Source organism: Tessaracoccus pujii (genome assembly GCF_054483895.1).
Genome location: NZ_CM137012.1, coordinates 394,883 through 510,225, shown reverse-complemented (window position 1 = coordinate 510,225; position 115,343 = coordinate 394,883). Strand labels below are relative to the sequence as shown.

The window sequence follows — 115,343 nt, the reverse complement described above, 5'->3', positions numbered from 1 at the left end:
GCTCCTGGTCGATGCCGAGCCGGCCGGCAGTGTCGACGATGACGACGTCGTAGAGCTTGGCCTCGGCGTGGGCGATGGCCCGGCGCGCCACCTCGACCGGGTTCCCCACGCCATTGCCGGGTTCGGGCGCGAAGACGTGCACACCGGCGCGCTGGCCCACGATCTGCAGCTGGTTGACGGCGTTGGGACGCTGCAGGTCTGCGGCCACCAGGAGCGGCGCGTGCCGCTCGCTCTTGAGCCAGTGCGCGAGCTTTCCGGCCAGTGTGGTCTTGCCCGCTCCCTGCAGGCCGGCGAGCATGATGACCGTCGGAGGCCGCTTCGCGTACCGGATGGCCCTGGTCTCGCCACCGAGGATGGTGACGAGTTCCTCGTTGACGAACTTGATGATCTGCTGTGACGGGTTCAGGGCCTTGGAGAGCTCGGCTTCCAGCGCACGGCCCTTGACGGCGGCCACGAACTCCTTGACCACGCCCAGGTTCACGTCGGCTTCGAGCAGGGCGATGCGGATCTCGCGCATGGTCGCGTCGATGTCCGCCTCGGTGAGCCTGCCCTTGGAGCGCAGCCCCTTGAACACCGACGACAGCCGGTCTTGCAGCGTGTCGAACACTAGTTTGAGCCCTTCGCAGATGACTGAACCGCACCAGGATACCGAGGCGCGGCCCTGACGCGCTCCCACGCACGGGAGCACCCCCCCACCGGACAGCGGGCCGCAGGACCGTTAGGCTCCTGCAGGAGTGCACACGCATCCGGTGAAAGGACGCGCCCATGAAGATCGGCATCCCCAACGAATCCCCCGGGACCCGGGTGGCCGCCACCCCCGTCACGGTGGCCACCCTGCTGAAGCTCGGCCACGACGTGGTGATCGAGTCGGGGGCCGGCACGCTCGCGGCGCTGCCCGACGCGGCGTTCGCCGAGGCGGGGGCCACCGTCGTCGACGGCTCCGAGGCCTGGGCGGCGGACGTGGTCGCCATGGTGGGCGAACCGTCGCCTGCCCAGCTGTCGCGGCTGCGTGCGGGACAGCTGGTCATCGGCTTCCTGCACCCCCGCACCGGCACCGAGCTGATCGAGGCTCTCGCAGAGCGGGGAGTCACCGCCCTGTCGATGGATATGGTGCCGCGGATTTCGCGCGCCCAGTCCCTGGATGCGCTCAGCTCCATGGCCAACATTGCCGGCTACCGCGCGGTCATCGAGGCAGGACACGAGTTCGGCCGCTTCTTCGCGGGCCAGGTCACCGCGGCCGGCAAAGTGGCCCCCGCGAAGGTGTTCGTCATCGGCACCGGCGTGGCGGGTCTGTCCGCGATCGGCACGGCCGGCAGCCTGGGCGCGGAGGTGACGGCCACGGATGTGCGTCCCGAGACGGCCGAGCAGGTGGAGTCCATGGGAGCCACCTTCCTGAAGGTGGCCGACGACGACCAGGGGGTCTCCTCCGATGGCTACGCGAAGGCCACGACGGCGGACTATGCGGCGCGCGCCGCCGAGCTCTACGCGGAGCAGGCCCGCACGGTGGACATCATCATCACCACGGCCGCCATCCCGGGCCGCCCGTCACCGAAACTGATCACCTCCGCCATGGTCTCCTCGATGCGGCCGGGCAGCGTCATCGTGGACCTGGCGGCGAGCGGCGGTGGCAACTGCGAACTCACACGCCCCGGCGAGTCCTACGTGACGGACAACGGGGTCCACATCGTCGGCTACACGGACCTGGCGAGCCGCCTGCCCGGGCAGGCGTCCCAGCTCTACGGCACCAACGTCGTCAACCTGATGAAGCTGCTGACCCCCGCCAAGGACGGTCAGATCTCCCTCGACTTCTCCGACGAGGTCCACCGCCAGATGACGGTGGCGCACGACGGGGAGGTCACCTTCCCGCCGCCTCCCATCGAGGTCTCCGTCGCGCCGGCGGCCGCTCCCAGACCTGCGATCGTGCCGGCCTTCGCTGCGACGCCCGAGCCTCCGAACCAGTGGGCGCGGTTCCGGATGGTGCTGATTCTGGTGGCGGCCTGGCTCACGCTCACGCTCGTCCTCCCGGGCGGCTTCCTCTCCAGCATCCTGGTGTTCGGGTTGGCCTGCGTAGTCGGCTACTACATCATCTGGGGCGTGCAGCCCGCTCTGTACACCCCCCTGATGAGCGTCTCGAACGCCGTCTCGGGCATCACCATCGTCGGCGCCATCACGCAGCTGACGTCAGACCAACTGCACGTGCAGTTGCTCGCGTTCCTGGCCATCGTGCTGGCCGGCGTCAACTGCGTCGGCGGCTTCGCCATCACCCACCGCATGCTCGCCATGTTCCAGAGGAGTTGATCGGTCATGCTCACCACCATCGTCTATGGGGCCTACATCGCGGCCGCCCTCCTCTTCGTGCTCGGTATCGTCGGCCTGGGCCGGCAGGACACCGCCCGCAGCGGGAACGCCTACGGCATCGTCGGCATGACGCTCGCCGTCGCCGCCACGATCGTCCACACGTTCACCTCGGCCTGGAACACCACCGGCTTCATCCTGCTCGTCGTCGCGGTGCTGATCGCCTTCGCCATCGGCCTGCCCTATTCGGCACGGGTGGCCATGACCGGGCTCCCCGGCCTCGTCGCGCTGTTCAACGCCTTCGGCGGCCAGGCCTCGGCGCTGGTCGGCATCAACTCCGCGCTCGGCGTCGAGCGATACCCGGCGTTGGCAGATCAGATCGTCCACGGCGTCGTCGTGTGGCTCGCGGTCTTCGTGGGCGCGCTCACCTTCTCCGGCTCCGTCATCGCCTGGGGGAAGCTCGGTGGAAGGATCACCTCGAAACCGGTCATGGTTCCGGCGCGCCCCGTCGTCATGGCCGCGCTCGCGGCCGGCGTGATCGGCTCCCTGGCCTGGCACCTGGTCACTCCGAACCTCTGGGCCCTCCTCCTCACCCTGGCGCTCGGATACGTCTTCGGCATTCTCATGGTCATGGCCATCGGAGGCGCGGACATGCCTGTGGTGGTCAGCTTCCTCAACTCGTTCTCCGGCTGGGCCGGTGCCCTCTCCGGGTTCGCCATCGGCTCCGAACTGCTCGTCGTGGCCGGCACCATCGTCGGGATGTCCGGCATCATCCTGTCCATCGTCATGGCCCGCGGTATGAACCGCTCAATCACCAACGTCCTGCTCGGGGGTTTCGGCACCGCGGACTCGACGGGAACCCAGGTGGCGCTCCTCGACGCCGACGGCAACCCGCGCCGGGCCATCAGCGCCGACGCCGAGGAGGTGGCCGGCTGGCTGAGGGATGCGGACTCGGTCATCATCGCCCCCGGCTACGGCATGGCCGTGGCGCAGGCGCAGCACCCCGTAGCCGAGCTCACCCGGCGCCTCATCGCGCAGGGCAAGACGGTCCGCTTCGCCATCCACCCCGTGGCCGGTCGCCTCCCCGGACACATGAACGTGCTGCTGGCCGAGGCGAAGGTCCCTTACGACATCGTCCTGGAGATGGACGAGATCAACGACGACTTCCCGCGCACTGACGTGGTGCTGGTCATCGGCGCCAACGACACCGTCAACCCCGCCGCGATGGAGCCCGGCCTACCCATCTCCGGCATGCCCGTGCTGCATGTCTGGGAGGCGCGTCAGGTGGTGGTGTTCAAGCGGTCGATGAGCGCCGGCTATTCCGGCGTCGAGAACCCGCTGTTCTTCCACGAGAACACCGCCATGCTGTTCGGGGACGCCAAGGCCACCGCCGATGCGCTGGTCGCGGCTGTCGCGGTACCCGCCTAGTCGGCTCCGGTGGGCAGGACCACGCTCAGCACCCAGGTGTCGCCCTCAGCGGTGGCGGAGAACTGTCCCCCCAGGAGGTCGACCCGCTCCCGGATGCCCGCCAGCCCGTAGCCGAGTGACAGCACCGAGGAGCGGCGGCGGACCGGCATCGCGTTGGCGATCCGCAGCGTGACCCTCGGCCCCAACACCTCCAGGGAGAGGGCACAGGTCCCGTCGCGCCGTCCGTAGCGCAGGATGTTGGTGACCCCTTCCTGCATGACGCGGGTGAGCGTCCGCAGTGTGGGCGCGGGGAGCTGGTCGGACGACGGGTCGACGGTGACGGACACGCGGAAGCCATTGTCGCGGAGCGTCTCGGCGAGAACCCCGACCACGGTGGAGGGCCGGACGAGTGCCCCACCACTGTCGTCGTCCCCGGCGCCGGCCATGATGCGGCTGAGGAGATCCATCTCCTCCTCGGCACCCTTGGTCGAGCGCTCCATCCGGTCAAGAGCCGTCCGCAACTCCCCCACATCGTCGCTGTCGCCGTAGGCCATCGACTGGAGCGCGGCCACGGAGAGGTGGTGAGCCACCACGTCGTGCAACTCGCGGGCCAGGAGGTTCCGTTCCTCGGTACGGATGCCCTCGGCCGTGCGGCGCAGGCCGTCCATCTCCTCGAGGTGCCTCCGGCGCGTGACGATGAAGTGGCGGGCCGCGATCAGCGCAGGCAACGCCGTCAACACCACTGTCGCGACCAGTGCCCGTTCGTGGGCTGCACCCATGTCGGCGGCGATGGCCACGAGGACTGCCAGCGAGGACGTCGAGCCGAGGGCCACGGCCACCCAGCGTTGGTTGACGCGCGCGGCCTGCCACGAGGCCACCACCAGGACGGCCGCGAGAGCCAGATCGTCCGAGTGTGCGGTGTGGAGCATGCCGATCACTGCGGCGGTGGCTGCCGGCGTTCCCACCATCGGCCACCACAGGAGAAGCCCCGCCGCCACGAAGCCCGATGTCTCCCAGACCACTTCCCATGGGACGCGTCCCTCCCCAAGTTCCAGGGGCATCTCCGAACCCACGCTCAGTGCCCCCAGCGTCATCGCCATGGTGAGCGCGCCACGCAGCGTCCCCCACGTGAGCCAGCGCCGCCACCCGGTCCGCTTCGACTGACCCCGATCTAGGGTCGGGTCGAACGCGGGAGGAAGATCCAGCCGGACGTGACGCGTGGCGCCGGCGCGGACCATGCTGAGGCCGCCGCCCAGCGCCTCGGCACGCTGCCGGAGCCGGTCCATGCGATGGTCGTGCGGGGTGTGCGCCACGGATGCCGCTGGATAGTCGGCATCCAGGCTCACCCAGCCACGCCGGCGATCCACCCTGACGCCCACTTCGGCGCCGGCCGCGTCGTCCAGGAGCACCGAATCGACGATCTCCTCCATCACCTTGGTGACCGTGGTCTGTGTCACGCGCGACATCGCGTCCACCTCTCCCGGGAGGGTGATGGATGCCCGCACGCCAGAGTCCTCAAGGCGCTGCCTCAGCGCCGTCACGGTCGCGGTCGCGGCGGGGCCGGTGAGGGACTCGTCAATCCCGTCCGCGGTCGGATCCTCGCGGAGCATGCCCACAAGGGCCCGAACCTCCACGAGCGCGCCGAGGCACGACTCGTTGACCTTCGCGACAGCGGCCCGCATCGCCTCTGGCGCAGTCTCGCGCCTGGCGGAGGCCAGAACGGCGCTGCTGTCCGCCAGGCGCACCGTCACGAGTGACCGCAACTCCGAGGCGAGCCGGGCCCGCTCCTCCGTGCGGATTCTTGATGCATCGTCCTCCATGACCTGCACGCGCCCCTGCCCGCGCTGCCGGGCCACCATCAAGACGCGCAGCCCGAGCCCACCGAGCGTCCCAAGAAGAATGAGTGCGACATACGCCACGATGAGGCTCCAGGAATCCGCCTGGGCGCTGCGCAGTGCGGCGTAGGCCAGGACGATCATGACTACGGCCACGCTCTCCGCACGCCGGGCGACCGCGATGAAGGCAGCGGGAACCAGGATCGGAATGAGGAGATCGGCTTCCATCGCTCCGAAGCCGAGCGTCAGCCCCATCGGGACCAAGGCCAACGCGAGGCCGGCCCTGGGCCGCCACAGGAGGATGACGCACGCTAGCGCCTCAGCGATCTGCGCCGATAGGGATATGGGGCTGTGCCAGCCCGCTCGCTGCCAATCCAGCAGATTGCCGAGCGCCCCGAAGGTGACGGCCGCGGCCAGCACGTAACGGGAAGCCTTGATGAGGCTTCCTGACTCGCCCACAGGACTGTTCACTCTTGGTCGGGTTCCGATCCGCTAGCCATGAAACACAGAACCTCTGGCCCAGACGGCTTGCGTCCAGACCAGAGGATTACCACACCTTCAGGTCAGCGTGGGTGGCAGAGGGGGAACCACGGGATGAGCGAGCAGTAGAACTCCGTGCTGACGGCCTCGGTGCCGCCGCCGAGACGCTGCGGGGCGCTATCGCCCTTGGGGGCGGCTGCTGCGGCGGGAGTGATGGCGATGGCGAGGACCAGGCCGGCGACCAAGGTGCGGAGCTTCATGGGGTGTCCTTTTCTGCAGACGTGTGCACGCCAATCCAACCTCACCCCCCACTTCGGTCGGTATTGACTAATGGCCAAACAATTTCTCCGAGAAGACGCTGCCGGAGTGTCCAAACCGGACGCAGGTAGGGTGATGCAATGAGCACTACTCGCCGCATCCTGGTGGTTGACGACGACCCCATGGTCCGTGAGGCCTATCGTATCTTCTTCGCCCGGCAGGCGGGTCACCAGGTGGTCGGCGAGTCGCGCGACGGCAGGGAGGCCGTCGACGCCTACCGCAGGCTCAGGCCGGACGTGGTCTTGATGGATCTGCAGATGCCGGTGAAGTCGGGGGTGGACGCCACCCGCGACATCTGCAGGGAGTGGCCCAAGGCCTGCATCGTCGCACTCACCACCTTCGGCACCCGCGAGTACATCGTCGCGGCGCTGCGCGCCGGCGCCTCCGGGTATCTGCTCAAGGACGCGGGAGGCCCAGCGATTCTGGCGGGCATCGAGCAGGCCGTCGCGGGCGAGATGCCCCTGTCCGCCGCCGTACGCAAGGAACTCGTGTCCACCATGAGGGATACACCCGACGTGAGCCGCACTGCGTTGCCGGATCCGGGGCTCGCCCCCCGGGAGAAGGAACTCCTCCGGTGGCTGGCCGAGGGTCTGACCAACCAGCAGATCGGCGCGAAGATGTTCGTCTCAGAGGGCACGGTCAAGCAGTACCTCTCCCACATCGGGGAGAAGATGGGGCTCAAGTCGCGCACTCAGATCCTCGTGAGAGCGATTCAGCTCGGCGTGGTGGATCCCTCGGTGATGGACCCGATCACCGGACGTTGAGGACCGCTGCGAGGCGTTGCCTCGGCCGCTTCTAGCGCAGCCCCCCGCGGACAAGCGTGGCGACCCTGGGAACGCTCATCCCGGTCACTTCCAGGAGGGCCCGCTCCATCGCCGTGTCCTCCTCTGCGAGCTCCATGATGCCGAAGCTCACAGCGGTGTCCGCCACCTGCTGCAGGGTCAGCCCTCGCACCATGAGCGTCACACCCCGATCCGAGATCCGGGGTGTGACGGAGGCCCCCATGCCCACCAGCACGTCGTAGAGTTCCGCCTGTCGCTCAGCCCTGAGACGGACGGAGGGCTTGCCACGCTCGACGATGAAGTCCTCCACCGAGGTGTCCGCGATCAGCCGCCCGGAGCCCAGGACCAGGAGGTTGTCTGCGGCCTCTGCCATCTCCGTGAGCGACTCGCCGGCCACCAGAACCGTCTTGCCGTGCGCCGCCAGGCGGCGGAGGACCTGACGCATCCATCGCGCGTCCTCAGGGCCCAGGCCGCGGAAGGGGTCGTCGAAGACGTAGTGGTCCGGGTCTCCCAGGACGGCGGCCGCCATGGCCAACCGTCGGCGGGGGCCAGCCGGAAACAACCGCACGCGATGGTCTGCGGCCGAGCCGAGCCCCACCATCTCCAGAACCCGGTCCACGCGGTCTGCGTTGGCCGCGCTGGCCGCTGCCACCGCCCGGAGATGCTGCCTGGCCGAGCGACCGGAGAAGGCCCATCGTCCACCCGGCAGTGATCCGACGGTGTTGAGTGGCCGCTCGAGCGAGCTGTAAGGGCGGCCGTTGATCAGCGCGGAGCCTGTCGAGGGACGCTCCTGGCCAAGGAACATGCGCACGACGGTGGACTTGCCGGAACCTACAGGGCCCACCAGCGCTGTGACGGACCCGGGTTCGACGCGGAAGCTGACGTCCTGGACCAGGGCCCGACGTCCGCAGGTCTTCGTCAGATTCACCGCTTCGATCATGTCCCGATCCTTGCCGGGGGCGGCGCCCGCCGCCATGAACGTTCGTTAGGTTCTGCTCACCCGCGCGAGAAACTGGTCGAAAGTTAGGTCGCGGTCAGTCGCCGAGGATCCCCGTGACGAAGCTGTCGGCGTCGAAGGGAGCAAGGTCGTCAACTCCCTCGCCGAGCCCGACCAGCTTGACGGGCACACCCAGCTCGCGCTGCACCTGCACCACGATTCCGCCCTTCGCGGACCCGTCGAGCTTGGTCAGCACGATGCCGGTGACGTCCACGACCTCGGAGAAGATCCGCGCCTGCGTCATGCCGTTCTGCCCGGTGGTCGCGTCGAGCACGAGAAGGACTTCGGTGACGGCCGCCCGTTTCTCGATGACGCGCTTGACCTTGCCGAGTTCGTCCATCAGTCCGGTCTTGGTGTGGAGGCGCCCAGCGGTGTCCACGATCACCACATCGGCCCCGCTGTCTGCTCCGGTCGCCACCGCATCGAATGCGACGGAGGCCGGGTCCGCACCCTCCTCGCCCCGGACGGTGGTCACGCCGACACGCTCACCCCACGTGGAGAGCTGCTCGGCGGCCGCGGCTCGGAACGTGTCCGCCGCACCGAGTACCACGGAGCGCCCCTCGGACACCAGCACGCGGGCCAGTTTGCCGACGGTGGTGGTCTTTCCGGTGCCGTTGACGCCGACCACCAGCACCACGGCCGGATCTCCATCGACAGTCGGCGTGAGGTTGAGGGAACGGTCCAAGGACGGATCGACGAGGTTGAGTAGCTCGTCGTGCAGGACCTGCTTGGCGTGCGTCGGGTCCGCCACGCCGTCCAGCGCGAGGCGACGGCGGAGCGCCTCGGTCAGTTCGGTCGCTGGGCCCACGCCAAGGTCCGAGGTGATGAGGGTGGCCTCGAAGTCGTCCCAGGTGTCGGCGTCGATCCGGTCCACGGAGAGCAGGTCAGCCAGGGCGCGCGCGAGCGCATTGTTGCTGCTCGACAGTCGACGGCGCAGGCGCGCCCACCGCGACGCCGCTGCCTCTGGATGATCGAGCGCTGTGGCCGACGGCGCGGAGTACTGCGTTGCGGGGGCCTCCCCGGGGACGCGGGGGGCGGGCATCGCCTCCTGTGCGGCATCCGGCCCGGTCCGAAGGCCTGGGACGCCGACGACGTCCGGCTCATGCTCGGACGTCAGCTCTGGGCGATGCTCATGCTCCAGTTGCCGCCGACGATCCAGCGCGACGACGATGCCGCCGATGAGCATCGACAGACCGATGATCGCAATGATGACCCAGAAGAACCAATCCACGGGCTCATCCTAGCCAGGGGTTCAGCCGGCGCGGTTGTCGAGCCTCTCGAGGAACTTCGGCACCGCACCGTTGCCGTTGAGATGGCGGTTGGCCTCGTCGATCGCGCGGCCGAACCTGGCGTCCTTGACCTCGAAGCGTCCGGCGGACACGGCGACGACGATGAGGAGCGCGACGGCGAGAACGAGGATCAGCAGGACTGCGAACACGGCAAAACTCACTGGAGACTCCTTTCGGGAGGACTGGGGAAGTGACCTCCATCATGCCGAACGCCCGGCGGGGCCGGTTAATCGGTCGGCGCGCCGCCCACGGGCGACCATCCCAGTGTGCGCGTCATCGCTCGTGCAGCCTCTGCGACACGACGGTCGATATCCCATCGCCTCGCATGGTGACGCCGTACAGCGAGTCCGCGATCTCCATGGTGCGCTTCTGGTGCGTGATGATCAGGAGCTGAGAGGAAGCCCGCAGCTCCTCGTAGATTGCCAGGAGCCGGCCGAGGTTGGCGTCGTCGAGCGCCGCCTCCACCTCGTCGAGGATGTAGAAGGGGCTGGGGCGCGCGATGAACAGCGCCACCAGGAACGCGACCGCTACGAGCGAGCGCTCTCCGCCCGATAGCAGGGAGAGCCGCTTGACGTGCTTACCGGCCGGCCTGGCCTCGACGTCAACGCCAGTGGTCAACCAGTCCCCCGGATCCGTGAGGACCAGGCGGCCCTCCCCCCCGGGGAAGAGCCGGCCGAAGACGTCTTCGAAGCTCTTCTCGACGTCGCGGTAGGCCGACTCGAAGACCTCCTGCACGCGGCGGTCCACCTCCCCCACGATGTCGAGCAGGTCGATCCGGGTCTGTCTGAGATCATCCAGCTGCTCCGCCAGGAACTGGTGGCGGGCCGTCATGGCATCGAACTCCTCCAGCGCCAACGGATTGACCCGGCCCAGCACCGCCAGGTTGCGCTCTGCCGCGCGCAACCGTGCTGTCTGTTGCGCCCTGTCATAGGACAGTGGCTCCGGCTGGTCGTCGTCATCAGTGAGCGCTGTGCCGTCCGGGCGGGTCAGCACGGGCACCGGGTTGTCCGGTCCGTACTCCCCCACCAATTGCCCCGGCTCAAGCCCCAGTTCGGCGAGCGCCCTGTCCACGAGGTGTTCGACGCGCATCCGGTGCTCGATGCGCACCATCTCGTCGCGGTGTGCGCCCCGGACCACCTCGTCCAGACGGGCGGCCGCGGCCTTGGCTGCGTGTCGGGCCTGGGTGGTGCCCGACTCGGCCTGGCGACGCGAGGCCTCCGCGGAGTCCCGTGAGGTCGCGGCGCGGCGCCTGGCGCGCTCAACCTCCACGGTCAACGCCAGGGCCGCCTCGTGGACCACGCGTGCCACCTCCGCCTCGCGCCGCACGTGATCCGCGCGTGCCTTGGCCTTCGCCAGAGACTGCCGCTCGTGCTGGGCTGCGCGGGCCAGTGCTTCCGACCTGCCGGCGATGGCTTTGACCTGCTCCTCGGCCGTCCGCATCGCCAATCTGGCGTCCATCTCCGCCTGCCTGGCCTGCCTCGCCGCGGCGGCCTTGTCGTCGCGCTCGGCCGGATCCGGCTCGGCCACATCCCCTTCGGCTGAGGCCGCCTCCAGCCGGGCTGTGAGCTCCTGCCGCTGCTGCTCGTCCCGTGAGCGCGCGGCCTGGGCCGCCGTGATCGCCTCCGCGAGCCGCTCAGCCTCCCTGAGCGCCGTGGATTGCCCCTGCCTGTGGGAGTTGAGTTGTTCCGCCACCGCAGCCAGGTGCGCGTCGGAGGTGTGCAGCTCAGCCAGTGCGGCGCTCTCGTGCCGCCTGGCATCCTCCAGCCTGGCCTGGAGCTGCTCCACGGCGAAGCGGATCCGGTCCGCCTCGTGGCCGCATTCCGTCAGCGCCCGCTCCGTCTCCGCCAGTTGGGCCTGCACCTCGAGCAGCGAGGGCGCAGCGGTGGAGCCACCCTCGACGAGCCAGGACGAGAACAGGTCCCCTGAGCGGGTGACCGCGACCACATGGGCGTGCTCGGACACCACCGCGGCAGCCTCCTCGTGGGTCTCGACGGCGACGGCTGACCCGAGAAGCCGGTCGAGGGCTCCCGCCAAGTGGTCGGGGGCCCGCACGAGGCCCTGCAACGCAATACCCACCGTGGGGTGTCCGCCGTGGCGCGGCGCCCCAGCCACGATGAGAGGCGCGCGTCCCAGTTCCTGGTCCGAGAGGAACCTCGACGCCGCCACCGCGCCGTCGAGCCCTTGAACGACGATGGCCTCCGCCATACCGCGCAGCGCCGCGGCGACCGCGGCCTCCCACCCCGGATCGACGTCGAGGAGATCGCTCAACCGGCCGATCACGTCGTCGTGGCCGGCCTCGAGAAGGTCTGCGGATCCGTCCCGTCGTTGTGTCATGAGCCGAAGCGCCTCGACGCGTGCGTCCAGCGCCGCGCGACGTCGCCCGATCTCGGCGTCCTCCTTCCGGAGCGCCTCAGCCTGCATTTCGAGCTCCTGGACCGCCTCGGCCGCGCGCTCAAACCCCTGGTCCAGATCTGATTCGGACGCGCCGAGGCCGGCGAGCGAGGCCTCCGCGTGGTGATACTTCCGCGACGCCTCCTCAGCGCGGGCGAGGGCCTCGTCACGCCGGGCGATGAGCCGCTGCACCTCTTCCTGGGACGCGTCCAGCCGGGACGTGATCGCGTTGACGCGTCCGTTCAGCTTGGCCAGGCCCTCGCGGCGGTCCGCGATGGCGCGCAGCGCGGCGCTGTAGGCCTGCTCTGCGGCGGCGTGCTGCTGCTCCGCGCCCGTGCGTCTCAGCGAGGCGTCGACGAGCAGCCCTCGGGCATTCTCCACGTCGGCCATCAGCGCCTCCTCCCGTGCACGGAATTCGGCTGCCTCCGCCTCCAGCGCCTCGGGGTCTCGTCGACCGACGTCGAGGGCCGGCTGATTCTCGCCTGCGCGCATGCGTTCGGCCGCGATCGACACCGTCGTGGTGATCCGCTCCCGTAGGCCGGCGAGCGCGTACCACTGCTCCTGCGCGGCGTCGAACTCCGCCGCGGCCTCCCGGAGCCGCCGCTCGGCCGTTTCCTCCGCCTCGAGCGCGGCGGCAACCGCCTCTTCGGCTCTGGCACGTGCCTCGGCGGCCGCCGCCTCGTCGGCCAGCTCCGCCGCCAACTGCGCCTGTGCGGCGGAGAGGTCGTCCGCCAGCAGCCGGGCCTTGGCGTCGCGCAGTTCTGCCTGGACGACGGCGGCCTTCCGAGCCGCCTGCGCCTGACGGCCCAACGGCTTGAGCTGACGCTGCAGCTCGGCCACGAGGTCACTGAGGCGCTCGAGGTTCGCTTTGGTGGCCTCCAACTTCCGCAGCGCCTTCTCCTTGCGCTTGCGGTGCTTGAGGACCCCGGCGGCCTCCTCGATGAAGCCGCGCCTGGACTCGGGCGTGGCCTGCAGGATGGCGTCGAGCTGCCCCTGCCCCACGATGACGTGCATCTCACGCCCGATCCCTGAATCGCTCAGCAGTTCCTGCACGTCGAGCAGCCGGGCGGCCGTGCCGTTGATGGCGTACTCCGAGCCGCCGCTGCGAAACATCGTGCGGGTGATGGTCACCTCGGCGTACTCGATGGGGAGCGCCCCATCGGAGTTGTCGATGGTCAGTTCCACCTCCGCGCGCCCCAGCGGTGCCCGCTTGGTGGTGCCGGCGAAGATGACGTCCTCCATCTTTCCCCCGCGCAGGGTCTTGGCGCCCTGTTCGCCCATGACCCAGCTCAACGCGTCGACGACGTTGGACTTGCCCGACCCGTTGGGACCGACGACGCACGTGATTCCCGGCTCGAACACCAGCGTGGTGGCCGAGGCGAAGGACTTGAAGCCGCGAAGGGTGAGCTGCTTGAGGTACATGCCAGGTCTAGGCTGCCTGGACCGGTGGCCTGGCGGTCCGGATGGAGCGGAAGGTCCAGAACTTGTTGAGCAGGAAGCTCACCGGAATGGTGAAGATGATCATGATCAGCTGCGCCCAGTAGAGCTTGGTGCGCAACCCGCTGGAGTTGTCGAACACGTCGCTGGGCAGCGCCAGCGGCGACTGTTCCCACATCAACAGCGTCAGGAGGACCATGCCGATGCCCTGCGCGACCAGCCCGACGGTGAGGAACGGCCAGTACTCCCGCCACCAGCCGGAGTGGCGGTGGGACACGAACGTCCATCGTCGGTTGAGCTGGAAGTTGACCAGGTTCGCCACCATGAACGCCACCATGCTCATGACGTGATACCACCGGATGTTGAACTCGGTGCCGGGAATGGCCCACCACGCCCCGCCGCCGTGCGCCGCGCCCGGCCAGATGAGAGGCAGCCCGTGGCGCTGAACCCAGATGGCCGCCATGTTGACCACCACCCCGAGTCCGCCGACGGTGCCGAACCGCAGAAACTGCCCGATGGAATTGCGATAGCGCTCGACTATTGACCTGATCACCCGCGCTCCTTCCGTGCCGGCTGGCACCTCGGACAAAAGTAGCTGCTGCGGTTCATGAACGGGCGCCGCGCGATGGGCGTGGCGCAGCGTGGACACGGCTGGTCCTCGCGTCCGTAGGCGGCCAGAGAGCGGGAGAAGTAGCCGGACCGGCCGTTGACGTTGACATACAGCGCGTCGAAGGAGGTGCCGCCCTCGGCCAGAGCCTCGACCATGACCGTGCGGGCCGCCCTCAGGACGCCCAGTGCCTTCGCGCCGGAGAGCTGGTCCGTGGGGTGCTCGAAGTGCAGCCTGACACGCCACAGCGACTCATCTGCGTAGATGTTGCCGATGCCCGAGATCAGCCGTTGGTCCAGGAGGGCCCGTTTGATGCCCGTCCGCCTGGTGCGGAGGCGGGCCGCCACGGCTTTCTCGTCGAAGTCCGGGTCGAACGGATCGAGCGCGACATGCGGCACCGGGCACGCGGCCGCACCTGGCCGCCAGTCGAGACCACCGAACATCCGTTGATCGATGAACCTCAGCTCGCTGCCGTCGTCGAGACGGAACAGCAGCCTGGTGTGCGGGGCCAGCTGCGCACCGGGCACGTCTACCCTGAACTGACCGCTCATGCCCAGATGTACCACCAGCGCGTCGTCGCCGAGCACCCACCACAGGTACTTGCCCCGACGGCGCACTGCGTCGATCCGGCGGCCCGTGAGGTCCGCGACGAGGGCCTCAGGGCCGGCGGGATGGCTGCGCACGGGCCGTGGATGCAGCACGGTGACCTGCTCGATTCGACGGCCCGCCGCGTGCGTGCTGAGGCCGAGCCTGACGACCTCCACTTCGGGCAGTTCAGGCACCAGTGAGCACCTCGCACGCCTCGCGTGCGGCGATCTGCTCGGCAAGCTTCTTGCTTGGGGCCACGCCTCGGCCCAGGGGCCGCTCGTCCACCACGACCACGGCACTGAAGGTCCGCTGGTGGTCCGGACCCTCGCCAGTGATCTCGTAGCGGGGCAACGGCCAACCGCGATGCGAGCAGATCTCCTGCAGGGAGGTCTTGTGGTCCGCGTAATCCCGGCTCCGCTCGGCATCCTCGATGCGCTGGTCGAGGTTCCGGTGGACGAACCTCTCAGCTGCATCGGGACCGGCGGAGATGAACACGGCGCCGATGACCGCCTCCATCGTGTCCGCGAGGATGGAGGTCTTCTCCCGGCCCCTGGTCGAGACCTCGCCCTTCCCGAGAAGGAGGTGGTCTCCCAGATCCAGCGTGCGGGCCACGTCTGCCAGCGCTACCGCGCTGACGACGCGGGACCGCAGTTTGGCCAGTTGCCCCTCCGGGAGCTCAGGGTAGGTCCGGAAGATGTGCTCCGTGACGACGATCTGCAGCACCGCGTCGCCGAGGAATTCCAGCCGCTCGTTGGACTCGATGCCGCCATGTTCATAGGCGTAGCTGCGATGGGTGAAGGACAACTCGAAAAGCTGGGCGTCCACTTCGACGCCCAGCTCCTTCAGCTGGTCCTGCAGCCTGCTCATCCTGACGTGACCCCCGCGCGAGCGGTCTCCTCAGGACACCGTCCCGCCGGTGCGGGGGACGCCCCGCGCTCAGCGGGAACGGGTGTAACTCAGGCCTCGAGGACCTGGCGGCGCTGGCCGCGGGGTCCGTACTGGCCGCAGGCAGCGCATGCGGTGTGCTGCAGGTGCGGCTCGCGGCATGCCGGGTTCGCGCACACGACGGTGGGGACGACGGTCGTCTTCCACTGCGCACGGCGCGAACGGGTGTTGCTGCGCGACATCTTCCGCTTCGGAACGGCCACGGTCTTCTCCTCTGTCAGGAACTTCTCGAAAATCTGCTCAGCTGGGTGTGTCCCCGCCAAGCCCGGTCAGCTTCTCCCATCTGGGATCAATCTGCTCACCGTGGCCGTGCTCGGGATTGTCGTTGAGAGGGACTCCGCATTCGGGGCAGAGGCCCAGGCAATCTTCCTCGCACAGGGGCGTGAACGGCAACTCGAGTACCACGGCGTCACGCAGGGCCACTTCGAGATCGATCGTGTCATCAATGATGAGACTCTCGTCCTCGTCCATCTCGTTGCCGGGATAGAAGTAGAGCTCCTGCACATCGAAGGAGGTCTGCTCCTTGATGTTCTCCAGGCAACGGGAGCACTGGCCGTGGAGTTCCACGGTTGCCGTACCCGTCACCAGGATGCCTTCGGTGACCGCTTCGAACCGGAGATCCAGCTCTATATCGGTGTCCTGTGGTACCCCGATCACTTCGGTGCCAAGGTCCGCAGGCGCTGGTACCGTCGTGGACACCTGTCTCATCGTCCCGGCCCGTCGCGACAGCTCGTGCATCTCGAAAACGAGCGGCGAGCGGCGATCCGGGTGGGGATGCACGGGTGACACGTCGGATTCCCTTCGTCTGACCGTCCCATGACCTCGTCATGACCGACCGCCAACATTACCGAGGCCCCGACGATTTCCCAAATGGGCGAGGCGCTCAGGTGCGTTCGGCGCGCCGTCGCTCCTCGATGGCCGTCACCACGTTGCCCGGCACATAGGCCGACACATCACCGCCCAGCAGGACCACCTGGCGGATGATGGTCGACGAGAGGGTCACATGGCTGCGGGCAGCGGGCAGAAGAATGGTCTCCACCGGGCCCATGGCGTGGTTCATGTGCGCCATCTGCAGTTCGAAATCGAAGTCCGCCCCGAACCGGAGGCCCTTGACAACCGCCGGGATGCCGCGGCTGCGGCAGAAGTCCACCAGCAGGCCCTCCATGGGTTCCACCGTGATGTGGTCCAGGTCCGCTGTGGCCCCGCGGACCAGGGCGACCCGCTCGTCGAAGCTGAAGAGATAGCTCTTCGTGGAATTGTTGCCGATGGCCACCACCACCTCGCCGAACATCGCGTGCGCGCGCCGGATGATGTCCAGGTGGCCCACCGTGATGGGATCGAACGATCCGGGGCACAAGACGGCCATGAAGCTCCTAGTCCACGGCTCCGAAGTGGAGCGTCGTCTCACCGTAGCGGCGATGCCAGGTGTCTGTGAACCTCTCCGGCCAGACGGGTGGGCGGTCCCGACCCGAGCGCTCCACCACCACCAGCCCCCGGTCCGCCAGCGCGGTCTCGACCAGTGTGGCAAGCAACGACTCCACCGTGTCCGTGGGGAGGTCGTAGGGGGGGTCCAGGAAGATCAGGTCGAAGCTGCCCCCGGGGGCGGCCGCCACCGCCTCCGCCTTCACCGCACGCACCTCGACGGTGAGCCTGCTGGTCTTGGCGTTGCCCTGGATGAGCCTGGCCGTGGGTCGGTCGTGCTCCACCAGCACCACCGGGTCCGCGCCCCTGCTGGCGGCTTCGAGTCCCACAGCCCCCGAGCCGGCGAACAGGTCCAGCACGGCGAGCCCGGCGAGGTGTCGGGAGGCCTCCTCCTCCGCTGTCCCGAACCAGCTGGCCAACGCGGAGAAGAGAGCCTCACGGGTGCGGTCCGTCGTGGGCCTCGTCCTGGCGCCCCTGGGCGTGGCGAGGCGGTGACCCTTCGCGCTGCCGGCGATAATGCGGCTCACGACTTCTCCATCCATTCGCCCGCAGCGAGGGCGTCCGCCTTGGTCATGAGGTCTGCCAGGAGCGGATCAGCTGCCGCGCGGGGGTCCGCAAGCACACGCTCTGCGAGGAGTTTGGCGGACTGGATCACGTCGGCATCATCCAGGGCCCGCAGCAGCTTGAGGGAGCCGCCCCCGGACTGGGCCGCGCCCAGCACGTCCCCCTCTCGCCGCAGCCGCAGGTCCAGCTCCGCCAGCTCGAATCCGTCCGTCGAGGAGGTCAGTGCCCGGAGACGAGCCTGCGCGTCCTCGTTCTCCCCCACCGCAGCCAGGAGTAGACAGATGCCGGCGTGCCGCCCACGGCCGATCCTGCCGCGGAGCTGGTGGAGCTGTGACAGACCGAAGCGGTCCGCGTCCATCACCACCATCACCGACGCGTTGGGAACATCCACCCCGACCTCGATCACGGTGGTGCTGACGATGACGTCGAGCCGCCCCTCGGTAAAGGCCGCCATGGCGGCATCGCGGTCAGCCGCAGGCTGCCGGCCGTGGACGACGCCGAGGCGGAGCCCTGCCAGGGGACCTCTGGCGAGCTGGGGTGCGAGCTCCTCGACCGCGGCCATCATCCTCCCGTCGCCGACGGCGGCCTCCTTCGCCGTGATGGCCGGGCACACGACGAAGGCCTGCCGGCCCGCGGCCACCTCTTCCCGGATCCGTTCCCAGGCGCGGGCGACCCAATGCGGATTCCTCGTGGTGTCCACGAACACGGTCTGCACCGAGGAACGACCGGCGGGGAGTTCTCGCAGCTCGCTGACCTCGAGATCACCGAAGACTGTCATGGCGATGGACCGCGGGATGGGCGTGGCCGTCATGACGAGTGCGTGCGGCTTGCGCTCCGCCTTGGCCGCGAGGGCCGCGCGCTGCTCCACACCGAAGCGGTGCTGCTCGTCGACGACGACGAGACCGAGGTCGGAGAAGGTGACCGGGTCACTGAGGAGCGCATGCGTGCCGATGACGATGCCCGCCTCCCCCGTCGCGATGCGGGCGAGGGCGCCGCGCTTGGCGGCGGCGGAGCGGCTGCCCGTGAGCAGCACCACGCCGGTGGCCTCCTGATGCGCACCGAGCTGGCGGCCCTGCCCCAGGTCCCCGAGCAGCCCGGCGATGCTCTGATAGTGCTGGTTTGCGAGCACCTCGGTGGGCGCCAGAAGGACCGCCTGTCCCCCGGCGTCCACGACGGCCAGCATCGCGCGCAACGCCACCAATGTCTTACCGGACCCCACCTCGCCCTGGAGCAGCCGATGCATGGGAGAGGAATCTGCCAGCTCCCCGAAGACCGTCTCGCCGATGGCCCGCTGGCCGGCGGTGAGCGTGAACGGGAGCCGCTCGTCGAACGCTTCGAGAAGCCCGCCGCTCCGCCGCGGACGGGGGGTGGCCTCCTGGCCGGCCGCCTCTCGCCGCCGCGCCGCCATGGCCAGTTGGATGCCGAAGGCCTCGTCGAAGCGGAGCCGCGCCTGGCCGACCTCCGCCTGGCGCACCTCGACGGGCTCGTGGACCGCTGTAAGCGCCTCGACGAACGGCAGGACTCCGGCCTCCTCGACCACCCAGGGGGGCAGGGTGTCCCCGCTCAGCGTGGGGAGAACCAACTGCACCGACTCCGCGATGACCCACGTGGGCACCTTGGCGCTGGCGGGGTACAGGCCGATCATGGTGGCGCGCTGGACGCTGCGTTCCATCGCCTTCTTCTCAGCGGAGCCGCCCGAAAGCCGGGCACCGTCCAGCATCACGAAGTCCGGGTGCGCGAGCTGCAGCATGGAGTTGAACACCCCGACCCGTCCGACGAAGATCCCCCGCCGCCCGGGGGCCAGTTGCCGGTGCCAGTACTCCAGGACCCGCGCCTTCCTGGCGAAGAACGCCACGGACAGGGAACCGTGACCGTCACTCAGAACGGCCTGGACTCGACCCGTGCTGCCGGTGTGGATCTGCTCGGACCGGACCACCTGCGCGATGACCGCGACGTCCTCACCCACCTTGAGCGTGCTGAAGTCAGACATCTCCGTCCCGGAGATGTAGCGCCTGGGGACGTGCCGGACAAGGTCGTCGACGGTGACCAGGCCGAGGCGCTCGAACTCGGCGGCTGTCTTCCCGCCGACCACGTCCACGAGCCGGCGGCCCAGCTCACGGTAGATGGGGGTGCGCCAGGATGACATGGATCAGACCCTACCGGCCCCCACCGACAGGCGGCCCGCAGACGCCGGGCCCAGACGACTCAGCCGGCGGCCCGTGAACGGACCGCCGGCTGGGAGCGACAGGGATGCGAACTAGCGCGAGACCTTGCCTGCCTTGATGCAGGAGGTGCACACGTTCACGCGCTTCGGCGCACCGTTGATGGTGGCGCGGACGCGCTGGATGTTCGGGTTCCAGCGGCGGTTGGTCTTCTTCTTCGACCAAGGCACGTTGTGACCGAAGCCGGGTCCCTTGGCGCAAATGTCACACGTGGCGGCCACTGGAATCTCCTTGTTGTCTGTGCCCAGGCCACAGCCTGGTTCGATCTGAGGTAGGTGCCCACGCGAGCAGGCAACCGCACAATGTTAACCCGCCCGCGTGGGATTGGCCAAATGGCCGTTACTTCCTGCTGCGCCGCCGTGACGACTTGCGCTCTCCACCGTCGGAGGGAGCCTGCGATTCGACCGGCTCCTCGAAACGGACGTACCCCGCACCCTGGCAGTGCTCGCACTGCTCGGTGAACGCCTCCTGCAGCCCGGTGCCGATCCGCTTGCGGGTCAGCTGGACGAGGCCGAGGCTGGTCACCTCCGCCACCTGGTGGCGGGTGCGGTCACGTCCCAGGCACTCGACGAGGCGGCGTAGGAGAAGTTCGCGGTTGCTGGGGAGCACCATGTCGATGAAGTCGATGACGATGATGCCGCCGATGTCCCTCAGCCTCAGCTGACGCACGATCTCCTCTGCCGCCTCCAGGTTGTTGCTGGTGACGGTGGCCTCAAGGTTGCCGCCCGAACCGGTGAACTTGCCGGTGTTGACGTCGACGACCGTCATCGCCTCGGTTCGGTCGATCACCAGCGACCCGCCGGAGGGCAGGAAGACCTTCCGATCCAGCGCCTTGGCGATCTGCTCGTCGATCTTGTACTGCGCGAACACGTCGCGGTCGTCGGTGGGCTCGAACCGGACCAGGCGCTCGGCCAGGTGCGGGGCGACGTGGCCCACGTAGGCCGCGATCGCGTCGTACGCGTCGTCCGGACCCCCGTTGCCCTGGACCACGAGCCGACCGAAATCCTCGGTGAACAGGTCTCGGACGATGCGCAGCGTGAGATCCGGTTCCGCGTACAGGGCCTGCGGCGCGCTGCCCTGCTTCGACTTCTTCTCGATGACCTCCCACTGGGCCTTCAACCGGTTGACGTCGCGGACCAGTTCCTCTTCGCTGGCTCCCTCGGCGGCCGTCCGCACAATGACGGACTCGTCGTCGGAGATGAGGGTGCCCAGGATGGTGCGCAGGCGCGTCCGCTCGGTGTCCGGAAGCTTCCGGGAGATACCCGACAGGTGACCCCCGGGCGAGTAGACGATGTAGCGGCCGGGCAGCGAGATGTGGCTCGTGAGGCGGGAACCCTTGGCGCCCACCGGATCCTTCGTCACCTGGACCAGGACACTCTGACCCGACTTCAGGACGTTCTCGACCTTGCGGTTCTCCCCTGTCACCCCGAAGAGGGCCCAGTCCACCTCGCCGGCGTAGAGCACGGCGTTGCGGCCCCTGCCGATATCGATGAAGGCGGCCTCCATGCTGGGCAGCACGTTCTGCACCCGGCCGAGGTAGATGTTGCCGATCAGCGAGGTGGCCGAGGCCTTGTCCACGTAGTGCTCGACAAGGATGTTGTCCTCCACCACCACGAGTTGCGTGTAGTCCTCGGCCTGCCGGATGACCAGCTGTCGGTCCACCGATTCCCGGCGGGTCAGGAACTCCGCCTCACTCAGGATGGGGGCGCGTCGACGACCCGCGGCGCGGGACTCCTTGCGACGCTGCCGCTTGGCCTCCATGCGGGTGGAGCCTTCGATGCCCGTGACCTCGTCGTCGGATGATGAGGTGGCGGTGTCTGACCGCTCTCCACGACGACGACGACGACGGCGACGCGTGGTGCCGTTGTCGTCGGACTCGACGCCTTCAGCCTCGGCGGTGCCGTCGGTGACCTCGTCGGCGGTTGGTTCGTCGCCGGTGGGTTCGCCCTCCACATCCTCAGCGTCGTCGCCTTCCGGCCCGGATTCCTCGGACTCGTCGGACTCGTCCCGGGAGCTGCCGCGGCGGCGACGACGGCCACCGCGGCGGCGACGACGGCGGGACGGGCGGTCATCGTCGTCATCGTCGGCGGCGTCGACGTCGGATTCCTCCTCCGTGGACTCGTCGGCCTCATCGACATCGGGTTCGTCAGTGGGCTCCTCGGCGATGTCCTCAGAGCCCGTTGCCTCGGCGTCCGGCTCCTCCGCATCGGCTGCACCGGCGATCGCTCCGGCGAGCGCGGCCAGCTGCTGGTCGCGGGCGGCGGCGGTCAGGAAGGGATCCGACAGCACGGCCTTCCTGGCCTCGGCCACCTCACCGGCGGCACGGAGCGCGGCGCCGATGGCGTCCTCGTCCCCGGCGACAGCCATCGGCGCAGCCGGTGGGCGGGTGGCGCGGCGGCGACGACCGCGCGGCGCCTCCTCAGCGGGGGCCGCAACGTTCTGGGTTGCCGCCGGTGTCGGCTCCGGGACGCTCAGGGGCTCCGTCTCGACGGTGGCCGTCTCCTCGGGCTGAGCTTCGGGCGCCGTCTCGACCGGCACAGCCGGTGTGGCGGCAGGGGCCGTGACGGGTGCGGGCGGGGCCGCCGGGCGTGACGCGCGGCGACGGCGGCTGGGAGCCGGTGCGATCTCGGCGACGGGCTCAGCGGCGGCGGTGGCCTCAACAGCCGGCTCGGCGACGGCCCTGGCCTCGACAACCGGCTGCGCGGTGACCTCTGCCACGACTTCAGAGGCCGCGGCGTTTTGACCCTGCTGCAGCGCCTGGTGCGCTTCAGAGGGCTCGACGGCGGGTGCGGCGCTCTGCGGGGTGACCGCCGACTCGGGGGGCGCCGTGCGGCGGGTGGCGCGGCGCCGGACCGGCTTGGCGGGGGCCACTTCGCCCGCGGTCTGCTCGGCGACCTGCACGAGGGCCTCCTGGGCCTGCGGTTCCGGGGCGACAGTGGGCTCAGGACCGGGCGCGTCGGCCGGCACCTCCACCGGCTTCGTGCGGCGACGACGGCTCGGAGCCGCCTCAGCGTCCGCGGTGGCGTCCTGCTTGGCGCTCACTCGTCGGCGCTTGGGCGTGAGGTCGGCGGGAGCCTCGGTGGCTGGGGCGGCCTCCGCGACGGGCGTGCGGCCGGCGGTGTCCGCGGCTGCGTCCTGCGGAGCGCCTGCCGGGCGACCGGCAGCGCGGCGGCGCCGGACAGGGGCTGGCGAGCTGGTGACCTCGGCGACGCTCTGGCCGTCGTTCTCGGTGTCGAGCATGGGGCTCCTTACGCGCATCTGCGCGGACTGGCACAGACGTGCTGTGCACTAAGACTGAGGTCATCCAGGGCAGTGCGAGCAGTCGCGGCAGAATTGCCGCGGTGCAGCCTCGCTGCTCCCGGGTGGCACCGGCGGTGCCGTGACCTGATCGTTATTCTCGCACACGGCCCCACCCGTGTGCGCATCGCGACACGATCAGCGCAGCGGATCGCCGATCTCCCCATCCCTCAGGGGACCCTGCGCGAGACGGTTGAGCAGCGCCTGCGCGGGCACGCGCGCGTCCAGCCGACGGAGCGCTGTGACGACGTCGTCGGGTCGCACCAGCGGTGTCAGATGACGCGACAACAGCAGGAGCGTCTCGTCGTCGGACGCCCGAAGGCTCACGATGGCGGCGCGGACGTCGAACGCCCGGAGGCCGTTCTTGGTCATGCGCTCGACGACGTACTCGCCCCGCCCTAAGAGCTCGGCCGAGACGGCGTCCAGCAGGCCGGGCGCGGCCCCGGCAAGCGTGATGACCCACTCGGAGGCCTCCAGGAGATCCCCCAGGGGCGCCTTGAGGGCCTCGGCCGTATCGAGTACCACGAAACCGTGCGGCAGGACCTCGTTGAGCACCTCCATCACCCTCACCGGGTTGCAGACCTCACTCAGGCCGAGCTCGACGTACTCCGCCTCCGACGCCGCCGACGTGGGTGCCGCGTTGGCGTAGGAGATGCGCGGATGGGGTGAGAAGCCCGACGAGTAGGCCATGGGGATCTCAGCGCGCCTGAGCGCGCGCTCCAACGCCCGCCCGAAGTCCCGGTGCGATGTGAAGCGCCCCGGCCCACGCTTGGCGTAGCGGAGACGCAGCTTCTGCGCCGGCGGAGCCTGCTGGACAGGCGGTTGTCGTTGTCCCACGCGCGGAAGTGTAGACGAGTCCCCCCGGGCGGCTCTGCTCAGCGCTTCCGATACAGCTTCTTGCTCTGGAAGACCGGTTCGCTGGTGACGTTGACGCCGAGGTTGCGGAAGATGGCCTCGTCGACGGGCCCGAGGATCACGGTGGTGTGGACGTCGCAGCCACGCAGGTGCGGCAGCTCAGCCAGCGCGAGCCGGGCGTTCTCGTCGTGGGTGGCGCCCACCGACAACGCGATCAGCACCTCGTCGGTGTGCAGGCGCGGGTTGGCGCTGCCGAGGTGCTGCGTCTTGAGGGTCTGGATCGGACCGATGGTCTCGGGGGCGAGGAGGTGCACGTCATCCGGAAGGCCCGCCAGCGTCTTGAGCGCGTTGAGCAGCAGAGCCGAGGAGCTGCCCAGGAGCGCAGACGTCTTGCCGGTGACGATGGACCCGTCGGGCAGTTGCAGGGCCGCCGCCGGCCCCTTGGTGCGCCGCTCCGTCTCCAGTGCGGGTCCCACGACGGGCCGGTCCTCGACGGCGATGCCGAGCTTGCTCATCGTCAGGGCGATGCGGTCTGAGAGCGTGGGCTCCAACTCGTCGCTCCGCTCGTGCACCTGCGCCTTGTAGAAGCGCCGGATGACCTCCTGCTTCGACGCGTCACGACAGACCTCGTCGTCGGAGATGCAGTGGCCCGCCATGTTGACACCCATGTCCGTCGGCGACTGGTACGGCGAGCTGCCTGTCAGGCGCTCGAACAGCAGCTTGAGGACGGGAAAGATCTCGACGTCGCGGTTGTAGTTGACCACCTGTTCGCCGTAGGCGTCCAGGTGGAACGGATCGATCATGTTGACGTCGTCGAGGTCCGCCGTCGCCGCCTCGTAGGCGAGGTTGACGGGGTGGTCGAGCGGAAGGTTCCAGATCGGGAACGTCTCGAACTTGGCGTAGCCGGAGGGGATCCCGCGCTTGTGGTCGTGATACAGCTGCGACAGGCAGGTGGCCATCTTGCCGCTGCCGGGACCGGGTGCGGTGACGACGACGAGGTCCCGGCTGGTCTCGATGTAGTCGTTTCGACCGTAGCCGTTGTCGCTGACGATGAGCGGCACGTCGTTGGGATACCCCTTGATCGGGTGATGGCGGTACACCTTGAGCCCGAGCCGTTCCAGCTTGCGCTTGAACGCCCTCCCCTGGCGGTGCTCGTCGCTCATCTGCGTGATGACGACGCTGCCCACGAACAATCCGTAGGACCGGAACTCGTCGATGAGCCGGAGCACGTCTGATTCGTACGGGATGCCCAGATCGGCGCGGACCTTGTTGCGGGCGAGATCGAGGGCGCTCACGACGATCACCACCTCCACCTCGTCCTGGAGGGTCTCCAGCATGGCGATCTTGTTGTCAGGCGTGAATCCCGGTAGCACGCGGGCGGCGTGGTGATCGTCGAAGAGCTTGCCGCCGAACTCGAGGTAGAGCTTGCCGCCGAAGCGCTTGCGCCGCTCGTCGATGTGCTGAGACTGAAGGGCGAGATACTTCTCGCGGTCGAACCCGATTCTGCGCGCGCTGTCCACGGATCCGCAGCCTAGCGGTTCTGGACCGCCCTCACGACAGCGCGGGCTTGGCCACCGAGAGCGGGAGGAGCACCTTCCCCGTGGGGCCGATCTGGATTTCCGTGTCCATCTGGGGACAGACGCCGCAATCGAAGCACGGCGTCCAGCGGCAGTCCTCCACCTCGCGCTCGTCGAGCGCGTCCTGCCAGTCCTCCCACAGCCAGTCCCGGTCCAGGCCGGCGTCGAGGTGGTCCCAGGGCAGGACCTCCTCGTATCCCCGCTCGCGTGTGGTGAACCAGTCCAGGTCCACGCCGAACGCACCCAACTCCTCCGTGGCGGCAGCCGTCCACCGCTCGTAGCTGAAGTGTTCGCTCCAACCGTCGAACTTGCCGCCCTCGCGCCAGACCCGCTCGATGACCCGGCCGACGCGACGGTCCCCGCGCGACAGCAGGCCCTCGATGACTCCCGGTTTGCCGTCGTGGTAGCGCATGCCGATGGCCTTGCCGTAGTTGCGGTCCTGGCGGATCGTGTCGCGCAGCAGCTGGAGGCGGTGGTCGATGGTCTCGGCGCTCGCCTGCGCAGCCCATTGGAACGGCGTGTGGGGCTTGGGCACGAACCCCCCGATGGAGACGGTGCAGCGGATGTCCCGGGTGCCGGACGCCTTTCGACCCGTCTCGATCACCCTGCGCGCCAGGTCCGCGATGGCCAGCACGTCCTCATCGGTCTCCGTGGGCAGCCCGCACATGAAGTACAGCTTCACCTGACGCCACCCGGACGAGAACGCCGCCGCGACCGTGGCGATGAGGTCGTCCTCGGTGACCATCTTGTTGATCACCTTGCGCATGCGCTCGGAGCCGCCCTCAGGGGCGAACGTCAGTCCCGAGCGGCGGCCGTTGCGGCTCAGCTCGTTGGCGAGGTCGATGTTGAAGGCGTCCACGCGGGTCGACGGGAGGGAGAGCGAGACGTTGGACCCCTCATAGCGGTCCGCAAGCTGCTTGGTGACCTGGGCGATCTCAGAGTGGTCCGCCGACGACAGCGACAGCAGCCCGATCTCCTCGAGGCCGGTGGCCCGCAGCCCGCTCTCGACCATGGCGCCGATGGTCTCGATCGAGCGCTCCCGCACGGGGCGGGTGATCATGCCCGCCTGGCAGAACCGGCACCCTCGCGTGCAGCCGCGGAAGATCTCCACCGAGTAGCGCTCGTGCACGGTCTCGGCCATGGGCACGATGGGGTGCTTGGGGTAGGGCCATTCGTCGAGGTTCATCAACGTGTGCTTGCGCACCTGGAACGGGACGCCGTCGCGGTTGGGCGCGATGCGCTGGATGCGGCCGTCGTCGAGGTAGTCCACGTCGTAGAACTTCGGCACGTAGAACGCGCCGGTCGCGGCGAGGCGCAGCAGCAACCCGTCGCGCCCTCCGTCGCGGCCGTCCTGCTTCCATTCCCGGATGATGTCCGAGATGAGCAGCGAGGCCTCCTCACCGTCGCCGAGGACGGCGACGTCGATGAAGTCCGCGACGGGCTCCGGGTTGAAGGCCGCGTGACCGCCGGCGATCACGAGTGGATCCCCCTCGCCGCGTTCCGCCGCGTGCAGGGGCATGCCGGCGAGGTCGATGATGGTGAGGAGGTTGGTGTAGCCGAGTTCGGTCGAGAAGGACACACCCAGCACGTCGAAGAGGCCGACGGGGCGGTGCGCGTCGAGCGTGAACTGAGGGACGCCGGCCTGGCGCATCACCTGCTCCATGTCCGGCCACACGGAATAGGTGCGCTCGGCGAGGATCCAGCTGCGCTCGTTGAGGATCTCGTAGAGGATGGCCACGCCCTGGTTGGGCTGGCCCACTTCGTAGGCGTCCGGGTAGGACAGACACCAGCGCACGTCCACCGCATCCCAGTCCTTGACGACGGAGTTGTGCTCACCGCCGACGTACTGGATGGGCTTGCTCACCTGGGCGAGCAACGGCTCCAGCCGGCTGAAGAGGGAGTGCGCGGGCAGCGCGGAGAGTGTAGTCATGGCGCAGCCAAGGATATCCGCGGGTGGGCGTTTGGCCTATCCCTCGCCGAACCAGAGCGCGATCTCGTGGGCGGCCGATTCGGGCGAGTCCGAGGCGTGCACGGCGTTGCGCCGCGTGGACTCGGCGAAGTCCGCCCGGACCGTGCCCGGCTCCGCCTTCGCGGGATCGGTCGCCCCGTGCAGGGAGCGGACGCGCGCGACGGCGTCCTCGCCGCTGAGCACCATCGCGATCAGCGGGCCCTCGGTCATGAAATCGCGCAAGGGCGGGTAGTACTCCCGCTCCACGTGCTCCGCGTAGTGCCGGTCGGCGAACTCCGGGTCGATGTGGCGGAACTCCATGGCGGCCAGCCGCAGCCCGGCGTCCTCGTAGCGCGACACGATGGCGCCGACGTGGCCGGCCGCGACCGCGTCGGGCTTGATGATGACGAACGTCTGTTCGCTCATGCGTTGTCCCTTCTTTCCTGGACCGCCTCGAGGCGCTTGCCCAGCACCATGCAGGTCACCCAGATCAGAGCGAAGATGATACCCATCGCGTACATCCAGGGGGTCAGGAGGCCGAGCCCGATGAGCACCACCTGCGCCACCCACCCCACGAGGTAGCCCCAGCGCCGGCGCAGCCCGGCTGCGGCGGCGAGGCAGAGCAGCGTGGTCACGGTGCACCATGCGGCCGCCACCCACAGGTTGACCCCGGAGACCTGGATCATGCCGATGAAGGCCAGCCACACCACGACGATCTCGAACACGAGCACCGACATGGCCGCCGACCGCAGCGGGTTGGTGGGATCCAGAATCACGAGGTGGCCCCCGCCCGCAGCAGGTCGCGCGCCTCACCCGCGGCGATGACCGACCCGGCCACCAGGACCCCGGCCTGCGTGCCTGCGGTGTCCGCGAGCATCACGGCCAGATCCAGGGCCTCGGCCATGGTTGCCGCCCGGTGCACCTGATGCGTCGACCACACGGTCTCCGCGAGGTCGGCGAGGTCGTCGACGGGGCGGGCCCGCGGTGATGACGACACCTGGGTGATCACCACCTGATCCATGTGCTCGGCGAAGATCTCCAGGACCTCGTCTGCGTTCTTGTCCTGCATCATGGCCACGACGCCGATCAGCGGCTCGAACGTGAACGCTTCGGCCGTCGCGTCGATGGTGACGCGCGCCGCGGGGGGGTTATGGGCGGTGTCGACGACGATCGGCGGCGAGGTGCGCACCAGTTCCAACCGCGCCGGGGCCTCGACGGCGCCGAGCCCCTCGACGATGACCTCAGCGCTGAGCGGCTGCCCGCCGAGGAACGCTTCGACGGCGGCCACCGCCAGGGCGGCATTGCGGGCCATGTGCTCGCCGTACAGCGGGAGGAACACGTCACCGAGGGCGCCCGAGGCCGTCTCGAGACGCAGCACCTGCCCCCCGACGGCCAGGCTGCGCTCCAGCAGTCCGAAGTCCGGCCCCTCGACCTTGACCGGGGAGCCCACCTCGATGGCCCGCTCCAGCAGTACCCGTGCAGCCTCCGGCTCCTGGCCGGCGAGCACCGCCGTCGAGCCGTGCTTGATGATGCCCGCCTTCTCACCTGCGATCTCGGCCAGCGTGGAGCCGAGGATGTGCATGTGGTCCATGCCGATGGGCGCCACCACCGCGACCACCGGGTTCGCCACGCTCGTCGCGTCCCACGTGCCGCCCAACCCGACCTCGACGACGGCGACGTCCACGGGCGCGTCGGCGAAGGCCGCGTATGCCATGCCCGTGATGACCTCGAAGAACGTCATCGCCACGCCGTCGAGACGCTGCTCGTCGACCATCGCGACGTAGGGCTCGACGTCGCGCCAGACCTCGTCGAAACGCTCCTCGGTCAGCTGCTCGCCGTCGACGCTGATCCGCTCCCGGACATCGCTCAGGTGTGGGCTGGCGAACCTGCCCGTGCGCAGCCCCGCGGACCGCAGGAGCGTCTCGATCATGATCGCGGTGCTGCCCTTACCGTTGGTGCCCGCCACCTGGATCACCGGGAAGGAGAGCTGCGGGTCACCCAGGAGGTGCATGAGCGCCGAGATCCGGCTGAGGCTGGGCGCCACCCGGTGCTCGGGCCAGCGGCTGGTGAGTGCTGCGGAGAGCTGTGCGTGCGTGGTGTCGGTCATGGTGGCCCCAGCCTAGTGCCGGGTCCCCACCCTCCCCAGCCTTCGAGGCTCCTTGCCCTCCATGGATAGGATGAGCCCGGTCCAGTCGCCTGCTTTGTCGGACGTCCGGCCCGTCACGTCGCCCACCCAGGAGTATCCGATATGGCCAACAACTCGTCGCTGAGCAAGCGCGCCGCCCTGCGCCAGCAACAGGAGCTGGAGGAACGCAACAAGCGCACCCGCCGCATCCTCACCGTCGGCGCCGTCCTCGTCGCGGTGACGGTCGTCGCGGTGCTCGCGATCGTGATCGTCCAGGCGCTGGGCCGCACCACGACCGTGGCGGAGGAGCAGCTGACGCCGCCGAACGCCACGGATTCCCTGGGCATCCTGCTGGCGGCCAAGGCACCCCAGGAGGGTACTCCCCATCTGGTGGTGTGGGAGGACTTCCAGTGCCCCGCGTGCGCGGCGCGCGAGGAGAGCTACGGACCCGTCATCGAGCAACTGGTGGCCGACGGTGAGATCACCGCCGAGATCCGCACGGCCTTCTTCCTGGACGCGGGGTTGCGCAACGACTCCTCGAAGCGCGCCGCTCTGGCCGCCGCCGCGGCTGACGAGGTGGGAGCCTTCGACGCCTTCCACCGCGTGGTCTACGCCAACCATCCCGCCACCGAGGGGACAGGCTTCACCGAGCAGCAGCTCCGCGTGGACTTCCCGGCGCTCGCGGGCATCGAGGGCGAGGACCTCACCCGGTACCAGCAGCTGTACGACACCCGGGCCTACAACGACTTCACCGACGAGGCCAACCAGAAGTTCAACGACGATCGGATCGGCGCGACGCCCACCTTCCTGGTGAGCGGCCAGGTGCTGGAGTTCTACGACTCCGAGTCGAAGAGCGTCCTCATCCAGCCCACTGCGGACAGCATGATGGAGGCCATCGGGGCCGCCTACGAGGCCGGCGGCCAGCAGACCGACAGCTGACGCCGTCGGGGCCACCGGGGCGGGGCCATTAAGATCGGGCACATGACGGATTCGAACGCGTCCAATCGCGCCCTCCCAGACAAGCCTGTCCTCGAAGGCCTCGAGAGCACGTGGGGACAGGTATGGGCTGAGGAGGGTACGTACGCGTTCCGCCGGCCGGAGAGCCGCGACCAGGTGTTCAGCATCGACACTCCCCCGCCGACGGTGTCCGGATCACTGCACGTGGGCCACGTGTTCAGCTACACCCACACCGACACGGTCGCGCGCTACCAGCGGATGCGGGGCAAGCACGTCTTCTACCCCATGGGCTGGGACGACAACGGGCTTCCCACCGAGCGGCGCGTGCAGAACTTCTACGGCGTGCGGTGCGATCCGTCGATCCCCTACGACGCCGGCTTCCAGCCTCCGGCGAAGCCGGATCCCAAGCGGCAGGTGCCCATCAGCCGGGCCAATTTCATCGAGCTGTGCCACGAACTTACCGCCGTCGACGAGCTGGCGTTCGAGGGCCTGTGGAAGCAGCTCGGGCTGTCGGTGGACTGGTCCACGCTCTACACCACCATCTCCGCGGACTCGCAGGCCGTCGCCCAGAAGGCCTTCCTCCGCAACCACGCCCGCGGCGAGGCCTACCTCAGCTACGCCCCCACCCTCTGGGACGTCACCTTCCACACCGCCGTCGCGCAGGCCGAGCTTGAGGCGCGCGAGTACCCGGGCGCGTACCACCGCGTGGCGTTCCACCGCACGGGAGGCGATCCCGTGCACATCGAAACCACCCGCCCCGAGCTGCTGGCCTCGGTGTGCGCGCTCATCGCGCACCCGGACGACGAGCGGTACCAGTCCTTGTTCGGTACTACGGTCACCTCTCCCCTGTTCGGGGTGGAGATCCCGGTCCTGGCGCACGAGGCCGCCGAGCCGGACAAGGGCGCCGGCATCGCCATGTGCTGCACCTTCGGCGACCTCACAGACGTCACGTGGTGGCGCGAGCTCAATCTCCCCACCCGCACGGTGATCGGCCGCGACGGCCGGATCCAGGGTGAGATCCCCGAGTGGATCGTCAACCGCGACGCATTCGAGGCGATCGCCGGCAAGACGGCGTTCTCGGCCCGCGAGGCCACCGTCGCGATGCTGCGCGAGAGCGGCGACCTCGACGGCGACCCCAAGCCGACCACGCGCATGACCAACTTCTACGACAAGGGCGACAAGCCGCTCGAGATCGTGGCCACCCGCCAGTGGTACATCCGCAACGGCGGGCGCGACGAGGACATCAAACAGGCCATGCTGGCACGCGGCCGCGAACTCCAGTTCACCCCCGAGTACATGGCGCACCGCTACGAGAACTGGGTGGGCGGACTCAACGGCGACTGGCTGATCTCCCGCCAGCGCTTCTTCGGGGTGCCGTTCCCCGTCTGGTACCGCCTGGACGCCGACGGCGAACCCGACTATGAGGCGCCCATCGTGGCCGACGAGGCCTCACTGCCGATCGATCCGGTCACCGACTGCCCGCCTGGGTTCACCGCCGAGCAGCGGGATCAGCCTGGCGGATTCATGGCGGACCCGGACGTGATGGACACCTGGGCTACGTCGTCGCTCACTCCCCATCTGGCCACCGGCTGGGAGCGCGACGACGAACTCTTCGCATTGACCTTCCCGATGGACGTGGCCCCGCAGGCCCACGACATCATCCGGACCTGGCTGTTCAGCCGCGTGGTGAGGGCCCACTTCGAGAACGGCTCCCTGCCGTGGAAGCGCGCCACCATCTCGGGCTTCGTGGTTGACCCGGACCGCAAGAAGATGAGCAAATCCAAGGGCAACGTCGTGCTGCCCACCGACATCCTGGACAAGTACGGCTCGGACGCCGTGCGGTGGCGCGCCGCGATGGCGCGCCCCGGGATGGACTCGCCCTTCGACGAGACCCAGATGAAGGTGGGTCGTCGCCTGGCGATGAAGATCCTCAATGCGGGCAAGTTCGTGCTCACGATGGCCGAGAACCCAGGCGGTCTCCAAGCCGTGACGAACCCCGTCGACCTGGCGATGCTGGCCGGCCTGCGGAGCGTGGTGGAGACCGCGACGAAGGCGTTCGACGAGTTCGACTACACCGGGGCACTCGAGGCCACGGAGTCCTTCTTCTGGTCCTTCTGCGACGACTACCTGGAGCTGGTCAAGGAGCGCGCCTACGGCGCCCAGTCGCCCGACGAGCAGGCTTCCGCGCAGGCCGCGCTGGCTCTGGCGCTCGACGTCCAGCTGCGGCTGTTCGCCCCCATCCTGCCGTTCGTCACGGAAGAGGTGTGGCGCTGGACGCACGGCGCTTCGGTCCACCTCGCGGGTTGGCCCACTGTCGACGAGCTTCCCTCCGGCGACCCCGCCCTACTGGCGGACGTGGCCACGGCGCTCATCGCCATCCGTGGCGCCAAATCGACGGCGAAGGTCTCGATGAAGGCCGAAGTGTCGCGGGCGGCTTTCACCGGTCCCGCGGCCGTGGTGGCGCGTCTGCGCACCATCGAGGCGGACCTCCGCGCGGTGGGCAGGCTCATCGGCGAGGTCACGTGGACCCAGGCGGATGCCCCGCTGAGCGTCGAGGTGGAGCTGGCCGAGGCACAGTCGGGGCCCCGGACCTAGAGGCCCAACCGCGCCAGGTAGTCGTTGGCGAAGCGGCGGGCCGGGTCCATCCGGCCACGCAGCTCGGCGAAGTCCGCCCAGCGCGGGTAACGGGCGGACACATCGCCGCCGGGCATGGTAAACACCTTGCCCCAGTGCGGTCGCGCGGTCCCGGGGAGCGTCGCCTCCAGGTCGGGCAGGAGCGCGCGCACCGCCGCCTCGTCCGGCTTCCATGTGAAGTGGAGCCCCACCGTATCGGTCCCGAAGGCCGGCGACAGCCACAGCGGGTCCGCGGCCATCGTGCGGATCTCGCACACGAACAGCAGCGGCGCGATCCTCGACGCGAGCCCGGCCACCGCCTCGATCGCCGCGACCGCGTCCTCCCGCGGCACCAGGTACTCAGACTGCAGCTCGGCACCCACCGACGGGGTGAACTCGAGCCGGAAGTGGGGCAGCCTGTCGTACCACGGCCCGAACACCCCCATCTGAGGCGTGCAGGGCTCGGGATCGATGCCGAGGATGGGGTGTCGCGGGGCCTCGGCCGGCCGGCCACCTGCGGCGACGATGGCGCCGGCGCCTGGGGCCCCGGCGGACTTCACCCACACCTGCGTGATGGTCTCCGGCTCCTGCCATGTGGTGAACATGCTCACGCTCTCGCCGGCGCCGGTGACGGCACCGAGGTCAGCCAGCACTGCGTCCAGACGCACGCCCTCGAAGACGCTCTGCGCGATCTCCCGCGCTGGGGAGACGTCCAGTTCAACGTGCGTGAGCACCCCGAGCGCCCCGAGCCCGACGACGGCGCCGTCGAAGTCCTCGCCTCCGCGCTCAAGCCTCACCAGTTCACCTTCGCCCGACACGAACTCCAGTGCCGAGACCTGCGTGGCCAGCGACCCGACCGCATCCCCGGAGCCGTGAGTGCCGGTCTGGACCGCCCCAGCCACCGAGATGTGGGGCAGGGACGCCAGGTTGGCCAGGGACACGTTCTCAGCCCGCAATGCCGGGATGAGGTCGCCGTAGCGCAGCCAGGCCGGCACCCGGAACGTGCCCTCCCCGATGCGCAGCGGGGCAGCCGTCTCCACCAGCCCCAACGAGACCTGGACGCCATCGGTGTCCGCGATGTCGTTGAAGCAGTGCCGTGAGCCGACGACGCGGACCCGCTCCTCGGACTTGACCAGGTCCTGCAGCTCGGCGATAGAGGTGGGCTCCGCGACCCGCTGGGCCCGGTAGAGGACGTTGCCCGACCAGTTGCTCCCCGGCCCCACGGTCACTCCCTACGCCCGAAGCGTGCCGCACCGAGCTTGGGGGGCACCGATGCCGGGCGCTCGCCCAGCCGCCGGAGGGCCTCGTCGACGGCGCGGTCAAGCTGCTCGTCGGCCTGCGACTCCCACTCGGCCGGACCCATCTCGACGACGATGTCCGGATCCACCCCGTGGTTCTCAAGGCCGAAGCCGTACCGGTCGAACGCGATCCAGTATCGCGGCTGCGTCACCTCGGTGCCGTCCACCAGGGAGAACCGGCCGTCGATGCCGACCACCCCGCCCCAGCTGCGCTCCCCCACCACCGGGCCGAGGCCCAGCTCCTGGGCGGCGGCGGTCACGATGTCGCCGTCGGAGCCCGCGTAGGCGTTGGTGAGGAACACCACCGGTCCGCGCGCGGCCTGGCTGGGGTAGGTGGTCACGTCGTCGTGGTGCCGCGCGCCGTTCCAGCCCACGGCCCGCCGCGACAGCCGCTCGATCACCAGTTCGGACGTGTGGCCGCCCGCGTTGAAGCGGACATCGACCACGACGGCCTCGCAGCGCATGGCCGCGTCGATGAGGCGGTGGAACTCGGCCCAGCCGCGCGCCACCATGTCCGGGACGTGCACGTAGCCGACGCGCCCGCCAGACCGCTCGCGCGTGTAGGCGACCCGGCCCGCAACCCACTCGTGGTACCGCATGGGCGCCTCGCTGGAGGTGGGCACCACCGCGACCCGCCGCCGCTGGCGACCCTGGACCAGCGTCAACTCGACCACCTTGTCCGCAGCCCCCTGCAGCAGGGCGCCGATGTCCGTGACATCCGCCGTGGATCGGCCGTCCACGGCGGCGATCACATCACCGGGACTCGCCGCGACCCCGGCGGCACGCAGCGGCGAGCGCGCGGACGGGTCCGATGTCTCGCCCGGGAGGATGCGGGAGATGACCACCTCGCCCTTCGCGTTGCGCGTGTACTCAGCGCCCAGAAACGCGACGTGGAGGCCTTCGTGGTGCGGCGACGGTGGGTCGATGTAGGCGTGAGAGGTGTTGAGCTCCCCCACCGTCTCCCACAGGACGTCGACCAGCTCGTCGTGCGTCGTGATCCGGTCAAGCAGCGGCCGGTACCGTGCGACGGCCGCGGCCCAGTCCGTGCCGTCGAAGTCCTCACGCCAGAAGTGGTCGCGCATGAGGCGCGCGTTCTCCTCGAACATCTGGCGCCACTCGGACCGCGGGTCCACCTCGCGACGGAGGCGGCTCAGGTCCACCGGAATCTTGGCGTCGTCCCCGTCGGGCTCGTGGTCCGCCTGCTGCACCCAGATCTCGTCGCCGTTGCGCACCACGAGCCGCTCGCCGTCGCCGCTGATCGCGGCCCCGTCGCACCCGTCGACGACCACGCTCAGCTTGCGGGTCTTGAACGAGAAGTGCTCGATGTGGTCCTTGACCTCCCCCTCGACCCCCGCCCTGGCGGCGCCCAGTTCACCGGTGGACCTGAGCGCGACCCACACCAGGCCGTCCTTGGCCGCCTGGAGCGAGGCGTAGCGTGCAGACGGGACGGGCAGCGGGACCATCCGGTCCTCGGCGCCGTCGAGGTCGAAGACCACGGCCGGCGAGGCTTCCTCCGCCCCGTCGTCCTTCTTGTCCCCGCTCTTCCGCTCGTCCTTCTTGTCCTCGTCCTTGTCATCCGGCTCGCTGATGGGCCACCCGTCCGCCGACGGCCCGAACGGTGCGGGCTCGGTGGCGCTCAGCGGCACCAGCCAGGGGCGGGTCGAGTTGGTGAAGGCGAGGTCGAAACCCAGCTCGTCGTAGGTCGGGTCGATGGTGCGGCTGGACAGGAAACACAGGTACTTGCCGTCTGGCGTGAACGTCGGGGAGAAGTCGTTGAACTGGCCGCGGGTGAGCGTGAACCCCTCGTCGTTGACGAGGTCGTGGCCGACGAGTTGGCCCTGGAGACCCTCGTTGGCCACGGCGTTGCGCCACACGAGGTATCGGCCGTCCGGCGACCACGTCAGGCCGGTGGGTTCACCGACGGGCGACCTGCCGACTTTCTTCACGGATCCGCGACCTACGTCCACCAGGTAGACCGTCCCGTCGTGGCTTCCCACGGCCACCTTGCTGCCGTCGTGGTTGGGCTGCATCGCCATGACCCGCCCGAGCCGGCCGGCGGCGACCCGCCGCGGCGCGCCGTATCCGTCCAGTTGGCGGATCTCCAGCGCGTCCTCGCCGGACTCATCGGTCACCCATACTCCCCGCCCGGTCTGGGCAAGGAAGTGCGGCTCGCGCAGCCGTGCACCGGGGGTTTCCGCAACTGCGCGGGCCGGCCCCCCACGGTGCGTGAGCAGGTAGGCCGCCCCCCGCCACTCGACCAGCGAGGAGTCACCACCGTGGTCGGGCGCGATCGCCTCGAGCCTCTCCGTGGGCGAGATCGGCATCGGCTGCGGCCGGCCGACCGGTACGAGGATGTCGAGCATCTGGGGCTCCGCCTTCAGCGAGGCGAGGTAGTGCAGCCGTCCGCGCGCGTGGTACACCACTGCCTGCCCGTCGGTGGTGGCGTCGCGGACGTAGCCCTCCTCCGAGGTGTGCCGGGTGTGCTGGCGCAGATCCTTACCGCTTGCGTTGACGGACCAGACCTGCGCCTGAACGTCGGGGCCTTCGCCGAGATCTGAGGTGAACATCAGGCGGTCACCCACCCACGACGGCCAGAACAGGCCGGCCTCCACGTCGGGCAGAAGGCGCTTCCAGTCATCCTGGCCGTTGGGGGAGACGTACAGCCGTGCGGCCATCCCGCCGCGGTAGCGCTTCCAGCCGGACGGGTCGCGGAAGTTCGCCGACGCGATCGCCACGCGCCCCTTCCGGTGCATCGCGGCCGAGGTGGCCAGCCCCCACGGGAGGCGGGTCAGGGTGCCGTCCAGAGCGAGCGAGTACATCGACGAGTCCACGCGGTGGAATCCCTCGTGCTGGGAGCACAGCAGGATGTGCTCGTCGTCCAGCCAGCCGGACACCAGCATCGGGCGGCCGCTCAGCCACGTGAGGCGCCGGGTGCCGCCGTCGAGGTCGACGACGTAGGCGTCCCACCCGCCGTTGGTGGTGGCGGTGAACGCCACGCGCGAGCCGTCCGGGGAGAACCGGGGAGTGCGCGGAGTCTCCTCACCCAGGGTGATCCGGGAGGCGCGACCACCACCCAGGGAGCCCAACCAGAGGTCGTCGTCGGCGACGAGAACCACGTCGTCGCGGTGCAGGTGGGGGTAGCGCAGGTAGCCGTCGGTCACCGTGCCCACGATACCGCCTGGGCCAGAGCCCTGACCGCGTCCAGGGTGTCGGCCTCCTCGGCCGTCTTGTCGTCGCGATAACGCAGGACGCGGGCAAATCTCAGCGCCACACCGCCGGGGTATCGGCTGGACCGCTGCACCCCGTCGAAGGCCACCTCCACGACCTGCTCAGGCCTCAGGTGGACCACGTGACCGTCCCTGCCCGTGCTCAGTTCCAGGAACCGTGCCGTCTGCCACGCCAGCATCTCGTCGGTCATGCCTTTGAACGTCTTACCCAGCATCGTGAAGCCGCCGCTGCCGTCGCGCGCGCCCAGGTGGATGTTCGAGAGGAAACCTTGCCGCCGCCCGCTCCCCCACTCGACGGCGAGTACGACGAGGTCAAGCGTGTGGCGGGGCTTGACCTTGATCCACGCGCTGCCGCGGCGACCGGCGTCGTAGGGGGCCGCGAGGTCCTTGACCACGATCCCCTCGTGCCCCAGCGTCAGCATCTGGGCGAAGAAGGCCTCCGCCGCGGCCGGTTCGCTGGTTATCAGGCGCGGCGCCCTCGCCATCTCCGGGACCACTGCCTCGAGCACGGTGAACCGGCGCCGAGCCGGCTCGTCGATGAGATCCCGGCCATCGAGGTGCAGAATGTCGAAGAACAGCGGAGTGAGGGGCACGGCGCTTCGGAGGGTCGTGACGTCGCGGCTCATGGCGCGGGCTCCGGTCTCCTGGAAGGGCCTCGGCCTGCCGTCCGCGCCCAGTGCCACCGCCTCGCCGTCCAGGACCACGCGCTGGACATCCAGCCCCAGCGCCAGCTCGACCACCTCCGGGAGGCGTGGGGTGATGTCGTCCAATGACCGGGTGTAGACCACCACGTCGTCGCCGTCCCGGTGGACCTGGATGCGGATCCCGTCGATCTTCCCGTCGATCGCGACGTCGCTGGACACAGCTGTGAAGGCGGCGGCGAGGTCCGCGGCCGACGCGGCCAGCATGGGTCGCACCGGACGGCCGACGACCAGCCCGAAGGCGGCCAGCGCACGCTCCCCGCCCTGCATCGCGGCAGCCGCCACCGGCCCCGTCGGCGCGGAGAACATGGCGGCCCGACGCACCAGGCCCGGCGGAACCGACGCCGCCTCGGCGATCGCGTCGAGGAGGAGGGAATCGAGTGCGCCCTGGCGCAGTTCGCCCGAGATGAGCCCGCGCAGCATCGTCTGTTCCGCCGCAGTGGCGCGCTGGAACAGCTCGGTGACAGCCCGAGACCGCTGCCCCTGCGACCCTGGACCGGACAACTGCGCCACCAACTCCAGGGTGGCGTCCACCTCGACAGGCGTGAGGGACGGTTCGGAGGCCGGCTCGGGCAACTCCGCGAGACCACGCCAGCCGACGCCCGTGCGGCGCTGCCGAATCCGCCCGGAGAGGAAGGACGCCACCACCTCCACCTCGTCCATGGCGGCCGCTCTCAGGGCATCGGCCAGATGCCGCCGTTTCTCCAGCCGCGAACGGGTGGCGGCCACATTGGCGGAGGTGACGACGAGGTCGTGCAGCAGCATCCTCAGATCATGCCGGACCCCGCCAGGGCTGGGGTCAGGCCGACAGATCCCGACGGCGGGCCAACTTGGCGCGGGGCACCATGGTGGGCGGCGCTACGCCGTCGACCGCGTCCCGCGTGACAAGCACCTGGGCCACATCCTCCTCCGACGGCACGTCGAACATGACGTCCAGGAGCAGTTCCTCCAGGATGGCACGCAGGCCACGGGCCCCCGTGCCGCGCGCGAGGGCGAGGTCCGCGATACCCTCGATGGCCTCGTCGGTGAACTCCAACTGCACGCCGTCGAGCTCGAAAAGCTTCTGGAACTGGCGCACGAGCGCGTTCCTCGGCTCGACCAGGATCCGCACCAACGCTTCCTGGTCCAGCGGAGAGACGGAGGTGATCATGGGGAGGCGGCCGATGAACTCCGGGATCAGCCCGAACTTGTGCAGGTCCTCCGGGCGGACCGACGCGAACGGATCAGTGTCGGGCGTCCTGGCGTCTGCGGAGTTGTTGAACCCGAGCGGACGTTTGCCGATGCGCGAGTTGATGATGTCGTCGAGGCCGGCGAAGGCCCCGCCGACGATGAAGAGCACCTTGGTGGTGTCGATCTGGAGGAAGTCCTGGTGCGGGTGCTTGCGGCCCCCCTGCGGCGGGACGGAGGCGACGGTGCCCTCGAGGATCTTCAGGAGGGCCTGCTGCACGCCCTCGCCCGACACATCGCGCGTGATGGAGGGATTCTCCGACTTGCGGGCCACCTTGTCGATCTCGTCGATGTAGATGATGCCGGTCTCCGCCTTGGCGATGTCGAAATCCGCCGCCTGGATCAGCTTGAGCAGGATGTTCTCGACGTCCTCGCCGACGTAACCTGCCTCCGTCAGCGCGGTGGCGTCCGCCATGGCGAAGGGGACGTTGAGCATCTTGGCCATCGTCTGCGCGAGATAGGTCTTGCCGCAGCCCGTGGGCCCGATGAGCAGGATGTTGGACTTGCCCACCTCCACCTCGTCGTGCTCGGCGCGCCGACCGTGCGTCTCGTGCTGCGCCTGGATGCGCTTGTAGTGGTTGTAGACGGCCACCGACAACGCCTTCTTGGCGCCGTCCTGGCCGATGACGTAGGTGTCCAGGAAGTCACGGATCTCGCGGGGTTTCGGCAGTTCCGTCACCACGCCACTGTCTGCGGGCTCCGGGAACTCCTCCTCGATGATCTCGTTGCAGAGCCCGATGCACTCGTCACAGATGTAGACGCCGGGACCAGCGATGAGCTTCTTCACCTGCTTCTGGCTCTTCCCGCAGAAGTTGCACTTGAACAGGTCACTCGACTCGCCGATGCGTGCCACGTCGTCCACCTCCCTCGCTCGTAGATGTGCGGTAGTTGTCTGATTCCCCCACCCTACCCGGGAGGGGGCGCCCCCACCGGCGACACTCCAAGCGCCGTCGATGGGCCGGGGCCCGGAGGGTCAACGCCCACCGGGCCCCGTCTGCACCTGCTCTCAGGTGGCGTTCTTCAGCGACGGCAGGATGTCGTCGACGATGCCGTACTCCACTGCCTCGGGGGCGGTGAGGTACTTGTCGCGCTCGATGTCCTTGCTCACCTTGGCCAGGTCCTGGCCGGTGTCGGTGGCCAGCATCTGCTCCATGAGCGCGCGGATGCGCAGGATCTCCCGGGCCTGGATCTCCAGGTCCGACGATTGCCCGTAGCCGCCCTCGGTGGCCGGCTGATGGATGAGGATGCGCGAGTTGGGCAGTGCCAGGCGCTTGCCCTTCGTGCCGGCGGCGAGCAGCACGGCGGCGGCCGAGGCGGCCTGGCCCAGGCACACTGTCTGGATGTCCGGCTTGATGTAGCGCATCGTGTCGTAGATGGCGGTCAGGGCCGTGAACGAGCCGCCGGGCGAGTTGATGTAGATCGAGATCTGACGCTCCGGATCCATCGACTGCAGGCACAGCAGCTGCGCCATGACAGCGTTGGCGACCTCGTCGTTGATGGGTGTGCCGAGGAAGATGATGCGGTCCTCGAACAGCTTCGTGTAGGGGTCCACGCGGCGCATGCCGTAGCTGGTGCGCTCTTCCCACTGGGGGATGTAGTAGTTCATCGTCGCTCCGGTGGGGGCGACGCCCTGGGGCAGGTTGGTCATCACTGGTTCGGAGCCTCCGACTTGATCTGGGATGCACGCTCGTAAACGTGGTCGATGAAGCCGTAGTCGAGCGCCTGCTCGGCGGTGAACCACCGGTCCCGGTCCGAATCTGCTTCGATCTGGTCCACGGTCTGGCCCGTGTGCTGGGCGATGAGGCCGGCCATCGTGCGCTTGATGTGCAGCGACTGCTCGGCCTGGATGCGGATGTCCGAAGCGGTGCCACCCAGGCCACCTGAGGGCTGATGCATCATGATCCGGCTGTGGGGCAGGGCGAACCGCTTACCGCGCGTACCGGCGGAGAGGAGGAACTGGCCCATCGAGGCCGCCAGGCCCATGGCGACGGTGGCCACGTCGTTGGAGATCCACTGCATGGTGTCGAAGATGGCCATGCCGGAGTCCACCGACCCGCCCGGCGAGTTGATGTACAGGTAGATGTCCTTGTGCGGGTCCTCCGCGTTCAGCAGCAGCATCTGCGCACAGATGGCGTTGGCGTTCTCGTCGCGCACCTCCGAACCGAGGAAGATGATCCGGTTGGCCAGGAGGGACGAATACACGTTGTCGGTCATGCCGAGGCCGGCGCCCGCGGGCCCGGCCATTCGGATGTCGTTTCGAGTCTCAGTCACCCCCCTAACCTACCGGCAATCCGGCGGGACCCAAGCGCCGCGGTCCCTGTTCGCCGGAGGCATCTGCTGCCGACCCCCGCCGCAGACAGCGAGATCGCCGCGGGAGGGGTTCCCGCGGCGATCTCGTGGCTGGTGGGCCGACGTCAGTTCGCGTCGACCTCGGCCTCTTCGGCCTCTTCCTCGGCGATGACTTCCTCGGCCGCCTCGATGGCGTCGACCGCCAGCGTGGTGTCGACGGGGTTGCCCGCCTCGTCGGTGACCTTGGCGCTCGCGCAGATGGCGGCGAGCGCCTTGCCGCGGCGGATCTCCTGCATCCACTCGGGCATGTGGTTGTGCTCCATCATGTGGTTGATCTCGTCCTGCGGGCTCGAGTTGTTCTGCTGAGCCTTGCGGAAGATGAGCTCGGTGAGGTCCTGCTGGGACACGTCGATGGTGTTGGTGTCAGCGTAGACATCCAGCACGACCTGCGCCTTGAGGGCCTGCTCGGAGCGCTTGTCGATCATGGCCCAGAACTCGTCGGCGTCCTTGGCCTCCTCGTCCTCGGAGTTGGCGAGGTAGTCCTCGACGGACAGTCCGCCGCCGGCCAGCTGACGCTGCACCTCGTTGCGTCGGGCCTCAAGCTCCTTGGCCAGGACGGAATCGGGCAGGTCGAACTCGATCTGCTCGAGGACGGCCTCCAGGACCTTGTCACGGGCGTCGGCCAACTGATCGGCCTTCACCTGCTGCTCGGCCCCCTTGCGCAGGTCCTCCTTCATCTCCTCGACCGTGTCGAACTCGGAGATGAGCTGGGCGAACTCGTCGTCGACCTCGGGCAGATCCTGCTGCGAGACCTTCACCACGGTGACCTCGATCTCCGCGTCCTGGCCGCGGAACTCGCCGCCGACCAGGGTGGAGGTGAAGATCTTCGACTCGCCGGCTTTGAGGCCGGTGACGGCCTCGTCGAGGCCATCGAGCATGTTGCGCTCCTGGCCCACCTTGTAGGTCAGGCCCTCGGCGGTGGCTTCGGGGAGCGGCTCGCCGCCCTGCGAGGCCACGAGATCGATGGTCAGCACGTCGCCCTCGGCGGCAGCACGATCCACCTCGCTGGTGGTGGCGAAGCGCTCGCGGAGCAGCTCGATGCGCTCCTCGACCAGCTCGTCGACACTGGCGGGGTTCTCCACGGTGGCGGTGACGGCCGCGAAGTCCGGCAACGTGACCTCCGGGCGGACGTCGACCTCAGCCGTGAACTCGACGAGTTCCTTGTCCTCCAGCTTGGTCACCTCGACCTCGGGCTGCGCCATCGGCACGACCTTGTGCTCCTCAATGGCGGCGTTGTATGCCGACGGGATTGCCTCGTTGATGGCCTCCTGCAGCACCACACCGCGCCCGAAGCGCTGATCGATGACCGTGGCGGGCACCTTGCCCTTGCGGAAACCGGGGATGTTGACCTGTTCGGCGATCCCCTGGTAGGCCTGATCGAGGTGGGGCTTGAGATCGGCGAACGGGATCTCGACGGTGAGCTTGACCCGCGTCGGGCTCAGCTTCTCAACGGTGCTAGGCACGAAAGGACTCCTGAGGTTTGGATTGATCGGAGGTGAGTCTATCGGTCAATGTCCAGCCGACCAATCGCCCCGTAGAGTGGGTCGTCGTGATGACCAGCACCGTGACCGACACCGCCCTCGTCTTCGAGGGTGGCGGGATGCGGGCGGCATTTTCCTCGGGCGTCCTGGCCGCCCTGCTGGAGGCCGGCATCCACTGCGACTGGGTGGGTGGGATCTCCGCCGGGTCGAGCTGCACCGTCAACTACGTGGCGCGCGACGCGGCCCGCGCTGAACGCTCGTTCGTGGACTTCGCGGCGGAGCCGGAGTTCGGCGACTGGCGCACCTGGGCGCAGGGCAAGGGCGTGTTCAACGCCGAGTGGATCTACGAACAGACGTCGATGCCCCACCAGGTTCTGCCGTTGGACTTCGAGGCATTCACCCGAAACCCGGCCCAGGTCCGGATCGGCGGCTTCCGTTGCGACGACGGCGAGATGGTCTACTGGGGCCGCGACGACCTGGCGGACATGCCCTCACTGATGAAGCGTGTGCGGGCGTCGTCGACCATGCCGTTGCTCATGCCGCTGACCACCATCGACGGCGTGGACTACTGCGACGGCGCGCTCGGCCCCACGGGGGGCTTCGCCACCGACGCGGCCGAGGCGGACGGCTACGGGAAGTTCCTCGTGGTGACGACGCGGGAGCGGGCGTATCGCAAGGGCCCGGCCCGATTCCCGACGGCTTTCAAGGCGCTGTTCCGCCGCTACCCGGCCGTGGCCCGCGCCGTGCGGGAGCGCCCCGCCAACTACAACCGGACGCGCGACGACCTGCTGCGGCTGGAGCGCGAGGGTCGCGCCTACCTGGTCTTCCCGGACTCGATGCGCATCCGAAACTCCGAGCGGCGGGTGCCAGTGCTGCGATCGGTGTTCCAGGCGGGTCGCGCGCAGACCGAGCGCGAACTGGACGCCATCCGGGAGTTCGTCGGCCAGGCCTGACCGGCGCGCCCCTCAGGCGGCGGATCGCGCCATCGCCTGCTCGGCTGATAGACTCGCCGACGGTTCTGCGGATGTAGCTCAATGGTAGAGCCCTAGTCTTCCAAACTAGCTACGCGGGTTCGATTCCCGTCATCCGCTCGAGGTGCTGAGGCCCTTGTCAGACGTTGTTTCTGCAGGGGCGCCGGTCTTCAACGGGGCGTAGCGTAGTGGCTAGCGCGCCTGCTTTGGGAGCAGGAGACCGCAGGTTCGAGTCCTGTCGCCCCGACCAGCGTTTGGCCTAGTCAAACCCGATTCACCAGGGCAGCAGGGGGCGATGCATCCCCCGTGCATCCTTGGCTGGTTCCCCGCTCTACCCGGAAGGGGTGCGCGGCACCATGACCACACCAACCAACTCCCTCGGTAGCTCACCACTGGGCGCCGATCACCAGGACGCCGGCGGCAATCCGCTGTTCTCTGCTACGCCGCGCCGGGCGATGGGCTCGGCCCTCGTCGGCCTCGTGGGCGCTGAGCGCCTGCTGCGGATGGTTCTCGATGAGCTGGCAAGCATGACGGGCCGGCGCTTCGATGAGTCGTCGCCGGTCGCTGAGCTGCTGAGCGCGGCGCGGGCGGCTGAGGTCAGCCTCTCGGATCTCGTCGCGGCCGCTGAGGATCAGCTTGCCGCTGAGGCGGTGGCACGATGAGCGCGGCGGAGCTGGGCACGCTCGATTGCCTGAATCGGCGCCGTGACGTGGTGGCCATGGTGGCGGTTGACTACCGCGACGCGTTGCAGGCGGTGGCCGATCGGCTCCCCGTCGACGACGAGGGCCGGATGCGGCTCGACTCGCTGCTGTTCGCCATCGGCCAGGCGGTCGAGGCTGAATCCGCTTTCCGCGTCGAGGTCGAGGCGGTGGCACGATGAGCGCCGGGGCCGAGGTCCTAGACCGTGGCGACGTGCTCGAGGTCCGGTTGCCGTCGTGGCTGACTGCCGACGAACGTCAGGCCATCGCGGCCGGTGTGCAACGGCTCATTGACTCGCACGGCAAGCTCGGGGCCATGGGCTACGCGGAGAGCGTCGCCGCTGAGGTCCAGCGGGTCATGGTGGCCGATGGGTTGGACGTGGGCCACCTGCAGATGTTCCTCGGGTGCACCAGAGCGCGCGCGGCGGCGCTGTGGCAGGGGTGGAAGCCGTTCAAGCTCGATGAGCTGGGGATGGTGGCCGATGCGCTGGGCGTGCCGCTGCTGTCGCTGGCGGCGCCGGGCTCCGACGAGGGCGGGCAACGATGAGCACCGGGGCCACGGATCGGCGGTACTTCGCCAGTCGGTAGGCCGTCACCGGCACCAGTGCGGGCGGGTCGACTCCCTGAGGGGTCGGCCCGTTCTGCATGTCCAGCCCCGTGACCTTCGGCGCGGGGGCGTCCAGTACTTCGCCAGTCACGTAGTCGATGCGCTCAGGTGCGTCATCGTGACGCACCTGTTGAACATCGCGGCGGGCGGTCGGCTCGCTAACTCCCACGACGGCCGCAATAGCTCGGTTACTCATCCCTGCCTCGGTCAGCCGGCCGACAAGCTCGCGCCGGATCGGTGCAGCGAGGTTCGCCGTCTGCTCGGTGTGTGCCGTTCTGCGGGCCTCGGTGCCGTGGGGGTGTCCGGTGTGCGTCGAGGTGGCTGTGGGGCTGGCAGGCGGGCGCGGGGGCTACTTGCGTCGGCTGTGGCGGGTGCGCTCGGCGGGCAGGCCGAACCAGTCCGTAACTCCCAGGTGTGCGGGGGTGCCGTAGTGGCGGCTGCGGGCCAGTGAGCGGCGATAGAGGCGGTCCAGGGGGCCGGCGGGCCATCCATGCTCGACGGTGTGCCGGTCCTGCGCAGCTTTCCAGGCATCGAAGCGGGCGCGCCAGTCGACGCCGGGCCAATCGGCCTCGGTGAACTCGGCCAGGTGCGCGGGCAGGTCGCCGGCGGTGCTGCGGCGGCGGGGCCTCATCCTCGGCCACCAGCGGCCAGCGACACGGGGCGGATGCCGACGCGCTGTTGCGGTTGCCGTCCGGCGGCCTGTTGATCGTCGAGGGGGATGCGCAGCGACGCGACAAGTTTGGCCAGGGCTAGGCGTTGCTGGCGGGCCTCGACGAGGGCGGGATGGGCGCGCTTGCCTTGTGGTGAGTCGTGCACGACTCCCTCGGCGGTGACGATGGCCTCTAGTGCGTGGCAGGCGTCGACGGTGTGGCAGGCCTCGACGAGGACGGCTAGCTCATGTTGGCCTAGTTCGTAGTCCTCGACGATGGAGCGCCAGAGTCGTTGCCCGCCGGCGCGGAGTCCGGGCGGGGTGCGTGGTGCGGTCATGGTCCCTTCCTCGGGTGTTGTGGGGTCGAAATAGGGCGGTTCATCCAGGTGACGTGCGCGAGAGTCGCCTATGTCGAGAGTGGCGGCGCGGTGGTGGGGGGAGGGGAGGGTGGGGTGGGGGTCACGCGGCGGGATAGGGTGCGGCCCGCGTCCAGCCCTGACGAGGGACACCGGACGCGGGCCACGGGTGTGGCGCCACTGGCAGGAGTAGGACCAGGGCGCCACGGCTCAGGCAGGCAGCAGACTGGGGCGGCGCTTGGCATCGGCGTATGCCTGTTCGGCCAGCATGGCGCCGTGGGTGATGGCGTCGACGCGCTGTTGGTACTCGTCGCGGGTGGTGGCCAGGTCGAGGGGCAGGCCGATGAGGGCCGGGCCGTAGAGGTCGCCGCGGTGGCCATCGGCGGTCACGTCGTTGAGCTGCTCCCCGGTCATGGGTGCGCCGATCAGTGCGCGGTTGGGGCCGGCGCTGAGTAGTTGGCCGGTGGTGCTGCCGATGGCGTCGAGGGTGTGCACGGCGGCGTAGGCCTCACCCCACTGGCGCAGCTTGTCGGGGTTGGTGCCAGCGGTGTACGACTCGTTGGCCTTGGTGAACTTGGCGCCGGGCATGGCCTCGACGGCGGCCGCGATGGTGTCGCCCAACTCGGCCACGAGGGGCGCCCACGCGCTGAGGATGGCGGGGGCCTGCTCGGTGATGAGCTGCTCTAGGGCGGCGGCGCGGGCCTCGTCGAGGACGCCGGCCACCATGGCGCCGTGTTCGCGGCGGGTGAGCTCCAGCATCACGTTCTCGTCGGTGAACGGGTCACGGCTGGCAGCGCCGGCGGCAACGATGGCAGCGGCCAGGGCGGCGGGTGAGTGCTCGGCGGGCGGGGCGTAGAGGTCGGCCAGTCGTGCGACTCCCTCGGCGAACTCCCCGGGCAGGACGGCGCCTAGCTTCTCTGACTGGGCGCGGATGATGGCGACTCGGGCGGCGGTCTGGCGGTAGGTCATTGCGGTACTCCTCGGGTGGGGTGATGGTCAGTCGTGGATGCCGAACAATGCGCGGGTGAATCCACGCATATCGGCTGTGGGGTCGGTGCGGTCCGGGATCCGGGCGGCGTCGGGCACGATGTCACCGCGGCGCCGGTCCTCGTCGGTGATGGGCGCCGGGCCGGCATCGGGGGCGTCCTCGTCAGCGAACAGGCGCCGGGCAAAGTCGCGCATCTCGTCGGGGTCGAGGGCGCTCACGTAGTCGTCGACAATGCGGCGGGCGGGGTCGATCATGGGCGGGTTCCTTCCAGGTGTTCGGCTACTGCCAGCCGGTCGACGAGCCAGCGGCCGCCGATGTTGCGACCCCCTAGCGCGGGGGCCATGCGGCGGGCGGTGCGCTCGGAGCATCCGAGCTGGGCGGCGGCCTCGGCGGTGGTCATGGCATCAGGTTGCACGTCGGCATCCTCGGCGGTGTCCGTGTGTCCCGCTGCGGTCAGGGCCTCGGCTAGCTGGGCGAGTTTGGTCGAGGGCGGCAGGCCGTTGCGGCGGCGGGCGTCCTGTGCCACCCCGACGGCATACCGGCACGCGTCGAGGGCCGGGCCGGTCAGCAGCACGGCACCGGGCGGCATGCGGTAGACGCTCACCAGGGGTCTACCTGCTCGGACCGGACGCGGGGCCAGCGGGCGGCCTCCGCGCAGAGCAGACAACCGCGGCCACGGCCGTCAACAGGCTGTTCCGGGTGGGTCCCACATACCTGGCGCGCCATCGGGTCAAGGCGCGGCGCTGAGGGCGTGACGGGGGCCTCGGGCCGGGCGGCGTGCACCCGCGCCGGGGGTGCGGTGTGGGCGGCCGCTGTGCCGACTGCGGCGCACTCACGGCAGAACAGCATGGGGTCACCGAACTTCCCAACGAACTTGTTCACCCGGGTGTCGCCGGTGGTGCACGCCGGACGATGGCGGAAAGCGTGCGCGCTCATCGGCCTGTCTCCTGGCCAGGGGTGCGGCGGGCATCAGGGGCCGGGGCGGTCCTCCCGCACGAGTTGCACCAGAACTCGGGCGTTCGTTTCCAACTCAGGCGCATCAGTGGCACCGGGCGGCGGCAGTGGGTCGCGTGTGGGATACCGGCCGGGGTCGCGGTCGAGGTGGTCGAGGTCATCGGTTCTTCTCCTTCGAGGTGGTGGTGGTGGTGGTGCGGGTCGAGGTCTTGGGTTGCGGGGTCACGTCTCGGCCACCCCAAACGCCGTGCTGCTCATAGGCGCCGGCGGCGCGGCAGGCATCGAGGGCCGGGCAGGACGGGCACCAGGCCAACAGGACAAACTCACGTTCATCGAGGTCCTCGGAGATCGGCAGCAACGAACCATGACAGGGCACGCGCACCCCCTCGTCGGTCAGCTCGTGGAGTCGGTCACCGAGTAGGCGGTGGGCGGCCATGGCGGCAGCGTTGCGGCTCATCGAGGGGCCTTGAGAGTGGTTTGGATGGGGTCTAGACCCACCCGCCCCCCTCTATAAAGGGGGGTGCGGGCGTGAAGGTCAGTGCGCGTGAAGGGCGTAAAGGTATCCGTGAAGGTCGGTTTACGCTCACCAGTGCGCCGGGCGTGAAGGTTCGGGGGTGCCGTGAAGGGTTCACGTGAAATGGGGTGCGTGAAGGTCGCGTGAAGGTTCATGCGGGCCCCCAAAGCGTCGGCCGTGCAGTGGCCCTGTCGCCCTCGTCGACGACGATGAGCAGCCCGCCACGGGTGAGCGTGTCGAGCTTGCGCCGGGCCTTCTGTCGCTCGGCGGGGGTTGGCTTCTCGGTGTCGAACATGGCGCCGGCGGCATCGAGGGCGGACAGGGTTCCCCGGGCCTTGGCGATGGCGGCAAGGTCGATCTGATCCGCGATGGTTGAGCGGCCGCTGTCGTGGTCGTGCAGGATCGTCAGCGGGCCCACCTCCGCTAGTGGTTGCTTGACGTGGAACAGCTTCACCAGGGCATCACCGGGGTTGCCGTGCAGCAGTAGCACCGAGCCGGCGCCGGCGGTGATCCAGGTCGAGCCGTAGATATCATCCACGGTGGGTTTGTCGCGGGTCAGCCCTCCGCCTAGCTTGCGGACGTGGTGCAACTCCACCAGCTCGATACCGGCCTCTAGGGCGGTCTGGCGGGCCCGGTTGTATCCGGCGCCTGTCTCGTCGTCGGTGAGCCCTACGGCGGCGTCCTTGAGGCTGTCGAGGATCACGGTATCGGCGCCGGCGTCGAGGGCCAGGCGGGTGAGGATGCTCGGGTGCTTTGCCATGTCATACGGCGGGGGCCCGGTCCAGACTGCTAGGCGCTCGTCGAGCTCGGCCCGCCATGCTTCCCCGACCATGCGACGCATTGAGCGGGCAATCTGGCGGGGCCGGTCCATGGCGAGATACAGGACGCGCCCGCGGCCGGGCGTGATGGGCAGGCCGAACAACTCCGAGTACTCCGGGAAGCCGCATCGGCCTAGGGCTACCTGTTGGCCTATGGTCGACTTCCCCAGCCCCATCGGGCCCGCGATGATGAGCGACTCACCGCACGCGCCTAGGATGTCGTCGCCGTATCCCCACCAGGCCGGCGGGCGCCCGGCCTCGTCGAGGATGATCGAACCGGGCCGGAAGCTGTAGCGCGTCGGGGCGTCCATGTCGACGCGGGGGTCGAGATCCTCGGGGTACTCGCTCACCGGGGATCACCGCCGATGAAGGCGACGACGAGCGCGGCCAGGTCCTCACCGATCGGGGTGGGGTACCGGCGCAGCAGCTCGGCATGCTCGCGGCACGCTGCGGCCTGCTCGGTGAGCCGGGCATACCGCTCTGCGAGGTCCTCCCGGGTGGCCTGCCCGTGGAACTCACCCGGTCGCGGCCGGGCGTTCTCGAGCTGCTCGGCGCGGCGGGTCCAGGTGCAGGGTTGGGCGTAGGTGATGGCCTCTTGCACGCTGCGGACGGCGGGCCGGGTCAGCTCGTCGACGACGGCCGGCGCCAGGCACACGGGGCCGTTGTCGCGTAGACTGTGGGTGTCGCCGCTGAACGACTTGTGAGCCGCCTCGGGTACCCGCCCGGGGCGCTCTTGCGTTGTGGTGCTCACCGCCGGCGGCCCGTGCCGGTCGTGCGGGCGTTGGGCATGGCCTTGGACTCGGCCCACGCGTCGAGCTCGGAGAGCTTCACGCGTAGGGCCTTGCCGAACCTGTAGCCGGTCAGCTCTCCGTTGGCCATGGCGCGGCGCAATGTGCGCTCGCACAAGCTGACACGCTCGGCGGCGGGCGCCAGCGCGACCCAAATGGGGCCGCCCGGGTTGGGCTGGGATGCTGTGGTGGGCATCGGTGTTCTCCCTCAGGAAACACGAAGGCCGAGCACACGTCACCGATTCTTCTCGGTGTCGCTGCTCGGCTTCCCGCCCGGGGGCTGTCCATCAACTGCCTGAACAGTCTCGCCGCTCGCCTTGCTCTACGGGCTCGGGATGCATTTCTTCGCTGAGGCTGGCCCTCCAGGGGCCCCGTCTCAGCTCGTCCCGTAGCGTGGGGCTAGCTGTCGATCTTCTCTAACTCTGTTGAAAGTGAATCACAACCATGTCATTCAAGTCAAATCCAGACCGGATAGGTCTAGTGCGTGCCCTTCGCCAGGTCGGACAGTCTGCGGGCCGTCTCGGCGTCGGGGTCGTCTGAGTACTGTCTCTTGGATCGCTTCTTGCGGGCCTGCTTGCGCATCCTGTCGAGGTTGTCTGTGATCTCTTCATCTCGGGCGGCGGCGGCGTGCTGGTATCGCAGGCTCGCGGCCGCGGTGCTGTGGCCCTGACGTGCCATGTTCTCGGCCAGGTTGGCGCCCGCTCTGGCGGCCAACGTGCCGTGAGTGTGCCTGAGGTCATGCCAGCGCAGATCAGGCCGGCCGGCGACGGCACGTGCTTTCCTGTAGGGCTTCATCAGCGACGACGAGTTGAGGTGTCCCCCGCTCAGCGCCGGGAACAGCAGCGCGTCCAGCTCGGGGCCGGTGAACTTGTCCAGGTGCTCGACGATATCGGCGCGCATGCTCGCGGGTAGGTTCAGAATCCGGACGCCGGCGGCAGACTTCGGAGTCTGCACGATCGTCTTCCCCTTGAGCCACACAACAGCGCGAGATACGCGCAGCACGGGGCGCTTCCCCGTTACGTCGAGGTCGCGGCGGCGCAGCTCGGTCAGCTCCCCGAACCGCAGGCCGGCCCATCCCGCGATGAGCACGGCCAGCCGGAACCGCTCCGGCATGGCGTCGGCGATGGCCTCAAGCTCGGCCGCGGCGGCGGGAACCGTGATGCCGGCGCGGTCCACCTTCGTCGCGTGCTGCACCTGGCAGGGGTTGGAGTCGATGAGCCGGCGGCGGCTCGTGGCGGCTGACTTCATGATGCCGTGCAACAGCGTGTAGGCATGGGCGCGCCGGGTTGGTGCGTCGGGTAGCAGGTTCTCGTGCCAGTCGTCGATCATGTCCGGGGTGATGGCCGGTAACGCGTAGTCGCCAAACTCGGGCAGGATCACGCCGTCGAGCAGGCCGCGATAGAGCGCCTTCGTCCTGGGCTTGAGGGGGTCGCCCATCCGGTTGCGGCGGGTGTCCAACCATCGGTCGGCGTACTCCCTCAGCGTTGTCTCCTCGGGCTTGGGCGGGGCCGGTGGCTTCCATCGGTGTTCGAGCAGCTCGGCGTGTCTCATGTCGAGCCAGGCGGCCGCATCGGTCTTCGTGTCGAACGTCACCGGGGCTAGGTGTCGCTCCCCCTCGGCCACGTAGGAAGCTTGGAACCGTCCAGAGCGCTGCTTGAGGATCTTCCCGAACGATCGGCGGCGGCGCGCCTCGGGCTTCGGCTTCGCCGTGGGCTCTGCATCCCTACGGAGCTGCACGACGTTACTTCTCTGGGCCACCATCCACGCATCCTGTCTTCCGCGGTTTGCATCCCCTGTGCATCCCTAGCTGTGTTAATCTGAGTCTAGCGGAGTCCGAATGTGTCACAAACACATCGGGCGCGACTAAGGCACCAGCCCTAGTCAGAGCGATAAAACACCTAGACAGCGGAGAATCAGCCAAGGGGCATCAGACAGTTTCGAGTCCTGTCGCCCCGACCATGAACCCCCTGGCCAGAGGCTAGTTGCCGCGATCGTCGCTGTCGTCATCGTCGGAGACCGTGCGGAGGAAGTCCTCGAACTCCGCACCCAGCTGGTCGGCCGACGGGATCCGGGAGGCTTCGGAGGCCCACAGGTTCGGAAGGTGCTGTCCCTGGACGAACGCGTCGTACTGCTGCTCCAAGGCGGCTACCACCGCGGCGATCTCATCGTTGCCCTCCACCTCGGAGGCGATGGCGCGCCGGTTGACTTCGGCCTTGGCGACGAGGCCGTCGTTGGGCAGGTTGAGCCCCGTCAGGTCGACGATGGCGTTGAGCGCCGCGAGGGCCCCCTCGGCGAACTCGGAAGCGGCGAGGTAGTGCGGGACGTGAATGGCGAAACCGGCCGCCTTGTGCCCGGACTCCCCCAGACGAAGTTCGAGGAGCGCGCCGATCGACGCCGGTACCTGCACCCGGCCGAAGGGTGAATGCGCCTCGCCGATGAGGGCGGCGTCCGTGGCGTGGGCCGTCATGCCCACCGGCCTGGTGTGCGGCACGCCCATCGGCACGCCGTGCACGGTCACCACCAGCGTCACCCCCAGTGCGACGACGAGCTCACGGATGGCCGCGACCACGCGCTCCCACTGGAAGTCCGGCTCCGATCCGGCAAGGAGGTGGTAGCTGTGCCCGTCACGGTCGGTGAGCCGCCGCAGCACCATCGAGGGAGCCTCGTACTCCGCCCACCGGTTGGTGTCGAAGATCATCACCGGGCGCCGGCCCCGGTAGTCATAGAGCCGGTCGATGTCGAAGGAGGCGATGACCTCAGCATTGCCCGTGCCGATGAGATGCTCACTGAGGACACGCTGGACCTGCCCGGCGTCGATGAAGCCCCCAAGGGCCACCAGGAGCAGGCCGGAACGCGGCTCGTTGCGGCCTGCGTCGGTCTCGAAGCGGTAGAGATCAGACGGGTTCTGCACGGCTGGAGCCTTTCACGACAGGTGATTCACCTTGGGGCTGCCCGCCGGACGCCACACGGGCCCCCAGCGGACACCGCCCCGCAACAGACGACGGACACTGGTGCCCACCGAGCCTACCTTGGCGTCACGAACCCGTCAGCCGGCCGCCCCGGGCCGTCGTTCGGCAAGCCTCCGCAGGGCGGGGGTGGAGCTCATGCCGTGGACCACCACGGACAGCAGGATGGTGAAGGCCACAGTGGACCAGAGCCATGACTCGTCGGTCAGCGCCACCAGCCCACCGGCGTAGGCCAGGTAGTACAGCGACCCGATGCCACGGACACCGAAGAACGCCGCGACGGCACGCTCCCTGGGCAGCAGCCCCCCGGGCAGCGAGGTGTCGCGGGCCGCCACCGCGAGCGAGAGCCACGCGGCAACCGGCCGGATGACGAACACCAGGGCCACCGCCACGACGCCCCCACGCCAGTCGAGACCCGACAACAGCGAGCGGGTGAGCGCCATGCCGAGGAAGAGCAGGATGACGAGGATGAGCAGCCGCTCGAGGTAGCCGATGACCTGGTGCATGGCGCGATGGTGGTCGTGGTGGCGTTCCACGCTGCGCAGCGCCAGGCCGCACGCGAAGACACCCAGGAATCCGTACCCCCCGACCACCTCCGCGGCGCCGTAGGCCAGCACGAGGGCGGCGACCGCCAGCAGGGGTTCGCCTCGCTCCGCGACGCGGAACCGATGGTCGGCGGCCCGGAATGCCAAACGCCCCACGCCCCAGCCCACGAGCACCCCCACCACGACGCCCAGGGTGATCCGGCCGATGAAGTCCCAGGCGAGCCACGCGCCACCCCACTCAGCCACCGGACCGCGGGAGGCGAGATACACGGCGGCGTACACGAAGGGGAAGGCAAGTCCGTCATTGAGACCGGCCTCCGACGTGAGCGAGAATTTCACCTCGTCGCGTTCGTCGGGCTCTGCCTCATCCGCCGACCCGCCTGTGCTCGGACCGTCCACCTGGACGTCGCCGGCGAGGACAGGGTCCGTCGGCGCAAGGCAGGCGCCCAGCAGCAACGCCATGGGGGCGGCCACGCCGAGCATCCCCCAGCCGAGCAGGAACACCGCCCCGATCGTCAAAGGCATGGCCACGAGCAGGAGCCGCCAGGTGGGCGACCAGGACCGCCACGCGCGACGACTCAGCGGCCGGTCGAGGGCCAGACCCACTCCCATGAGTGCCACCAGCACAGCCACCTCGGTGACGTGCTCGATCACCCTCCGGCCGGCGACCGGGTCAAGCGACCATTCCTCGGGAAGGGGCATCAGGCCGATCAGCATCCCGAGAACGAGCAGCACCAACGGCGCCGACAGCGCAATCGACCGCACGAGCACGGGCGCCAGGACCGCGACGAACAGCGCCATCCCGGCCACCAGATACACGGCGTCAGCACTCATGGAGCGCTCCTGCGCTGACGACGAAGACACCTGTACCGGTCATCGGCCAGATGTGCGGCGGGAGCGGTCATCTTCAGCACCCTAGCGGGTGCGATTTCCGGACGTGCGATCGCGCATGGGCCCGCCCCTGGCGAGTTGAGCGAGTGGCCGTCGTGGCCGACATTCGGAACATATTGCGGCGCCGAGCGGCCTCCCTCGCACTCGCCCAGTCTGCGCCCCCAGAACATGAGCTGCGAGCCCGACCCAGAGCCAACCGAAGCCGCAGAGGTCGGGAGGGCGATGGCCAACAACTGAATTGTCACGATTTGGCAACGTCACCACGCAACGCTTGACACATCTTCGACGAGCATGATTTGATCGTTTCAACCCGACAGTGCGTGCCGGGCTTATTCCCCTCGATGGAGAGGTTCAGCGGTGTCGGATTCACCCCTACCCGTAGTCTCGCTGCAGCACGCGGTGAAGACATTCGGGCCAGTCGTCGCCCTTGCGGACGGCAGCATCGACCTCTACGCAGGTGAGATCCACGCACTCTCCGGCGAGAACGGAGCTGGGAAGTCGACCATCGTCAAGGTGCTGGCAGGGCTCTACCACCGGGACAGCGGGGAGTTCCTGCTCAACGGGAGCCGGGTCTCGTTCGGCTCCGTCGCTGACAGCAAGGCAGCTGGGGTCTCGGTGATCTACCAGGAGCCCACCCTGTTCCCTGATCTCACGGTCGCTGAGAACATCTTCGTCGGGCGCCAACCGCGAGGCCGCTTCGGCATGATCGACCACCGGGCCATGCGCGACGAGGCCGCCAAGCTCTTCGCCGAACTCGGCGTACCGATAGACCCGGCACGGTCGGCGGAGGGCCTCTCGATCGCCGACCAGCAGATCATCGAGATCGCTAAGGCGATTTCGATGGACGCGAAGGTCCTCATCATGGACGAGCCGACGGCGGCGCTCAGCGGCCACGAGGTGGAGAGGCTGTTCACCGTCGCCCGCTCCATCCGTGACAAGGGCGCTGCGCTCATGTTCATCTCGCACCGCACCGAGGAGGTCTTTGCCCTCTGCGACCGGATCACGGTCATGCGCGACGGCCGATACGTGACCACCCGGATGATTTCGGAGACCACGCCGGCGCAGGTCGTCCGCGACATGGTGGGCCGAGAGATCGATCAGCTCTTCCCGAAGATCCCCTCGAAGGTCGGCGAAGCTGTCCTGACCGTGGACAAGCTCAACCGCGATGGTGTCTTCCGCAACGTGTCGTTCGAGGTGCGCTCCGGCGAGATCGTCGGCCTCGCGGGGCTGGTCGGTGCGGGTCGCTCCGAGGTGGCCCGCGCCATCATGGGCGTGGACCCCGTGGACAGCGGATCCGTCACCCTGCTCGGTAAGCCGCTGCGCCTGGGTGACCCCAGCGCGGCGATGAAGGCGGGCATGGGGTTCGTGCCTGAAGACCGTCGCAAGCAAGGGCTCGTGATGAACCTCTCCGTGCTCCGCAACACGACGCTGACCCTGCGAGACGAACTCTCCCGCTTCGGGTTGATCTCTGCCCGCCGTGAGGCGGAGGCCGCGGCGGAATGGACCAGGAAGCTCCAGGTGAAGTCGGCCACCCCGCAGCATTCCGTCTCCACGCTGTCAGGCGGAAACCAACAGAAGGTGGTGCTGGCCAAGTGGCTGGCCCGCGAGCCCCGGCTCCTCATCGTCGACGAGCCCACCCGTGGCATCGACGTGGGCACGAAGGCAGAGGTGCACCGCCTGCTGTCCCAGTTGGCCGCGGATGGCATCGCCATCCTCATGATCTCGTCGGAATTGCCAGAGATCCTCGGCATGGCCGACCGCGTCGTCGTCATGTGCGAGGGCGCCGTCACCGGCGAGTTCTCCCGCGACGAGGCCACACCCGAACTCGTCATGGCAGCAGCCACCGACCACGCAAAGGCGGCCGCAGCATGAGCACCACCACCGTCACCACCACGGCGCCGGTCCGCCGGGCGCGCACCTCGCCCCTGAGGAACCTCATCGGCATGCGCGAGTTCCCGGTCACCCTCGCGCTCATTCTCCTGGTGTTCTTTACCTGGATGTCCAATCCCCGGTTCCTGGCACCCCAGGGCCTGAAGGATCTCCTGCTCAACGCCACCATCATGATGATCCTGGCGGCGGGCCAGTCGCTCATCATCACCACCAAGAGCGTGGATCTGTCCGTCGGATCGACGCTCGGCCTCACCGCCTTCCTCACCGGCACCCTCTTCGCGACGGTCCCTGAAATCCCGATCGTGGCGGTCTTCCTCGCCGGCATCGCCTTCGGGGCGCTGCTCGGCTCGATCAACGGGCTGCTCGTCACCACCGCCAGGGTGCCGGCGATGGTGATCACCCTGGGCACCCTCTACGTCTTCCGCGGCATCAATAACTGGTGGGCGGGATCCACCCAGTACTTCGCCGGTGACCGCCCTGCGGACTTCGGGAACCTCAGCGTCTCCACGCTCGTAGGTATCCCGTTCATCACGCTCATCGCCATCGTCGTGATCATCTTCGTGACCCTCTTCCAGCGGTATTCGCGCTCCGGCCGCGACCTCTACGCCATCGGCTCAGACCCAGCCGCGGCCGTGGTGTTCGGCATTCCTGTAGGCCTGCGCGTGTTCTCCGCGTTCCTCGCCAACGGCGCCCTCGTCGGCTTGGCGGGGGTCCTGTACGCCAGCCGCTTCAACTCCGTCGGCGCCACCACAGGCACCGGCATGGAACTCGAGGTGGTGGCAGCTGCGGTCGTCGGCGGCGTCGCGATCGTGGGCGGGGTGGGCACGGCCGCGGGTGCGGCCATCGGCGCCCTGCTCCTCACCACCATGACCGGAGCCCTCACCGCCGTCGGCGTGGACAAGTTCTGGCAGCAGGCGGTCGTCGGTGGCCTGATCCTGGTGTCCATCCTCATCGACCGCCTGGCCGCGATGCGTCGCGCCGGGAAGCTCCGGAAGGCAGCCGCATGACCGAGATCGAATCCTCCGCACCCGTCCGGTCTCCTCGCCGCCCGCTGGGTATGTCGCGCTTCCTCCTGGGCCGCGACGCGCTCATGACCTACATCCTCGTGGTCATCCTGATCACCGCCTCAGTCATGGTGCCACGGTTCGCACAGCCCCGCACGGCCACCTTCATGCTGCTCGACGTCGTCGCCATCCTGCTCATGGCCATGCCCATGACCCTGGTGATGATCAACGGCGACATCGACCTGTCGGTGGCCAGCGTCGCCGGCCTCTCCAGCGCCGTCCTCGGCGTCCTCTACGACGGCGGCATGAGTTTCGGGCTGGCCATGGTCATCTGCCTCGTCGTCGGCGCCGCCTGCGGCGCCTTCAACGGCCTCGTCACCGCCTACATCGGGCTTCCGGCGCTGGCCGTCACCATCGGCACTCTGGCCTTGTTCCGGGGGCTCGCCCTGGTGGTCATCGGAGACCGGGCCGTGGCGAGGTTCCCAGCCGAGGCCACCCAGTACGTGACCGGAGTCATCGGGAACACCGGCATCCCGCAGGTCATGATCCCCGTCGGCGTTCTCATCGTCGCCTTCGCCGTGGCGCTGCACATGACGCCCTTTGGACGGGGGCTGTTCGCGCTCGGCAATAGCCTCGAGGCTGCTCGCTTCGTCGGTATCAACACCCGACGGAGCCGCTTCACCTCCCTGCTGGCCTCTGGAATGGTCGCGGCCATGGCGGGCATCTTCTGGACGCTGCGCTACTCAAGCGCGCGCAGCGACAACGCCACCGGCCTGGAGCTGGCCGTCATCGCCGCTGTAGTCCTCGGTGGCGTGTCGGTGTTCGGCGGAAAGGGCTCCATCTGGGGATCCGTCATGGGCGTCCTCATCGTGGGCACCATCAACTACGCCCTCCGCCTCAACCGGATACCTGAGGTGGTGCTCGTCACCATCACCGGCCTCCTTCTCATCACCTCCGTCGTGGCCCCGTCGATCGGTGCCTCCTGGAGCTCTTGGCGGCATCGACGCCGTCGCAACCGGGACGTCAGTCCCACCCTCACCACTGGCGCCGTCGGCGCCTGAAAGGAATCCACAATGACCAGAAAGCCCCTCAGCCTCGCGCTGAAGCTCGGTTCCGTCGTGGCAGCGATGTCGCTGGCGCTCACCGCCTGTGGCGGCGACACGGCGACCACGCCGACGGCCTCCGGGACGACCGACAGTGACACCACATCGTCGGCCGCGCCTGCCCCCGCCGGTGACCTCTCCATCACCTTCATCCCCAAGCAGCTCAACAACCCGTACACCGACGTCGTGCTCGGTGGCGGCGAGGCGGGCGCCGAGGAGGCCGGCTTCGCCGAGGCCAACGTCGTCGGCCCGCTCGACGCGTCCGCTTCGAGCCAGGTGTCGTTCATCAACGCCGAGACGCAGGCCGGAACCAACGTCATCGTGATCGCCGCGAACGATCCCGATGCCGTCTGCCCCGCCCTGCAGGAGGCCCGCACCGGCGGCGCCAAGATCGTGGCGTTCGACTCCGACGCCAACCCCGACTGCCGCGACGTCTTCATCAGCCAGGTCGTGGCCGAGGACGTGGCCAAGATCCAGGTTGAGATGATCGCCGAGCAGATCGGCGGCGCCGGCGAGATCGCTGTCCTGTCCGCCACGGCCAACGCCACGAACCAGAACGAGTGGATCAAGTTCATGGAGGAGGAGCTCGCCTCCAATCCCGAGTACGCGGACATCGAGTTGGTGACCAAGGTCTACGGCGACGACGACGACACCAAGTCGTTCCAGGAGGCCCAAGGTCTCATGCAGGCGTACCCCAACCTAAAGGGGATCATCTCCCCCACCACGGTCGGCATCGCAGCCACCGCGCGCTACCTGTCCACCTCTGAGTACAAGGGCAAGGTCTTCCTGACCGGCCTCGGCCTACCGAACGAGATGCGCTCCTTCGTCAAGGACGGGACCGTCTCCGAGTTCGCGCTCTGGGATCCGGCACAGCTCGGATACGTGGCCGCTTACGCCGGTTTGGCCCTTGCGGACGGCACCATGACGGGCGAGACGGGCGACACGTTCACCGCAGGCGAGATGGGCGAGCGCGAGGTCGGCGAGAACGGCGTCGTGATCGTCGGGCCCCCGGTGCGCTTCAACGCCGAGAACATCGACGAGTACGACTTCTGAGTCCCCTGGTCGGCCGGCCGCACGTTGCATCTGCATCGGCGGCCGGCCGACCACCTTTTCAGGTCCTGAAAGGAACCCCCCATGTCCCTCGCTTCTCTCCCGCTGCATACCAGGCCGGCCATGCGCATCGGCCTCGTCAGTGGCGGCCTCGGCGCCTACTGGGAGCAGTTTCCCCGCCTGCTTCCACAACTTCAGGAATGCGTGGCCCACGTAGCGTCCCGGTTCGAGGAACTCGACGCCGAGGTGATCGACGCCGGTTTCGTGTCCGATGCCCAGGATTCGGTGAAGGCCGCGGAGCAGCTGCGCGTGGCCGACTGCGACCTTGTGGTCATCTACCTCACCACCTACCTCACGTCGTCGATGGTTCTGCCCATCGCTCAACGCGTCAACGCACCCGTACTCTGCATCGACCTCCAGCCCAGCGAGCGGATGGACCACGACACCTTCGACACCGGCGACTGGCTGGCCTACTGCGGCCAGTGCCCGGTCCCCGAGGTGGCCAATGTGTTCCGCCGCGCGGGCATCGAGTTCCGCTCGGTCACCGGATGGCTGCGCCAGGACGACGCATGGGACCGGATCCTGCAGTGGGTCAAGGCTGCCGGAGCGCGATCACGCCTGCGCCGCGCCCGGCACGGCCTGCTGGGCCATGTCTACCCGGGCATGCTCGACGTGTCCACCGACCTCACCACCGTCTCCACCACGTTCGGCTCTCACGTCGAAGTGCTGGAATTCGATGACCTCCGCGAGCGGGTCAACGAGGTCAGCGACACGCAGGTGGCCGAGCGGATGGACCTGGCCCGAGACATCTTTACGCTGGCGGATTCAGTCAACGATGAGGACTTCGCCTGGGGCGCCAGGGTCTCAGTCGGCCTGGACTCCTTGGTGGCGGACTTCGACCTCGACTCCCTTGCCTACTACCACCGAGGGCTGGCCGGTGAGTACCATGAGCGGCTGGCGGCCGGGATGATCCTCGGCGCCTCTCTCCTCACGGCTCGCGGCATCCCGGCCGCTGGAGAGTACGAGCTGCGCACCTCCATCGCGATGCTGACAGCTGAGGCGCTCGGCGCCGGTGGCTCCTTCACCGAGATTCAGGCCCTCAACTACATCGACAATGTGGTGGAGATGGGTCACGACGGACCAGCACACCTCGCGATCTCCGCGCGCAAGCCTCTTCTCCGCGGACTCGGCGTTTATCACGGCAAGCGCGGCTGGGGCGTCTCTGTTGAGTTCGACGTAGCTCATGGACCGGTTACCCTGCTGGGACTGGGGCAGAACCGCGACGGCAGCTACGTGTTCACGACGTCTGAGGGGAGCGTCGTCGACGGGCCGCTGCTGAGGATCGGCAACACCACCTCGCGTGTCGACTTCGGCCGTGATCCCGGCAGATGGGTCGACGATTGGAGCCAGTCCGGCGTCGGCCATCACTGGGCCCTGTGTGTGGGACACCAATCGGCGGCTGTGCGCGCCGTCGCGTCGCTCATGGGAGTGGAGCACCGTCATGTCTGAGCGTCGCCGCTACTGTTTCGAACTGCACGTCAAGCCCGACCGCCTCGAGGAGTACGCGGCCCGGCACGCGGCGGTGTGGCCGGACATGCTGCGGGCCCTCAAGGACTCGGGCTGGCACAACTACTCGCTGTTCCTCCGGCCCGACGGGCTGCTGATCGGCTACGTGGAGTCCGATGACCTGGGCGGGGCCCAGGCGGCGATGGCCCGCACCGAGGTGAACGCGCGGTGGCAGGCGGAGATGGGTGATTTCTTCGTCGACCTCGACGTCGCGCCCGACGAGGGCTTCGTCCTGCTCGAGGAGGTCTTCAACCTCGAGGACCAGCTGGCGCGTCTGGACGGTTGAGCCTCATACGGACAACCAGGCCACATCGATGACCGACGGCTGGGCGGAGAGTTGGCACAGCAGCCGGTTCTCCGCCGCCTGGGCGTAGGCCGCCAACCGGATACCGCGCTCGGTCTCCCCCAGCCCAGCGGCATACAGCTTCGCCAACGCCACGTCGACGCCGCGCAACGGCCGCGGGTCCGTGCTGATCCGGCCGAAGCCGGTGGCGGCGAAGGCCTGGCGGCCGAGGTCGTCGAAGTCACCGATCGGCCACGAGCCCGAGGCCAGCTCGATCGGGACGAGGCCGTGCAGGGCGAGGAGGACGCCGTCGAGCCGCGACGCCCGGGACAAGGCCGCCGCTGCCGATACCGACGCCTCGCTTTCGAGGGGGAGCCCGAGCGGGCCGGCCAGCGCCGCCGCGCAAGCGATCCACGCGGTGGGCTGCTCCTGATACTGCCCCACCACCCGGTCCACGGCGTCGAGCAGGTCGTCTGAGGCCCAGGCATCCAGCATGTGACGCACCGCGACGTAGGCCCACACGTCGGTGCGCGGCGCATTCGTCATCAGTTCGCCGCGCAGGATGGCCAGGTCCCGCCACGCCCCCACCTCGACGGTGGTGAGGCCACCGGCCCCCCACACCCCCACGCGGGTGAGCCCGGGCGGAGGGAACACACTGAACTCGCCGTCGTTCTCCTCCAGGCGCACACCGTCGGGGACACTGACCGTGCCGTCCGGTGCGCTGAATTCGACTCCCTGGCCGAGCGGGACATGCCTCGACCACGGGAGCCAGGAGGCCTCCCCCGGCACCTCGAGCTCCTCTCCCGGCATCGCCTCGTAGGTCCAGGCTGCGGACAGTACCTGCCGCGGGCGCAGCATCACGGACTCCTCCAGGGGGTAGCTCACGCCCACGGCGGCCGACGGCGAGCACAGGCCCCGTCGTTGCGTGATCAGCCCTGGCCCCGCGGGTGAGCGGAGCGCGATCTCCCCTGAGGCGCCGGCCATCCAGGAGACCGGCTCGTGCAGGCCCCGGACGCGCAGGACGGGCCCGGGCACCGTCAGCACGTCCGAAGAGGTGGATTCCAGAGAGATCTCGAGCCGCAGGCGCTGACCGGAGCGCACCCGCACGCTCGCGACGACCCCCGCCTCGTGCTCGACGTCCACGCCGACGGAGTCCGCGCTGGCCCGGGGATGGCCCCACCCCTCGAGGAAGTCCACAGCCAGAGAAGACAGCCGGCCCTCGCCGAGCAACTCGAAGCCGCGAGCGCTGGTGCGCGATTCGAAGGTCTCGCGCACCGCGCCGGTCACCTCTGCTGTCATCAGTCTGAACTCGTCACTTCCTGCGGGTGGGATTCCGGCACGACTGCCCGGACCACCGACCCGTCCTCGCGGTTGGCGCCCAGCACCGGATGGCTGCCTTCGAGCGATGGTAGCCGAGGCCCCTGACCGTCCAGGGCGACGGTGGTGCGGGTTCCCGGGTGCACGGTCACGTGGTCGGTGCGGACGCTGACCTCGACTGGGCCGCCCTCCTCCACCTCGAACGAGATGGATTCCGCGCGGAGGCGCACCCGCAGCCGGGACCCGCGCACCCGCAGCGGGAAGGTGAGCGACGGCCATGCCTCGGGGAGGCGTGGATCGAACGACACCAGCCCGTTGTGGTCCCGTAGCCCGGCGAAACCGTAGATCAGGGCATTCCACACCCCGCCCGTCGAGGCGATGTGCACGCCGTCGCGGGCATTGGAGTGGAGGTCCGCGAGGTCCACGTAGAGTCCGGACAGGAAGTACTGCATGGCCATGTCCTGGTAGCCCACCTCGGCCGCGATGACCGACTGCACCACACCGGACAGCGTCGAGTCCCCCGTGGTGATCGGGTCGTAGTATTCGAAGTCGGCCCTCTTCTCCTCGGCGGTGAACTGGTCCCCCTGCAGGAACAGCGCAAGCACCACGTCGGCCTGCTTCAGCACCTGGAACCGGTAGATGACGAGCGGGTGATAGTTGAGCAGCAGCGGGCGCTTGGTCTCGGGCGTGTTCTCCAGATCCCACAGCTCCGAGGAGAGGAACTTCTCGTCCTGCGGGTGGATGCCGAAGGTCTCGTCGAAGGGCACCACCATGCCCTCGGCGCATGCCTCCCACTCATCGATCTCGGCCGGATCCAGCCTGAGTGCCTCCATGACGCGACGATAGGCGCGCTGATCGGCGGCCTCCATCTCACGCATCAGCGCCGCCGCGGACCTCAGGTTGGCCCTGGCCATGACGTTGGTGAACATGTTGTTGTTCACCACCGCGGTGTATTCGTCCGGCCCGGTGACGCCGTGGATGTGGAAGCGCTGGCTGCCGTCGGCCTCACCCCGCCAGAAGCCCAGATCCGCCCACAGCCGTGCGGTCTCCACCAGGACGGCAGCCCCGTCCCGGTACATGAACTCCGTGTCACCGGTGAGCTCGCGGTACTTGGTGAAGGCGAACGCCACGTCCGCGTCGATGTGGTACTGCGCGGTGCCGGCCGCGTAGTAGGCGGATGCCTCCTCACCTGTGATGGTGCGCCACGGGAAGAGCGCGCCGCGCTGGGACATGACGGCCGCACGCTCACGGGCCTGCGGCAACAGGTTCACGCGGAACCGCAGCGCGTTGCGGGCCATCCCGGGGGCGGTGTAGATGAGGAACGGCACCATGTAGACCTCCGTGTCCCAGAAGTAGTGCCCCTCGTAGCCCGATCCCGTCACCCCCTTCGCGGCGATCCCCATCTGGTCGCTGCGGGCAGCGGCCTGCGCCAGCTGGAACAGGCACCACCGCACGGCCTGCTGAATGTGCGGATGACCCTCCACCACGACGTCGGAGTTGAGCCAGAACTCGTCGAGCCACTGGCGCTGCACGTCGTAGTAGTGCTCGAATCCGTTGTCACGGACGCGGTCCAGCGTCCGCCGGCAGCGATCCGAGAGTTCCTTGGCCGGCACCCCACGGGACGTGTGGTACGCCACGGCCTTCCGCACCCGGATGGGGACTCCCTCGGCGGCCTTGAACCTGAAGACCTGCTGTCCCACGTCGTCTTCGGTGGAGGAGATGGATTCGACGGGGTTCTCCGTGTCGACGTGGTGGTCCGTCCCCACGGCGATGCCCATGCCGGAACGGCTGGTCCGGTACGCCATCACCATGCGCTCGCCACGGTCCCAGCGCAGCTCCGGGATCAGCACGCGGGCCGTGAACGACGACGTCCGCCGCGGGTCCCAGCCCTCCGTGTCCGCGTCGGGCCTCCGGTAGTCGGTGTAGCCGTCCTGCCTGTTGACGGTGAGCGAGCTGATCACCACAGGTGCTTCTCCCCCGGACAGGATGGTCACCTCGATCTCCAGCAGCGCGAGGTGACGGTCGGTGAAGGAGACCATGCGCGAACTGCGGATCCGCACCCGCTTCCCGGCGGGTGTGCGCCAGATCACTGTCCGGGTGAGCCGCCCAGTGCGGAAGTCCAACGTCCGCTCGTAGCCGTCGAGGTCCGCCACGGACAGGACCAGCGGCTCATCGTCGACGTAGATCTTCATCAGCTTCGTGTCCGGCACGTTGACGATGGTCTGGCCGGTGTGCGCGAACCCGAAGGCCTCCTCGGCGTGCTTGATCGGCCAGCTCTCGTGGAAGCCGTTGATGAAGGTGCCGTGCGCATAGCCAGGCCGGCCTTCCTCAGGATTCCCACGCATACCGAGGTAGCCGTTGCCGACGGCGAACAGGGTCTCCGTGGTGCCGACGTCGTCTGTGCCCGGCTCAACCTCGACGAGCCGCCACTCATCCACCGGGAAACGCATCCGGTTGAGCGGATCCGCCGCGATCTCGCGGATCATCTGGTCACCAACGTTCCGAGATCCGTCACCACGAGATGGGCGCCGGCATCCAGCAGCGCGTCCGCCCCCACGCCCCGGTCCACGCCGATCACCAGCCCGAAGTGGCCCGCGGCCCCCGCCGCGACCCCCGAGATGGCGTCCTCGACCACCACCGACTCGCTGGCCAGCGCGCCCAGCAGTGCCGCCGCGCGGACGAAGGTGTCCGGCGCCGGCTTGCCCGGCAGCGACTCCTCGCGGGCGAGGTTGCCGTCGACGATGACGGGGAAGTAGCCGATCAGCCCGGCGCCGGTCAGCACGGCTCTGGCGTTGTTCGACGACGACACGACCGCCATCCGGTGATGGCTCGCCGCGAGTTGCTCGATCAGCCGCACCGATCCTGGGTAGGCGGACACGCCGTCGCGGTCGAGGACCCTGTTGAAGGCCTCGTTCTTCCGATTCCCCAACCCGCACACGGTCTCCAGGGCCGGGTCGTCGTCGGGGGTTCCCTCCGGCAGTGTGATGCCCCGCGACGCGAGGAAGTCCCGCACCCCGTCGTAGCGCGGCTTCCCGTCGACGTAGGTGTAGTAGTCGGACTGGGTGTACGGGGCCTGCCCGGGAACACCGGCCAGGAAGCTGTTGAACATCTCGTCCCACGCGTGCACGTGGACCTCCGCGGTGGGGGTGATGACCCCGTCGAGGTCGAACAGCACGGCCGCGTAAGTGCTCCAGTCCATGGCCTGAGACTAGTGCTGCGGGACAGCCGTTCGTCGGCGTTGACACCGAGGGCACCAATAGAGATTCCGGCCCTCCAGGACAACCGTGCGGATCTCGCCGCCGCACACCAGGCACGGCTGGCCGGCGCGACGGTAGACGTAGACCTCGCCCCCGTGCCGGTCCACCCGGGGGTCGCGGCCCTGGGCGTCCGGGCCATGCTGGTCCCGAACGGTGTCGATGCGGCCGTGCTCGACCGCGTACTCCATGAGCCCCACCAGATCTGCCCACAGGGTGAGCCAGGTGCGCTCGTCGATCCGGGTGCCGGGCACGGTGGGATCGAGGCGGTGCCGGTACAGCACCTCCGCCCGGAAGATGTTGCCCACGCCGGCGGCAACGCGCTGATCCATGAGGAGCGCGGCGATCGACTTGCCGGAGCGACGCAGCCTGGCGTAGCCCTTGGCGGGGTCCGCGTCGGCGCGCAGCGGGTCGGGCCCGCTCGCCTCCACCACGGCCTCGCGTTCGGCGGGGGTGATGGTGCGGCACCACTGCGGCCCGCGGAGGTCGGCGGCGGTGACGCCGTCGTCGATGCGCAGGCGCACCTGCCCCCGCGGCGAGGCGAGGGGTTCGAGCTGCAGCTTGCCGATCAGCCCGAGGTGAATGTGGACGACATCGCCGGTGGCGAAGTCGATGAACAGATGTTTGCCCACCGCCTCACCTCGATCCAGCACCGCGCCGTCGAGGCCTGCCGCGTCGAAGCGACCCTGCGGCGACGACACGGACACCGGCCGGCCGCCGAACGTGTCGGTCAGGGCGCCGGCGAGTCGGTGGATGACGTGACCCTCGGGCATCGCCCCAGCCTAACCCGGGTCTAGCATGGCCCCATGAGCGAGGAGCAGGGCCGCCGCGAGTTCGGCCGCGACGGGATCTCGGGCCTGGTGGACCGCCACCGCGCCCTGAGGGTACGGCTCCTCTCGCGCCCACGCCGCGACGCCGAGCCGGAGATCAGCGAGCCTCGTACTCCGCCAGCTGGTCGATCCGACGCTGGTGGCGCTCGTCGCCGCTGAACGCCGTGGCCAGGAAGGTGGCGACGATCTCGTAGCCCGCCTCGAGGCTCTGCATCCGGCCACCCAGGGCGATGACGTTGGCGTCGTTGTGCTCGCGGGTGAGGCGAGCCAGTTCCACATTGTTGGCGAGCGCGGCCCTGATGCCCTTCACCTTGTTGGCGGCGATCTGCTCACCGTTGCCGGAGCCGCCGAGCACGATCCCCAGGGAACCCGGCTCCGCGACCACCGCCTCCGCGCACGGGATGATCAGCGGCGGGTAGTCGTCGAGCGCCTCGTAGGTGTGTGCGCCGTGGTCGACGACGTCGTGGCCGTCGGCGCGCAGGCGCTCCACGAGGTAGTTCTTCAGCTCGAACGCAGCATGGTCGGTGGCAATGTGGACTCGCATGGGGCAACTATTCCACCCCGGCGGGACCTTCCCGCAGGAGGGCCATGAAGCCGGACTCGTCGAGGATCCGCACGCCCAACTGCTCCGCCTTCGCCGCCTTGGATCCCGCGTTGTCCCCGATCACGACGAAATCCGTGTTCTTGCTGACGGAGCCGGCGGCCTTGCCGCCGCGGCTGAGGATGGCCTCCTTCGCCTCGTCGCGCGAGAATCCCTGCAGCGTGCCGGTGACGACCACGGTGAGTCCCTCCAGCGTGCGCGGCGCAGACTCGTCCACCTCGTCGGCCATCCGGACGCCGGACGCGGCCCAGGCCTCGACGATGTCCCGGTGCCAGTCCACGCCGAACCAGGCGGTAATGGACTCCGCGATCACCCGCCCCACGCCGTCCGCCGACGCGAGCTCGTCGAGGGACGCCGCGCGGATGGCCTCCATGGATCCGAACCGGGCCGCCAGCGATCGCGCGGCCGTGGGCCCCACGTGACGGATGGACAGCGCGACGATCACCCTCCACAGTGGCTGGGACTTCACGGCCTCAAGGTTCGCCAGCAGCTTCTCCCCCTGCGCCGACAGCACGCGCGCGTCGCGGCCCGCCCGGGTGTACAGGTCCGTGCGCAGGAGGTCCTCAGCGGTGAGCGTGAACAGCGCGCCCTCGTCGGTGAGCAGGCCGGTGGCGAGGAGCTCTCCGGCGCCCTCCCAGCCCAGGGCCTCGATGTCGAAGGCTCCCCGCGAGGCGAGCGCGAACAGCCGCTCCCGTAGCTGGCTCGGGCAGCTCCGCGAGTTGGGGCAGCGAATGTCCTTGTCCGTCTCCTTCTCCGGGCGCAACTCGGTCCCGCAGGACGGGCAGAGAGACGGCATGACGAACGGCCGCTGGGTGCCGTCGCGGAGCGCGACGACGGGGGCCACGATCTCGGGGATCACGTCCCCCGCCTTCCGCAGGACCACCGTGTCGCCGATGAGCACGCCCTTGCGCTCCACCTCGAACGCGTTGTGCAGCGTGGCCATCTCCACCGTCGACCCGCTGACGAACACCGGTTCCATCACCCCGTACGGCGTGACCCGACCCGTGCGGCCCACGTTGACGCGGATGTCCAGCAGCTTCGTGGTGACCTCCTCCGGCGGAAACTTGTACGCGATCGCCCAGCGGGGCGCGCGCGACGTGGCGCCCAGCCGATCCTGCTCGGCGAGGTTGTCCACCTTGACGACGATGCCGTCGATCTCATGGCTCAGGTCATGGCGGTGCTCGCCATGGTGGCGCACGAACGCCGCGACCTCGCGCGGGGAGGACACGACGGTGAAGGTGTCCGGCACGGGCAACCCCCACTCCCCCAGACGGGCGTACGCCTGACTCTGGTGCGTGAACTCGATGCCCTCGACGGCGCCGATGCCGTGGACCAGCATGCGCAGCGGCCGCGACGCCGACACGGCCGGGTTCTTCTGCCGCAGCGAGCCGGCCGCCGCGTTGCGTGGATTCGCGAAGGGGGGCTTACCCGCCTCCACCAGGCTCGCGTTCAGCTCCTCGAAGCCGGAGACGGGGAAGAACACCTCGCCGCGCACCTCCAGGACTGCCGGCACGTCTCCGGTGAGGCGTTGCGGGACGCCGCTGATGGTGACGACGTTGGGAGTCACGTCCTCCCCCACCCGCCCGTCGCCGCGGGTGGCCGCGACCGTGAGCCTCCCGTCGAGGTACAGCAGGTTGACGGCCAGGCCATCGATCTTGAGCTCGCACAGGTACTGCTCGGCAGGTGTGCGGGCGAGCCAGGCGGTGAGTTCCTCGTCCGAGAACACGTTGTCCAGCGACATCAGCCGACGGCGGTGCTGCACGGGTGCGAAGTCCGTCACCTGCGCCGCCCCGACCCGTTGGGTGACGGAGTCGGGTGTCACCAGAGACGGATGCTCGACTTCGAGGGCGGCCAGGTCCCGCATCGCCTCGTCGTACTCCGCGTCCGACATGGTGGGGGAATCGGCCCCGTAGTAGGCGTCCTGAGCCTCGGCCAGGAGAGTGTTGAGCTCCGTCCACCGGCGCCGCAACGCAGGGGAGGTCACCCCCGATTCGGCCCCGACGTGCTCGCTCATGAGCCCCATCGTTCCACACGCCCACGACGCTTCCACGGCACATTCGGGGCGGAAATCCCACCCCTGCGACCGGTTGCATAGAACAATGAGGCGCAGTGAGGCGCCGATGCGGCGTCGCAGAACCATCACTAGGAGCACTCCATGGCCACGGCGAACATCACTCGCGACGAAGCGACCGCCCGGTCGCGGGTCATCTCGACAGTGGCGTACCGGGTCACCGTCGACCTCACCGGCCGAGAGGTCGGGGAGCCGGAGAGGAGCTTCGTCTCCACCACCGAGCTCTCACTGGCCGCCCACGGCGGGGAGACGCACCTGGACCTCATCGCCGAGGAGGTCCGCGAGGCGTCGTTGGACGGCGTGCCCTTCGACGCCTCGGCGTTCGACGGCTACCGCCTGCCGCTGCCTCCGCTCACGGAGGGACCCCACGAGATCCGGATCGTCGCCGTGTGCCGGTACTCCAACACGGGCGAGGGCCTGCACCGCTTCGTCGACCCTGCCGACGGCCGGACCTACCTCTACACCCAGTTCGAGGCGGCCGACGCGCGGCGCATGTACGCCACCGCCGAGCAGCCGGACCAGAAGGCCACCTTCCAGCTCACCGTGCTCGCCCCCAGCGAGTGGCTGGTGTTCACCAACGCGCCCAGCGTGGCACCCTCCGATATCGGCGACGGGTTCGGCCGGTTCGAGCACGCACCCACGCCGCGGATCTCCACCTACATCACCGCGTTGGTGGCGGGCGAGTTCCACGTGCAGCGCGGCGTGATCGCCTCCGCAGCCGGTGAGGTGCCCGCCTCCGTCGCCTGCCGGCAGTCGCTGGCGCAGTATCTGGATGTCGACCGGATCCTCACCACCACGCAGCGCGGGTTCGAGGTGTTCGAGAACGCGTTCGGGGTTGCCTACCCGTTCGGCACCTACGACCAGATCTTCGTGCCCGAATTCAACGCCGGCGCCATGGAGAACGCGGGCTGCGTCACGTTCCGCGACGAGTACCTCTTCCGGTCCCGGGTGACCAGCCGCGAGCTCGACGCCCGCGACAACACGATCCTGCACGAGCTGGCGCACATGTGGTTCGGCGACCTGGTGACCATGCGCTGGTGGGACGACCTCTGGCTGAACGAGTCGTTCGCCGAATGGGCCTCGCACTTCGCCAACAACGAGATCGCGAAGGCCTTCGACACCGGCGCGGACCCGTGGGCCTCGTTCAGCAACGAGCGCAAGGCCTGGGCCTACCTGCAGGACCAGCTGTCCACCACGCACCCCATCGCGGCGGACATGTCGGACCTGGAGAAGGTGGAGCAGAACTTCGACGGCATCACCTACGCCAAGGGCGCCTCCGTGCTGAAGCTGCTCGTCTCGCTCGTGGGCAGCGACGCATTCCTCGCCGGCGTGACCCAGTACTTCCGCAAGCACGCCTACGGCAACACCGAGCTCTCGGATCTGCTGGACGAGTTGGAGGCCGCCTCCGGACGCGACCTGTCCTGGTTCTCGGCCCAGTGGCTGGAGACCTCGGGGGTCAACACGCTGGCACCGGACTTCGACGTCGACGACGAAGGCCGGTTCACGCGGTTCGCGGTGCAGCAGACCGCCCACCCGGGGTGGCCCACGCTGCGCACCCACCGCCTCGGCATCGGCCTCTACTCGCTCGATGACGACGGTTCTCTCACGCGCCGGCACTACCGCGAGGTCGACGTCGACGGTGAGAGCACGGACCTGCCTGAGCTGGTCGGTGCCGAGCGGGGCGACGTGGTGCTGCTCAACGACGGCGACCTCACCTACGCCAAGGTGCGCCTCGACGCGGAGTCCTCACGCGTGTTGGTGGCTCACATCGGCGACCTGAGGGATCCCCTGGCGCGCGCGGTCGCGTTCACGTCGTTCTGGGAGATGACGCGCGACGCCGAACTGCGGGCCCAGGACTACGTGCAGTTGGCGCTGGCGGGGCTCCCGACCGAGCGGGACATGGCGGCCGTGTCCACGCTGCTGGGTCAGGCGGTCACGGCCTCCCTGGCGTTCACCGCACCCGAGCTGCGCGCCGAGGCCAACATCAAGCTCGTCGCCGGGCTGGCCCGCCTGCTCAAGGGCAGCGCCGCCGGTTCCGACGAGCAGGTGCTCATCGCCAAGGCGCTCATCGCCAGCATCCGGGCGGCCGAGGGCGTTGATCTGCTCAAGGGCTGGCTCGTCGGGGAGGAGGTGCCCGAGGGCCTGGCCATCGACACGGGGATGCGCTGGGCCATCACGGCGGCGCTGGCCAAGCTGGGCGCCATCGGCGAGGTCGAGATCGCCGCCGAGCTAGAGCGAGACAAGACGTCCGCGGGGGCCGAGCAGGCCGCAGGCGCCGGGGCGTCCCTGCCCACCGTCGAGGCGAAGATCGAGGCCTGGACCCGCGCCACTGACGACCCGTCGATCCCCAACGAGACCCATCGCGCCCTGTGCATGGGGTTCTGGCGCTACGGCCAGGAGGAGGTGCTCGAGCCCTACCCCGCTGCCTACCTGGACCTGCTGGGCAAGATCTCACGCCGCGAAGGCACCTGGGCGGATCGCGGCTACGCGACCATCGGCACGGCCCTGCGCTGGCTGTTCCCCACGCCGCTGGCCGACGAGGATCTGGTGGCCACCATCGAGGCCTGGCTCGCCGACAACGAGCCCAGCGAGCAGGTCAGGCGCGCGGTGACTGAGCGCCTCGACGAGGCCAAGCGGGCGCTCCGCGCGCAGGCCAGAAGCCTCGCGGCTCACTGACGCCTCCAGGGGGATCAGGCCTTGCGGACCGGCTCCAGCTCGGTGCGGGCCTGTTCCTCGCGCTGTCGGCGGGCGAGCTTCGGCCCGAAGGCGAGCAGCGCGACGACCGCCCCGAAGGCCAGAGGGCCGATGACGGTCAGCATGAGCAGGGTCAGATCCGACGCGGGCTCCGGCTGGGGCCAGCCCGGGAGGACCTCAAGGGGGAGCAGAATCATGGGGGCACTGTATCCGATGGCACCTACTGCGGACAGACCTCCCGCCGCGCCCCGGCACCCGTGCGGTAGATTTCCCACGGACCAGGAGGTGCGATGGAACGAGCCCCACGGACGGTGCTGACCGCAGACGAGATGGCTTACGCGTTGACCCGCATGACCCACGAGATCCTCGAGCGCAACCACGGAGGCGACGGCGTGCTCCTCCTCGGGATCCTCACCCGCGGCGCTCCGTTGGCCGAGCGGATCGCGGCGGTCGCGGAGCAGCAGGGGCACCACCTGCCCGTCGGCAGGCTCGACATCACCATGTACCGCGACGACCTGCGCGCCCAGCCCACCCGGCCGGTGGGGCGCACCGTTCTGCCGGAGAGCGTCGACGGCAAGGTGGTGGTGCTCGTCGACGACGTGCTCTACTCCGGCCGGACCGTCCAGGCCGCGCTGCACGCCTTGGCGGACCTCGGACGCCCCCGCGCCATCCAACTGGTCACGCTCGTCGACCGGGGGCATCGGGAGCTGCCCATCCAGGCCGACGTCGTGGGCAAGCACCTGCCCACCGCGCGGGACGAGCGGGTGCGCGTGGCCGTGCGGGAATTGGACGGCGAAGACCTGGTCACGATCGAACGGACGGCCCCGTGAAGCACCTGCTCAGCATCGCCGACCTCAGCGTCGAGGAGATCACCTCCATCCTGGAGCTGGCCGAGGAGATGCACGACGTGCAGAGCCGGCCCATCAAGAAGCTGCCGGCACTGCGCGGTCGCACCGTCGTCAATCTCTTCTTCGAGGACTCCACCCGAACCCGCTCGTCGTTCGAGCTGGCCGCGAAGTGGCTCTCGGCGGACGCGATCAACGTCTCGGCGAAGGGCTCGTCGGTGTCCAAGGGCGAGTCGATGCGCGACACGCTCCTCACCCTCGACGCGATGGGCGTCGACGCGATCATCATGCGCCACGCCGGGTCCGGGGCCGTGCGCCAGGCCGCCGGCTGGGTACGGGCCTCGATGATCAACGCCGGCGACGGCATGCACGAGCACCCCACCCAGGCGCTGCTGGACGCCCACGCGATGCGGCGGCATCTGGCCGGGCACGGCCTGGGCGAGCTCGCCGGCAAGCGCGTCGCGATCACCGGCGACCTGCTCCACTCGCGCGTGGTGCGCTCCAACGTGCTGCTGATGGCCAAGCTCGGCGCCTCCGTCGTGCTGGTCGCGCCGCCCACCCTGCTGCCGCCCGGCGTGGAGACGTGGGGCGTGGACGTCAGCCACGAGCTCGACCCGGTGTTGGCGGAGGCGGACGTGGTGATGATGCTGCGCGTGCAGCGGGAGCGCATGAGCGGCGGATTCTTCCCCTCGGAACGCGAGTACATCGACGGCTACGGCCTCACGCCGCGTCGGCTGGCCATGCTCAAGGACACCGCCTGTATCGCGCACCCCGGACCGATGAACCGCGGCCTGGAGATCTCGTCGGCAGCAGCCGACTCGGCGCGCTCCATCATCCTCGACCAGGTCTCGTCCGGGGTCGCGGTGCGGATGAGCGTGCTCTACCACCTGCTCGCAGGAGAGGAACAGAGATGACGGCAACCGTGCTCCGTGGGGTACAGCTCCCCGACGGCACCCGCAGCGACCTCGTCATGCAGGACGGAGTCTTCGTCGACTCAGCGCCCCGGGAGGCCACCGTCGTCGACTGCGACGGCCTGCTGGCGCTGCCCGGCCTGGTCGACGTGCACACGCACCTGCGGGAGCCGGGTCGGGAGGACACGGAGACCGTGCTGAGCGGCTCGCGGGCCGCCGCCCGCGGCGGGTTCACCGCCGTCCTGGCCATGGCCAACCTCACCCCGGTCACCGACACCGCCGAACGGGCCGAGCACGTGCACGGCCTCGGTGTCGCGGCGGGGCTGGTGGACGTGGCGGTCATCGGGGCCATCTCGAAGGGCCTCCGCGGCGAGGAACTGGCCGAGCTCGGCCTGATGAACCGCTCCCGAGCCCGGGTCACCGTGTTCTCCGACGACGGCATGTGCGTCCAGAACGCTGCGCTGATGCGGCGGGCGCTGGAGTGGGTCAAGCCGTTCGGTGGGGTGATCGCCCAGCACTCGCAGGACTCCAACCTCGCCGGGCCGGGTGCGTGCTGCCACGAGGGCGAGCTGTCCGGACGCCTCGGGCTGGGTGGCTGGCCGCCCGTGGCCGAGGCCACGATCATCGCCCGCGACGCGATGCTCGCCGAGGCGACGGGGTCGCGGCTGCACGTGTGCCACGTCACCAGCGCCGAGGGCGTCGACGTGGTGCGCTGGGCGAAGGCGCGCGGCATCGACGTCACCGCCGAGGTGACCCCGCACCACCTGCTGCTCGGCACCGAGGAGTTGGTGAACTACGACACCGTCTACAAGGTCAATCCCCCGCTGCGCACGTCGGAGCACATCGAGGCCCTGCGCGCGGCGTTGGCCGACGGCACCATCGACGTGGTGGGCACCGACCATGCCCCGCACGCGCCCCAGGACAAGGACCACGCGTTCATCGACGCCAAGCCGGGCATGCTCGGACTCGAGCAGGCACTGTCCGCAGTGATGGAGACGATGGTGCTGACCGGCCGGATGGACTGGGCGTCGGTAGCCGAGCGCATGAGCCATGCCCCCGCCCGGATCGCGCGGCTCGCCGGTCAGGGGCGGCCCCTCGCCGTGGGCGAGCCCGCCAACGTGGTGCTGGTGGACCCTGCGCGGCGTTCGACGGTGGATCGCAACGCCTCCGCGTCCTTGAGCCGCAACAACCCGTACCACGGGCGCGACCTCCCGGACCCCGTCGAGGCCACGTTCCTGCGCGGGCGGGAGACCTTCCGGAGGGCTTGACGGGCGGTCGCGGCACGACGCCCCGCCGTTCGCTCTAGGCTCGGCGTATGAGGTTCCACTACCGCTCCCCCGGCGGCTGGTTGAACGACCCGCACGGGATCGTCCACCGGCCGGACGGCTACCACCTGTTCCACCAACACGCACCGTCGTCGACTGCATGGGACAAGGGCATTCACTGGGGACACGCCGTCGGCGAGGACCTCGTCAGCCTGAGTTATGTGGGCTCGGCCCTGGAGCCGGGAGACGGAGACGAGGGCGTCTGGACGGGGTGCATCGTCGTGGACGAACGCGGCCCGATCGCCTACTACACCTCGGCCCGCGAACCCGTGCTGGGGTGGGCCGTGATCCGCACCGCTCGGCCGCTCGATGACGGGTTGCGCGCCTGGGCCAAGGGCCCGGTCGTCGCGGAGAAGCCGGAGGGCCTCGGCATCAAGGACTTCCGCGACCCCTTCGTCCTGCGCGACGGCGATCTCTGGCGCATGATGGTGGGCTCGGATTCCGCGTCGGGGCACGCCATGATGCACGGGTATGTCTCAACCGACGGCGAGACCTGGACCTACGACGGCGTGGCGCTCAGCCGCCACAAGGACGAGACCGACGGCGCCTGGATGGGCGCCCTGTGGGAGTGCCCGCAGGTGATCGAGGTGGACGGCACCTGGGTGATGCTCACCTCGGTGTGGGAGAACGGAGAGCTGCACTACGCCGGCTACGCGCTGGGAGACTTCAGCGGCGGGCGTTTCACCGCCCGGTCCTGGGGTCGCCTCAGCTACGGCACCTACTACGCGCCCACCGTCTTCCGCGACGCCGAAGGGCGGCCCTGCATGATGTCGTGGATGCGTGAGGTAAGTGGCGACGGCTGGACTGGCTGCCTGTCGATCCCCTATGTGCTGAGCGTGGTGGACGGCCGGCTCATTGCGACCCCGCATCCGGACCTTGGCCGTCACGCCTCTCCGGGGACGGCAGAGCGCTTCACGTGGATGCCGGAGGGGCTGCTCGAACCCGCCGAGGGCGTGCGCCTGGAGGCAGTCGACGGGGAGCTTCGCCTCTGCACGCCCGCGATCACGGCCGCCATGCCCTACGACGGCGACGCCGTCGAGGTGGTGCTGGATGACGAGGTCATCGAAGTGATCGGAGGCCGCGGAATCCTCGGAGGGCCTACGCGCTGACGGTCACTCGACGTGGCCGGCGGCCAGCAACCTGCGGAGTTCGATCCGTCGCATGGTGAGGAGTTCGCGCCTCACGTGCCCGCCCCATTCGGGATCCGCCATGAGCGTGGGGAGCTCGGCCGGGAGGATCTGCCAGGACACGCCGAACTCGTCGCGCAGCCACCCGCAGGCCTGTTGCTCGCCGGACTCGCCGATCAGGGCGTCGGAGAAGGTGTCGATCTGTTCCTGCGTGTCACAGGGGACCTGGAACGAGATGGCCTCGCTGGGCGCGACCCGGGCGCCGTTCATGGCGGTGAAGTGGCACCCGAGGACGGTGAAATCCACCATCAGCACAGCACCGTCCGGCCCCAGCTGCACACGGGGCGGCATCCCGCCGAAGATCTCGACGTAGCGCGTGGCCGCGCGCTCCGCCTCGGTAGCAAACCAGAGCGTGGTCGTGAGGCGCATGACGGATCCAATCGACTTGGTGCCGGGTTGCAGTCGATTTTGCCAGATGGGCTCGTCCGGGGTGTCGACGGGGACGGAAGTCCCTTCGTCGGCCGCTGGTGCCGAAGCGGAGGCCGCCTACGCAACTGACAGGTTCCAGCGTCGGTTCTGACCGGTCAGACCCGGCTAGAACCGACACTGGGTTCCTCCGCGGGGCACCTCGCGCATGCACCCACCGTTCCGGTCCAGCCACGGGCAGCGAGTGCCGCGCCGACCTGGCGCGCGACGGTGCACGCCGACTGGACCACGGCGCCCCAGCCGTAGCGGAGCGTGAGCAGGTCCTCGCTGATTGCGTGCTCGTTGTCGCGCATCATGTCCTTGGACCAGTCGCGGTGATCCCGCATGCCGTCGAGTTCCACGATCATCGACTCCTCCACGTAGAGCGTGTCCGTCCGACCCGCCGCCTTCTTGACCTGGCGTTCTGGAATCGGCAATCCGTGCGGCACGAGCACCCGCCGGTGGAACCGCCACTCCAAAGCGCTCTCGATTCCGTCAGCAGCCGAGCCACAGAGTTCGCGGATGAGCGCGGAGTGCCGCGTGCGACTTCGGGCATCCAGGGCGGCGACGATCTTCGACGGGACCGACTTACCCCGCGCCAAGGCGGCGGTCAGGGCGGCCACCGTCGAGTCCTCGTCGGACCGATTCGCCAGGTCCAGGATCGCCTCTTCCACGCAGGAGCGCCGGAAGTGCCCTCGTGGCGTGCGCAGGCCCCGCCTGAAGCGCACTTGGTAGGCGCCCACTGTGATGTCGTCGCGGTGCGCCGGCGCCCACACCTCCAACTCCGACGGTGCGTCGCGAAGGACGCCGTGCAGATACGCGCTTGCGGCGCCGCTCAGGGTGGCGCTCACGCCGCCCCTCAGTAGACCTGACCAGGCCGCCGTCTCCCAGGTCGCGTCCCTGGTGATGTACAGGCCGTCGGCGACCCTCGTCCAGCCCCTGCTCAGGCGCGCCAACCCATGGCGGGTGACCCCGTCGCCGAGCACCTGCTGCGCGGTCAGAGCACCGGCCTGGTCCGCGGCCACCCTAATGAGCCCTGGGGACAGCTGCTGGGCGCGGCGCATGCAGGCGAGTGTGTCCGGCCCGGACGAGGACCAGGCCGGTGCACGCCCACACGGACAACACCTGGATCAGATGGACAACACCCCCCCGCTCCAGCGTCGGTTCTGACCGGGCAGTCCCGGCTAGAACCGACGCTGGAGTGTCGGCGGGCGGTGGCAGACTTGCCGGCATGACGGAGCCCCTCGACCTGTTCTCCGCGCCCACGCGCGGGTGGTTCGAGGGCGTGTTCGCCGGGCCGACGGCGGTGCAGGCGGAGGCCTGGGCGACGATCGCCCGCGGGGAGCACGCGCTCGTCGTCGCGCCGACCGGGTCGGGCAAGACGCTGGCGGCGTTCCTCTGGGCGCTGGACCGGTTGGCTTCACGGCCGCGGACGCCCGGCACCACCGTCGTCTACGTGTCGCCGCTCAAGGCGCTGGGGGTCGACGTGGAGCGCAACCTCCGCGCCCCGCTCACCGGAATCCGGCTCACCGCCGAACGCCTGGGCATGCCGTTTCCGGACATCAGCGTCGGCGTCCGCAGCGGCGACACCTCCTCCCGCGAACGCGCCGCCCTGGTGCGGCGGCCGCCGGACATCCTCATCACGACGCCCGAGTCGCTCTATCTCATGCTCACCAGTTCGGCGCGAGCCACCCTCACCGGCGTCGAGACGATCATCGTCGACGAGATCCACGCCGTGGCGGGCACCAAGCGCGGCAGCCACCTGGCGCTCAGCCTGGAGCGCCTCGATGCTCTGGTGGGGCACGACGTGCAGCGCGTGGCCCTGTCCGCCACCGTGCGGCCCATTGAGCGGGTGGCGGCGTTCCTGGGCGGCGACCGCACGGTCTCCGTCGTCGCACCCCCTTCCCACAAGGAGTGGGACGTCCAGGTGCGGCTGCCCGTCGAGGACATCACTGACCCGGGCCCACCGCCGAACGCGCCGCAGCCCACGGATCCGCTGCTCGGCGGCCCCGGCACCGACACCCTCGCGGTGGACGCCCCGCCCACGTCGTCGGTGTGGCCACACATCGAACAGGAGGTCTACGAGACCGTCAGCGCAGGCCGCTCGACGCTGGTCTTCACCAACTCACGGAGGGTGGCCGAGCGGCTGACCGGTCGGCTCAACGAGTTGTGGGCCGCCGAGCACGCCCCCGAGACGCTGCCCGACAAGCCGGACAAGCCCCCGGCCCAGGTGATGGCCCCCGTGGACACCGTCCGCGGGGCACCCCTGGTGATCGCGCGGGCCCACCACGGCTCGGTGAGCAAGGAGGCGCGAGCCGAGATCGAGGCCGCGCTGAAGTCGGGCGAGTTGCGCTGCGTGGTGGCCACCAGTTCGCTGGAGCTGGGCATCGACATGGGGGCGGTGGACCGCGTGATCCAGGTGGGCGCGCCACCGTCGGTGGCGAGCGCGCTACAGCGGATCGGGCGTGCCGGGCACATGGTGGGGGCCGTGTCATCGGGCGAGGTCTACCCCCTGCACCGTGGAGACCTCGCGCCGGCTGTCGTCACCACCGAGCGGATGCTGGCCGGGCAGATCGAGGAGCTGACCGTCCCGCGCCACCCGCTCGACGTGCTGGCGCAGCAGACCGTTGCGGCCACGGCCGCCGCAGGTGAGACCGGCCTCGACCTCGACGCCTGGTTCGCCACCGTGACCCGCGCGCATCCCTACGCCCGCCTGGACCGCTCGCTGCTGGACTCCGTCGTCGAACTGCTCACCGGCGCCTACCCGTCGGCGGACTTCGGCGAGCTGAGGGCGAGGCTGATCCACGGCGACGACGGCCGCCTCTACCCCCGCCCGGGCGCGCTCCGCCTGGCCGCCACCTCCGGCGGCACCATCCCGGACCGCGGCATGTTCGGCGTGTTCCTGGTGGGCGACGAGGCCGGCGCCCGCCGCGTCGGCGAGTTGGATGAGGAGATGGTGCACGAATCCCGCGTCGGCGACGTGTTCACCCTCGGCGCCTCCGCGTGGCGGATCGAGGAGATCACCCGTGACCAGGTGAGAGTCACCCCTGCGCCCGGCAGGACGGGCCGGCTTCCCTTCTGGCGTGGCGACGACGAGGGGCGCCCGGCGGAACTCGGGCGCCAGATCGGCATGCTGCACCGCGAGGTGGCCCGCGCCACGGACCGGCTGGACCGGCCCTACGTGGACTCCCACACCCGCACGAACCTCGCCACCTACATCGCCGAGCAGCGGGCTGCGACAGGGGCGCTGCCGGACGAGTCGACGGTGGTGATCGAGCGGTTCCGCGACGAGCTGGGCGACTGGCGGGTCGTCGTGCACTCCCCGTTGGGGCGCCGGCTGCTGGGCGCGTGGTCCCTGGTGATGGCGGAGTCGCTGTCGCGGGCGGCCGGTGTCGACGTGCAACCGGTGGCCTCCGACGACGGCATCGTCCTGAGGCTCCCGGACTGCGACGCCGTCGACAGGCTCCCGGAGCTGCTCGTCGCGGAGGCCGACGACGTGGCCGAGATCGTCACCAGCCAGGTGGGCGGCACGGCCCTGTTCGCCGGGCGCTTCAGAGAGTGCGCCGCACGTGCCCTGCTGCTGCCCCGGCGCACCCCGGGCCGCCGGGCGCCGCTGTGGCAGCAGCGCCAGCGCGCCGCGCAACTCCTTGAGGTGGCCCGCCACCACCCCCGCTTCCCCATCATCATCGAGACGGTGCGCGAGGTGACGCAGGACGTCTACGACCTGCCCGGGCTCGTCGCCCTGACCCGCGCCATCCGCGCCGGCGGGGTGAGGCTCGTGGAGGTGGTCACCGAGCAGCCCAGCCCCTTCGCCGCGACACTCCTCTTCCGCTATTCCGGTGCGTTCCTCTACGACGGCGACACCCCCCTGGCCGAGCGCCGCGCCGCCATGCTGTCCATGGATCCCGAGCTGCTCGCCGCCGCGCTCGGCACCCTGGATCTCCGCGACCTGCTGGACCCGGACGTCGTCGCCGACGTGGTGGCCGAGCTCCAACACACCGCGCCGACCCGCCGAGCCACCACGCCCGACGACCTGGCCGAGCTGCCCCGACTGCTCGGGCCCATCCCGTGGTCGGCCCTCGTCGAGCGGACCAGCCTCGCGGACATCGACGACGCCGTGGCCTCGCTGGGCACCAGGGTCGCGGTGGTGCGGCTGGCAGGCGAGCCGCACCTGGTGGCCGCCTCAGACCTCGCGCTACTCCGCGACGCTCTCGGCATCCCCCTCCCGGCGGGCTACTCCGCGCCGGCGGTCGCCCCGGGCCGCGACCCCCTCACCCAGCTCGTGGCCCGCTTCGCCAGAACACACGGCCCATTCACCGCAGAGGAGGTAGCCCGGGCGCTCGGCCTCGGCCCGGCCACGGTGGGCCTGGTGCTGGATCGCGAGTCCGGCGCGCGGAGGCTCACGGTGGGGCGGTTCACCCCTGGCATCACCGACGCCGAGTATGTGGACCCGGAGGTCCTCCGCCGGCTTCGCGCCCGCAGCCTGGCCAGGGCCCGGGCCGAGCTGCAGCCCGTCTCCCGCACCGGCTACGCCAGGTTCCTGGCCGCCATCCACCAGGTGGACGACCGGCCGCCCTCCGGCCCCGACGAGGTGCTGATGGCCCTGCAGAGACTCGCTGGCGTCGCCCTTCCGGCTAGCGCCTGGGAGACGCAAATCCTGCCCGCCAGGCTCAGGGGCTACTCCCCCGCCCACCTCGACGCGCTCCTGGCGGAGTCCGAGGTGGTCGTCCGCGGCCGCGGCTCGGCCGGCCCGAACGACCCCCTCATCGCGCTGGTCCCGGCGTCGGACCTGGACCTCATCGCACGGCCCGACGCGCCGCCCGATGAGGACACAGTCATCCTGGCGCAACGCCTCGCCGACGGCGACGGAACGTTCGCGGCCCTCCGCGCGTCGCATCCCGACGGCGCGTCCGCGGACCTGGCCGACGCCCTGTGGCGAGCCGTGGAACAGGGCGTGGCGGCGCCCGCCTCGATGTCCCCGGTCAGGGCACGGGTCGGCGGCACCACGCGAGGGGCGCACAAGGCGAGACGCCCCTCGCCCCGGCGCAGGGCCCGTCTGCCCAGGCCCACCCGCGCGCTCCTCGATGGTGGAGGCACGCTCACGCCGCCCACCGGGACGGGCCGCTGGTACCGCGTCCGCGATCCCGAGCTCGCCCCCGGTGACGCTGCGCTGGCCACGGCCTCGTCCTGGCTCGAGCGCCACGGCGTCGTCACCCGCGGCGGCGTCACCGCCGACGGCACGCCCGGCGGGTTCGCGGCGGCCTATCGGCTGCTGGCGGAACTGGAGGTGGCCGGGAAGGTGGTGCGCGGCTACGTCGTCGAGGGCCTCGGCGGCGCCCAGTTCACCACACGCGACGTGATCGAACAGGTCAGGACGTTCGCGGACTCTCCGGACCGCACCGACTGGCCCTCGGGCGTCGAGGATCCGGGCGCCATCGTCCTGGCCGCCCTGGATCCGGCGAACCCCTACGGCAGCATCCTGCCCTGGCCCGATCATCCGACGGCCCGCCCGGCTCGGGCGGCGGGGGCTCTCGTGGTGTTGGCCGACGGCGTGTGCCTGGCCCATCTGACCCGGGGCGGACGCACCTTGACGCTCTTCGCCGACGCGGAGACCCGCCCGGACCGCGCCCGCCTGGTGGCGCGCGCGCTACTCGGCGCCATCGCCGAGGGCCGCATGGAGCGGCTGCGCATCGAGGAGATCGACGGACACCGCGTCGGCGCCTCCGGCCTGGAGGCCGCGCTCCGGGAGGCCGGTGGCAAGATCTCCCCCAAGGGCATCGTCCTCGAGGCGCGCGGTGCCTGAGGGAGACTCCGTCTGGCGGCTCTCGCGACGCCTCCAACCGCTGGTGGGACGGAGGATCGACTACAGCCAGTTCCGGGTCCCGCGGCTCGCGACAGCCAGCCTCACCGGCGCGACGATCACGCGCGTGTGGGCCCACGGCAAGCACCTGTTCTGGCGATGCGACGAGCGGATCCTGCACACGCACCTGCGGATGGAGGGCACCTGGCGTCTCCACCCCGTCGGTCAGAGGTGGAGCCTGCCTTCCCACACTGCGCGTCTTGTGGTGCGGGTCACCGGCGACATCGAGCTCGTCGGCCACGATCTGGGCCTCGTCGAACTGTGGCCGGCCGACGAGTTCGACGCGCGCATGGGCCACCTGGGGCCTGATCCCCTGGCCGATGACTGGCTGACGGCCGGCCGCTGGCAGCCCTCAGGCCGCGACGAGGCCCTCCGTCGCGTCTGCCGGGCCCCTGAGCGCACGATCGGCGAGGCGCTTATTGACCAGCGCGTCCTCGCCGGCGTCGGCAACGAGTACCGCGCGGAGATCTGCTTCCTCCGCGGGATCCATCCGGCCACACCGGTACGGTCCACGGACGCGGCGGCCGCCGTCGACCTGGCGGGGCTCGTCATGAGGAGCAACCTCGACAGCCCCGTGCGCACGTTCACCGGCGACCACCGGCCGGGGCACACGAGCTACGTGTTCGGGCGCAGGGGCCGCCCCTGCCGACGGTGTGGCACCGCCATCGAAGCCGGCACATTGGGTGGGGCGACGTCGGTGGCCGATCCCCGGGCAGGTCAGGAGCGCGTCATCTGGTGGTGCCCCATCTGCCAACCGGTGCTCTGATCCATCTGTGCGGGCCGGCCCGCAGTGTGGGATGATCATCGATGTAAACAGCCGGCTCGCGAAGGGGTTGCTCATGGCAGCGACAATGCAGGATGTCGCTCGGCTCGCGGGCGTGTCTGCCAAGACCGTCTCCAACGTCGTCAATGCACACCCACACGTCAGCGCCTCGACCCGCAAGAAGGTCGAGCAGGCCATCGACAAGTTGGGCTACGAACTCAACATCACCGCCCGAAACCTCCGCAAGGGCAAGACCGGGCTGATCGGGCTGGCCCTCCCGGAGCTGAAGCTGCCGTACTTCGCCGAGCTCGCCGACTCCGTGATCGTGGAGGCGGAGAAGCTGGGACTGCGCGTCCTGATCGAACAGACCAACGCAGACCGGGACCGCGAGATCGATGTCCTCCACGGCCAGCGACGCTTCATGACCGACGGGCTGATCTTCTCCCCCCTCGCGTTGGGCCAGGACGACATCCACCAGTTCAGGGTCGACTTCCCGCTGGTACTTCTGGGCGAACGGGTATTCGGCTCCACGAACGACCACATCACCATGAGCAACGTCGAGGCGGCCAAGGCTGCCACACGGCATCTCCTCGCCACGGGGCATCGCCGCATAGCGGTGGTGGGGACGCACCCTGGAGAAGTCGTCGGTTCCGCCGCCCTCCGCGAACAGGGCTACCGCGCGGCGATGCAGGAGGCGGGCGTCCCCGTCGACGAGAAGCTGCTGTGCGTGGCACAGGAGTGGCACCGCAACACTGGCGCGCAGGCCATGGATTCTCTCCTCGCCAGCGGCGAACCCTTCGACGCCGTCTTCGCGCTCAACGACGCATTGGCGATGGGCGTCCTCCACAGCCTGAGTTCCCATCGGGTGGACGTGCCCGCAGAGGTGGCAGTCGTCGGTTTCGACGACATCGAGGATGCCGCATACACCCGCCCGACCCTGACCACGATCGCGCCTGGCCGAGCCGAGATCGCCTCGCGAGCGGTGGAACTTCTGCAGCAGCGGATCGCGGAATCCAGCGTCTCCCCCGAGTCCCGTCGCCCCATTCAGCGCATCTACGCAGAATACGAACTCATCCTTCGCCAATCGGCGCCGGCACTCCCCTGACGCAGGGTAATCGATGGCCGTGCTGTCGATGCCCGCCTCCCCCAACGCCGTGCGGGCACGAGAGGATCACTGGTTAATGCGTCTTGACCGCCTCGATCGGGTCGTGTCATCATGTATTACATCGATGAAATGACCTGACCGGCGAAGGAGCCGTCCCCATGAGCGTTGCACGCCTCGTCATCAACCCCGCCTACACCGTGGGACCGGTTCGCCGACGCACGTTCGGCTCGTTCGTCGAGCACCTCGGGCGCTGTGTCTACACCGGCATTTTCGAGCCCGGCCACCCGACCGCGGACGAGCAGGGCTTCCGCGGCGATGTCCTGGACCTGGTTCGCGAACTCGGCGTCTCGACGGTGCGCTACCCGGGCGGCAACTTCGTCTCCGGCTACCGCTGGGAGGACGGCGTCGGGCCGGTCGACGAGCGCCCCGCCCGCCTGGACCTGGCCTGGCACTCCACGGACCCGAACACGTTCGGCACCGACGAGTTCATGGCCTGGGCGGCGAAGGCCGGGATCGAGCCGATGATGGCGGTCAACCTCGGCACCCGTGGTGTCCAGGAGGCGCTGGACCTGCTGGAGTACTGCAACGTGCCCGGAGGCTCCCACTTCGCCGACCAGCGCCGCGCCAACGGCGCCGAGGAGCCGTACCGGGTCAGGATGTGGTGCCTGGGCAACGAGATGGACGGCCCGTGGCAGATCGGTCACAAGACCGCCGAGGAGTACGCGAGGCTGGCCACCGAGACAGCCCGCGCGATGCGGATGATCGACCCTGGCCTGGAGATGGTGGCCTGTGGCTCGTCGGGCCGGTCGATGCCGACGTTCGGAGAGTGGGAGCGCACCGTGCTCACCGAGGCGTGGGATCAGGTGGACATGGTGTCGGCGCATGCCTACTACTGGGTCAGGGACGCCGGCTTGCAGGAGTTCCTGGTCTCCGCCGAGGACATGGACCGGTTCATCGCCTCGGTCGCGGCCACCGCCGACGCCGTCGCCACCGCCCGCAAGAGCGAGAAGACCATCGGCATCTCGTTCGACGAGTGGAACGTCTGGTACCAGGACCGCACCCCGTCGAAGCCCCCCACCGGTGACGATTGGCCCGTGGCGCCGCGGCTGTTGGAGGATCACTACAGCGTGGCCGACGCGGTGGTGGTCGGCAACCTGCTGATCTCGCTGCTGCGCCACACGGATCGGGTATGGTCCGCCAGCCAGGCCCAGCTGGTGAACGTGATCGCGCCGATCATGGCCGAGCCCGGTGGCCCGGTCTGGAAGCAGACCATCTTCCACCCATTCGCGCTGACCTCGAAGTACGCCCAGGGCGAGGTGCTGCGGGTCGTCATCGACGGCCCCACCATCGACAGCGTGGAGTTCGGCCGGGTGCAGGCCGTCGACGCCGTCGCCACCTGGGCAGAGACCGAGGGCGCAGTGTTCCTCGTCAACCGCCACGCCACCGACACCGTGAGTGTCGCCTGCGAGGTGCCCGCCGGCGCCACCATCGCGGACGCCGTGGTTCTCAACCACGCCGACCCGCTGTGGCAGGCCAGCCCGGAGGACGACACCACCGTCGCCCCCCGCCCCCTCGAATCCGCCGCCGTGACCGGCACCACCCTGACCCTGGACCTGCCCCCCACGTCGTGGGCGATGGTCCGGCTGGCCCACTGAGACAAGGAACACGACCAGCATGAGCACTGACCTGACAGCTGTCATCAACCTCGACGTCACCGGGCCGGCCATCTCCCGGCACGTCTACGGCCACTTCGCCGAGCACCTCGGCCACTGCATCTACGGCGGCATCTTCGTCGGAGAGGACTCCCCCATCCCCAACGTCCGCGGCATCCGCACCGACGTCGTCGAGGCGCTGAAGGGCATCGACATCCCCAACCTCCGTTGGCCCGGAGGCTGCTTCGCCGACGAATACCACTGGCAAGACGGCGTCGGCCCTCGCGAAGACCGCCCCTCCGTGGTCAACACCCACTGGGGCAACGTCGTCGAAGACAACTCCTTCGGCACCCACGAATTCATGGACCTCGTCGACCAGCTCGGCACCGAGCCCTACATCTGCGGCAACGTCGGCTCCGGCACCGTCCGCGAGATGGCCGACTGGATCGAATACCTCACCCGCTCCGGCGCCGCACCCATGTCCGAGCTCCGCCGACAGAACGGTCGCGACGAGCCGTGGAAGGTCACATACTTCGGCATCGGCAACGAATCCTGGGGCTGCGGCGGCAACATGCGCGCCGAGTACTACACCGACCTCGCCCGCCAATACTCCACCTACTGCCGCGACCACGACGGCAACACGCTCTACAAGATCGCCGGCGGCGCCAACGTCGACGACTACCACTGGACCGAAACACTCATGAAAACCCTCGGCGACCTCGGCTGCGGCTGCAACCCCCGCCACTTCTTCGACGCCATCTCCCTGCACTACTACACAATGCCCACCGGCTTCGACGACAAAAAGTCCGCCACCGACTTCGACACCGACACCTACTACGCCACCATGGCAGCAGCATGGCGAATCGACGAACTCCTCACCCGCCACGGCAACGTCATGGACGTCTACGACCCCACCAAGCGCATCGGGCTGGTCCTCGACGAATGGGGCACCTGGTTCGCCGTCGAACCCGGCACCAACCCCGGCTTCCTCTACCAGCAGAACACCATGCGCGACGCCCTCGTCGCCTCGGTGCACTTCGACTCCTTCCACCGCCACGCCGACCGGCTCGTCATGGCCAACATCGCCCAGACCGTCAACGTGCTCCAGGCCGTCCTCCTCACCGACGGCGACACCCTCATCAAAACGCCCACCTACCACGTGTTCGAGATGAACAAAGGCCACCACGACGCCGACACCCTCACCATCGCCTGGACCGGCGAACCGCTGCCCACCCGCCAGGTCGGCCCCAGCACCGTGCCGCTCGTGTCCGCCTCCGCCAGCACGAAAGACGGCACGGCCCTGATCTCACTGTCCAACCTCGACCTCGAAACCCCCCGGACCCTCCGCCTCGACCTACGCGGCCGCACCGTGGCCCGCGTGAGCGGAAGGATCCTCACCGCCAGCGCCATCGCGGAGCACAACACCGCCACCACACCAGAGGCCGTCGCCCCCGCCGATCTCCCAGTCGGCACCCCCGTCGACGGCGTGCTGGAAGTCGAACTCCCCCCGCACAGCTTCGTCACCCTCACCCTGACGCTGGGCTGAGGTGCCGACCCGTCTCGCAGGGCTCGCCCTCGCCGTTGTCCTCGGCCTGACGGGGTGTCAGGCCGGGGGCACCGCGCCCGAGTTCGCCGACGCCACCGTGCACGACCCCGACCACATCGAAGTCGACGGCACGCACTACGTGATCGGCTCCCACCTGCAGGCCGCATCCAGCCCGGACCTGATCAGCTGGACCCAGGTGGCCGAGGGCGTGAACCCCGAGAACCCGCTGTTCGAGGACGTCACCCGGGAGCTCTCCGAAGCCCTGGAGTGGGCCGAGACCGACACGCTGTGGGCACCCGACATCATCCAGCTCGCCGACGGACGGTTCCACCTCTACTACGACGCGTGTCGCGGTGACTCCCCGCTGTCTGCGATGGGGATCGCGGTGGCCGACGAAGTCACGGGGCCCTACGAGGATCTGGGCCTCATCCTCAAGTCCGGTATGGCCGGCGAGAGCGAGGACGGCACCCCGTTCGACGCCCGCGTCCATCCCAACGTCATCGACCCGGACGTGTTCTACGACGCCGACGGCAGGCTGTGGATGGTCTACGGCAGCTTCTCCGGCGGCCTGTTCATCCTGGAGCTCGACCCCGCGACCGGCTTCCCGTTCCCCGACCAGGGGTACGGCAAGCACCTGTGGGGCGGCAACCACTCCCGGATCGAGGGCCCCGCCATGGTCTACGACGAGGAGACGGGTTACTACTACCTGTTCGTCACCTACGGCGGCCTCGACGCCGGCGGCGGGTACAACATCCGAGTGGCCCGCTCCGAGAACCCCGACGGCCCGTTCGTCGACGCCGAGGGTCGCGACATGGCGGAGGTGAAGTCCGATCCCACGTTGCCCCTGTTCGACGACGTGACTATCGCCGGGTCCGCGATCAAGCTCATGGGCAACCACGTGCTGGCCCCCGCCACCGACGGCATGCCCGCGCTGGGCTATGTGTCTCCCGGTGGCAGCTCGCCCTTCATCGACGAGGACGGGCGACGCCTGATCACATTCCACACCCGCTTCCCCGGCCGTGGAGAGGCCCACCAGGTGCGCGTGCACGAGTGGGCCAAGGATGCCGACGGATGGCCGGTGATCGCCCCGCTGCGCTACGCCGGGGAACCGGACCGCGATCCCCAGGCCGAGGACCTACCCGGCAGGTACACGCTGGTGGACCACGGCCCCCGCACCATCGGCCCGAGGCTGAGCGAGCCCGAGGAGATCACTCTGACCGACGACGGCGCGGTCGCGGGCGCCAGGAGAGGCGCGTGGGAGCTCGAGGGCGACACCCGGCTGACCATCACCCTCGACGGCGAGGAGGTGTCCGCCGAGACCTTCCGCCAGTGGGACGAGGCGAGCCAGGAGTGGGTGACCACGCTGAGCGGCCTGACCTCGGGCTCCACCGCCGTCTGGGCGGTGCCTGCCAACTAGTGGTCAGCGGACGCTCCGGCGCACGCGCAGCCGCGGGGCCAGCTGCGTGCGCGCCGGAGCACCTCCGTTGATGGCCGCTACCAGCACCTCCAGGCACGCGCCGCCCAACTCGGTGAAGGGCTGCGCCACCGTGGTGAGCGGCGGCGCGAAGTAGGCCGCGCCGATCGAATCGTCGTACCCCACCACGCTCACCTGGCCAGGCACGTCTATCCCGGCATCCCGCAGTCCCGCCATCAGACCCAGGGCGGTGGCGTCGTTGCCGCAGAACACGGCATCGGCAAGGTCGCCGTCAGCCAGCATCCGCTGGGCGGCGGCATATCCGGACTCGGCGGACCAGTCCCCCACGATCACCTCGGGCACGGGCAGCCCTGCTTCCACGAGGGCGTCGCGCCATCCGGAAACCCTCTCCCGAGCGTCGAACCAGTCCAAGGGACCGGATATGTGCGCGACGCGGTGGCAGCCGCGCTCAATGAGGTGGGAGGTCGCCAACCGGCCGCCGAGGCGCTGATCAACCGTCACCACGTGGCAGCCGTCGTCCGGTGAGGTGTCTGCCACGAGCACGGTCGGGATGCCGGTGCTGTGCTCGCGGGCGAGCCTCGCCATCCGCTCATGCGGGGCGACGATGGCAATGCCCTCCACACCACGATCCCGAAAGCCCTTGAACACCTGCGCCACCTCGTCGTCGTCAGGGTTCTCGAGGGCCGCCACCAGCGTGGCGTAGCCGGCGGCCCTGGCCGCGACCTCGATGCCGGCCACTGTGCTGGAGGGCCCGAAGTAGCCGGCGCCGGTCCAGGCCACCCCCAGCAGGGCCGTCTGCTGCGTGATCAGCGAGCGAGCGGCCAGATTGCGGACGTACCCGAGCTCCCGGATGGCCTCCTCGACGCGCTGCCTCGTCTCGGGGCGCACCGTGTCCGGAGAGTTGATGACCCGCGACACCGTCTGGTGGGACACACCGGCCAGTCGGGCCACGGCCATCATCCCGGGGGGCCGGCCAACGGCCCGACCCCCACGGGAGGTGGGCTCAGACGCCCTGGGTGAGCCGGTGGTAGACCTGCTCAAGGCGGCGCTCCTGCGCGAAGCCGCGGGCGGTGGTGTGCTCGTCGATGATCGCGAGCTCCATGCCCGCGATCTCGGCGAAGTCCTCCCACATCTCACGGGTGGTGGCGGTGGACATGGCCGTGTGGTGCGCGGCGCCGGAGATCAGCCAGCACTCGGCCGACGTGGCGAAGTCCGGCGCCGGCTCCCAGACGGCCCGGGCCACAGGCAGGTTGGGCAGCGGGGCGTCGGGCGCCACGTTGGTGACCATGTTCATGGTCAGGCGGAACCGCTCGCGCATGTCCGCCATGGCCACGACGAGGGCCGGGCCCTGGTCCGCGTCGAAGACGAGGCGCACAGGGTCTTCACGGCCACCGATGCCCAGCGGGTGGATCTCCAGCTTGGGCTTGGCCGTGGTCAACGACGGGCAGACCTCGAGCATGTGGGCCCCGAGGATCTTCTCCTTGCCGGGGGTCATTTCGTAGCAGTAGTCCTCCATCAGCGATGCGCCGCCGGGGAGGCCGTAGCCCATCACCTTGGCCAGCCGCACCAGGATGGCGGTCTTCCAGTCGCCCTCGGCGCCGAAGCCGTAGCCGTCGGCCATTAGGCGCTGCACCGCCAGGCCCGGGAGCTGCTTGAGCCCGCCCAGGTCCTCGAAGTTGGTGGTGAAGGCGCCGAACTTGCCGGCCTCGAGGAAGCTGCGCATGCCGAGCTCCTGGCGGGCCCCGTAGCGCAGCGCCTCGTGACGGTCGCCGCCCTTGCGGAGCTCGGGCACGACGTCGTAGAGCTCTTCGTACTGGTCCACGAGGGCGTCGATGGCCTCATCGGAGACCGCGTCCACGGCCGCGACGAGGTCGTTGACGCCCCAGGTGTTGACGGAGACCCCGAGCCGCAGCTCGGCCTCGGTCTTGTCACCCTCGGTGACCGCCACGTTGCGCATGTTGTCGCCGAAGCGTGCCAGCTTGGTGTTGTGGAGCGAGGCCCAGCCTGCGGCCGCGCGCGCCCAAGTGCCGATCTTTGCCTGCACAGGTTCGGTGGAGGCGTGCCCGACGACGGTGCGGCGGGCCTTGCCGAGCCTGGAGGCGATGTAGGCGAACTCGCGGTCCCCGTGCGCGGACTGGTTGAGGTTCATGTAGTCCATGTCGATGGTGTCCCACGGCAGGCCCATCGAGGCCTGGGTGTGGAGGTGCAGCATCGGCTTGTCCAGGGCGGCCAGGCCGAGGATCCACATCTTCGCCGGGGAGAAGGTGTGCATCCAGGTGATCACGCCTATGCAGTTGGGGTCGGCGTTGGCGGCCAGCATCTCGGCGCGGATGGCGTCGCGGTCCTTCAGCGTGGGGCGGTGCACGATCGACACCGGGATGCCCTCGGCGCCGTCGAGCAGTGCCGCGACCTCCTGGGACTGCGCGGTGACCTGCTCCAGGGTCTCGGGTCCGTAGAGGTCCTGCGATCCGGTGAGGAACCAGATCTCCTTGCCGACGAAGGGGCTTTCCATGGGTTCTCCTTGAGGGGATCTCTCTTCGGCCCAAGTCAGCCGGCGATGGCACTCGAACCAATGTGAACGTTCACACCCTAGAGGATCTCGGGGTTCGTGTCCAGCCCTTGCTGCCCACGGCGTTGAGCCGGATCTGGATGTCGCGAGGCTTGGATCGTTCAATCAGGGCCACTTCGGAGTTGAGCCCCAGATCCGGCTCGAGGCCCTCCGCCGAAAGCCGTGTCCGGCTCAACCGAGCCCCGCAAGAGCCGTGTCCGGCTCGACGATCGTCAGTCGGCGGGAGGGACGAGGTGGCGCTCCAGGCGGCCTCTCGTTCCGTCATCGAGCGGGGTCTTCCTGCCGTCGAGATCCGCGCAGACCAGGATGGTGCGCCCTCGCACGAACAGGGTGCCGTCGGCAGGGTCCACGATCTCCGCGGCCAGTGTGATCGACGACGACCCGAGCGCCACGGGAGCCACGCGGACCTCGTACGGCTCCATCCGGTGGTCCATCTGGGCCACGTAGTCGACGTCCTGGCGGGCCACCAGCCACAGGTGGCGGCTCCCCGACGACCCGGCGCGCGCCATCGTCGGATCCCATGACGTGGTGGCGGTGATGCGTGCCTGTTGCAGGTAGTCGAAGACCTTGGCGTTGTTGACATGGCCGTAGGAGTCCAGGTCCGACCAGCGCACCCGCAGCGGCACGGCCGTGCCACGCCCCTCCAGGGGCGGCGCGGTCAGCTCCCGAAGGGGCTCCGCCTCCACCCGGTGCGCCTCGAAGAAGGCCCGGTACGGCGCCGGGATCCGCGTGGGCGCCTGAGCGTCGAAGTCGAACGGGCACAGCAGCGTCCGCGCCGCGACGGCCAGCTCCCCCGCCTGACGCAGCTCGTAGGACACGACGATCCGAGCCGCACCTAGCCCAGCCACGCCGAGCTGGACGTCCACCCCGTCGTCGGAGTAGTCGATGGCCCGCCGGTACTCCACCTCGTGACCGACCACCACCACCCCGGCGTCGAGCAGGTCCGACGCCGGGCCGCTGCGCAGGAAGGCCACGCGGGCCTCCTGCAGGTAATCCACGATGATGGCGTTGTTGACATGCCCCTGCGCGTCGAGGTCTGACCAGCGCAGGGGGCAGCGGACGTGGAACACTCAGTCTTCCTGGGGATACATGGACTCCACGAGGTCCGAGTACTTCTCCGTCACGATGGAGCGGCGGATCTTCATGTTGGGCGTGACGCCCGCGTTGTCGACCGTCAGCTCATGATCGAGGATGGCGAACTGCTTGACCGTCTCCCACCGCTCGAGCTTGGAGTTGACCCGCTCCATCCAGCGCCCGATCGATGCCTTGATCTCGGGGCGCTGCGTGAGTTCTGCGTAACTCAACGACGACAGGCCGCGCTTGTCCGCCCACTTGGCGAGCATGACGGGATCCAGCACCAACAGAGCGGAGACATACTTGCGCCCCTCCCCGATGGCCACCGACTGCGCCACGTAGGGGATGTTGGCCTGGATGGCGCTCTCGACCTTCTGCGGCGCGACGAACTTGCCGCCCGACGTCTTGAACAGGTCCTTCTTGCGGTCTGTGATCTTGATGTGGCCGGTCGGTGTCATCTCGGCGATGTCGCCGGTGTGATACCAGCCGTCCGCGTCCAGCGCTTCCGCCGTCTCCTCGGGAAGGTTGTGGTACCCGGGGGTGATGATCGGGCCGCGCAGCAGGAGCTCGCCGTCCTCGGCGAACTTGGTCTCGATGCCGGGAAGGACGGGTCCGACGGTGCCGAAATGCGGATCCCTCGGGAGGTCGACGCCCGCGATGGCGCTGGTCTCCGTGGCGCCGTAGCCCTCCACGATGAGGATGCCCGCCCCGTAGAACCACTGCTGGACCTGCGGTGAGAGCTTGGCGGCGCCGGAGATCATGAACTTGATGTTGCCGCCCAGCTTCTCCTTGAGCTTGGAGAAGACCAGCTTGTCCGCCACCTTGTACTTGAGCGCGAGCGCTCCGGTGAGGGGGCGGCCCGCCAGCCTGTCGTCGATGGACTGGTAGCCCACGTGGAAGGCCCAGCGCGCGATCTTCCCCTTGAGGCCGGTGGACCCGGTCATGACGGCCGCGCGCACCTTCTCGAAGATGCGGGGGGCGCCGCACATGAACGAAGGCTTCACGATCCCGAGGTTCTCGACGATCTTGTCGATGCGTCCGTCGACCGCGGAGGCGAAGCCGTAGTCGAGCTGGACGGCGATCAGCGCCTTGCCGAACACATGGCTGAGCGGCAGCCACAGGTACTGCAGCTCATCGGGACCGATGATGTCCAGGTATTTCGTCGCCGCGCCCTGGTACACCCAGGACAGGTGGTTGAGCCGCACGCCTTTGGGTTGTCCGGTGGTACCGGAGGTGTAGATGAGGGTGGAGAGCGAATCCCGGCTGGTCTTGGCGATGGCGTCATCGACGGCGGTGGGATGCTCCTCCAGGTAGCGCTCACCTGCCTGCTTGAGGTGCTCGAAGGAGATGATCCGGTCATCGAGCGTGAGCCCGGTGGTGTCGAACACGACGATGGTGTGCACCTGATCGTTGAACTCGGCCGAGTCCGTGAGCTTGGCCACCTGCTTGGCGTCCTCAGCCACGAAGATCACCGAGCCGGAGTCCTTGACGATGAAGTGCACGTCGCCGGGCTGTGTGTTTGGATACACCGTCGTGGTGGCGCCCGCGGCCAGCGCGATGGCGAGGTCCGTGAGGATCCACTCGACTCGCGTGCTCGAGCAGATGGCCACCCGCTCCTCGTACTGCAGGCCGCGCGACAGGAGGCCGGCGGCGAGCCGGTCCACCACGTCGCTGGTCTCCCGCCATGAGAGCTTCGTCCACGACGTCGGACCCTCAGCCGCGCCCTCGGGATACATGAAGGCCAGCTTGTCCGGCGTCGCGCGGACCCTTCGCCTGAACTGATGACCGACGCTGTCTGCTGCCTGGGCCAGGATGTCTTCTCGAATACCCACCGGTGGTACCCCTTTCGCGTTTCAACCAGCCTACTGGTGACGACGCGTCGCGCGGGAGGGGTAACTCCGCCCAATTTACTTGAAAGCTAAAGCATTTGCTATGATGGGGGCATGTCCGAACCAGTGAACGGGTGGCTCACCGAGAGCCAGCAGCGCGTCTGGCGGAGCTATCTGCTGGCCAAGACGCACATCGACGACTACCTCGACGAGGCCCTAGGCGACTTCGGCCTCAGCCTGGCCGAGTACGAGTTGCTCGTCCGGCTCTCCGAGAGTCCGGACCATACCATCCGGATGGGCGAGCTGGCGGCCTCCGTCGGCCACTCTCGCTCGCGCCTCACGCACACCATCAAGCGGATGGAGCAGGCCGGGTATGTGACCCGGACGTCGTGTGTGGCCGATGGTCGCGGTGTCCAGGCGGTCATGACCGAGACCGGGTACGACCTGCTCAAGCGCGCCGCCCCCGCGCACGTGGATTCCGTGCGCCGGGTCTTCGTCGACGCGATCGATCCCGAGGACTATCTTGCCCTTGGGCGCGCGATGACTGCCGTCCTGGCGGTGGCAGACTAGTCCGGGTGACCACCACCTCCGCGCCCCATGCACTCCTGATCGACCGCCTCGGGGAACTCGCGGAGATCGTCGACACCTCCACGCTCACCCGGGCCCTGTACTCCAGCGACTCCTCGCTCTACCGCGTCGCGCCGGAGGCCGTGGCCCATCCGCGCACTCCGGATGAACTGGTCGCCCTGGTGCGGGCCGCGCTGGACAGCGGCACACCCGTCACCGCCCGGGGAGCGGGGACGTCCTGCGCGGGCAACGCCGTCGGCCCCGGGCTCGTGATCGACGTGTCCAGGCACCTGAACCGCATCCACTCCATCGATCCGGTGACCCGCACCGCGGTGATCGATCCGGGCGTGGTGCAGGACCAGCTACAGATCGCGGCGCGGCCGTACGGGCTCCGGCTGGGGCCCGATCCGTCCACCTCCAACCGGTGCACCGTCGGCGGCATGATCGGCAACAACGCCTGCGGCCCCCGCGCCCTCGGGTACGGCCGGATGGCGGACAACGTGGTCTCGCTGGACATCGTCACGGGCACCGGGGAACTCCTCACGCTCGGCGTCGACGACGTGCCGGAACTGCGCGCCCTGGTCGCGGCCAACCTGGGCACCATCCGCACCGAGTTCGGCCGGTTCACGCGACAGGTCTCCGGTTACTCGCTGGAGCACCTGCTCCCGGAGCGGAAGTTCGACCTGGCGAAGTTCTTCGCCGGCACCGAGGGGACCCTCGGGATCATCGTGCGCGCCACCGTGCAGCTCGTCGCCGACGCCCCCGAGCGTCTGATGGTGGCGCTCGGCTATCCCACGATGGCTGACGCGGGCGACGACATCGCCAACCTGCTGCGCTTCCGGCCCACCGCCTGCGAGGGACTGGACCGTCGGATCGTCGACGTCGTGGTGGCGAAGTTCGGCGCGGCCTCGGTCCCCGCGCTCCCCGCCGGTGACGGCTGGATGTTCCTCGAGGTGGTCGGCGACAACGCCGCCGAGGTCCGCGTCCGCGCGGAGGACCTGGCGGCAGCCGCGAGCGCGGGCGAAGGATGGGTGGTGGACGACCCTGCCCTCGCCGCCCGGCTGTGGAAGATCCGAGCCGACGGCGCGGGCCTGGCCGGCGTCAGCCTGGCCAAGCCCGCCTACGGAGGCTGGGAAGACGCGGCCGTGCCGCCGCAGCACCTCGGCGACTACCTGCGGGCGTTCGACGCGCTGCTGGGGAAGTTCGGCCTCCACGGCCTGCCGTACGGCCACTTCGGCGACGGCTGCGTCCACTGCCGCATCGACTTCCCGCTCACCGAGCCCGAAGGCGCGGCGCGGTACCGCGCCTTCGTCGAGGAGGCCGCGCAGCTGGTGGCCGGCTTCGGCGGCTCGATGTCCGGCGAGCACGGCGACGGCCGGGCGCGGTCCGCCCTGCTGCCGCACATGTACTCCCCCGCCGCCCTGGACCTGTTCGCCGGCGTCAAACACATCTTCGACCCCCGCAACCTGCTCAACCCCGGCGTGCTGGTCGACCCCGCCCCTGTCGAGGCGAACCTGCGGATGGTCGCGGCGAGCCGCTCACCCCTCTCGCTGTCGGACGCCGACTTCGTCGAGCAGGTGCACCAGTGCAGCGGCGTCGGCAAGTGCCTGGCCGACATGACGACCTCAGGGGGTGTGATGTGCCCCAGCTTCCAGGCCACCCGCAACGAGAAGGACTCCACCCGGGGCCGTGCCCGCGCGCTGCAGGAGATGGTCAACGGCTCACTGATCACCCGGGGTTGGCACTCGCCCGAGGTGCACGCTGCGCTGGACCTCTGCCTGTCCTGCAAGGGCTGCGCGCGCGACTGCCCCACGGGCATCGACATGGCCGCCTACAAGGCGCGCGTCACGCACGAGCGGTTCAAGGGCAGGCTGCGGCCCCGCAACCACTACGCACTGGGCTGGCTTCCGCGCTGGGGGCGGCTCATCACCTCCGTCCCCGGGCTGGGGGGCCTCATCAACGTGGTGGGCAGGGCCCCGGTGCTGGGCCGCCTGCTGCGCTGGGGCGCGGGGGTCGACGTCCGCCGCGACATCCCCCGCTTCGCCTCGAAGAGCGCCCGGGCCCGCTTCCGCGACGCCCCGGCCCTTCCCGGCTCCAAGGGTCGCGTCCTCATCTGGGTGGACTCGTTCTCCGACTGCTTCGAGTCCACCTCCTTCGCCGCCATGGCGCAGGTGCTGGTGCGCCTCGGCTACGAGCCCGAGGTGCTCGACGAGAACGCCTGCTGCGGCCTGACGTGGATCTCCACCGGCCAGCTCGACGGCGCACGCCGCCAGCTGACCAACGCGGCCTCCGTCCTCGCCCCGTACGTGCGCGACGGCGTGCCCATCGTCGGCGTCGAGCCGTCATGCACCGCGGTGTGGCGCAGCGACGCCCCCGAACTGCTCCCCCATGACAGCAACGTCCGCGCGCTCGAGGGGAAGGTACTCACGCTCGCCGAGTTCCTGTCCACGGACCCCGACTTCGTGGCGCCCGACCTCAGCGGCCACACCCTCGTCGCCCAGCCGCACTGTCATCACGCCTCCGTGATCGGGTGGGCGAAGGACAGGGCGCTCCTGGAGTCCACGGGCGCCACGCTCATCGCCGTGGGCGGATGCTGCGGGTTGGCCGGCAACTTCGGCGTCGAACGCGGCCACCACGACATCAGCGTGAAAGTGTTCGAGCACGATCTCGGCCCCGCCGTGGAGGCCCATCCGGAGGCGATCGTGCTGGCCGACGGCTTCAGCTGCCAGACCCAGCTGACCTCGCTCGCGGGCCGGTCCTCGATGTCGCTGGCGGAACTGCTCGCCACCCACTGAGACGACGCGCCGACGCCGCATGCAACCGGCACCCTCCGCCGAGGCGTAGACAGGGCGAGACACACCACAACGCCGAAAAGGAGGGAGAGGCACGTGGACGAAACCCAGTTCGACCGGTTCTATACGAACTCGTACACCAAGCTGGTCGGTCAGGTCTACGCGATGTGCGGCAACATGGCCGAAGCGCAGGACTGCGTTCAGGAGGCCTTCATCCGGGCCTGGGACCATCGCAGCGACCTCGATGCGTCCCGCAGCCCGGAGGCCTGGGTCCGCACCACCGCATACCGCCTGGCGGTGAGCCGCTGGCGCAAGGCGCGCCGAGCCTTCCGCCAACCCGACCGGGCGCTGGAACCTGAGCGCTCCGTCGAACCCGGCCCCGACAGGGTGGCCATCGACCGGGCACTTGCCCAGCTTCCTGACGCTCAGCGTCGAGCCATCGTGCTCTACCACCTGTGCGACCTCACCGTCGGCGAGATCGCACAGGAGGTCGGCTCCCCCACGGGGACCGTCAAGGCCCGTCTCGCTCGCGGACGGCAGACCCTCGCCCGCCTACTCACCACCGATCTGGAGGTCCGTCATGCCTGAGCACTTCCCCCAACTGGACGATCTCGCGGCCACGGCAAAGGAGGCCCCCATGCTCCCAGCTCATGAAGTCCGTCGACGCGGCGATCGGCGCCGCACCACCCGGCGAGTCGGTCTGTCCGTCGCCGCAGTCGGCGTCGTCGCCAGCCTCGGCGCCGGAGTGTGGGCCGCCACGCCGATTCTCCGCGGCGCCAACCAGCCGGACTGGGCCAACAGCCCGACGCCGACGTCCAGCCCGGACCCCAGCTCCTCGCCCAGCCCGACGAGCGCGCCGTCACCCTCCGCCCCAGCGGCGCCGGCGCAGCCCACCTGGGCCAACGTGCCCACCGTCGAGATGATGTTCCCCTACGACGCGTCAGTGGTGGGCGTGCTCGACGAGTACGAGGGCATCGGTCGCACCGGAAAGGGCCTGTGTGATCCGGGCACGTACGGCGACCCGAGCACCATCCTCACACGTGAGTACGGCGTCGCCGGTGAGACGCCAGCCGTCGCGGTCGTGTTCGGCTACGACGACGCCGAGGCGGCTTCCAAGGGTTACGACCTCCTTGCCGACGCGGCCCGGGACTGTGAGGACCAGATGCGGGCCGAAGGTTGGGACCGGGTCAGCAGCGCCGAGGACACCCAGTTGCCGTTCGACGGGTCCACCGTGGAGGAGGAGCCCGCCCGGGCCGCCTATTTCTTCGGCATGGCCGTCAAGGAGGGCGAGGAGGTCGGCGTCTTCAACGACACCCTGGTCATGCAGGCCGGTGAGCGCGTGGTGTGGCTCCTCACCACGTTCGAGGGCATGGACAACAACTGCTCCGTGCTTCCCGACAACGACGCCATTCAGTGCTCCTTCGCCAAGTCGATGCCGGAGGTGCTCGAGCTTCTGGTCAAGTAGCCCCACACGGCAGCGCTCCCCGGTCGAGACCGGGGAGCGCTTGCGTGTGCGGGTCAGCGTGTGAGCCGACGGTGCTTCGAGCGATGCGGGCGGGCCGCCTCCGGACCGAGCCGCTCGATCTTGTTCTCCTCGTAGTCCGCGAAGTTGCCCTCGAACCAGAACCACCGCGGGGTGCCGTCCTCGTCCTCGCCCTCCCAGGCGAGCATGTGGGTGGCGACGCGGTCCAGGAACCAGCGGTCGTGGGAGATCACGACGGCGCAGCCCGGGAAGTCCAGCAGCGCGTCCTCGAGGCTGGACAGCGTCTCCACGTCCAGGTCGTTGGTGGGCTCGTCGAGCAGCAGCACGTTGCCGCCCTGCTTGAGCGTCAGCGCCAGGTTGAGCCGGTTGCGCTCGCCGCCGGAGAGCACGCCGGCCTTCTTCTGCTGGTCCGGCCCCTTGAAGCCGAAGGAGGCGACGTAGGCCCGTGAGGGCACCTCGAAGTTGGCCACCTTGATGAAGTCGAGCCCGTCCGAGACCACCTGCCAGACGTTGTCCTCCGGCGCGATGCCGGAGCGGTTCTGATCCACGTAGCTGAAGGAGACCGTCTCGCCGATCTTCACGACGCCCGAATCGGGCTCCTCCTGGCCTGTGATGGTCTTGAACAGCGTCGTCTTACCGACGCCGTTGGGGCCGATGATGCCGACGATGCCGGCGCGCGGCAGTGTGAAGGACAGATCCTTGATCAGGACCCGATCCCCGAAGCCCTTGGTGAGCTTCTTCACCTCGAGCACGATCGCGCCCAGGCGCGGACCCGGAGGGATGTTGATCTCCCCGGTGTCGAGCTTGCGATCGCGCTCCGCCTCGGCAGCCATCTCCTCGTACCGCTGAAGACGCGCCTTGCTCTTGGCCTGACGGGCCTTGGGCGAGGAGCGGACCCACTCGAGTTCCTTCTCGAGGATCTTGGCGCGCTTGGCGTCCTTCTTGCCCTCGATCTGGAGCCGCTGGCGCTTGGTGTCCAGGTAGGTGGAGTAGTTGCCCTCGTAGGGGTGGAGCTTGCCGCGGTCCACCTCGCAGATCCACTGGGCCACGTTGTCCAGGAAGTAACGGTCGTGCGTGACCGCCAGCACGGCGCCCGGGTATGCCTTGAGGTGACCCTCCAGCCAGTTGACGGATTCGGCGTCGAGGTGGTTGGTGGGCTCGTCGAGGAGCAGCAGGTCCGGCTGCTGGAGCAGCAGCTTGCAGAGCGCCACGCGGCGGCGCTCACCACCCGAGAGCACGTCGACGATCGCGTCCGGCGGAGGGCACTGCAGCGCATCCATCGCCTGGTCCAGGCGGGCGTCGATGTCCCACGCCTCGTGCGCGTCAAGGAAGGTCTGCAGATCTCCCATCTCGGCCAGCAGCGCGTCGAAGTCCGCATCCGGCTCGGCCATCTCCATGCCGATGGCCTCGAAGCGGTTCATCTTCGACTTGATCTCCGCGACCGCCTCCTCCACGTTCTCCTGGACAGTCTTCCCCTCGGTGAGGGGCGGCTCCTGCAGCAGGATGCCGACCGAGGAGCCCTTGGAGAGCTGCGCGTCTCCGTTGTTGGGGCGGTCCATGCCGGCCATCAGCTTCAGGAGGGTGGACTTGCCCGCGCCGTTGGGGCCGACGACGCCGATCTTCGCGCCGGGGTAGAAGGACAGGGTGACGTTGTCGAGGATCACCTTGTCGCCCACCGCCTTGCGGACGTTGTGCATGGTGTAGATGAACTCAGCCACGTGGGACCTTTCGAATTGACCGCAGGCCAGTATGCCAGCATTCGCCGACAGACCCGATTCGACGGGGGCGCGGTCAGCGCAGGCGGTCGAGGGCGGCGCGCGCGGCGGCGTAGCGCTGTACCTCGCCCTCGGCGGGGGCGAGCACCAGCGCCCGGGCCACCGCCGCGACCGAAGCGTCGAGGGCCTTCCTGGCCCTCCTGGCCGAGCGGTCGGCGGAGACGCCGATGGCCAGCTGGGAGCCTCCGGAGAGCAGAATCCCCGCCGCGACACCCCCCAGCGCGAGCAGGGTGGGCAGCGGCACCTGTGGCCCGTCCGCCGGGCCGACGGGCATGGTCGTGAGCTGTCCGAGGCCGAAATAGCCGAGCACCACGTTGACGGTGAGCCAGCCGAGCCCCACCACCACGGCGCCGATCAGCAGCCACTGCAGGACCCGCATGAGCTGCCACCACACGGGTGTCCGGGCCACCTTCAGGTCCGTGCCGACGACGGCGCGGTCCAGTTGATCGGCCAGCGTGTGCTCGTTGCTACGGACGGCACGGAAGATCGCCTCCTGCCACACCGTCGGCATGCCTTCTCCCAGCTCCGCCGCGACCGCACGCAGTCCGGAGGACTGTTGCGCTCCCGCCGCGGCCGAGCGGGCGGGCAGGGAGCTGCGCGTCAGGGACGGACCCTCGAGCTGGTTCCGCTCGGGCGGGGCGCCCAGACGCAGCCGCTTGAGCGGGTCAGGACGCAGCGTCCCGAGCCACTTGACGAGCGGCCACCCCGTGGCCAGCTGGCCCCGGTGGCGCACCGAGCCGCGCACGGCCTCGACCACCACAGGCACCCCGGCGGCGACCGACAGGTGCGCGGTGAGGCGGCTGATGGTGCCCTTGTCGGCCGCGGCCACACGTCCCCGCCCGACGGCCTCGTCGAGCTCCCCCGCCGCGACCCTCACGTCGGCGGCCAGCCGGGCCGCCGCCGAACGCTTGCCCGCGGCCACACGGGACAGGTGCTCGCGCAACTCTGCGATGCCGGCACCCGTCACCGCGCTGGTGGACAGCAGCGGCACGTCTGCCAGCCCGTCGTCGACGAGGAGCCGACGGATGTGGGCCATGCACTCCTGCAGCTGCGGCGCGGTGAGCCGGTCCGCCTGGTTGAGCACGACGGTGATCACGGCGCGATGCTTGGCCAACGGCTGCAGGTAGTTGCGGTGGATGGCCGCGTCGGCGTACTTCTGGGGGTCGAGCACCCAGACGAACTGGTCCACCACCCCAACCATCCGGTCCACCTCCTGGCGATGCGACGACGCGGTGGAGTCGTGGTCCGGCAGGTCCAGCAGCACCAGATCCGCCATGCGCGGCTCCGGTGGCGCGACCTCGTGCCGTCGTGCCACGCCGAGGAAGTCCAGCAGTGCGATGTTGGTGGCGGCGAAGCTGGCCGCGAGTGTGGTGGACGTCGTGGGGCGGCGCGGTCCCTGCTCGGCCAGCCGGGTTCCGCTGAGCGCGTTGAACAGGGAGGACTTGCCTGAGCCGGTCGCGCCCGCCAACGCCACCACCGTCTGCTCCCCGGCCGCCAGCCGCTCGGTGGCCCGTCCCAACACTGTTCGGGTGCGCTGCTCGACCTCTGCCGGGACCCGCCCGGCCACCAGGTCCAGGACTTCGCGGAGCGCGTCGAGTTGCGTGGCGACCGAGGCCATCAGTCCATCCCCACCGGGCGCGTCAGGTCGTCGAAGGCGTCCCGCGCCGCCGTGCGCAGCGCCGCGCGCGCGGCCTCGAGCCCTGATGCTGCCGAGGGCTCCACGGCCAGCGAGTCGAGCACTCCGGTGTAGCGGGCCAGCTCTCCGGCCAGCACCCCGTCGACCCTGGCCTCCAGCTCGCGCCGTGCCTGTTCGGCCAGCTTCCGGACGGCATCCTCGCCGAAGACGGCCTCGAGGAGGCGCTGCGCCAGCACCGAGGCGCCGCCGGCGATGCCCACCTCGGCTCCGGTGAGACCTCCGGTGAGCGTGAAGACGTAGATGATGAGGGCCGCGCCGACGGCGTTGGTGCCGAGCGCCAGGAACCTCGCCCGCATCCGCCTGCCGCGACCCTGCTCCTCCACGAGCCGCAGCACGTCGGACTGCCACGCGCGGATGGCGGCCGCGGCGTCCGCGTCGAACCCCTCGGATGCCGAGGCCAGCGACGGCTCGGCGGAGATGATGTCGCGGCCCCACCGGGTGTGCGACCACGCGACAGCCGTGGCCTCGGCCGCCTGCTCGCCCGCGTCCTTGACGACGGCGGCGAGGCTGTCGGAGATGGCCACCTCCACGGCCTCCACCCTCTGATCGCCGCTGAACCACCCGGTGATCCGGTCGCGGAGCGCGCCGATGCGTTGCTCCACGGACCGCATGAACTCGCCGGTGCCCACCAGGTCCTGCCAGCGGGCGAGGATCTCCCCGCGCAGCATGGTGCCGTCTCCGGCAGCCCGGCTGACGTCCGCGGCGGCGTCCCGATATGCCCGCGCGGCCTGCTCACGCAGTTCGCCGACGGCGGCGTCCTGGCGGGCCATGCCGTCGCCGAGTTCCATCAACTGCCGGTCGATGGAGCGCACCGAGCCGGCCAGCGTCTGCACCGCCACCTGGGAGCGGGCTTCTGCCTGGTCGGCCAGCGATTCGAGCCAGTGCCGGATGCCCGACACATCCCCGGCCGGGAGCATGCCGTCGTGCGGAAGTGCCCGCTCCACGACGGCGAACAGCCTGGCGGACGCGAGCCCACGCTCCGCCAGCATCTGCGCGAGATGCCCGGCCACCTCGTCGAGGGCCCCGGGTGGGCAACGGTTGACCACCACGCCGACGACGGTGTTGCGCTGGGCCGCGGCGGCCAGGTAGTCCCACGGCACGGCGTCGGCGTAGCGGGCGGCCGAGGTGACGAACAGCCACAGGTCCGCGGCCAGCAGCAGCTGGCGGGCGAGGCTGCGGTTGGCATCGTCGACCGAGTCGATGTCCGGGGCGTCGAGGAGCGCCAGGCCCGGCGGCAGGTCCGGGAACGCGACGATGTGGAGCGCGCGCGAGTCGTGCAGCTGGGAGTCCGTGCGGACCAGGCCAGGCAGCACGTTGTCCGAACGGAACCACGCCTCGTCGTCGGGGTGACACACCAGCACCGGGGATTTGGTGGTGGGCCGCAGCACGCCCGGACGGGTCACGGATGCGCGCAGCAGCGAGTTCACCAGGGTGGACTTGCCGGCCCCCGTCGACCCTCCCACGACGGCCAGCAGCGGCGCGTCGAGGCGGGCGGCGCGTGGGAGGAGGTAGTCGCGCACCTGGTGGCCGAGGGAGACGGTGAGCGCGCGCAGCTCGTCGGCCCCCTCGAGGGGGAGCGGGTACTGCGCCGCGGCGAGCGCGTCGTCGAGCTGCTGAAAGGCCCTGGCGAGGGCGTCGGGGCTCATCGCGGCCAGTTCCCGCCCACGCCGGCGGGTCCAGGCGACTGGGGTGGCGGGTAGTGCGACGCGAGTGGACCGCGCGCGGTGCCGGCGGGCAGCGGTGGCGGGGGTTGCGGGCGCCGTCGCCGACGCTCGATGAGGCGCAGCCCGGCGGTGTCCGTGAGGGCCTTGGCACGCAGGACGTCGATCTCGTGCACGAGGTCCCGTGCCCGCTGGTCCCCTGCGGCGTCGACGAGGCCGCGGGTCATGGCGTTGCGGAGGTAGGCCAGTTCGGTGACCCGGCGCACGAGGGTCGCGGTGTGCCACCAGACCCGCGGGCCGCGGAACATGGCGAACCACAGCAGCCTGGTGCGCTTGAGGGGGCCGCCGAAGACGGCGACGTCGCGCTCGGTGAGCCACCCGGCGCGCTGGTAGTCGGTGAGGCGGGCCCGGATCAGCTGACCGTTGCCCACGACGCTGACGATCAGCGAGATGACGATCACCCCGACGAGGCCGAGGGCGAGGTACCAGGCGCGCTGCAGTTGGTCCATCGGGTTGGTGGAGGCCAGCCCGTTGAACAGCATGTGCCCGGCGCTGGCCAGGAGGAACCCGCCCACCGGCGCCAGGACCCGCACGATTCTGCTGCGGGCCCCGAGCCCGATGACCAGCCCGGATGCGGTCATCAGCGTGAAGAGGGGGTGACCGAAGGAGGTGTAGACCCCCCGGAGCATCACCAGCTCGATCATGGTCTCGTCGGGGTTGGCGATCGTGATGTCATGGGTGGCCTGCATCCACACGCGCGAGTAGTAGATGATGTTCTCGACGAAGGCGAAACCCACGGCCGAGAGGCCGGCGAGCGCCACCATGCTGAGCCGCGACACCATCCGACGGCGCCAGAACAGCACCAGCACCACCAGAATGGTGGCCTTGGCCAGTTCCTCGATGAAGGGTGCCGAGAAGACGGCGGCGCGTGATCCGGTGTCCGAGTTGGCCTGCGTGGTGGACATCATCTCCGCGGCCCACGAGTTGACGTGGATGGAGACCCAGGTGGAGGCGGCGGCGCCCCAGAGGAACGTCAGGATCCACACCACCGGTGAGGATCCCCGGAACCGGTCCAGCCAGATGAACAGCGCCGAGTAGGCCAGGGCCGTCCACATGGCCCAGAAGGCCGCCTTCCGGAAGGCCTCGTCGGTGATACCGAGCGTCTCGGTGCCGTCCTCGAACGTCTGCGCGGGGGCGAGCATCCAGTACTGCGCGTAGATGAAGTAGACGTAGGCGGGGATCAGGACCACAGTCATCCAGAACAACGGGCTGGCGATCATGCGGCGGAACCACGGCCGCGCGTCGGGCACGGGCAGCCCGTTGAGCCGGCGCTGCCGGTGGGCGATCTCCGTGGTAGCCATGATGGCGCTTAGCGTACCCGGCCGCACCTTCCGGTCTGTGCGGATGCCGTTACGGTGAGCCCATGAAGAGCTTCTTCGCCTCCATGACGCCCTGGGACCGCAACGACGGCTCCCTGCACGTCTACGTCCTGCCCGACGACGATGTGGCCGACCGCATCGGGGATCTGCAGGCCCGCCTCGACGGGGTCGACCACCTTCCCCCGATGCCGCGCGCGTGGCTGCACTTCACGGTCAACCGCCTGGCGCAGTTCGACGACCTCTCGATGGCCGACCTCACGCGGTTCGGCGGCGCGATGAGCGCGGAACTCGCGTCAGTGCCCGCGTTCGAGCTGCTCGTCGGGCCACCGCGGGTCCACGACGTCGCCGTCGAATGTGTGGCCGAGGCGACGCCCGGGTGGGACGCGCTGGTCGACGGCGTGCGCCGGGCCGCGCTGTCGACGTTCGGCGGGACGATGCCGGACAGGCCGTATGCGCCGCACGTGACACTGGCCTACGCCACGGGCGACGTGCCCGACGACGCCCTCCGGGCACGCCTGGAGGGCGCACCCGAGTTAGGCAGCCTCCACGTGACGACGGCCCACCTGGTGTCCGTGACGGTGAGGCCCGAGCTGGGCACCTTCGACTTCATCGAGCTGGCCAACTGGTCACTGTGAGGGTGGCGCCCCAGGCAGGACTCGAACCTGCGACCGGCTGATTAGAAGTCAGATGCTCTATCCGCTGAGCTACAGGGGCTGGTCACCTGAGTGTAACGGGATTGGCCCGAGGGCCTAGATTTGGCTCCCATGAGCGAGAAACTGGTGTGGGTCGACTGCGAGATGACCGGGCTGGATCTGGTCCACGACGCCCTGATCGAGGTTGCGGTGCTGGTCACCGACGGGGACCTCAACGTCCTCGGCGACGGCGTCGACATCCTCATCAGGCCCACCGAAGCGGACCTGGCGCAGATGGGCGACTTCGTCCGGGCCATGCACACGAAGTCCGGCCTGCTCGACGTCCTCCCCACGGGCGTCACCATGGCGGAGGCCACCGAACGGGTCATGGACTACGTCCGCACGCACGTGCCCGTCGGGCGCAAGGCGCCGCTGGCCGGCAACACCATCGGAACGGACCGTGCGTTCCTCGCCCGGGACATGCCGGAGTTGGAGCAGTGGGTGCACTACCGCAACGTCGACGTGTCCACCATCAAGGAGCTGGCGAAGCGATGGTTCCCCCGGGTGCACTACCAGGCGCCTGCAAAGGGAGGCAATCACCGGGCGCTGGCTGACATTCAGGAGTCCATCGAGGAGCTGCGGTACTACCGGGAGGCGGTCTTCGTCGCCTCACCCGGGCCCTCGACGGTGGAACTGCGGGCCATCGCCGCACGTCACAGGGGTGCGCTCACCGGCGCCGGCGTCGAGGTGATTTCACAGGGCAACTAGGCGTGCGCTATTGTTTCTCAGTCGCCGGACCCCTCGTGGTCCACGACGAATGGTGGGTATAGCTCAGCTGGTAGAGCACCTGGTTGTGGTCCAGGGGGCCGCGGGTTCAAGTCCCGTTACTCACCCCGGCGGAAACCCGCCCCGAGCACTCGCTCGGGGCGGGTTTCTGCGTCTCCGCCGCCGGAGGCCGGCTGGATCACACCGTCAGGTCGCGCCGCGCGAAGAACCGGTAGGTGCCGGCGACGGCGAGGACGATGATGGCCACCGACAGTACGACGTAGACCGGGTCGAGGGTTCCGTCGGCCATCAGAGTGGCCGCGTCGAAGTACTTGAACGGCGAGAGGAACCTGAGGGGGGCGAGGTCCTCGTTGAGGTTGACCAGGTAGAAGACGAGGAAGGTCAGGAACATCACCGACGTGGCGCGCGAGGGGGCCGACTTCGGCCGCTTCGAGACCCCGGCCACCACCGCGCCCACGGCCAGGAAGATCAGCTGCAGGAAGAGCAGGCCGACCATCAGCACCTGGATCTCGTCGCTGGACGACCGCCCCTCGCCGAAGAAGCCCACGAAGTAGAGCGACGACACCGCGGTCACGAGGTTGAGCACCACGACGTTGACGAGGCCGGCGAGCAGCTTGCCGGTGAGTGCCCTCCCCCGGGGGATCGGCTTGGCGAAGAGGAACTCCGAGGTCCTGTCGCGCTCCTCCTTCGACACGAGGGTGGAGCCCAGGAGGACGGCATGCACAGCCCCCATCACCGCGACGTACAGGAACAGCACGCCGTAGAAGCCCTCCGCCGTCGACAGGTCGAAACCGGTCATCCCGAACACCACCAAGACCGCCCTCGGCAGCGTGGCCATCAACTGCTCGACCGACTGGCCGGCCTCCTCGTACCCGGCGAACTTCGCCATGCCGGCACCGACGAGGGCCACCATGCCCAGGGACCAGAAGATCAGCGCGGTCCGCTGCACCTTCAGCTCACGCACAAAGACGTTCATCACTGCCCCCTAGGCCGCCGCGCGGATGTCTTTGCGCACGTAGATCAGATAGCTCAGTGAGATCGCGACGACGACGAACGCGAACTCGACGACCAGCGAGGGGGCCTCCAGGTTTCCGCTGGCGATGATGTGGTCCGTCTCGTAGTACCTGAAGGGTGTGATGAACCTCGCCTCGTCGTTGCCGAGGACGTCGCCCACCACACCGATGATGTAGAAGGTGAAGACCGTCGGCAGGGACACCGCGACGACCGACTTGATCCGGGGAATCGTCACGGCGAACAGCGCCCCCAACGCCAGGAAGAACAGCTGGACCAGGAACAGCGTCGACGCCATGAGGAGGAAGGTGCGCGCGGAGAACTCGTCCTCGGACATGACTCGCGCGACGGTGTAGGCGACGGAGGCGAACACGAGGTTGGTGACGACCAGCAACGTCAGCGCGGCCCCCAACTTGGCCGTCACCACCCGGGACCTGGTGACCGGCTTGGACAGCAGGAAGTCCGCGGTCTTCCCGGAGGTCTCCTTCGAGATGATCCCCGTCCCGAGATTCATCGCCTGGATGGATCCCGCGAGGATCGCGAAGCTGAGCAGGTAGCCGAAGAATCCGTAGATGGTGAAGAAGCTCGCCAGTGAGATGTTCAGGGCGTCCATCACCATCTCGGGGAACTGCTCGAACACCTCCCGGGTCACGGCGACGTCGGCGGTGAACGCGGGATACAGGGCCATGAACGCCACGAGGATCGCGCTGAGCGAGACGATCCAGGTGATGGTCGACCTGCCGTGCGCCCGTAGCTCCCGGACGAACACGTTCACCGCTCGTCCCCCCGCTGGTAGTAGTGCAGGAAGATCTCCTCCAGGTCCGGCTCCTCGACGAGGAGGTCGACGAGGTCCTGTTCGGCGAGCATCCTGGTCACGTCGTTGATGCGTCCCCGGTAGAGGAAGCTCGCCGAGTGGTTGGTCACGGCCAGGTCGCTCACGCCGTCGATCCCGAAACGCGCCGGATCAGGCGGACCGGCCAACTCGACCCTGAAACGCTTGGTCTGGTTCTCGAGCAGCGTCCTGATCTCCTCGACCTTGATGATCGAGCCGTCCTTGATGATGGCCACCCGGTCGCAGAGCCGCTGCACCTCGCCGAGGATGTGCGAGGAGAAGAGGATGGTGGCGCCCCTCTCGTTCTCCACCCTCAGCCGGTGGAAGAACTGCTGCTGGATCAGGGGGTCCAACCCTCCGGTCGGCTCGTCGAGGATGATCAGCTTCGGTGCGTGCGCCAACCCCTGGATGATCCCGACCTTCTTCTTGTTGCCGTAGGACAGGTCGTCGATCTTCTTCTTCAGGTCGAGGTCGAACATCTCGGCGAGTTCGCGGATCCTCGCGTCCGTGACCGCCCGGTCCCTGGCATAGAAGCTGGCCGAGTACTTCAGCAGGTCGATGACCCGCATGTCGTCGTAGTAGAACACTTCGGACGGCAGGTAACCCACCTCCTGCCGGATCTCCGGGCCGGACGTGGTGATGTCCTTGCCGAACACCGTCGCCGAGCCGCTGGTGGGGTGGATGAGCCCGAGCAGCGTCCTGATCGTGGTGGACTTGCCCGCGCCGTTCGGCCCGATGAATCCGTAGATCTCGCCCTCCCGCACGGACATGTCGACGTCGACGATGCCTCGCGCCCGGCCGTAGGACTTGGTCAGCTTGGTCGTCTCGATGACGTGCATCTCAGCTCCGTTGAGCGTGTCGCGCTCCTGGTTTGCGTAAACCAGGATGTGCCTTCCGCTGGGCCGCTGTTAGCGCAGCGGATGTCCGCGGAGGGCCACCTCAATGGTAGGCCCATCACCGTGGCGGCGGCGGGAACGGTGCGCGACCGCGGCGGAGCCCGGGCGACGCGTAGCATTCCCCCATGATGCGTCTCCGTCGCGCTGACCCCCGGGTTCCCGGGTATACGCGCCGCCGTCGCGGCACCGGGTTCAGCTACCGCGATGCGGAGGGGCGGGCACTCGGCCCGGAGCAGCTGGAGCGGATCCGGGCCCTGGCCATCCCCCCTGCGTGGGGCGAGGTATGGATCTGCCCGCACCCCAACGGACACCTTCAGGCCGTCGGAACCGACGACGCGGGGCGCCGCCAGTATCTCTACCACCCGGAATGGCGGCGTCGTCGGGACCGGTCGAAGTTTCAGCGCGTGGCGGCCGCCGCCGCGGAGCTTCCCGCCGCCAGACGCCGCATCACGCGCGACCTCGCCCGCGAAGGCATGCCCCTGGAGCGGGCGGCGGCCACGGCCGTGCGGTTGCTCGACGTGGGCTACTTCCGGATCGGCAACGACGCCTACAGCGACGCCCACGGGTCCTTCGGGCTCACGACGCTGGAGCGGCGCCACGTCCGGCGCCGGGGGGACACGCTGGTGTTCCGGTTCGTCGGCAAGTCCGGCGTGGAGCACACCGTCGAGGTGGACGATCCTGCGGCCGTCGCGGTGCTGGACAGGCTCCGGCGCCGACGCGACGAGAGCCCACGCCTGCTCGCCTATCGGGTGGACCACACCTGGCGCGATCTCACCAGCACGGCGGTCAACTCGTACCTGCGGGATCTGTTCGGGGGCGCAGTCACCGCCAAGGATTTTCGCACCTGGCACGCCACTGTGATCGCCGCGACAGTGCTGGCCGAATCGGACGAGCCGGGCGGCAGCGTCACGTCCCGGAAGCGGGCCATCCGGGAGGCTGTGGCGGAGGTGGCCCGCTACCTCGGCAACACGCCGACGGTGGCGCGCACGTCGTATATCGATCCGCGGGTGATCGACGCCTACGATGCCGGCGTCACCATCGGCGAGGCAGTTCGACGCAGATACGGCTCCCCCCAGGCCCGGCAGGCGGGGCTGGAGCGAGCCGTCCTCGAGTTGCTCGGGTAAGCCCCCGGTCAGAAGACGGGTCGGCCGCCGGTCACACCGAGCACCGTGCCGCTGACGTACGACGCCTCTGCCGGGCTGGCCAGGAACACGAACGCTCCCGCCAGCTCCGCCGGCTGCCCCGCACGACCGAGCGGGGTGTTGCCTCCGAAGGTGGGCATGCCCTCCCCTGGTTTGGTGGCGGGCTGGAGTGGGGTCCAGATCGGGCCGGGGGCGACGGCGTTGACCCTGATCCCCTTCGGGCCGACGTCGGCGGCCAGGTTGACCGTGAAATTGTTGATGGCCGCCTTGGTGGCCGCGTAGTCGATGAGGGATTCCGAGGGGTCATAGGCCTGGATGGAGCTGACGTTGATGGTGCTCGATCCCGCTCCCAGGTACTTCAACGCCTGCTGGCTCACCCAGAACAGGGCGTACAGGTTGGTCTTGAAGACGCGGTCCATCTCTTCGGTCTTGACGTCGGCCAGGCCGTTCTCGCGCCGGGCCCACTGGTAGCCGGCGTTGTTGACCACGATGTCCAGGCCGCCCAGACCGGCCGCGGCGTCGTCGACCATCTGCCGCGCGACGGACTCCTCCGTGAGGTCGCCCGGGAGCAGGAGACAGGTCCGCCCTGCCTCCTCGACCCACTTCCGCGTCTCCTCGGCGTCCGACTGTTCCTCGTCGAGGTAGTTGATCGCGACGTCCGCCCCTTCGCGCGCGTAGGCGATGGCGACCGCGCGTCCGATCCCGGAATCTCCGCCGGTCACCAGAGCCTTGAGCCCCTTCAGCCGGCCGCGACCCGACCATGATTCCTCGCCATGGTCCGGGTAGGGATCCATCGGCGGAGTCAGGCCGGGCGGCTGCTGCTCCTGTTCGGGGAAACCGCCCTCGGGGCCGGCCAGTTCCTGAGCTGTCTTGTCCACTGCGTACAGATCCTCACTCATCGTCCCAGTCAAGACGATCACGGCTACATTTTCCAGGCCTCGGGCCACATCGACTCGGCGAAGCGGCGGCGATGTCGCGTTCGATCGATCCTCGATCGTGGTGCCTCACTGTCAAGTCCCCGGATAGTGGGGGGCCGTGCCTCACATAGTTTTCCCCGTGTAACGGGTTAGCTGGCTCGGGTCTTGAGGACACCGGGGGTGGGTGCTTTCCAGGTGATCTGGTCTTGGAGTCGCCGTGTTTTCCCGGCGGCGAGTCGGGTGAGTTCGTGTTGGATCTCGGTGATGGCGCGGGCGATCGCGGCGGGTTGCAGGGTGGCTTTGTAGGCGGCGAGTTCGGCTTCTTGGGCGGAGCTGAGGACGCCGGCGGCCAGCAGCCGCTGATACGGGGAGCGGGGCTGGTCGTAGAGCCTCTTGCGTCGCCCGATGGTGTCGGTGGACCAGCCGACGGGTTTCTTGGTCGGGGTGAAGAAGTTGAGTCGGTCGTTGACCAGGGTCCAGAGCTGGTTGAGCAGCGTCAGCTCGGTAGGGGTGTCGTAGCGGTGGTAGAAGCCGTAGCGGCGCACGAGGTGGTTGTTCTTCGACTCGATGGTGGCCTGGTCGTTCTTCTTGTAGGGCCTTGAGCGGGTGAAGAACACGTCGCGTTGGCCGGCCCAGTCGATGAGTTGGTGGTTGATGAACTCAGAGCCGTTGTCGCTGTCGATGCCGGTCACGGCGAACGGTACCTGGTCGATGAGCAGGTCGAACGCGCTCCGGATGTGGATGTGGGCGTTGTTGCGGATCGCGTGGGTGAAGGTCCAGCCGGTGTGCATGTCGGTGAAGTTGACGCTGCGGGCGAACTCTCCTTGCAGGGTGGGGCCGCAGTGGGCGACGGTGTCGACCTCGAAGAACCCGGGTTCGGCTTCGACCTCGTCACCGGCTTTGCGGATCTGGATCGAGTTGCGAAGCAGGCTTCCCTGCCTCGTGGCGGACTTCCCGCGGAGTGGGTCTGTGGCTCGGGCAGGGGCCAGGTAGCGGTCGATCGTGGCCGGCGACATCGACTCGAGTTCGGCTCTGACCTCAGCGCTGTACCGATCCTGGCCGGAGACCAGGGAGCCTTCGGTTTCCATTGCGTCGAGCCAGTCGGTCATCGCAACAGCGAGGTACTTGCCGCAGCTGCCCCCGGCAGTGGCCCAGACCAGTTGAAGGACCTTGATCGCATCGTAGGAGTACTTCCGCGGTTTGGTCTTGCGGCGGTCGATCACTGCGACGGTGGCAACCGCCCGACCGGGGGCCTGTTTCAGCCGGGCGACCAGCTGTTGACGGGCGTGATCACGGTTCCAGCCGGTGACCTCGACCACGTGGTCCAGGATCACGCTCTTGCCCTTCCTCGGGGCCGCGGCGTAGGCCTGGGCGTACTTCTTCGTGACTTCGAACCGGGCTGCCATCGACAGCTTCTCCTCAACCTCCACACCCCATCGTGGCCAGCCTCCACGTTCGCGGGGAAAAGTGTGTGAGGCACGGCCCCTACGTACGCGGGGACTATGTGTGAGTCTCGTCGTCGATTGGACTTCCCCAAAGCGTTGCCACTACAGTTGGTCCTCGCGCGCACCGCTAGCTCAATTGGCAGAGCAGCTGACTCTTAATCAGCGGGTTCAGGGTTCAAGTCCCTGGCGGTGTACCACGGACGAAGGGCCGGATCGACAGATCCGGCCCTTTCGCGTTGCCCGGAACCGCCGTCGCATCCGGCGTCGCGTCGCGGCCCTCCCCGCTCTCGACGTGCACGACACGCCGCCAAACCTCCCTGTGGGGCGCGCCCGACGGCCCGGGGTACGGATTGGTCGTATATTCGGGCCCGCCAATCCCACCCCTTGACAAGTACATCGACGCTCATCAGTATTGATGTATGTCAATCCATGAGCGCGCTGCCGCCCGCGCGCCGATCAGCCCCGAGCGTGCCGCTGAGCTGACCACCACCCTCAAGGCACTGTCCGACCCGGCGCGGTTGAGCATGGTCGCCGCGATCGCCTCAGACCCGCGCGGAGAGGCGTCCGCCTTCGACTTCATCGGCTCCATCGACCTCGCCCAGCCCACCGTCAGCCACCACCTCAAGGTCCTCCACGAGGCTGGGCTCCTGTCCCGCCGCAAGGAGGGCACCTCGGTCTACTACCGGGTCGTACCCTCCACGCTCGACGACCTGGCCAGGGCCCTCGAGGCGTTCGCGAAGGGCCCCACACCCGCCGTCCGCGAGTCGCACCACCTCGAACTGCCCTCCGACGGCACCGTCGGGCACGTGCTCAACCGCGGCGTCGACGAACTCGCCTACCGCTTCACGGGCATCTTCGCCCGCGAGACGGTGGACCGCTACGTGCACGAGTCCTTCCAGACCCTCTACCGCACGGCCAGGATCAAGACCTTCGTACCGGTACTGGCCGTCCGCTTCGCCCAGGAGCGATTGACGGCGCTGGCGCAGTCGCGGGGCAGTCTGGCCAAGTCGGTTCCCGAGGTGCTCTTCGTGTGCACCCACAACGCGGGACGCTCCCAGATGGCCGCCGCCCTCCTCACCGCCATGGCGCCGGGGCGCGTGCACGTGCGCTCCGCCGGCTCGCTGCCAGCCTCCGAGATCAACCCTGCCGTCATCGAGTCGCTCGCCGAGGTGGGCCTCGAG

98 protein-coding genes and 5 tRNA genes (2 of these 103 running past the window's edge) are annotated in these 115,343 nt (G+C 69.2%); 38 read left to right on the top strand and 65 right to left on the bottom strand.

What is annotated here, in order from left to right; translation table 11 throughout:
- A protein-coding gene (gene ffh, locus ACX1D0_RS02375; RefSeq protein WP_459019309.1) for a signal recognition particle protein crosses the window boundary here: on the bottom strand, positions 1-607 show its 5' end (the start). 926 nt of this gene lie to the left of the window's left edge; only the first 607 of its 1,533 coding nucleotides appear in the window; it begins with the start codon at positions 605-607; its stop codon lies beyond the left edge, outside the window.
- Between the two features lie 158 nt (positions 608-765).
- Here ffh and ACX1D0_RS02370 point away from each other — a divergent pair, with 158 nt between their 5' ends.
- Positions 766-2,298 carry a Re/Si-specific NAD(P)(+) transhydrogenase subunit alpha gene (locus tag ACX1D0_RS02370; protein ID WP_459019308.1) on the top strand — a complete coding sequence of 511 codons (1,533 nt, stop codon included), beginning with the start codon at positions 766-768 and terminating at the stop codon, positions 2,296-2,298.
- 6 nt (positions 2,299-2,304) lie between these two features.
- A complete protein-coding gene (locus ACX1D0_RS02365) occupies positions 2,305-3,723 on the top strand; it encodes an NAD(P)(+) transhydrogenase (Re/Si-specific) subunit beta (RefSeq protein ID WP_459019307.1) in 1,419 nt (472 codons plus the stop codon).
- Here the strand turns inward: ACX1D0_RS02365 and ACX1D0_RS02360 are convergent.
- Together ACX1D0_RS02360 and ACX1D0_RS02355 are read right to left on the bottom strand one after the other, a co-directional pair.
- A complete protein-coding gene (locus ACX1D0_RS02360; RefSeq protein WP_459019306.1) occupies positions 3,720-5,996 on the bottom strand; it encodes a sensor histidine kinase in 2,277 nt (758 codons plus the stop codon). The genes ACX1D0_RS02365 and ACX1D0_RS02360 overlap by 4 nt on opposite strands.
- A 104-nt stretch (positions 5,997-6,100) precedes the next feature.
- Positions 6,101-6,277, bottom strand: coding sequence for a hypothetical protein (locus ACX1D0_RS02355; RefSeq protein ID WP_459019305.1), 177 nt, complete (start codon positions 6,275-6,277; stop codon positions 6,101-6,103).
- A gap of 138 nt (positions 6,278-6,415) precedes the next feature.
- Here ACX1D0_RS02355 and ACX1D0_RS02350 point away from each other — a divergent pair, with 138 nt between their 5' ends.
- A complete protein-coding gene (locus ACX1D0_RS02350) occupies positions 6,416-7,099 on the top strand; it encodes a response regulator (protein WP_459019304.1) in 684 nt (227 codons plus the stop codon).
- Between the two features lie 31 nt (positions 7,100-7,130).
- Here ACX1D0_RS02350 and ACX1D0_RS02345 read toward each other — a convergent pair whose 3' ends face one another.
- The 20 genes from ACX1D0_RS02345 to ACX1D0_RS02250 form a co-directional block, all read right to left on the bottom strand.
- Complete coding sequence (locus ACX1D0_RS02345) at positions 7,131-8,057, bottom strand: ATP-binding cassette domain-containing protein (RefSeq protein WP_459019303.1); 927 nt, start codon at positions 8,055-8,057, stop codon at positions 7,131-7,133.
- Positions 8,058-8,151: 94 nt separating this feature from the next.
- A complete protein-coding gene (gene ftsY / locus ACX1D0_RS02340; protein WP_459020366.1) occupies positions 8,152-9,300 on the bottom strand; it encodes a signal recognition particle-docking protein FtsY in 1,149 nt (382 codons plus the stop codon).
- Between the two features lie 66 nt (positions 9,301-9,366).
- Positions 9,367-9,564, bottom strand: coding sequence for a hypothetical protein (locus tag ACX1D0_RS02335; RefSeq protein ID WP_459019302.1), 198 nt, complete (start codon positions 9,562-9,564; stop codon positions 9,367-9,369).
- Positions 9,565-9,676: 112 nt separating this feature from the next.
- Positions 9,677-13,216 (bottom strand): chromosome segregation protein SMC, encoded by a 3,540-nt coding sequence (gene smc, locus ACX1D0_RS02330; protein WP_459019301.1) that lies wholly within the window; start codon positions 13,214-13,216, stop codon positions 9,677-9,679.
- A 7-nt stretch (positions 13,217-13,223) separates the two neighbouring features.
- Positions 13,224-13,784, bottom strand: a complete 561-nt coding sequence (locus tag ACX1D0_RS02325) for a GtrA family protein (RefSeq protein ID WP_459019300.1) — start codon at positions 13,782-13,784, stop codon at positions 13,224-13,226.
- Positions 13,781-14,620 carry a bifunctional DNA-formamidopyrimidine glycosylase/DNA-(apurinic or apyrimidinic site) lyase gene (gene mutM / locus ACX1D0_RS02320; protein ID WP_459019299.1) on the bottom strand — a complete coding sequence of 280 codons (840 nt, stop codon included), beginning with the start codon at positions 14,618-14,620 and terminating at the stop codon, positions 13,781-13,783. Before mutM ends, ACX1D0_RS02325 begins: the two co-directional genes overlap by 4 nt.
- Complete coding sequence (gene rnc, locus ACX1D0_RS02315) at positions 14,613-15,293, bottom strand: ribonuclease III (RefSeq protein ID WP_459019298.1); 681 nt, start codon at positions 15,291-15,293, stop codon at positions 14,613-14,615. The genes mutM and rnc overlap by 8 nt, the downstream gene beginning before the upstream one ends.
- Before the next feature lie 89 nt (positions 15,294-15,382).
- Entirely contained in the window at positions 15,383-15,574 is a 192-nt protein-coding gene (rpmF, locus tag ACX1D0_RS02310; protein ID WP_459019297.1) for a 50S ribosomal protein L32, read from the bottom strand.
- 37 nt (positions 15,575-15,611) lie between these two features.
- Positions 15,612-16,160 (bottom strand): YceD family protein, encoded by a 549-nt coding sequence (locus ACX1D0_RS02305; RefSeq protein WP_459019296.1) that lies wholly within the window; start codon positions 16,158-16,160, stop codon positions 15,612-15,614.
- A 94-nt stretch (positions 16,161-16,254) separates the two neighbouring features.
- Positions 16,255-16,737: a pantetheine-phosphate adenylyltransferase gene (gene coaD / locus ACX1D0_RS02300; protein WP_459019295.1), complete on the bottom strand. Its 483-nt coding sequence runs from the start codon at positions 16,735-16,737 to the stop codon at positions 16,255-16,257.
- Positions 16,738-16,744: 7 nt separating this feature from the next.
- Positions 16,745-17,320 (bottom strand): 16S rRNA (guanine(966)-N(2))-methyltransferase RsmD, encoded by a 576-nt coding sequence (gene rsmD, locus ACX1D0_RS02295; RefSeq protein ID WP_459019294.1) that lies wholly within the window; start codon positions 17,318-17,320, stop codon positions 16,745-16,747.
- Entirely contained in the window at positions 17,317-19,503 is a 2,187-nt protein-coding gene (locus ACX1D0_RS02290; RefSeq protein WP_459019293.1) for an ATP-dependent DNA helicase RecG, read from the bottom strand. Before ACX1D0_RS02290 ends, rsmD begins: the two co-directional genes overlap by 4 nt.
- Before the next feature lie 111 nt (positions 19,504-19,614).
- Positions 19,615-19,800 carry a 50S ribosomal protein L28 gene (gene rpmB / locus ACX1D0_RS02285; protein WP_459019292.1) on the bottom strand — a complete coding sequence of 62 codons (186 nt, stop codon included), beginning with the start codon at positions 19,798-19,800 and terminating at the stop codon, positions 19,615-19,617.
- A 118-nt stretch (positions 19,801-19,918) separates the two neighbouring features.
- Positions 19,919-22,117, bottom strand: coding sequence for an Rne/Rng family ribonuclease (locus ACX1D0_RS02280; protein WP_459020365.1), 2,199 nt, complete (start codon positions 22,115-22,117; stop codon positions 19,919-19,921).
- Between the two features lie 897 nt (positions 22,118-23,014).
- Positions 23,015-23,713: a TIGR03936 family radical SAM-associated protein gene (locus tag ACX1D0_RS02275; protein WP_459019291.1), complete on the bottom strand. Its 699-nt coding sequence runs from the start codon at positions 23,711-23,713 to the stop codon at positions 23,015-23,017.
- A gap of 38 nt (positions 23,714-23,751) precedes the next feature.
- A complete protein-coding gene (locus tag ACX1D0_RS02270; RefSeq protein ID WP_459019290.1) occupies positions 23,752-25,251 on the bottom strand; it encodes a DUF1846 domain-containing protein in 1,500 nt (499 codons plus the stop codon).
- A 31-nt stretch (positions 25,252-25,282) separates the two neighbouring features.
- The gene (locus tag ACX1D0_RS02265; protein ID WP_459019289.1) at positions 25,283-27,238 is read right to left on the bottom strand and encodes a TIGR03960 family B12-binding radical SAM protein; all 1,956 of its coding nucleotides are present in this window, start codon (positions 27,236-27,238) and stop codon (positions 25,283-25,285) included.
- Positions 27,239-27,274: 36 nt separating this feature from the next.
- Positions 27,275-27,682, bottom strand: a complete 408-nt coding sequence (ndk, locus tag ACX1D0_RS02260; protein WP_459019288.1) for a nucleoside-diphosphate kinase — start codon at positions 27,680-27,682, stop codon at positions 27,275-27,277.
- Entirely contained in the window at positions 27,679-28,032 is a 354-nt protein-coding gene (locus tag ACX1D0_RS02255) for a DUF4233 domain-containing protein (RefSeq protein ID WP_459019287.1), read from the bottom strand. Before ACX1D0_RS02255 ends, ndk begins: the two co-directional genes overlap by 4 nt.
- Positions 28,029-29,363 (bottom strand): bifunctional folylpolyglutamate synthase/dihydrofolate synthase, encoded by a 1,335-nt coding sequence (locus ACX1D0_RS02250; RefSeq protein ID WP_459019286.1) that lies wholly within the window; start codon positions 29,361-29,363, stop codon positions 28,029-28,031. The genes ACX1D0_RS02255 and ACX1D0_RS02250 overlap by 4 nt, the downstream gene beginning before the upstream one ends.
- A 141-nt stretch (positions 29,364-29,504) precedes the next feature.
- Between ACX1D0_RS02250 and ACX1D0_RS02245 the strand changes: the two genes are divergently transcribed.
- A complete protein-coding gene (locus tag ACX1D0_RS02245) occupies positions 29,505-30,320 on the top strand; it encodes a DsbA family protein (RefSeq protein WP_459019285.1) in 816 nt (271 codons plus the stop codon).
- Between the two features lie 42 nt (positions 30,321-30,362).
- Positions 30,363-32,933 carry a valine--tRNA ligase gene (gene valS / locus ACX1D0_RS02240; protein ID WP_459019284.1) on the top strand — a complete coding sequence of 857 codons (2,571 nt, stop codon included), beginning with the start codon at positions 30,363-30,365 and terminating at the stop codon, positions 32,931-32,933.
- Here valS and ACX1D0_RS02235 read toward each other — a convergent pair.
- From ACX1D0_RS02235 to tig, 7 genes are all read right to left on the bottom strand, one after another.
- A complete protein-coding gene (locus ACX1D0_RS02235) occupies positions 32,930-34,174 on the bottom strand; it encodes a D-arabinono-1,4-lactone oxidase (RefSeq protein ID WP_459019283.1) in 1,245 nt (414 codons plus the stop codon). The genes valS and ACX1D0_RS02235 overlap by 4 nt on opposite strands.
- A 2-nt stretch (positions 34,175-34,176) precedes the next feature.
- Positions 34,177-37,410, bottom strand: coding sequence for a S41 family peptidase (locus ACX1D0_RS02230; RefSeq protein ID WP_459020364.1), 3,234 nt, complete (start codon positions 37,408-37,410; stop codon positions 34,177-34,179).
- Positions 37,407-38,942, bottom strand: a complete 1,536-nt coding sequence (locus ACX1D0_RS02225) for an ATP-dependent DNA ligase (protein ID WP_459019282.1) — start codon at positions 38,940-38,942, stop codon at positions 37,407-37,409. The genes ACX1D0_RS02230 and ACX1D0_RS02225 overlap by 4 nt, the downstream gene beginning before the upstream one ends.
- A 34-nt stretch (positions 38,943-38,976) precedes the next feature.
- Positions 38,977-40,257, bottom strand: a complete 1,281-nt coding sequence (gene clpX / locus ACX1D0_RS02220; protein ID WP_459019281.1) for an ATP-dependent Clp protease ATP-binding subunit ClpX — start codon at positions 40,255-40,257, stop codon at positions 38,977-38,979.
- 153 nt (positions 40,258-40,410) lie between these two features.
- Positions 40,411-41,010 carry an ATP-dependent Clp protease proteolytic subunit gene (locus ACX1D0_RS02215; protein ID WP_459020363.1) on the bottom strand — a complete coding sequence of 200 codons (600 nt, stop codon included), beginning with the start codon at positions 41,008-41,010 and terminating at the stop codon, positions 40,411-40,413.
- 41 nt (positions 41,011-41,051) lie between these two features.
- A complete protein-coding gene (locus ACX1D0_RS02210; RefSeq protein ID WP_459020362.1) occupies positions 41,052-41,648 on the bottom strand; it encodes an ATP-dependent Clp protease proteolytic subunit in 597 nt (198 codons plus the stop codon).
- A gap of 170 nt (positions 41,649-41,818) precedes the next feature.
- The gene (gene tig, locus ACX1D0_RS02205) at positions 41,819-43,216 is read right to left on the bottom strand and encodes a trigger factor (protein ID WP_459019280.1); all 1,398 of its coding nucleotides are present in this window, start codon (positions 43,214-43,216) and stop codon (positions 41,819-41,821) included.
- A gap of 89 nt (positions 43,217-43,305) precedes the next feature.
- Between tig and ACX1D0_RS02200 the strand changes: the two genes are divergently transcribed.
- The 6 genes from ACX1D0_RS02200 to ACX1D0_RS02175 all read left to right on the top strand — a co-directional run bounded on the left by ACX1D0_RS02200 (position 43,306) and on the right by ACX1D0_RS02175 (position 45,450).
- Complete coding sequence (locus ACX1D0_RS02200; RefSeq protein ID WP_459019279.1) at positions 43,306-44,187, top strand: patatin-like phospholipase family protein; 882 nt, start codon at positions 43,306-43,308, stop codon at positions 44,185-44,187.
- A gap of 67 nt (positions 44,188-44,254) precedes the next feature.
- Positions 44,255-44,325, top strand: a tRNA-Gly gene (locus ACX1D0_RS02195).
- 54 nt (positions 44,326-44,379) lie between these two features.
- Positions 44,380-44,455 (top strand) — tRNA-Pro (locus ACX1D0_RS02190).
- Positions 44,456-44,561: 106 nt separating this feature from the next.
- Positions 44,562-44,867, top strand: a complete 306-nt coding sequence (locus ACX1D0_RS02185) for a hypothetical protein (protein WP_459019278.1) — start codon at positions 44,562-44,564, stop codon at positions 44,865-44,867.
- The gene (locus ACX1D0_RS02180) at positions 44,864-45,085 is read left to right on the top strand and encodes a hypothetical protein (RefSeq protein ID WP_459019277.1); all 222 of its coding nucleotides are present in this window, start codon (positions 44,864-44,866) and stop codon (positions 45,083-45,085) included. Before ACX1D0_RS02185 ends, ACX1D0_RS02180 begins: the two co-directional genes overlap by 4 nt.
- Positions 45,082-45,450, top strand: coding sequence for a hypothetical protein (locus tag ACX1D0_RS02175; protein ID WP_459019276.1), 369 nt, complete (start codon positions 45,082-45,084; stop codon positions 45,448-45,450). Before ACX1D0_RS02180 ends, ACX1D0_RS02175 begins: the two co-directional genes overlap by 4 nt.
- Before the next feature lie 409 nt (positions 45,451-45,859).
- Here the strand turns inward: ACX1D0_RS02175 and ACX1D0_RS02170 are convergent, their stop codons facing one another.
- From ACX1D0_RS02170 to ACX1D0_RS02115, 12 genes are all read right to left on the bottom strand, one after another.
- Positions 45,860-46,141 (bottom strand): hypothetical protein, encoded by a 282-nt coding sequence (locus tag ACX1D0_RS02170; RefSeq protein ID WP_459019275.1) that lies wholly within the window; start codon positions 46,139-46,141, stop codon positions 45,860-45,862.
- Positions 46,138-46,497: a hypothetical protein gene (locus tag ACX1D0_RS02165; RefSeq protein ID WP_459019274.1), complete on the bottom strand. Its 360-nt coding sequence runs from the start codon at positions 46,495-46,497 to the stop codon at positions 46,138-46,140. The genes ACX1D0_RS02170 and ACX1D0_RS02165 overlap by 4 nt, the downstream gene beginning before the upstream one ends.
- 228 nt (positions 46,498-46,725) lie before the next feature.
- Positions 46,726-47,484, bottom strand: coding sequence for a hypothetical protein (locus ACX1D0_RS02160; protein ID WP_459019273.1), 759 nt, complete (start codon positions 47,482-47,484; stop codon positions 46,726-46,728).
- 27 nt (positions 47,485-47,511) lie between these two features.
- On the bottom strand, positions 47,512-47,757 hold the full coding sequence (locus tag ACX1D0_RS02155; RefSeq protein ID WP_459019272.1) for a hypothetical protein: 246 nt from the start codon (positions 47,755-47,757) through the stop codon (positions 47,512-47,514).
- Positions 47,754-48,107 carry a helix-turn-helix domain-containing protein gene (locus ACX1D0_RS02150; protein ID WP_459019271.1) on the bottom strand — a complete coding sequence of 118 codons (354 nt, stop codon included), beginning with the start codon at positions 48,105-48,107 and terminating at the stop codon, positions 47,754-47,756. Before ACX1D0_RS02150 ends, ACX1D0_RS02155 begins: the two co-directional genes overlap by 4 nt.
- Before the next feature lie 507 nt (positions 48,108-48,614).
- A complete protein-coding gene (locus ACX1D0_RS02145; RefSeq protein ID WP_459019270.1) occupies positions 48,615-48,914 on the bottom strand; it encodes a hypothetical protein in 300 nt (99 codons plus the stop codon).
- 208 nt (positions 48,915-49,122) lie between these two features.
- Positions 49,123-50,139: an AAA family ATPase gene (locus tag ACX1D0_RS02140; protein ID WP_459019269.1), complete on the bottom strand. Its 1,017-nt coding sequence runs from the start codon at positions 50,137-50,139 to the stop codon at positions 49,123-49,125.
- Positions 50,136-50,540 carry a hypothetical protein gene (locus ACX1D0_RS02135; RefSeq protein ID WP_459019268.1) on the bottom strand — a complete coding sequence of 135 codons (405 nt, stop codon included), beginning with the start codon at positions 50,538-50,540 and terminating at the stop codon, positions 50,136-50,138. The genes ACX1D0_RS02140 and ACX1D0_RS02135 overlap by 4 nt, the downstream gene beginning before the upstream one ends.
- Positions 50,537-50,773, bottom strand: a complete 237-nt coding sequence (locus ACX1D0_RS02130; RefSeq protein WP_459019267.1) for a helix-turn-helix domain-containing protein — start codon at positions 50,771-50,773, stop codon at positions 50,537-50,539. The genes ACX1D0_RS02135 and ACX1D0_RS02130 overlap by 4 nt, the downstream gene beginning before the upstream one ends.
- A gap of 281 nt (positions 50,774-51,054) precedes the next feature.
- Positions 51,055-52,338, bottom strand: a complete 1,284-nt coding sequence (locus ACX1D0_RS02125; RefSeq protein ID WP_459019266.1) for a tyrosine-type recombinase/integrase — start codon at positions 52,336-52,338, stop codon at positions 51,055-51,057.
- A 217-nt stretch (positions 52,339-52,555) separates the two neighbouring features.
- Positions 52,556-53,488 (bottom strand): proteasome assembly chaperone family protein, encoded by a 933-nt coding sequence (locus ACX1D0_RS02120; protein WP_459019265.1) that lies wholly within the window; start codon positions 53,486-53,488, stop codon positions 52,556-52,558.
- 135 nt (positions 53,489-53,623) lie between these two features.
- Positions 53,624-54,922: a cation:proton antiporter gene (locus ACX1D0_RS02115; protein ID WP_459019264.1), complete on the bottom strand. Its 1,299-nt coding sequence runs from the start codon at positions 54,920-54,922 to the stop codon at positions 53,624-53,626.
- A gap of 414 nt (positions 54,923-55,336) precedes the next feature.
- On the opposite strand from ACX1D0_RS02115, the gene ACX1D0_RS02110 reads away from it, so the two are divergent.
- The 6 genes from ACX1D0_RS02110 (at position 55,337) to ACX1D0_RS02085 (ending at position 61,878) form a co-directional block, all read left to right on the top strand.
- Positions 55,337-56,851, top strand: a complete 1,515-nt coding sequence (locus tag ACX1D0_RS02110; RefSeq protein ID WP_459019263.1) for a sugar ABC transporter ATP-binding protein — start codon at positions 55,337-55,339, stop codon at positions 56,849-56,851.
- Positions 56,848-57,876 carry an ABC transporter permease gene (locus tag ACX1D0_RS02105; protein WP_459019262.1) on the top strand — a complete coding sequence of 343 codons (1,029 nt, stop codon included), beginning with the start codon at positions 56,848-56,850 and terminating at the stop codon, positions 57,874-57,876. Before ACX1D0_RS02110 ends, ACX1D0_RS02105 begins: the two co-directional genes overlap by 4 nt.
- A complete protein-coding gene (locus ACX1D0_RS02100; RefSeq protein WP_459019261.1) occupies positions 57,873-58,934 on the top strand; it encodes an ABC transporter permease in 1,062 nt (353 codons plus the stop codon). Before ACX1D0_RS02105 ends, ACX1D0_RS02100 begins: the two co-directional genes overlap by 4 nt.
- A gap of 12 nt (positions 58,935-58,946) precedes the next feature.
- Complete coding sequence (gene rhaS, locus ACX1D0_RS02095) at positions 58,947-60,029, top strand: rhamnose ABC transporter substrate-binding protein (protein ID WP_459019260.1); 1,083 nt, start codon at positions 58,947-58,949, stop codon at positions 60,027-60,029.
- Positions 60,030-60,110: 81 nt separating this feature from the next.
- Positions 60,111-61,535 (top strand): arabinose isomerase, encoded by a 1,425-nt coding sequence (locus ACX1D0_RS02090; protein WP_459019259.1) that lies wholly within the window; start codon positions 60,111-60,113, stop codon positions 61,533-61,535.
- Positions 61,528-61,878, top strand: a complete 351-nt coding sequence (locus ACX1D0_RS02085) for an L-rhamnose mutarotase (RefSeq protein WP_459019258.1) — start codon at positions 61,528-61,530, stop codon at positions 61,876-61,878. Before ACX1D0_RS02090 ends, ACX1D0_RS02085 begins: the two co-directional genes overlap by 8 nt.
- Positions 61,879-61,881: 3 nt before the next feature.
- Here ACX1D0_RS02085 and ACX1D0_RS02080 read toward each other — a convergent pair whose 3' ends face one another.
- The 6 genes from ACX1D0_RS02080 to ligA all read right to left on the bottom strand — a co-directional run bounded on the left by ACX1D0_RS02080 (position 61,882) and on the right by ligA (position 69,900).
- Positions 61,882-63,174: a hypothetical protein gene (locus ACX1D0_RS02080; protein WP_459019257.1), complete on the bottom strand. Its 1,293-nt coding sequence runs from the start codon at positions 63,172-63,174 to the stop codon at positions 61,882-61,884.
- On the bottom strand, positions 63,174-65,675 hold the full coding sequence (locus ACX1D0_RS02075) for a glycoside hydrolase family 65 protein (protein WP_459020361.1): 2,502 nt from the start codon (positions 65,673-65,675) through the stop codon (positions 63,174-63,176). Before ACX1D0_RS02075 ends, ACX1D0_RS02080 begins: the two co-directional genes overlap by 1 nt.
- Positions 65,675-66,391, bottom strand: a complete 717-nt coding sequence (locus ACX1D0_RS02070; protein ID WP_459019256.1) for an HAD family hydrolase — start codon at positions 66,389-66,391, stop codon at positions 65,675-65,677. The genes ACX1D0_RS02075 and ACX1D0_RS02070 overlap by 1 nt, the downstream gene beginning before the upstream one ends.
- 9 nt (positions 66,392-66,400) lie before the next feature.
- Positions 66,401-67,219, bottom strand: coding sequence for an Fpg/Nei family DNA glycosylase (locus ACX1D0_RS02065; protein ID WP_459019255.1), 819 nt, complete (start codon positions 67,217-67,219; stop codon positions 66,401-66,403).
- Between the two features lie 154 nt (positions 67,220-67,373).
- Entirely contained in the window at positions 67,374-67,820 is a 447-nt protein-coding gene (locus ACX1D0_RS02060) for a ribose-5-phosphate isomerase (RefSeq protein ID WP_459019254.1), read from the bottom strand.
- A gap of 7 nt (positions 67,821-67,827) precedes the next feature.
- Complete coding sequence (ligA, locus tag ACX1D0_RS02055) at positions 67,828-69,900, bottom strand: NAD-dependent DNA ligase LigA (protein WP_459019253.1); 2,073 nt, start codon at positions 69,898-69,900, stop codon at positions 67,828-67,830.
- Positions 69,901-70,032: 132 nt separating this feature from the next.
- Between ligA and pepN the strand changes: the two genes are divergently transcribed.
- Positions 70,033-72,624, top strand: a complete 2,592-nt coding sequence (pepN, locus tag ACX1D0_RS02050) for an aminopeptidase N (protein ID WP_459019252.1) — start codon at positions 70,033-70,035, stop codon at positions 72,622-72,624.
- 14 nt (positions 72,625-72,638) lie between these two features.
- Here the strand turns inward: pepN and ACX1D0_RS02045 are convergent, their stop codons facing one another.
- Positions 72,639-72,839, bottom strand: a complete 201-nt coding sequence (locus ACX1D0_RS02045) for a hypothetical protein (RefSeq protein WP_459019251.1) — start codon at positions 72,837-72,839, stop codon at positions 72,639-72,641.
- 93 nt (positions 72,840-72,932) lie between these two features.
- On the opposite strand from ACX1D0_RS02045, the gene pyrR reads away from it, so the two are divergent.
- The 4 genes from pyrR to ACX1D0_RS02025 are packed head-to-tail and all read left to right on the top strand — an operon-like array spanning position 72,933 to position 76,832.
- The gene (gene pyrR / locus ACX1D0_RS02040; protein WP_459019250.1) at positions 72,933-73,472 is read left to right on the top strand and encodes a bifunctional pyr operon transcriptional regulator/uracil phosphoribosyltransferase PyrR; all 540 of its coding nucleotides are present in this window, start codon (positions 72,933-72,935) and stop codon (positions 73,470-73,472) included.
- Positions 73,469-74,401, top strand: a complete 933-nt coding sequence (locus tag ACX1D0_RS02035; RefSeq protein ID WP_459019249.1) for an aspartate carbamoyltransferase catalytic subunit — start codon at positions 73,469-73,471, stop codon at positions 74,399-74,401. Before pyrR ends, ACX1D0_RS02035 begins: the two co-directional genes overlap by 4 nt.
- Positions 74,398-75,666, top strand: coding sequence for a dihydroorotase (locus tag ACX1D0_RS02030; protein ID WP_459019248.1), 1,269 nt, complete (start codon positions 74,398-74,400; stop codon positions 75,664-75,666). Before ACX1D0_RS02035 ends, ACX1D0_RS02030 begins: the two co-directional genes overlap by 4 nt.
- A gap of 47 nt (positions 75,667-75,713) precedes the next feature.
- Positions 75,714-76,832, top strand: a complete 1,119-nt coding sequence (locus ACX1D0_RS02025; RefSeq protein ID WP_459019247.1) for a glycoside hydrolase family 32 protein — start codon at positions 75,714-75,716, stop codon at positions 76,830-76,832.
- A gap of 3 nt (positions 76,833-76,835) precedes the next feature.
- Here ACX1D0_RS02025 and ACX1D0_RS02020 read toward each other — a convergent pair whose 3' ends face one another.
- A complete protein-coding gene (locus ACX1D0_RS02020) occupies positions 76,836-77,279 on the bottom strand; it encodes a VOC family protein (protein ID WP_459019246.1) in 444 nt (147 codons plus the stop codon).
- Between the two features lie 155 nt (positions 77,280-77,434).
- Positions 77,435-78,379, bottom strand: a complete 945-nt coding sequence (locus ACX1D0_RS02015; RefSeq protein WP_459019245.1) for a type IV toxin-antitoxin system AbiEi family antitoxin — start codon at positions 78,377-78,379, stop codon at positions 77,435-77,437.
- Between the two features lie 167 nt (positions 78,380-78,546).
- Here ACX1D0_RS02015 and ACX1D0_RS02010 point away from each other — a divergent pair, with 167 nt between their 5' ends.
- The 6 genes from ACX1D0_RS02010 to ACX1D0_RS01985 all read left to right on the top strand — a co-directional run bounded on the left by ACX1D0_RS02010 (position 78,547) and on the right by ACX1D0_RS01985 (position 89,658).
- Positions 78,547-83,118 carry a DEAD/DEAH box helicase gene (locus ACX1D0_RS02010; protein ID WP_459019244.1) on the top strand — a complete coding sequence of 1,524 codons (4,572 nt, stop codon included), beginning with the start codon at positions 78,547-78,549 and terminating at the stop codon, positions 83,116-83,118.
- On the top strand, positions 83,111-83,941 hold the full coding sequence (locus tag ACX1D0_RS02005; RefSeq protein ID WP_459019243.1) for a DNA-formamidopyrimidine glycosylase family protein: 831 nt from the start codon (positions 83,111-83,113) through the stop codon (positions 83,939-83,941). The genes ACX1D0_RS02010 and ACX1D0_RS02005 overlap by 8 nt, the downstream gene beginning before the upstream one ends.
- A 73-nt stretch (positions 83,942-84,014) precedes the next feature.
- Positions 84,015-85,043 (top strand): LacI family DNA-binding transcriptional regulator, encoded by a 1,029-nt coding sequence (locus ACX1D0_RS02000; RefSeq protein WP_459019242.1) that lies wholly within the window; start codon positions 84,015-84,017, stop codon positions 85,041-85,043.
- A gap of 158 nt (positions 85,044-85,201) precedes the next feature.
- The gene (arfA, locus tag ACX1D0_RS01995) at positions 85,202-86,698 is read left to right on the top strand and encodes an arabinosylfuranosidase ArfA (protein WP_459019241.1); all 1,497 of its coding nucleotides are present in this window, start codon (positions 85,202-85,204) and stop codon (positions 86,696-86,698) included.
- A 19-nt stretch (positions 86,699-86,717) separates the two neighbouring features.
- The gene (locus ACX1D0_RS01990; RefSeq protein ID WP_459019240.1) at positions 86,718-88,241 is read left to right on the top strand and encodes an alpha-N-arabinofuranosidase; all 1,524 of its coding nucleotides are present in this window, start codon (positions 86,718-86,720) and stop codon (positions 88,239-88,241) included.
- Position 88,242: 1 nt separating this feature from the next.
- Complete coding sequence (locus tag ACX1D0_RS01985) at positions 88,243-89,658, top strand: glycoside hydrolase family 43 protein (protein ID WP_459019239.1); 1,416 nt, start codon at positions 88,243-88,245, stop codon at positions 89,656-89,658.
- Between the two features lie 3 nt (positions 89,659-89,661).
- Here ACX1D0_RS01985 and ACX1D0_RS01980 read toward each other — a convergent pair whose 3' ends face one another.
- The 4 genes from ACX1D0_RS01980 to ACX1D0_RS01965 all read right to left on the bottom strand — a co-directional run bounded on the left by ACX1D0_RS01980 (position 89,662) and on the right by ACX1D0_RS01965 (position 95,151).
- A complete protein-coding gene (locus ACX1D0_RS01980; protein ID WP_459019238.1) occupies positions 89,662-90,633 on the bottom strand; it encodes a LacI family DNA-binding transcriptional regulator in 972 nt (323 codons plus the stop codon).
- A 46-nt stretch (positions 90,634-90,679) separates the two neighbouring features.
- A complete protein-coding gene (araA, locus tag ACX1D0_RS01975) occupies positions 90,680-92,188 on the bottom strand; it encodes an L-arabinose isomerase (protein ID WP_459019237.1) in 1,509 nt (502 codons plus the stop codon).
- A 269-nt stretch (positions 92,189-92,457) separates the two neighbouring features.
- The gene (locus ACX1D0_RS01970) at positions 92,458-93,315 is read right to left on the bottom strand and encodes an acyl-CoA thioesterase (RefSeq protein WP_459019236.1); all 858 of its coding nucleotides are present in this window, start codon (positions 93,313-93,315) and stop codon (positions 92,458-92,460) included.
- Entirely contained in the window at positions 93,316-95,151 is a 1,836-nt protein-coding gene (locus ACX1D0_RS01965) for an AMP-dependent synthetase/ligase (protein WP_459019235.1), read from the bottom strand.
- 111 nt (positions 95,152-95,262) lie between these two features.
- On the opposite strand from ACX1D0_RS01965, the gene ACX1D0_RS01960 reads away from it, so the two are divergent.
- The 4 genes from ACX1D0_RS01960 to ACX1D0_RS01945 all read left to right on the top strand — a co-directional run bounded on the left by ACX1D0_RS01960 (position 95,263) and on the right by ACX1D0_RS01945 (position 99,972).
- Complete coding sequence (locus tag ACX1D0_RS01960; RefSeq protein ID WP_459019234.1) at positions 95,263-95,718, top strand: MarR family winged helix-turn-helix transcriptional regulator; 456 nt, start codon at positions 95,263-95,265, stop codon at positions 95,716-95,718.
- A 5-nt stretch (positions 95,719-95,723) separates the two neighbouring features.
- The gene (locus ACX1D0_RS01955; RefSeq protein WP_459019233.1) at positions 95,724-98,510 is read left to right on the top strand and encodes an FAD-binding and (Fe-S)-binding domain-containing protein; all 2,787 of its coding nucleotides are present in this window, start codon (positions 95,724-95,726) and stop codon (positions 98,508-98,510) included.
- Positions 98,511-98,603: 93 nt separating this feature from the next.
- Positions 98,604-99,095 carry an RNA polymerase sigma factor gene (locus ACX1D0_RS01950; RefSeq protein ID WP_459019232.1) on the top strand — a complete coding sequence of 164 codons (492 nt, stop codon included), beginning with the start codon at positions 98,604-98,606 and terminating at the stop codon, positions 99,093-99,095.
- A gap of 49 nt (positions 99,096-99,144) precedes the next feature.
- Entirely contained in the window at positions 99,145-99,972 is an 828-nt protein-coding gene (locus ACX1D0_RS01945; RefSeq protein WP_459019231.1) for a hypothetical protein, read from the top strand.
- A 53-nt stretch (positions 99,973-100,025) separates the two neighbouring features.
- On the opposite strand, the gene ettA is transcribed toward ACX1D0_RS01945, so the two are convergent.
- The 4 genes from ettA to ACX1D0_RS01925 form a co-directional block, all read right to left on the bottom strand.
- Positions 100,026-101,708 (bottom strand): energy-dependent translational throttle protein EttA, encoded by a 1,683-nt coding sequence (ettA, locus tag ACX1D0_RS01940; RefSeq protein WP_459019230.1) that lies wholly within the window; start codon positions 101,706-101,708, stop codon positions 100,026-100,028.
- Positions 101,709-101,781: 73 nt separating this feature from the next.
- The gene (locus ACX1D0_RS01935; protein WP_459019229.1) at positions 101,782-103,383 is read right to left on the bottom strand and encodes a GTPase; all 1,602 of its coding nucleotides are present in this window, start codon (positions 103,381-103,383) and stop codon (positions 101,782-101,784) included.
- Entirely contained in the window at positions 103,383-105,107 is a 1,725-nt protein-coding gene (locus ACX1D0_RS01930; RefSeq protein ID WP_459019228.1) for a GTPase family protein, read from the bottom strand. The genes ACX1D0_RS01935 and ACX1D0_RS01930 overlap by 1 nt, the downstream gene beginning before the upstream one ends.
- Positions 105,104-106,483 (bottom strand): PrsW family intramembrane metalloprotease, encoded by a 1,380-nt coding sequence (locus tag ACX1D0_RS01925; RefSeq protein ID WP_459019227.1) that lies wholly within the window; start codon positions 106,481-106,483, stop codon positions 105,104-105,106. Before ACX1D0_RS01925 ends, ACX1D0_RS01930 begins: the two co-directional genes overlap by 4 nt.
- Before the next feature lie 62 nt (positions 106,484-106,545).
- Between ACX1D0_RS01925 and ACX1D0_RS01920 the strand changes: the two genes are divergently transcribed.
- Positions 106,546-107,136 carry a 2'-5' RNA ligase family protein gene (locus ACX1D0_RS01920; RefSeq protein WP_459019226.1) on the top strand — a complete coding sequence of 197 codons (591 nt, stop codon included), beginning with the start codon at positions 106,546-106,548 and terminating at the stop codon, positions 107,134-107,136.
- Positions 107,137-107,139: 3 nt separating this feature from the next.
- Here ACX1D0_RS01920 and ACX1D0_RS01915 read toward each other — a convergent pair.
- Positions 107,140-107,215: transfer RNA gene (locus ACX1D0_RS01915), tRNA-Arg, on the bottom strand.
- Positions 107,216-107,265: 50 nt separating this feature from the next.
- Between ACX1D0_RS01915 and orn the strand changes: the two genes are divergently transcribed.
- The gene (gene orn / locus ACX1D0_RS01910) at positions 107,266-107,901 is read left to right on the top strand and encodes an oligoribonuclease (protein ID WP_459019225.1); all 636 of its coding nucleotides are present in this window, start codon (positions 107,266-107,268) and stop codon (positions 107,899-107,901) included.
- A gap of 52 nt (positions 107,902-107,953) precedes the next feature.
- Positions 107,954-108,026 (top strand) — tRNA-His (locus ACX1D0_RS01905).
- A 71-nt stretch (positions 108,027-108,097) separates the two neighbouring features.
- Here the strand turns inward: ACX1D0_RS01905 and ACX1D0_RS01900 are convergent.
- From ACX1D0_RS01900 to ACX1D0_RS01890, 3 genes are read right to left on the bottom strand one after another with little or no spacing between them, the layout of a single operon-like run.
- Complete coding sequence (locus ACX1D0_RS01900; RefSeq protein ID WP_459019224.1) at positions 108,098-108,895, bottom strand: ABC transporter permease subunit; 798 nt, start codon at positions 108,893-108,895, stop codon at positions 108,098-108,100.
- A gap of 9 nt (positions 108,896-108,904) precedes the next feature.
- The gene (locus tag ACX1D0_RS01895; protein ID WP_459019223.1) at positions 108,905-109,705 is read right to left on the bottom strand and encodes an ABC transporter permease subunit; all 801 of its coding nucleotides are present in this window, start codon (positions 109,703-109,705) and stop codon (positions 108,905-108,907) included.
- Entirely contained in the window at positions 109,702-110,601 is a 900-nt protein-coding gene (locus ACX1D0_RS01890) for an ABC transporter ATP-binding protein (RefSeq protein WP_459019222.1), read from the bottom strand. The genes ACX1D0_RS01895 and ACX1D0_RS01890 overlap by 4 nt, the downstream gene beginning before the upstream one ends.
- Before the next feature lie 182 nt (positions 110,602-110,783).
- Here ACX1D0_RS01890 and ACX1D0_RS01885 point away from each other — a divergent pair, with 182 nt between their 5' ends.
- Positions 110,784-111,782 carry a DNA topoisomerase IB gene (locus ACX1D0_RS01885; RefSeq protein ID WP_459019221.1) on the top strand — a complete coding sequence of 333 codons (999 nt, stop codon included), beginning with the start codon at positions 110,784-110,786 and terminating at the stop codon, positions 111,780-111,782.
- Positions 111,783-111,790: 8 nt separating this feature from the next.
- Here ACX1D0_RS01885 and ACX1D0_RS01880 read toward each other — a convergent pair whose 3' ends face one another.
- Entirely contained in the window at positions 111,791-112,699 is a 909-nt protein-coding gene (locus ACX1D0_RS01880; protein WP_459019220.1) for an SDR family oxidoreductase, read from the bottom strand.
- A 167-nt stretch (positions 112,700-112,866) separates the two neighbouring features.
- Positions 112,867-114,123 (bottom strand): integrase catalytic domain-containing protein, encoded by a 1,257-nt coding sequence (locus ACX1D0_RS01875; RefSeq protein WP_459017860.1) that lies wholly within the window; start codon positions 114,121-114,123, stop codon positions 112,867-112,869.
- Positions 114,124-114,283: 160 nt separating this feature from the next.
- Here ACX1D0_RS01875 and ACX1D0_RS01870 point away from each other — a divergent pair.
- Positions 114,284-114,359: transfer RNA gene (locus tag ACX1D0_RS01870), tRNA-Lys, on the top strand.
- A 222-nt stretch (positions 114,360-114,581) separates the two neighbouring features.
- Positions 114,582-115,343 carry the 5' portion of a metalloregulator ArsR/SmtB family transcription factor gene (locus ACX1D0_RS01865; RefSeq protein ID WP_459019219.1) on the top strand. 231 nt of this gene lie beyond the right edge of the window, so 762 of the gene's 993 nt are visible here — the first part of the coding sequence; its start codon is at positions 114,582-114,584; its stop codon lies beyond the right edge, outside the window.

What these genes read in the sequence shown, in the direction of transcription:
- ACX1D0_RS02130 (WP_459019267.1), bottom strand. Translation starts at nt 50,773, where the DNA reads ATGCCCACCACAGCATCCCAGCCCAACCCGGGCGGCCCCATTTGGGTC.
- ACX1D0_RS01875 (WP_459017860.1), bottom strand. Translation starts at nt 114,123, where the DNA reads ATGGCAGCCCGGTTCGAAGTCACGAAGAAGTACGCCCAGGCCTACGCC.
- ACX1D0_RS02080 (WP_459019257.1), bottom strand. Translation starts at nt 63,174, where the DNA reads ATGACAGCAGAGGTGACCGGCGCGGTGCGCGAGACCTTCGAATCGCGC.
- ACX1D0_RS01890 (WP_459019222.1), bottom strand. Translation starts at nt 110,601, where the DNA reads ATGCACGTCATCGAGACGACCAAGCTGACCAAGTCCTACGGCCGGGCG.
- ACX1D0_RS01990 (WP_459019240.1), top strand. Translation starts at nt 86,718, where the DNA reads ATGAGCACTGACCTGACAGCTGTCATCAACCTCGACGTCACCGGGCCG.
- ACX1D0_RS02225 (WP_459019282.1), bottom strand. Translation starts at nt 38,942, where the DNA reads ATGCTGCTGCACGACCTCGTCGTCACCTCCGCCAATGTGGCCGCCACC.
- ACX1D0_RS02170 (WP_459019275.1), bottom strand. Translation starts at nt 46,141, where the DNA reads ATGAGGCCCCGCCGCCGCAGCACCGCCGGCGACCTGCCCGCGCACCTG.
- smc (WP_459019301.1), bottom strand. Translation starts at nt 13,216, where the DNA reads ATGTACCTCAAGCAGCTCACCCTTCGCGGCTTCAAGTCCTTCGCCTCG.
- arfA (WP_459019241.1), top strand. Translation starts at nt 85,202, where the DNA reads ATGAGCGTTGCACGCCTCGTCATCAACCCCGCCTACACCGTGGGACCG.
- ACX1D0_RS02185 (WP_459019278.1), top strand. Translation starts at nt 44,562, where the DNA reads ATGACCACACCAACCAACTCCCTCGGTAGCTCACCACTGGGCGCCGAT.
- ACX1D0_RS01900 (WP_459019224.1), bottom strand. Translation starts at nt 108,895, where the DNA reads ATGAACGTCTTTGTGCGTGAGCTGAAGGTGCAGCGGACCGCGCTGATC.
- ACX1D0_RS02070 (WP_459019256.1), bottom strand. Translation starts at nt 66,391, where the DNA reads ATGGACTGGAGCACTTACGCGGCCGTGCTGTTCGACCTCGACGGGGTC.
- ACX1D0_RS02020 (WP_459019246.1), bottom strand. Translation starts at nt 77,279, where the DNA reads ATGCGCCTCACGACCACGCTCTGGTTTGCTACCGAGGCGGAGCGCGCG.
- rnc (WP_459019298.1), bottom strand. Translation starts at nt 15,293, where the DNA reads ATGAGCAGGCTGCAGGACCAGCTGAAGGAGCTGGGCGTCGAAGTGGAC.
- ACX1D0_RS02200 (WP_459019279.1), top strand. Translation starts at nt 43,306, where the DNA reads ATGACCAGCACCGTGACCGACACCGCCCTCGTCTTCGAGGGTGGCGGG.
- ACX1D0_RS02030 (WP_459019248.1), top strand. Translation starts at nt 74,398, where the DNA reads ATGACGGCAACCGTGCTCCGTGGGGTACAGCTCCCCGACGGCACCCGC.
- ACX1D0_RS02145 (WP_459019270.1), bottom strand. Translation starts at nt 48,914, where the DNA reads ATGAGCCGCAACGCTGCCGCCATGGCCGCCCACCGCCTACTCGGTGAC.
- ligA (WP_459019253.1), bottom strand. Translation starts at nt 69,900, where the DNA reads ATGGGGCTCATGAGCGAGCACGTCGGGGCCGAATCGGGGGTGACCTCC.
- ACX1D0_RS02250 (WP_459019286.1), bottom strand. Translation starts at nt 29,363, where the DNA reads ATGACCGACACCACGCACGCACAGCTCTCCGCAGCACTCACCAGCCGC.
- ACX1D0_RS02125 (WP_459019266.1), bottom strand. Translation starts at nt 52,338, where the DNA reads ATGGTGGCCCAGAGAAGTAACGTCGTGCAGCTCCGTAGGGATGCAGAG.
- ftsY (WP_459020366.1), bottom strand. Translation starts at nt 9,300, where the DNA reads ATGCTCATCGGCGGCATCGTCGTCGCGCTGGATCGTCGGCGGCAACTG.
- rhaS (WP_459019260.1), top strand. Translation starts at nt 58,947, where the DNA reads ATGACCAGAAAGCCCCTCAGCCTCGCGCTGAAGCTCGGTTCCGTCGTG.
- ACX1D0_RS02210 (WP_459020362.1), bottom strand. Translation starts at nt 41,648, where the DNA reads ATGGCCGGGCCCGCGGGCGCCGGCCTCGGCATGACCGACAACGTGTAT.
- ACX1D0_RS02215 (WP_459020363.1), bottom strand. Translation starts at nt 41,010, where the DNA reads ATGAACTACTACATCCCCCAGTGGGAAGAGCGCACCAGCTACGGCATG.
- ACX1D0_RS02065 (WP_459019255.1), bottom strand. Translation starts at nt 67,219, where the DNA reads ATGCCCGAGGGTCACGTCATCCACCGACTCGCCGGCGCCCTGACCGAC.
- ACX1D0_RS02090 (WP_459019259.1), top strand. Translation starts at nt 60,111, where the DNA reads ATGTCCCTCGCTTCTCTCCCGCTGCATACCAGGCCGGCCATGCGCATC.
- ACX1D0_RS01945 (WP_459019231.1), top strand. Translation starts at nt 99,145, where the DNA reads ATGCTCCCAGCTCATGAAGTCCGTCGACGCGGCGATCGGCGCCGCACC.
- ACX1D0_RS01960 (WP_459019234.1), top strand. Translation starts at nt 95,263, where the DNA reads ATGTCCGAACCAGTGAACGGGTGGCTCACCGAGAGCCAGCAGCGCGTC.
- ACX1D0_RS02000 (WP_459019242.1), top strand. Translation starts at nt 84,015, where the DNA reads ATGGCAGCGACAATGCAGGATGTCGCTCGGCTCGCGGGCGTGTCTGCC.
- ACX1D0_RS02025 (WP_459019247.1), top strand. Translation starts at nt 75,714, where the DNA reads ATGAGGTTCCACTACCGCTCCCCCGGCGGCTGGTTGAACGACCCGCAC.
- ACX1D0_RS02045 (WP_459019251.1), bottom strand. Translation starts at nt 72,839, where the DNA reads ATGATTCTGCTCCCCCTTGAGGTCCTCCCGGGCTGGCCCCAGCCGGAG.
- ACX1D0_RS02115 (WP_459019264.1), bottom strand. Translation starts at nt 54,922, where the DNA reads ATGAGTGCTGACGCCGTGTATCTGGTGGCCGGGATGGCGCTGTTCGTC.
- pyrR (WP_459019250.1), top strand. Translation starts at nt 72,933, where the DNA reads ATGGAACGAGCCCCACGGACGGTGCTGACCGCAGACGAGATGGCTTAC.
- ACX1D0_RS02365 (WP_459019307.1), top strand. Translation starts at nt 2,305, where the DNA reads ATGCTCACCACCATCGTCTATGGGGCCTACATCGCGGCCGCCCTCCTC.
- coaD (WP_459019295.1), bottom strand. Translation starts at nt 16,737, where the DNA reads ATGGCCGTCTTGTGCCCCGGATCGTTCGATCCCATCACGGTGGGCCAC.
- ACX1D0_RS02345 (WP_459019303.1), bottom strand. Translation starts at nt 8,057, where the DNA reads ATGATCGAAGCGGTGAATCTGACGAAGACCTGCGGACGTCGGGCCCTG.
- ACX1D0_RS01930 (WP_459019228.1), bottom strand. Translation starts at nt 105,107, where the DNA reads ATGAGCCCCGACGCCCTCGCCAGGGCCTTTCAGCAGCTCGACGACGCG.
- ACX1D0_RS02105 (WP_459019262.1), top strand. Translation starts at nt 56,848, where the DNA reads ATGAGCACCACCACCGTCACCACCACGGCGCCGGTCCGCCGGGCGCGC.
- ACX1D0_RS01885 (WP_459019221.1), top strand. Translation starts at nt 110,784, where the DNA reads ATGATGCGTCTCCGTCGCGCTGACCCCCGGGTTCCCGGGTATACGCGC.
- ACX1D0_RS01880 (WP_459019220.1), bottom strand. Translation starts at nt 112,699, where the DNA reads ATGAGTGAGGATCTGTACGCAGTGGACAAGACAGCTCAGGAACTGGCC.
- ACX1D0_RS02180 (WP_459019277.1), top strand. Translation starts at nt 44,864, where the DNA reads ATGAGCGCGGCGGAGCTGGGCACGCTCGATTGCCTGAATCGGCGCCGT.
- araA (WP_459019237.1), bottom strand. Translation starts at nt 92,188, where the DNA reads ATGGAAAGCCCCTTCGTCGGCAAGGAGATCTGGTTCCTCACCGGATCG.
- ACX1D0_RS01980 (WP_459019238.1), bottom strand. Translation starts at nt 90,633, where the DNA reads ATGGCCGTGGCCCGACTGGCCGGTGTGTCCCACCAGACGGTGTCGCGG.
- ACX1D0_RS02290 (WP_459019293.1), bottom strand. Translation starts at nt 19,503, where the DNA reads ATGTCATCCTGGCGCACCCCCATCTACCGTGAGCTGGGCCGCCGGCTC.
- ACX1D0_RS02100 (WP_459019261.1), top strand. Translation starts at nt 57,873, where the DNA reads ATGACCGAGATCGAATCCTCCGCACCCGTCCGGTCTCCTCGCCGCCCG.
- valS (WP_459019284.1), top strand. Translation starts at nt 30,363, where the DNA reads ATGACGGATTCGAACGCGTCCAATCGCGCCCTCCCAGACAAGCCTGTC.
- ACX1D0_RS02155 (WP_459019272.1), bottom strand. Translation starts at nt 47,757, where the DNA reads ATGATCGACCCCGCCCGCCGCATTGTCGACGACTACGTGAGCGCCCTC.
- ACX1D0_RS01935 (WP_459019229.1), bottom strand. Translation starts at nt 103,383, where the DNA reads ATGGCCTCGGTCGCCACGCAACTCGACGCGCTCCGCGAAGTCCTGGAC.
- ndk (WP_459019288.1), bottom strand. Translation starts at nt 27,682, where the DNA reads ATGAGCGAACAGACGTTCGTCATCATCAAGCCCGACGCGGTCGCGGCC.
- ACX1D0_RS02175 (WP_459019276.1), top strand. Translation starts at nt 45,082, where the DNA reads ATGAGCGCCGGGGCCGAGGTCCTAGACCGTGGCGACGTGCTCGAGGTC.
- ACX1D0_RS02010 (WP_459019244.1), top strand. Translation starts at nt 78,547, where the DNA reads ATGACGGAGCCCCTCGACCTGTTCTCCGCGCCCACGCGCGGGTGGTTC.
- ACX1D0_RS02355 (WP_459019305.1), bottom strand. Translation starts at nt 6,277, where the DNA reads ATGAAGCTCCGCACCTTGGTCGCCGGCCTGGTCCTCGCCATCGCCATC.
- ACX1D0_RS02165 (WP_459019274.1), bottom strand. Translation starts at nt 46,497, where the DNA reads ATGACCGCACCACGCACCCCGCCCGGACTCCGCGCCGGCGGGCAACGA.
- ACX1D0_RS02160 (WP_459019273.1), bottom strand. Translation starts at nt 47,484, where the DNA reads ATGACCTACCGCCAGACCGCCGCCCGAGTCGCCATCATCCGCGCCCAG.
- pepN (WP_459019252.1), top strand. Translation starts at nt 70,033, where the DNA reads ATGGCCACGGCGAACATCACTCGCGACGAAGCGACCGCCCGGTCGCGG.
- ACX1D0_RS02370 (WP_459019308.1), top strand. Translation starts at nt 766, where the DNA reads ATGAAGATCGGCATCCCCAACGAATCCCCCGGGACCCGGGTGGCCGCC.
- ACX1D0_RS01925 (WP_459019227.1), bottom strand. Translation starts at nt 106,483, where the DNA reads ATGGCTACCACGGAGATCGCCCACCGGCAGCGCCGGCTCAACGGGCTG.
- ACX1D0_RS02060 (WP_459019254.1), bottom strand. Translation starts at nt 67,820, where the DNA reads ATGCGAGTCCACATTGCCACCGACCATGCTGCGTTCGAGCTGAAGAAC.
- ACX1D0_RS01920 (WP_459019226.1), top strand. Translation starts at nt 106,546, where the DNA reads ATGAAGAGCTTCTTCGCCTCCATGACGCCCTGGGACCGCAACGACGGC.
- ACX1D0_RS02085 (WP_459019258.1), top strand. Translation starts at nt 61,528, where the DNA reads ATGTCTGAGCGTCGCCGCTACTGTTTCGAACTGCACGTCAAGCCCGAC.
- ACX1D0_RS02015 (WP_459019245.1), bottom strand. Translation starts at nt 78,379, where the DNA reads ATGCGCCGCGCCCAGCAGCTGTCCCCAGGGCTCATTAGGGTGGCCGCG.
- orn (WP_459019225.1), top strand. Translation starts at nt 107,266, where the DNA reads ATGAGCGAGAAACTGGTGTGGGTCGACTGCGAGATGACCGGGCTGGAT.
- ACX1D0_RS02245 (WP_459019285.1), top strand. Translation starts at nt 29,505, where the DNA reads ATGGCCAACAACTCGTCGCTGAGCAAGCGCGCCGCCCTGCGCCAGCAA.
- ACX1D0_RS02265 (WP_459019289.1), bottom strand. Translation starts at nt 27,238, where the DNA reads ATGACTACACTCTCCGCGCTGCCCGCGCACTCCCTCTTCAGCCGGCTG.
- ACX1D0_RS02350 (WP_459019304.1), top strand. Translation starts at nt 6,416, where the DNA reads ATGAGCACTACTCGCCGCATCCTGGTGGTTGACGACGACCCCATGGTC.